Source organism: Nocardia sp. NPDC001965 (genome assembly GCF_053594175.1).
Genome location: NZ_JBSFDZ010000001.1, coordinates 1 through 113,236 on the forward strand (window position 1 = coordinate 1; position 113,236 = coordinate 113,236).

The following is a 113,236-nucleotide window of genomic DNA, read 5'->3' on the forward strand; positions in this document are numbered from 1 at the left end:
CTCAGTCGCCGGTACGTCCGTCGATCCGTTCGCGCAACAGATCGGCATGGCCGTTGTGTCGGGCGTACTCTTCGACGAGATGCAGATATACCCGTGCTCGGATGCTTCCGGCCGGGGGTGAAAACGCGGTGCGACGGCACCGCGGAGTCCCGGTCCCGGCCGTGCGGCCGGGGTAGAGTCCGGCCCGGGCCCCTCGCCCCGCCCACGTGATCACCCGGCGATCGGAGCGCTGCTACCGGTCGGTAACATAAACATCGACTTTCCACCCGGTATTTCGCGGAAGTGAGGCACGTAGATGACAGAGCGGATAAAGGTCGGCGGGCTCGAGGTTGCCACCGTTCTCCACGACTTCGTAGAGAACGAGGCGCTCCCCGGCACCGGCGTCGATTCCGCCGCGTTCTGGGCCGGCGCCGAGCGGATCATCACCGAATTCGCTCCGCGTAACCGGGCCCTGCTGGCCGAACGCGACGAGATCCAGGGCAAGCTCGACGCCTGGCACAGCGAACACCCGGGCGCTAACTACGACAAAGCGGCCTACAAGCAGTTCCTGGTCGAGATCGGCTACCTGCGTCCCGAGCCCGCCGACTTCGGTATCGGTACCACCGGCGTCGACGACGAGATCAGCAGCACCGCCGGTCCGCAGCTGGTGGTCCCCGTGAGCAACGCGCGCTTCGCGATCAACGCCGCCAACGCACGCTGGGGATCGCTCTACGACGCGCTCTACGGCACCGACGCCATCCCGGAGACCGGCGGCGCCGAGAAGGGCAGCAGCTACAACCGGGTGCGCGGGGACAAGGTCATCGAATGGGCCCGCAACTTCCTCGATGATTCGGTCACCCTGATCACCGGTTCGCATATCGGCTCGACCTCCTACGCGATCGTCGACGGCGAGCTCGAAGTCGGTTTGGAGGACGGCACCACCATCGGCCTGGCCGATGCCGGTCAGCTGGTGGGCTATCTCGGTGATCCGGCGGCTCCGACGTCGATCCTGCTGAAGAACAACGGCCTGCACATCGAGATCCAGATCGATCCGGAATCGCCGATCGGTAGCACCGACACCGCCGGAGTCAAGGATGTGGTCATCGAATCCGCGGTCACCACGATCATGGATTTCGAGGATTCCGTGGCCGCGGTGGACGCCGAGGACAAGACCCACTGCTACCGCAACTGGCTCGGCCTGATGAAGGGCGATCTCGCCGAAGAGGTCAGCAAGGGCGGCAAAACCTTCACCCGCACGATGAACCCGGACCGGGTCTACACCGCCCTGGACGGTTCGGAGTACACGGTGCACGGCCGGTCGCTGTTGTTCGTCCGCAACGTCGGCCATCTGATGACCAGTGACGCGATTCTGGACGCCGACGGCAACGAGGTGCCCGAGGGCATCCTGGACGGCATCGTCACCTCGCTGATCGCCAAGCATTCGTTGCGCGCGGATGTGGCACTGACCAACAGCCGCACCGGATCGGTGTACATCGTGAAGCCGAAGATGCACGGTCCGGACGAGGTCGCCTTCACCAACGATCTGTTCGCCGCGGTCGAGGATGTGCTGGAGCTGCCGCGCAACACGCTCAAGGTCGGCATCATGGACGAGGAACGCCGCACCACGGTGAACCTGAAGGCGTGTATCGACGCCGCCGCCGACCGCGTGGTGTTCATCAACACCGGGTTCCTGGACCGCACCGGCGACGAGATCCACACCTCCATGGAGGCGGGTCCGATGATCCGCAAGGCGGAGATGAAGACCCAGCGTTGGATCCTGGCCTACGAGGACTGGAACGTCGATACCGGTATCGCGACCGGTCTGCCGCACAAGGCGCAGATCGGTAAGGGTATGTGGGCCATGCCCGATCTGATGGCCGGGATGCTCGAGCAGAAGATCGGTCACCCCAAGGCCGGCGCGACCACCGCCTGGGTGCCGTCGCCGACCGCGGCCACCCTGCACGCCACCCACTACCATCTGGTCGACGTGTTCAAGCGGCAGGCCGAGATCGCCAAGGGCGGACCGCGGGCGAGCGTCGACGATATCCTGCAGATCCCGCTGGCCGCGGACACCAACTGGTCCGACGAAGAGAAGCAGCAGGAGCTGGACAACAACTCGCAGTCCATCCTCGGCTACGTGGTGCGCTGGATCGACCAGGGCGTCGGCTGCTCCAAGGTCCCCGACATCTCCGATATCGCGCTGATGGAGGACCGGGCCACCCTGCGGATCTCGAGCCAGCTGATGGCGAACTGGCTCCGGCACGGCGTGGTCACCACCGACGAGGTGGTGGCGAGCCTGGAGCGGATGGCGCCCGTGGTCGACCGGCAGAATGCCGGTGACCCCGCCTACCGTCCGCTGGCGCCCGATTTCGCCGGCAGTGTGGCGTTCCAGGCGGCGAAGGAACTGATCCTCGACGGTACGGCCCAGCCGAACGGCTATACCGAGCCGATCCTGCACCGCCGCCGTCGCGAGGCCAAGGCCCTGGCGGGCAAGAACGAGGCGTGATCGTCGCGTAACCGCCGGACCACGCAGTCCCCGACCGCCCCGAGCGGCCGGGGACTGCGTGTTCTCCGGACCCGTATGCCGGCACCGGATGCTCGCCGGAATGCGCGCGGCGGGCGGTGGCGTTGCCCGGAACATGAAAGTTTTGATCGTCTACGCACACCCTGAACCGGATTCGCTCACCGGGGCCCTGAAAGACGTGGCCGTCGAACAACTCCGGTCCGACGGCCACGAGGTCCGGATAACCGACCTCTACGCCATGGGCTGGAAGGCCCATGCCGACGCCGGCGATTTCGGTACGGTGGACGAGACGAACTTCATGCTGGCTTCCGGGGAGGCCTTCGAGAACGGGACGTTGAGCGCCGATATCCGCGCCGAGCAGGAGAAACTGCTGTGGGCCGATACCGTCCTGTTGCATTTTCCGCTCTGGTGGTTCTCCATGCCGGCCATTCTCAAGGGTTGGGTGGATCGAGTGTTCACCTGCGGATTCGCCTACGGGGCAGGGGGTACCGCGATCCCGCGCTACGGTGACGGCGTGCTGGCCGGGCGTCGCGCGATGCTCGTGGTCGCTGTGGGAGGCCGGGAGCCGGCGTATTCCGATCGCGGAATCAACGGTCCGATAGCGGATCTGCTGTTCCCCATCCAGCACGGCATCCTGTACTACCCGGGTATGGAGGTGCTGCCGCCGTTCGTCGTGCACGGTGCCATCCGGGTGGACGACGAACGGTTCGGTCTCCTCGCCGACGATCTGCGAAAGCGCCTGGCGGAACTCGAACAGGCCGAACCGATTCGATACCGGCGCCAGGCCGGTGGTGACTACGATCACGGGCTCCGGTTGGAATCGGGGCGCGAGGAGCCGGGAGCGACCGGATTCGGGCTGCACATCGCGTCGTGACGTGGTGACGGCGGGAGCGCCGCGGCCGGCGGCCGCTATGACGTTCGCGCCGTGGGCCTTCGGTAGGGGGCCTCGGGCTGCGAGCCGATCGACGCAGGACTAGCTTGGTCGAGTCGAGACCGTATCCGGGCAACGATCGGATACGTCCCCGTTCGATGGAGGAGAACCTTGCGAGTCCTGCTGGTCGCGAGCGCTTTCAACAGCCTCACGCAGCGTGTGCACACCGAACTGCGCTACCGCGGGCACGAGGTGGCGGTGGAATTGGCGCTCGGCGACGAGGCGCTGCGAGCGCGAGTGGCCGCTTTCCGACCGGACCTCATCGTCGCGCCGATGCTCACCACCGCTGTCCCGGAAGATATCTGGACCGAGCACACCGTGCTGATCGTGCATCCCGGCCCCAAGGGCGATCGCGGACCCTCCTCGCTGGACTGGGCGATCAGCGAAGGTGCCGCGGAATGGGGTGTCACGGTTCTGCAGGCCGTCGAGGAGATGGACGCCGGCCCGATCTGGGCCTCGGTGGCGTTCCCGGTTCCGGCCTGCGGGAAGAGCGAGCTCTACCGCAACGAGATGTCGGACGCCGCGGTCGCCGCGGTGTTGCTGGCCGTCGAACGTTTCGGCGCGGGGGATTTCGTACCCGAGCCGTTGGACTACGACTGCTCCGACGTGCGCGGCCGGCTGCGGCCCTATCACTCCCAGCAGTACCGCCGGATCGACTGGGCGACCGAGAACACCGCGGATGTGCTGCGCAAACTGCGCGCCGCCGATTCCCAGCCCGGTGTGCTCGACGAACTCTACGGTCGTGAGTATTTCGTGCACGGCGGTCACAACGAGGATCGGTTGCGTGGCACCGCCGGCACGGTGATCGCAACCCGGGACGGCGCGATCTGCCGGGCCACCGTCGACGGTGCGGTGTGGTTGCCGCAGTTGCGGCGTCGCCGGATCCCCGGCGGTCCCGCGCAGTTCAAACGAACCGCGGTCGACGCGCTGGGCACCGATCTGCCGGCCGGTACTCCCGAGGTTCCGGTTTCGGCGGCCGAAGCGGCAGTGCGCGACACCTGGTCGGAGGTGCGCTATCGCGAGACCGGGTCGGTGGGCCATCTCGAATTCGCTTATGCGGGTGGCGCGATGAGTACCGCGCAGTGCCGCCGGTTGCTCGCGGCGTACCGGGAGGCCTGCGCCCGGCCGATCCACGCGCTGGTGTTCGGGCCGGCCCGGGATTTCTTCTCCAACGGTATCCATCTGCACGTCATCGAGGCGGCCGAGGATCCGGCGCAGGAGTCCTGGAACAATATCAACGCCATGAACGACCTGGTCGAGGCGATCCTGACCACGACGGACAAACTGGTCATCTCGACACTGCCCGGAAACGCGGCCGCGGGCGGCGTGATGCTGGCGCTGGCAGCCGACGAGGTGTGGTGCCGGGAGGCGGCGGTCCTCAACCCGCACTACCGGCTGATGGGCCTGTACGGCTCGGAGTACTGGACCTATTCGCTGCCGCGGCGTATCGGTGCGGCCGAGGCCGCGCGGCTGACCCGGGAGACGCTGCCGGTGGGCGCGAAGGCGGCCGCGGATCTCGGGCTGGTGGACCGGGTGACGCCCGGGGATACCGTCGAGTTCGCTGAATGGGTGCGACGGGAAGCGGAAGCGCTGGCCGATTCACCCGAGTTGGAACTCCGGCTGACGGCGAAGAAGCAACAACGCGCGGCCGATGAGGCCGCCAAACCCCTGGCGGAGTACCGTGCCGAGGAGTTGGCGCAGATGCGCCGGAACTTCTTCGAGAAGTGCGAGCCCTACCACGAATTGCGGCGGAACTTCGTGTACGGTGTCGTGCCGTCGGCCACGCCGGCGTACCTGCGAAGCTGATCCGGACAATCCAGGCCTTAGCTCAGTTGTGACATCAGGTGGCGGATGCACAGCCACCTGAGGTGAAATTTTTACTCTGCAGACCCCCTCGGGGTGTGTCGAACTACTGTCCATGCGGGCCCGGTTCGGAAATCGACTAGTACATCGGAGTTACACGTGCAGCTCGAGCACTTCAGCAATGGGTGGGTGACGCCTGTCCTCGCCTATTTCATGTCGTTCATCGGGTCTGTGCTCGGTCTTCGGTGCGCGGTGCGCGCGCGATCGTCCGAGCAGGCCGGCGGCTGGCTGGTGGCGGCGGCCATCGCGCTCGGCGGTGCGGGAATCTGGGTGATGCACTTCACCGCGATGCTCGGCTTCTCCATCGACGGGATGACCATTCGCTACGACATGCCGATGACGCTGCTCAGTGCGGGCATCGCCGTGGTCGTCGTGCTGATCGGGCTGGCGATCGTGGTGCGGGGCCACCGCGAGGTGATCGCCCTCCCGCTGGGCGGAGCGATCACCGGTATCGGGGTGGTGGGGATGCACTACCTGGGCATGGCCGCGATGAACACCGGCGCGGATATGGAATACAGCACCGGACTGGTACTGCTGTCGATCCTGATAGCGGTGGTCGCCGCGACCGCCGCGCTGTGGTTCATGCTGCACGTGAAGGGCTGGGGCAATACGATCGGCGCCGGTTTGATCATGGGCGTCGCGGTCTGCGGTATGCACTACACCGGAATGGCCGCCATGAGCGCCGACCACGGTGATCACACCAGCGTGCCGGAGGGCGTCGCGCCGGTGGAATTGCTCACTCCGTTGCTCACCACCGTCGCCCTGGTGGTCGTAGGTCTTGTCGTGCTGGTCGGCGTGGCCGAGCTGGAAGTTCGCTCCACCGCGGCCGCGAAGAAGGATTACGAGACCGATGAGGGCGCCACCCTCACCACCGATCCGGCCACCCTCGCCATCAGCGGTCGCGAGTGGCCCCGTATGCCGGTGGACCGCTAGTCTGCGCGGATGTCGTAGTGGCGCCACCGGGCCCGGGCCCGGTTGTCGTGCTCGGCTGGGCGGCCTAATCTGGGCGGCCGTATCTGCAAGACGAAGTGAGGACTGGTTCGAATGGGTAGTACCGTGCTCGATATCGCCGCGCTGATCGTGGTGCGAGTTGGGGATTTCTTCCAGTGGGCGACCACCGGGTCGGCGGGATTCCCCCCGCTGTGAACCGGTAGCCGACTGCCGATCCGGAGCCCGGACGCCGTGCGCGTCCGGGCTCCGTCGTGTCTGTGCCGGATGTGCCGCCGCGGGATTTCGCCGGAAACGCTCCGGGTGTGCTCTCCACGATCGTCGCGTACACCACGCCCCACGGGGTGTGGTGGTCCGGGCGTGCGACACGGGCAGCCGGACCCGCCGCGAATACCGGCTGACAGCCGAGGGGCGCGATCTGTATCCGATCCTCGTCGCCCTGCTGCGGTGGGGCGAGGAGGATCGCGCCGATCCCGCGGGCCCGGCAGTCGTGGTCGCGCACCGCGACTGCGGTGAACCGGTGGAGGTCGTTGTCCGCTGCCGGGCCGGGGTCCGATCTGGCCGGGCCCCGGGAAGCCGAGACCCACGCGGGTCCGGGTGCCCGAAGGCTGTCGGCGGCGCCTCCGGATTCTTGATTCCCGGTGTCGCAGCGTTCAGTTCCGCAGTACTCGCGTCTCCTCCCGGCCGACTCCGGAGCATAGAGTGACTCCATGAGCAACGGGGGTGAAGCCGGTGTGCTGCGGCGGCCGGTGACGAAATGGTGGCTCGTCGGCACGGTGGTGCTGGCCGTGCTGGTCGAATTCTGTTGCGCGGTGATGATCTGGTTCGTGGCATCGGACGGTTGGGCCGGATATCCGCTGATCGCGAGCGGTGTGTTGCTGGTGCTGGGTGTGCTGTGGTCGATCTGGGCGCTGTTCGGGCTGATTCGCTACCGAGCCCACCCGCTGAGCGCCGTGGCTCCGCTCCTCGCGGCGGTGGCGGTGGGCCTGGTGTACTCGGGTGCTGCCGAACGGTCGGGGTGGCAACTGTCGAAAGGAGCGCTGGCGGCAGCGGCGGTCGACTGCGCCGACAGCTCCGAACCGGCCCGGATCGGCCTGTATCTCGTCGAGCGGGTGCACCGCTACGGCGCGGAGTGCCGGTTCTACACCGATGGCGGTCTGATCGATCAGGTCGGATTCGCCTACCTGCCCGAGGGTCCGCCGCCGGAGCGGCGGGCGAGCGAGACGACCTACCGGCGTTACGACGGTTCCTGGTACCGCTTCACTGTTCGCCTGTGACGCGCGCGCCCCGCCGGCGCGGGAATCAGGAACCCACGACCGACTGCTGGTCCCCGGGTGGTGAATACACCGATTCGTCGACGTGCAACACCATGAAGCCGTTGTCCGAACACGTGACATACAGTTCGTTGCCGCGCCACTCCGGCGGCGACAGGCACCAGTCGGTGGAGACGTCGCCGAAGGCGAGTCGGCCGGACCGCGAGCTCAATGCCTGGGACGGATCGAACTGGCCCTCGAGCACCGCGCGTGCCGCGCTGGGCGCGGTCATCGCCGGAATCCCGAGCAGTGAGGCCAGCGCATGCGGTGAATTGACGAGTTCGAGATTACGTCCCGTGCGCGCGGGCGGGTTGAAGTAGGCGACCTCCCGGATGGCCAGGGGGTCGCGGATATCGAACACCCGGATTCCCGAGGAGATCCAGCCGCAGGCCAGGGCCGTCGGGTTCACCGGCCGGTCCGCCGCGCAGTAGTGCGATTCGTAGGCGAAAATGGACCCACCCATGGACGAGGCGATATTGCTGTCCAGGTTCTGCGGCAGGTTGATCTCCAGTTTGATCTTCGCCACGACCTGGGGGTCGGCGTCGGCGGATATGTCGATCAGTTTCACGCCACCGGAACCGCCCTCGTCCACGGTGTACACATAGGGTTTGCCGTCATAGGTCACCGGGATGCTGTGCTGAGTCGCCCAGCCGTCCGACCAGAACATCCGGCCGAGATGATGGACCTGCGGATTCGGGTCGCGACGCTGCACCGCGCTGATATCGAGCACGGTGATACCGCTGAGCGCCGAGAGATACATCCGGTTGCCGTCCGGGCTCACCCCGAAACCGTGCGCGGTGAGGCCGGTCAGCCCCTGCCATACGACGCGCGGGTTCGCGGGGTCGGTGAGATCGACCGCGCTGAGGAACCCGGGCGTGATCCCGGAGGCCCAGTAGGTGCGGCCGTCGGGGGAGAAGCCACCCTCGTGTGTGGTGATCGGCAGCGGCATACCGAGATTCGTGCCCGGTCCGGGATTGAGCAACCGTGGATGCGCGCAATCGGAGATATCGTAGACAGACAGATATCCGGCGCCCACCAGCAGCGGAACTCCCGTGCCGACCAGCAGCTTCCGCTCCCGGTTGACCTTGAGGCTTTCCCAGGTCCCGGCGACCATGGCGGGTTCGTTCAGTGTCGCGGTCGGCCGTGGATGCGCCGGATCGGAGACATCCAGCACTTGGACGCCGCCGTTCTGGTGCAGCAGGTTCCCGGGAAAGAACGTCCCCATATAGGCGCAGTGTTCGAAACTGGTGGAGGTGATCCCGGCGCCGCGCCCGGCGAACTGGCCGACCATCGACATATTGCACCGGTAGCCCTGCGTGCTGCGGCCGCTGTCGCGGTCGGCGGCCGGAACATCGCCCTGGAAGCCGGGTTCGGGCATCGACCCCGGCCCGCATTCGGCGCGGGGCACCGAGGTTCGGCCCACATCGAGGAATTCCCGGACCTGGTTCTGGATATCGGACTGCAGATCCGCCGACGCGCTGCCGGGCAGCATGACCGCGGCGATCACGCCCACCGTTCCCAAGGCCAGAGCCCTGGTTCGACGCAGTTTTCCGAAGGGACGCCCCATTGCATCCTCACGCTTCCGAACTGTTTCACCCGACCCGGTATCCGGGAGGGTTCGGTACACATCCCGGATTGTGTTCAGATAGTAGCCATCAGGGAACGGGGGGACAGGGGTTTTCGCCGAACATCGAGGTAGGTGCGGCCACCCGGAGCTGTCCGGGCCTCGGTCGGGGCAGGCGGCTCCGCGGGAGGCGGTGGAGCTCCGGCAGCGGCGTCCCTCCCGTTCCGGTCGTCCCGGTGCGCTGGGGTTCGGCCGGTTGTCACAGGCGCGGGCTACCCTTCGTCCTGGTCGAGCCCGGCTATCGAGAGTTAGGACGCAACCATGCCGACCCCGCCCGAGGTACGACCGGCCCGTCGCGCCGAAACGGATGCGCTGGCGCATACGCTGGCCGTGGCCTTCCAGGACGATCCGGTCATGGAGTGGCTCTGGCCGAATCCGCGGCGCCGCGCGCTCGGCCTGCCACGCCTGTTCGCGACCCAGACCCGGCACCAGCATTTCGCCTCGGGCGGTGTGGATATCGCGGTGGAACCGTCCGGTGTGATCGGCGGGGCCGCGCTGTGGGACGCACCGGGAAATTGGAAACCTTCTCCGTGGCGTGAACTGCGCATGTTCCCTCAGCTGGCCCGAGCGTTCGGCGGGCGGCTGCGAGCAGGTAAAGAACTGGTGGACCTCATGTCCGCGGTACACCCGGACGAGCCGCACTGGTACCTCGCCACCATAGGCACCGACCCGGACCGGCGCGGCCACGGCTTCGGGCAGGCCCTGCTGCGCTCCCGGCTCGAGCGGTGCGACCGCGACGGGATACCGGCCTATCTCGAATCCAGCAAGCGGGTGAACATCGCCTACTACGAACGATTCGGGTTCGAGGTCACCGGGATCGTCAGTGTCCCGGGTGGTCCGGACCTGTGGCCGATGTGGCGAACACCCCGGTCGTCCGATTGATCGCTGCTCGGACTCTCGTTCACCGGCTACCGAGCCGGCAGAGCGACCTCATCTATGCCGCGAAGCGGCCTTTCGTGTACGTCGCCGGCGAGCCCGGGCCGAACGGGCGCAGTGTCGGACCGTCGCGACGAACGCGGTGATCGCCCGGGCCGCCGAGCGGTACGTGCCGGCGGTCGATCGGATCGGGCCTTCCGGTCACCGCTCGTGTCCGACGGCGGCCCCTTCGGGCAGTAGGGCCAGCAGTTGCCGGGTGTGGTTGGGGATTTCGATATCGGCCAGGCCCGCGAACAGCCCCCGCAGCGGCACGACCGCATCGGTGAGCAGTGCGCCCGCGGACAGTCCGAGGAGCGGGACGGGGCTGTCGAGTTCGGCATCGGACAGGGCGGGTCCGCCGAAGCCGCAGAGGATCTCCGCCTGGCGGCGCAGGCGCGCGCGCAGGCCGGAGCGCCCGCCGGCCCGTTCGGCCACGCGGTCGATGGTCCAGGTGTCGAGGGCGTGGCGATTGTCGTAGGTGGTGTGTTCGCCCGCCGCGACCGCCGCCACCGCGGCGATGGTGCCGGCGGTGACGAGACAGACGTGGGCCAGGATTCGATCGGCATCCCATTCACCCGGCGGGGGCGTCCGCAGGTGGGCCGAATCGGCGACGGTGCGAGCTGCTTCCAGGAGCGAGTCGTAGGCCTCGCGCAACGCGGTGGTATCCAACATCAGGCGTGCGCCGCCGAATCCATTTCCCACGGGGCCTGGGGGAGGACCTTGCCGGTTTCCAGCAGGGACTTGAGGTTGGCGACCACCGAGGGCCAACCGCGCGAAATGCCTTGCCGCATCTGCTCGTTCGGCAGTTTTTCGTGGGTGACGGTGAGTCGGACGATGTCCCGATGGGACTCGATCAGGAAGGTGACCACCGACGGCGGGCGTTCCGCCCCGGGGGAATCCTCGAAGGTGAGGACCAGCTTCGTCGGCGGTTCGGACTCGAGTACCTCGCCGACTACGTCGACCGTGCCGGAGCCGTCGGCGCGGCGGTGCTCCCAGGGCGAACCGGGCTGCCAGTCGGACACATTCTCGTGGAACCAGTACTGGGCGGTCAGGTCGGCGTCGGTCAGCGCCTTCCATACATGCTCGGCGTCGGCGTGAATGTAGGTGACGTAGACGTAGCTCGGCACAGTGGCGGTCATGGGGTACTCCTCTGCCTGGTTCTTGATGGCGCGCAGGACATCCAGCCGGGGGCGGTCGAAGACGGAGATCCAGCGTTGTTCGATGTCGTGAATCGGTGTCGGATTGATGTAGTGCACCCGCTCTCGTCCGCGCCGCAGCACTGTCACCAGCCCGGCCCGCTCGAGAATGTCGAGATGTTGGGTCAACGACTGCCGGGCCATATCGACGCGCTCGCAAAGCTCCCGCAGCGTCTGGCCGTTACGCTCCCGCAGCCGGTCCAGCAGCAGTCGGCGAGTGCCGTCTGCCAGCGCCTTGAAAACTGCGTCCATATCGGGTTCGGATCGCACGCCGAAAGTATGCAGGTATTCACCTGCATATGTCAACGCGCAGCCTCATGACCGGTGTATCGGCCTGGATGGCCCCCGCGCCTGAGGGTCGCGGAAAGGCAGTTACACAGCCATCGACAGCGAGCTCCGGTGCCATGGATCGCGAAGGTCGGTCTTCGAATCTCCATGTCGATAACGGACCTCGGACTTCGGGAGAGTTCTTCTCGATGGGCGCCGAACGAACAGCCTGCCGGCGAGCCCTGGTCGAGTGCGGGGCGCCCCGGGCGCGAGCGAGACTCCGGCCGACGCGAACTCGCCCCGCACGCTGAGGTTTTCCCAACCCCGAGGGGACCACCGCTCGGAAGAACTGCGCGTTACTCGGGCGCCTGTTCCAGCAGTGCTTCCAGGTCCGCGAGCAGCCGCGCCCGCAGTGGTTCCGCCCGGTTCGCGATCCCGGCCTGGCGCCGAACGTATTCGGCCCGGCCCGCCGGGGTCTCGATGAGGATGGGTTCGTAGCCGTGTGCGCGCAGATCGTAAGGGCTGGCCCGCATATCGAGTTCGCGGGCGTCCATCGCCAACTCGAAACAGTCCAGCAGTAGATCCGACGAGATCAGCGGGGTGAGCTTGAACCCCCACTTGTACAGATCCATATTCGCGTGTAGACAGCCCGGCTGTTCGCTGCCGACCTGATCCGCACGGGTCAGGAACCGGTTGTTCCGGGGAACCGCGGGCGGAGTGAAGAATCGGAACGCGTCGAAATGGGTGCAGCGCACCGGCATCGATTCGACCACCTCGTCCGTGCCGCGGGTGCCGAGCCGGAGCGGTACCGCATCGTGGCGGACCTCCTCGGTCCGGTACACCATCGCCCATTCGTGCAGACCGAAGCAGGACAGCTGGGCGGGGCGGGCGGCGGTCGCCCGCAGCAGATCCGCGATGTAGGTGGCGGTATCCGCGCGGGCGCGCAGGAACGCGGGATCGGCGGTCAGCACCGGTTCGGCTGCCGCCCCCGGCGCATCGATCCGGTGGTATCCGCGCAGGCCGATGTACTCGGTGGCGTCGGCGATCGCGACCCCGAAGCCCGGATGCCAGCGTCGCAGTTGCGCAGGTTTGTGTCCGTAGTAGGTGAACAGGAAGTCGAGTACGGGATGTTTCGCCCCGGCGGCCCGTGCCCGCAGGTACGGGCCCGCCAGGGTATCCAGGCGGTCTCGATGCGCCCCGGCGCGCGACCGCCACTCGGCCGCGCCGAGCACCGAGCGCAGGGCCGCAGCCGTCATTCGGCGACCCGGTGCGTGGTATCGCGGACGGTGCCGACGAACTCCTCGACGAGATCCTCGAGCGCGACGATGCCGACGGTATTGCCGCGCCCGTCCACCACCCGGCCCAGATGACTGCTGGTGCGTCGCAACCGGGCCAGCGCCTCGTAGAGCGTGGTGCCCATCAGCACCGTGGGCAGCGGCCGGATATCGGTGCGCGGTATCTCGGTGTTCGGGCCCGCGGTTTCGTCGGACACCTTGTCCAGCACATCCTTCACATGCAGGTACCCGACGAGGGATCCGTCCGAGGCGCGGACCGGATACCGGGAGAACCCGGTTTCGGCGACCGCGTTCTCGATATCGCCGAGGGTGGTGCCGCGGGCACGCAGCGGAATCGTCCGGACCTGCGCCAGCGGCACCATGACTTCGGACACGAACCGCTCTCCGGTACCGAGTGCCTGGGTGAGCCGGCGGTGCTCCTCTTCGTCGAGCAGGCCCTCCGACCGGGATTCGCCGATCATCTCGGCCAGTTCGTCACTGGAGACCGCGGCCTCGAGCTCGTCCTTGGGTTCGATTCGCAACATCCGCAGGCTCAGATTGGCGGCGAAGTTGTAGATCGCGATGAGCGGACGCGCGATCCGCAGCCAGGCCAGGTGCAGCGGCACCAGCAGTAGCGCACTGCGTTCGGGTCCGGCCAGCGCGATGTTCTTCGGGATCATCTCGCCCAGCAGGATGTGCAGGATCACCACGATCGTCAAGGCCAGCACGAACGACACCGGATGCAGCAGTGCCTCCGGCAGCCCGGCCAGTTCGAACGGCCGCTCCAGCAGGTGGGCGACCGCGGGTTCACCGATGCGGCCCAGCAGGATCGAACAGATGGTGATGCCGAGCTGCGCGGCGGCCAGCATCATCGACAGGTTCTGCCCGGCCCGGATCACCGTGTCGGCGTTGCGTTTCCCTTGCGCCGCCAGCGCCTCGAGCCGGTCGCGACGAGCGGAGATCAGCGCGAATTCGGCGCCGACGAAGAAGGCGTTACCGGCCAGCAGGATCACGGTCAGGGCCACTCCGAACAGGTCACCCATGGTGGACCTCCCGGCCGGTCGGCTGCTGTTCACGCAGGGCGATGGCCTCGACGTCGGCCGGGACCAGCCGGACTCGATCGATCCGGCGCCCGTCCATCCGTTCGACCCGGGCCAGCCAGCCGGCCTGGCCGTCGCTGTGGCGCCGGTCGCGGCCGCGGCGTGGCGGCAGGATCACGGTATCGCCGGTCACCGGGATCCGGCCGAGACGGGTGAGCACCAGGCCGCCCAGGGTTTCGTATTCGCCCTCGGGGGCGATGTACCCGGTCGCCCGCGTCACCTCGTCGATCCGCAGCAGACCCGAACAGTCCCAGCCGTCGGATACCCGGCGTACGTCCCGTTCTTCTTCGTCGTGCTCGTCGCGGACATCACCGAGGATCTCCTCGATGATGTCCTCCATGGTGACCAGCCCCGCGGTGCCGCCGTACTCGTCGACGACCAACGCGACCTGCATTCCGTCCGCGCGGACCCGCTCCAGGACCTCGTCACCGTCGAGACTGGCCGGCACCACCGGCACCGGCTGCGCGATCTGCGCGAGCCCCACTCCGGCGCGGGTCGGCGCGGGATGGGTGAAGGCCTGTTTGACGTGCACGATGCCGAGTGTGTTGTCCAGATCGCCGTCGATCACCGGGAACCGGGAGAAACCGGTGCGGGCGGCGGCGGCGAGCAGATCGCCGATGGTGTCGGTGCGCTCGAGTGCTTCGATCTTCACCCGCGGTGTCATCAGCTCCTCCGCGCTGCGTTCGCCGAACTGCAGGGAGCGGTCGAGCAGTTGCGCGGTGCGCTGATCGAGGGCGCCGTGCTGGGCCGAGGTGCGGACCAGCGACCCGAGTTCCTGCGGAGACCGGGCCGAACGGAGTTCCTCGGCCGGCTCCACCCCGAACCGGCGCACCGCCCAGTTGGCTGTGCCGTTCAGGAACTGGATCATCGGTTTGAACACCGCCGAGAACGCCACCATCGGCCCGGCGGTCGCGCGGGCGGTGGCCATCGGCGAGGCGATCGCGATGTTCTTCGGAACGAGCTCGCCGTAGATCATCGACAGCGAGGTCGCCAGGATCAGCGCGAGGACCAGCGAGATGCCGGTGACGGCGGAATCCGGGACCCCGACCAGGCCGAACAACGGTTCGAGTAACCGAGCCAGCACGGGTTCGGCGATATAACCGGTGATCAGTGTCGTGATGGTGATACCGAGTTGGGCGCCGGACAGCTGGAAGGACAGGGTGCGGTGTGCCTGGCGGACCGCGCGGGCCCGGACATCGCCGTCGCGGGCGTGCGCTTCGACGGTACTGCGTTCCAGTGCGGTGAGCGAGAATTCCGCGGCGACGAACAACGCGGTGCCCGCGGTGAGCGCCACGAACCCGATCAGGCTGAGGACGGTGAGTGCGACGGCCATATCACCACCACCCGGCGGACATCGGGATCAGCGATGTGGACAGGGCCGGATGCGGGGGGAGGGTCGTGCAGTGGAGGACGCCGGGTCTGTCACCCGGCTCGATAGATGAGCCCTCCTGAGTGGCGCCCTCGGACGCGGGTGACAACTGGATCCTTTCGTCCTGATGAACTCGGCCGACGGTCGCCGGCGACTCTCATGCTACCGCGACCATGCGCGGGGGCGCACGGTCGCGGGGGCGGCGTCGTCCGTGGGTGTGGCCGGGCTCACCATCCGCCGGGCAGCGGGCGGCCTTCGGCGAAGCCGGCCGCCGACTGCACACCGACCACCGCACCCTCGCGGAATTCCGCGAGGGTGCGGGCACCGGCATAGGTGCAGGCGCTGCGGACACCGGAGCAGATGTGGTCGATGAGATCCTCGACGCCGGGACGTTCCGGATCCAGTTGCATCCGGGAACTGGAGATACCCTCCTCGAACAGGGCCTTGCGGGCACGCTCATAACCGCGATCGGTCGCGGTGCGGGCCGCGACCGCGCGCTTGGAGGCCATGCCGAAGCTCTCCTTGTACGCATTGCCGTTGCGGTCGATTCGCAGGTCACCGGGGGATTCGTAGGTACCCGCGAACCACGAGCCGATCATGACGTTGCTCGCGCCCGCAGCGAGCGCCAGCGCGACATCGCGCGGATGGCGGACACCGCCGTCGGCCCAGACATGGGCACCCAGTTCCGCGGCCGCGGCCGCGCATTCGGCCACCGCCGAGAACTGCGGGCGGCCCACCCCGGTCATCATCCGGGTGGTACACATGGCGCCCGGTCCGACACCGACCTTGACGATATCGGCGCCCGCTTCGATCAGATCCCGGGTGCCCTCGGCCGATACGGTGTTACCGGCGGCCAGCGGGACGCCCAGGCCGAGATCCCGGATGGCGCGCAGGGTTTCCAGCATCTTCACCTGGTGACCGTGCGCGGTGTCCACCACCAGCACATCGGCGCCCGCATCCACGAGTGCTTTGGCCTTGGCGGGGACATCCCCGTTGATCCCGACCGCGGCCGCGATCCGCAGCTTGCCGCTGCCGTCGACCGCCGGGCGGTAGATCCCGTCGCGCACCGCGCCGGTCCGGGTGAGAACCCCGGCGAGGGTGCCGTCCGGGGCGAGGAGTACAGCGGGCCCGTCGGTGTGGGCTGCCTCGAGGCGGTCGAAGATATCGGCGGCCTCGGCGGTCGCCGCGACGGTGACGAAATCCGTAGTGGCGACTTCGTGCAACCGGGCGAACCGATCGACGTCCGCGCAGGCCGCCTCGGTCACGAGCCCGACCGGCCGTCCGTTGTCGACCACGACGACCGCGCCGTGCGCCCGCTTGTGGATCAGAGCCAGGGCATCGGAGACGGAATGATCACCGGTGAGCGTGACCGGGGTATCGGCGATGAGGGAGCGGCTCTTGACGAAGGAGATGGTCTCGGCGACGGCACTGTTGGGCAGATCCTGTGGCAGCACCACGATGCCGCCGCGCCGGGCCACGGTTTCGGCCATCCGGCGCCCGGCGACCGCGGTCATATTGGCGACGACGAGCGGAATGGTGGTGCCGGAACCGTCGGCCGTCGCGAGGTCGACGTCGAACCGGGAGGCGATATCGGTGCGGTTCGGGACCAGGAAGACGTCGTTGTAGGTCAGGTCGTACGGCGGGTGATGTCCGGGGAGAAACTGCACTGCGCCCATGGTAATCGGGATGGCCTGTCGGCGCGGGCGCCTTTCGGATTCACCGGGAGGGTCGCCGTCGGGGCCGCCTGCCGGGGGACGGTTTCGCGTCACCGGCACGGGTCCGGCCCCGGGCGCCCTGGCCGCGGAAGTGACCGCGCTGAGCGGCCGGTGGATTCGCGGGGGCTGCGGCCGCAGTGGGTCCGGGCGGGGTGCGGGCACCGGTGAGGTGACCGATATCGCGGTCACCCGGCCGTACTGTGTGCTCCACCACCTGGATACCGGCGGCGGCCGTCAGTGCCGCCACTTCCGCGCGCTGGTCCGGGGTGACCACGGTGATCACCGTTCCGCCGGCGCCCGCACGGGCGGTACGGCCGGCCCGGTGGACATAATCCTTGGCGTCGGACGGGGGATCGGCGTGCACGACCAGTGAAACCGCGTCCACATGGATTCCGCGGGCGGCGACATCGGTGGCCACCAGTGCGGAGATACCGCCGTCCGCGAAGGCCGCCAGGGTCCTGATACGCCGGTTCTGCGCTTTGCCGCCGTGTAGCGCCGCGACGCTTATCCCCTGGTCGCGGAGTCGGCGGGTGAGTTTCTCGGCGCCGTACTGGGTGCGGGCGAACAGTAGTGTGCGGCCGTCGCGGGCGGCTATCTCGGCGAGTACGGCCGGTTTGTCCGCGGCGTCGACGTACAGCAGGTGATGGGTCGCTGTGGTGGTCTCCGGTTCCGCGGCTACCGAGTGGGTGACCGGATCGCGTAGATACCGCCGCACGAGATCCTGTACCGATTCGTCGTCCAGGGTCGCGGAGAAGAGCAGCCGCTGCCCGTCACCGGGGACGAGATCCAGTAATCGCCGGACCTGCGGCAGGAAACCGAAATCGGCCATATGGTCGGCCTCGTCGATCGCGGTGATCCGGACCTCGTCCAGGACGGCCGCGCCCTGTTCGACCAGATCCGCGAGGCGACCGGGAGTGGCGATCAGCAGGTCCACACCGCGCTGCAATTTCTCGCTCTGCCGGGCGAGAGGCATACCGCCCACCGCGGTACCGAGTCGCAGGCCCAGTGCGAAAGGTTCGAGGGCCCGCTCGATCTGCAGGGCCAGTTCCCGCGTGGGAGCCAGGATCAGGCCCCGGGGGGCGCGTGCGATCGCCGGCGCCCCGGCCAGCCGGGCGAGGATCGGCAGCCCGAATGCCAGTGTTTTCCCGGAACCGGTGGGCGCGCGGCCGAGTACGTCGCGACCGGCCATAGCGTCGGGAACGGCGGCCGCTTGGATGGGCAGCGGTTCGGTGATGTCCTCGCGCCGTAAGGCTTGCACGGTGAGTACCGGCAATCCGAGCCGGGCGAAGGGTGGGGGAGTGCGGCGGGCGTCCGCCTGATCGGCCGAGGTCCCGGTGTCCGGCGACGCGGGGTCAGGCACGGAACAACCGGCTCAACTCGACCAGCCAGGGAATCGCGACCGCCAGCGTCGGCACCACCAGAATCGCGATCGAGGCGAGATAGGCGGCGCCGGCGATGCGGAAATCGCCCAGCGGGCCGGCCAAGCGCTGGATGCGGATCAGGGTGCTGGGGCCACCCACCGCCAGGGCGCCCTGCGGGGCGGTCGATTTCGAGCACGCCACCAGTGCCCGGGCCAGTGGTTTGGGCCCGGTGACCTTGACCGCGGAATCGTCGGCGAGCAGTTCGATCAGCAGTTTCACCGAATCCAGTGCGGATTTACTGCGGACGAACCGGGGGAAGGCCTCGTGTGCGGCGGTGAACGCCTCGAGTACGAGATCGTGTCGGGCCCGCAGATGGGACCGTTCATGGCTGAGGATGGCGGTGAGTTCCTGCTCGTTGAGGTTGTCGAGGGTGCCGGCGCTCACCACGACCCGCCGCCGCAGCCCCGGCAGGCAGTAGGCGATGGGTTCGGTGGCCGAGAGCACCCGGATATCGGCGGCGCGGCGGACCGGGCCGCTCTGATCGAGCAGATCCACCAGCATGCGGTGGCGGGCGCGGCGGCGACGGGTGTGTACGCCGACCCGTATCGAGGCATAGACCAGGCGTGCGCCGACGAGCAGGGTCAGCATGAACACCGAAACGTAGGCCAGCCACAGCGGCAGGCCCAGCGCGTCGATCTCGTCGGTGGGCTTGGTCGTGGGCCGGCCGTCGTGGCCGGGAACCAGGAGTTCGGCCGCGATGGCGAGCCCGGAACTGAATGCGCTCAGCACGGCGGCCAGCGCAATGGCCTGCCAGAGCACCAGCGCGGCACGGGGTACGCGATAGGTCCAGGTCGCTTTACTGAGCGCTTCCGGGACCGGACCGGCGAGAAGCAAGGCAAGTACGGCGAAGGCCGGTGCTGCTGCGTTCATCGACTCTGCTCACTGCGTTGTGGGGCCAGGGTCCGAGGTCGGTCGCGGCGGGGCTAGTCCTCGGTTGCTTCGAGCTTAGCGAGTGCGTCCCGCAGGGCCGCGGCCTCGTCCTTGCCGACCTGCTCCACGAAGTGCACCAGGGCCGCGGCCCGGCTACCGGCCTCGTCGGCTTGTTGTAGCGCGTCCATCATGAGACCGGCGACCAGCTCGTCGCGGGTGTGTACCGGAGCGTACCGGTGGGCGCGGTCGTCGCGACGCTGCACCACCAGATTCTTCTTCGCGAGACGCTGCAGCACGGTCATCACCGTGGTGTACGCGAGTTCGCGGCGCGCCGACAGGGCCTCGTGCACCTGCCGGACCGTTTGTGGTTCATCGGCCGACCACAGTTGGTCCATAACCGCTTTCTCGAGCTCACCAAGTCCAGCCATCTTTTGATTTTACGACTACAACGACGCTGTGCCGTACTACAGGGTGTCGTAACCGCGTGGGATAGATCATAGGCCGTGGAACACCCAAAACGCCGGATGTGTGGTGTTGCCGTCGGCAGTGGGTGCGCTCCCACGCGTCCGGCGTCCGGGTCGGTGTCCGACGGCCCGCGCCCGGTGTCGCCGGGAAGGTGGGCTGTCCGCTTCGGTGCAGGCATGCCGACGGGGTCGTTCGCGGGCATGCGGCATCGACATGAGGGGGTCCTGGGCCGTCACGGGCTCGTTACATCCTCGTTCCCGGGAAGTACTTGCTAGGTCTGGTAAGGCTAACCTATCTTTCGATCAAGTCGTTGCTGCGACGCCGATCTCGAGGAGGTTCGAATGTCCGAACTCGCCACTGTGCGTATCCCCCGTCCGTACGAGGCGGCATTCGGCTCGGCATGTTCCCGCTTACGGTCCCTGCAGCCGGAACATCCGCGCGTATATGCCGCCGCGGCGATGTCCGAACAGGGCAAGCGGCGCTGGTGGGCGCTGTCCGCCGGGTTGCGGGAGGGCCGGATCGAGCTGATGTACCGGCGGCATGCCGCGGAGATGATCAGCGCGACCGCCGCCTCGGAAGTGGTGGCCACCGCGCTCATCCACGCCGTGGTCGGCCGGGTTGCGGCGTTGTGGATCGCCGACGGCCGGGCCTGGGATCCCGGACTGGAGAATGTCTGGATCCACACCGACAACGACGGCGGGATCGATTGGGCCGGGCTGGCCGACACCACGATCCGGGTCGTGGCCGGTGATCCACTGGAGGGGTCGCCCGGGGTGGTGTCGCTACCGTGCGAACGGGCGATGTGGGTGTGGCTGGCCTACCGTTGCGAACCCTCGTTGCTGCTCGTGCAGGGCGCGCTGGCGCGGTGCGCGGGCCTGACCCCGCGCCGTTTCTGGGCGCTGGTGGCCGAATCCGTTTCGGGCGCCGCCACCTACGTTCCGGATCTGGCCTGTACCGATCCGGTCGCGGGTGCACGCCGGGGGCAGGGCCTGTTGATGGCGCTGGAAGAACGCGGGATGGCGATCCGGCGGGCGCAACGTGTTGCCTAGTTAGGTAAGGCTGACCTATACTCATAACCGGCGTACGGATCGCGCGAGAGTCCCGAGGGCTGCGGTGACCCCCGATCCAATGCCCGCGGCGGATCCCACCCTCGAGGTGGGATCCGCCGCCCCATTTCCGGTCGTGACCACCGGCCCGTGCTTTCCGGCCCGGGCCGGGCATGCGATTGTGGGAGCCATGACCGAACAGCAGACCCGCCCCCTGTCGATGGCCGATCTCAGTGCCGAACAACTCAACGAGGTCAGCAAGGGCACTTTCGCGGATCTGCTCGGTCTGCGCGTGACCGAACTGGGCCCCGATCGCGTCCGCGGTGAATGGATTGTCACCCCGCAACTGCATCAGCCCGCCGGTATCCAGAACGGCGGCGTGCTGTGCACCGTGGTGGAGACGCTGGCCAGCACCGGCGGCGCCGCCTGGTACGGCGAACGCGGCGTGGTGGTCGGGGTCAACAACAACACCGATTTCCTGCGCGCGGTCCGCGACGGCAAATTGACCGCCGAAGCCACCCCGCTGCATCGCGGCGGAATGCAGCAGCTGTGGCAGGTGGTCGTCACCGACGAGGACGGGCGTCTGATCGCCCGCGGCCAGGTCCGGTTGCAGAATCTGCCGCATCGCGCCTGAGACCACAGGCCGGACCGAGTCTCCGGGACCGGAGGTCCGGCGTGGAGGCCGGGAAGTACAGCACGGGCCGGGGCGGTGCGCACACCGCCCCGGCCCTGATAGATCGAATCAGATACCGCCGGTCGACAGCAGGCCGCCGTCGACCCGCACCGTCTCACCGGTGATCCAGGCTGCCTGGTCGGAAGCCAGGAACGCGATCAACCGCGCCACATCCTCCGGCGAGCCCAGTCGCTTCATCGGATAGACCTGCGCGGCGGCTTCCTCGTCCGCCGAGTACAGGGCGTCGGCGAAACTGGTCTTCACCACACCCGGCGCCACCGCGTTGACCCGGATCTTCGGGCCCAGCTGCCAGGCCAGTTCGTCGGTGAGCCGGATGAGAGCCGCCTTGGACGCCCCGTAGGCCGCGATCACCCCGGTGGAGCGGATACCGGCGACACTGGCCACATTCACCACGGCACCGCCGTGTTCGCCCATCCAGGCCTTGTAGGCCTCCTGGATGTAGCCGAGCGCGGCGACGACGTTGACATCGAAGATCTTGCGCACCGCGTCGAGATCGGCTTCCATCAGCGCGCCGTACACCGGGTTGATCCCGGTGTTGTTGATCAGGATGTCCAACGAGCCGAATTCGGCGACCGCGCGTTGCACGGCGGCGCTGCGCGCCTCGTCGTCACCGGAGTTACCGGCGATCGCGACGACCTCGCCCTGATGTCCCAGCGCCCGCAGTTCGGCGGCGGCCTTCTCCAGTGGTTCGGGCTTGCGTGCGGTGATCAGCACATTCGCGCCCCGGCTCAGCAGCTCGGCGGCCACCGCATAGCCGATACCACGGCTGGCTCCGGAGACCAGCGCGCTCTTGCCCAACAGATCGGTGCTCATATCCGGGCACGTTACCGTGCCCACCCGAGCCGCCGGCGGGCGCGGACCGGCCGGCGGCCGCCGTGACCGGGCAGTGTCACGGTCCGGGTAAAATCGGTGGTTCCGTGTCCGGACACATCCGCTGATCGGTGGATGGGCCCACTGTCGGGCGAGCCGGGCCCCTGCCCCCAACCCGTGTGCCAAGGAGATATCTGTGATCACCGCGACCGACCTCGAGGTCCGGGCCGGCGTCCGTACTTTGCTGTCCGCGCCCGGCCCGGCGCTGCGGGTACAGGCCGGCGACCGGATCGGCCTGGTCGGACGTAACGGCGCCGGTAAGACCACCACCCTGCGCATCCTGGCCGGCGAAGGCGAGCCCTACGCCGGGACCCTCACGCGATCCAGTGATATCGGCTATCTCCCGCAGGATCCGCGCGAGGGAAATCTCGACGTGCTGGCCCGGGACCGGGTGCTCTCCGCGCGCGGTCTGGACGCGTTGATCCGCGATATGGAAAAGCAGCAGGCGCTGATGGCCGAACTGGCCGACGAGACCGAACGCGAACGCGCCGTCCGCAAGTACGGTCGCCTCGAGGATCGGTTCTCCGCTCTCGGCGGATACGTGGCCGAGAGCGAAGCGGCCCGTATCTGCAACAGCCTCGGTCTGCCGGATCGAGTACTGGACCAGGCCCTGCGGACCCTGTCCGGCGGTCAGCGGCGGCGAATCGAACTGGCGCGCATCCTGTTCGCCGCCTCCGACGGTAGCGGTGGCCGGTCCGACACCACCCTGCTGCTGGACGAGCCGACCAACCATCTCGACGCCGATTCCATCACCTGGCTGCGCGGTTTCCTGCAGAACCACGACGGCGGCCTGATCGTGATCAGCCACGATGTCGAACTGCTCGCCGATGTCGTCAACAAGGTCTGGTTCCTCGACGCGGTGCGCGGGGAGGCCGATGTGTACAACATGGGCTGGCAGAAATACCTCGACGCCCGGGCCACCGACGAGCAGCGCCGCCGCCGTGAGCGGGCGAACGCCGAGAAGAAGGCCTCGGCATTGCGGGCCCAGGCGGCCAAGCTCGGCGCCAAGGCCACCAAAGCCGTTGCCGCGCAGAATATGGCCAAACGTGCCGACCGGCTGATGTCGGAACTGGACGAGGTGCGCGTGGCCGACAAGGTCGCGCGGATCAAGTTCCCCGAACCGGCCCCGTGCGGGAAGACGCCGCTGATGGCCGAGAACCTCACCAAGGTCTACGGCTCGTTGGAGATCTTCACCGGTGTGGACCTGGCCATCGACCGCGGCAGCCGGGTGGTGGTGCTCGGTCTCAACGGTGCCGGTAAGACCACACTGCTGCGACTGCTGGCCGGTACCGAGGAACCCACCGCGGGCGGCTTGGTACCGGGCCATGGACTCAAGGTGGGCTACTTCGCGCAGGAGCACGACACCCTCGACGATTCGGCCTCGGTCTGGGAGAACATCCGGCACGCGGCGCCGGATGCCGGTGAGCAGGAGTTGCGCGGCCTGCTCGGTGCCTTCATGTTCACCGGTCCGCAGCTGGAACAGCCCGCCGGAACGCTGTCCGGCGGTGAGAAGACCCGGCTGGCGCTGGCCGGACTGGTCTCGTCCGCGGCGAACGTACTGTTGCTCGACGAACCCACCAACAACCTCGACCCGATCTCACGGGAACAGGTCCTCGACGCACTGCGTACCTATGCGGGTGCGGTGGTGCTGGTAACCCACGATCCGGGCGCCGCCGAGGCACTGAACCCGGAACGGGTGATCTTGCTCCCGGACGGCACCGAGGACCACTGGTCCGCCGAGTACCTGGAATTGATTCAGCTCGCGTGAGTTTCATCACAAGAACTCATTGCCGGATGGTCGCGGAGTGCTTAGCCTGAGAGTGACGCTGCTCGGCGACTCGGAGGAAGCCATGGGCGACAGGCCGGTACAGAGCAAGAGCACATTGGGCAAGGGCACCCGCGTTACGGGTAAGTCACGGGATCGCCTGCAAACCCAGTTGAAGAAGCAATACGAGGCGGGGGCGAGTATCCGGTCGCTGGCACGTGCGACCGGACGCTCCTACGGGTTCATCCACAATGTGCTGACGGAGTCGCATGTGCAGCTCCGCAGCCGCGGCGGTGCCAACCGCCGTAAAGCCCGCTAGTCCACCGTATCCGCAGGCTCCGCCGCCGGGGTGTCACCCCGGCGGCGGGAAGCGGCGCGTGACGGGGGTGCGGGTGGGGAGCTCACCAGCCGGCGACCGAGCCGTCCCCGGACGCCAGGAGGTTGGCGAGACTGGTGAAGATCGGCAATCCGGTCTTGATCTCGAGATAGGCGAACTGTCCCTGCGGGTTGATCTCGAGGAAGTAGTACTCACCGTCGAGGCCGACCCGCAGATCGAGCACGCCGAAACTCAGCCCCAGCGTGCCCATCAGCGTCGCCAGCGGTTTGCTGACGCTCGCGGGTAGCAGTGCGGGTGCGAAATCGACCGAGGTGTCCAGCCGGGAGTCCACCCGGCCGGCACCGGCCCGGGAATCGATGCGCACGGCCCACTCCTGCCCGTCCACCCACACGACTCGCAGATCGCATTCCGGGTCGATATAGCGCTGGAAGATGGTGGGCGCCCAGCGGATACCGGTGAGCCGGTCCAGCTCGGTAGCGGTGATCATCCGGGTCTCGGAGAATTCGGCGCGGGAGGTGCCCGTGCGTTTGAAAACGACACGCTCGCCGGAGGTTTCGATGAACTCACGGGCTGCGGCCGGATCGTTGGTGACCAAGGTCTCCGGGACAGCGCAGCCGGCTCGCCGCGCGGTGTCGAGTTGAACGATCTTGCGGTGGGCGATGCGATCGTTACCGGGATCGTTCACCCACTGGGCACCGAGCGACCACAGCAGTCCCTGGACGAAACCGTCGCATTCGGCCTGCCGGTAGGCGTCGTCGTCGGCGCGGACGCCGGACGGCACCGAGGCCGGGTGGGGCCGCCGCCACCAGACCGACCGGACCTCGTCCAGTCCGTCCAGTCCGGCCAGTGACCGCTGCACGCCCGCCTCGTCCAGCCGGAAACTGCCCGGTTCGCGCGGGAAATCGCGCAGATCCAGTCGTAGCGGCACGATCGCGTGCTGTTCCCGCAGAGTCGCCTCCATGGCGGCGGCGTGCAGATCGTCGGATTCGGAGACGATGAGGATCGCCGCGGTCTCCCGGGTGCTCATCGCGCCCGCCGCTCAGTCGAAACTGTCGGTGTGGATACCGTCGTCGCTGGTGTTGTGCGACCTGGTTTGCGCGCAGGTGAACGTCGCCGGGAACTCGGGGGTGTCGGGCAGGTCGAGGTGCTGGGCCCAGGATTCGGTGAGCAGCTGGAGCTGGAGGTCACCGAACGCCTCCGAAGGTGGTGCGGCCAGCGTCAGCGGCCGCTCGGCGACGTCGATGCGCAGGCGACGGGTGAAATCGGCGGTGCTGCCGGGGCGTATCTCGACGCGGACCCGGTGACCGGGGCCTCGGTCACCGAGCGGCCGGAGGGCGAGTACGTCGTCGCGGCGGAAGGCCCACGTCCCGTCGGACACCCGGACGCGGATCTCGCGATCGGACTCGCCGGCCAGCACACCCGTGAGGACGGCGACCGCACCGCATTCGGGTGTGCCGAGGAGGTGGAGGGTATCGGTCATCTGAAATTCTCCGATCTTGCTCGCACTGTGCCACGCCCCGAGCGCGTCCGGATCATATCGCCGTACGGCCGCTTCAGCGGCCGATATCGCTGTATTTGCCCTGTTCGGATACCTGATCTTGTTTCCGGAAAATTTCCTGTGGTGGAATATTTCCGGGATCCGGTCGGTGGCCGGTCGCCGGAAAAATATCTGCGATACCGGCCCGCCGGCGATCAGAGTCCGAGAAGTTCCGAATTCGTCGCCAGCTCGCGGAAGCGACCGCCGGGATCGGGGAGCAACCGGCGAGCGTCCAGATCCAGCAGCCCGCCGACCACCGCGACCTCGGCCGAGAGGGTGCCGTCGGTGCGGATCATCTCCTGCCGGATCCGGTAGGTTTTCCCGCTGCCCCATTCGAATTCGCAGGTGACCCGGAAATCGTCGCCGCCGCGCAGTTCGCGCCGGTACTTGATCGTGCTCTCCAGGACCACCGGTCCCACCCGCGCGGCCACCAGTTTGTCCGCCTGCAGACCTGCCGCCAGCAGGAACTCCCAGCGGGCGTGTTCGGCGTATTGCAGGTAGACGGCTTGGTTGACATGGCCTTGGACATCGAGTTCGTAACCGCGCACGGTGACGGGGACGGAGAAGGTCATAGCGATGCGAACCCGCGGGGCCGCCCGGTTGTTCCCCGTTCAGCCGCGTTGCGCGGCACGTTCCTGCCACCAGTGGGGCGCGTCGACGAAGTGGTTGTCGTATTCGTCCTGGGCGGCCGCGAGCTCGTCCAGGGTGGCCTCGCCGCGGGCGATGCGCTCGAGCAGCCGGAAGTAGCCGAAGCGCTGGACGCCGGGCATGAGAGCGATCAGGACGCGGGCGCCGCTGTCCGGTGTCGCGCCGAAGGCGTGAGTGGTTCGCTTCGGCACGACGGCGGTGCCGCCCGCGCCGACGGTGACGAAGCGGTCGCCGGTCATGAGTTGCAGTTCGCCCTCGGCGACGTAGAAGAGCTCGTCGGAGAGCGTGTGGAAATGCGGTGCCGCGCCGTCGGCGCCGCGCTCCATGGTGACCTCCAGGGTGCTCACCGAGCCGTGGGCCTGCTCGGCGTCGATGAGCAGGCGCATGGTGACCGATTCGGTACGCAGCGTCTCGGCGTCGCCGGACTGCCGGATGGCGAGAGGGTGCGGGGTGGTGTTCACGATGACTCCCAGGTAATTCGGTGCCGAATAATTCGTTACCGAACTATATGCCGGCGAATAGACTCTTGTCCATGTCCGAACTCGAATCAGATGCGATCGATGCCATCGAACGGCAATGGCGACGGGAACGTCCCGACCTGGATCTGGCGGCGATGGTGATCTTCGGCCGCCTCGGCCGGCTCGCGGTCGTCGCCGAACGGGAGATCGAGGCAGTGTTCCTCGCGCGCGGGCTCAGGCGGGGGGAATTCGATGTGCTGGCTGCACTGCGGCGGGCGGGTGAACCCTTCGAGCTCAAACCCTCCGCGCTCGCGGACACTCTCATGCTGTCACGCGCGGGTATGACCGGGCGGCTGGACCGCCTCGAATCGGCGGGTTATGTGCGGCGGATCGCCGACGCGGGCGACCGGCGCGCGGTGCGGGTCGCATTGACCGATACGGGCCGTGAACTCGTCGATCTCGTGGTCACCGAGCACACCGCCAACGAAACGCGCATGCTGGCGGCGCTCACCGCGGCCGAACGCCGGGATCTGGACCGGATCGCCGGGAAGCTGCTCGCCGCACTGGAATCCGGGAGTTGACCCACCGGGGAGTGTGGGCGCGGTGCGGTGCGCTCAGGGGCGCCGGCGCACCGAGGCCTCGACGAGATCCAGTACGGCGGTGAGGTTTTCGTTGGTGTGCCCCGAGGCTATCCGGGCGATCAGCCCGTCGAGCACCAGGTCGAGATAGCCCAGCAGGACATCGGTGGGCACATCGTCACGCAGCGCTCCGGCCGCTTTACGGCGCTCCAGGCGGGCCAGCGTGGCCGCGGTGAGCTCGGCCGACCGCTGCGTCCAGCCGGCCCGGAACTCCGGGTCGGTGCGTAACCTCCGGGCGATCTCGAGCCGGGTGCCCAGCCAGTTGTACTCCTGTGGATCGGCGAGCATATCCCGCATCACCTGCACGAGACCCTGATTGGCGGCCACATCCGCCATCCGCTCGGCATCCTCCTGCGCGAGAGCGAAGAAGAGAGCGTCCTTGTCCCGGAAATGATGGAAGATCGCGCCGCGGGAGAGGCCGATGGCGTCTTCCAGGCGCCGCACCGTGGCGCCGTCGTACCCGAACTCGGCGAAACAGCGCCGGGCGCCGTCGAGTATCTGTGTGCGCCGGGCGGCCAGATGATCGTCGCTGACCTTGGGCATCGTTCTCCTTCAACGGATATACGAACCCCGCGCGGCGGAACACCGCGCGGGGCCATCAGATTACGAGCGAACGAACAAGTGACCTGCCGGCACTCTCGTAATCCCGCGGGAGCCAGTCCTACGAGTGACGTTCGTACCCGCCCTGTCGTCGCATACCCGGCGCGAATACGATTCCCGGGTACGCGACGACAGGATCTCGGGGGCGCGAACACGCGCCGCCGGAGGAGGCGCCGTCGAGCACAGCGTGATCAGGACCTGATCATGTTCCGCAGGACATACTGCAGGATTCCGCCGTTGCGGTAATAATCGGCCTCACCGGGGGTGTCGATGCGGACCACCGCGTCGAACTCGATCGTCGAGCCGTCGTCCTTGGTCGCGGTCACGTGGACCGTGGACGGCGTCGTACCCGAGTTGAGCTCTTCGATACCGGTGATGTCGAAGACCTCGGTACCGGTCAGGCCCAGCGACCCGGCCGATTCACCCTGCGGGAACTGCAGCGGGATCACGCCCATGCCGATCAGATTCGAACGGTGGATGCGCTCGAACGATTCGACGATCACGGCCCGCACGCCCAGCAGACGGGTGCCCTTGGCGGCCCAGTCGCGCGAGGAGCCGGAACCGTATTCCTTTCCGCCCAGCACGACCAGCGGGATACCGGCCTTCTGGTAGTTCTGCGAGGCGTCGTAGATGAACGCCTGCGGAGCACCGTCCTGGGTGAAGTCGCGGGTGTAACCGCCCGAGACATCGTCGAGGAGCTGGTTGCGCAACCGGATGTTGGCGAAGGTGCCGCGGATCATCACCTCGTGGTTACCGCGCCGCGAGCCCAGCGAGTTGTAGTCCTTGCGCGCGACACCGTGCGAGTCGAGGTAATCGGCGGCCGGGGTGCCCGGCTTGATCGCACCGGCGGGGGAGATGTGGTCGGTGGTGACCGAATCGCCCAGCAGCGCCAGCACGCGCGCGCCCGTGATATCGGTGACCGCCTCCGGCTCCATGCCCATACCGTCGAAGTAGGGCGCCTTGCGGACGTAGGTGGAGTCGTCGCTCCACTCGAAGGTGTTGCCCTCCGGGGTGGGCAGGCTGCGCCACCGCTCGTCGCCCTTGAAGACATCGGCGTAGGACTTGGTGAACATCTCCTGGTTGATCGCCGACTTGATGGTGTCGTCGATTTCCTGGGCCGAGGGCCAGATGTCCCTCAGGAAAACCGGGTTGCCCTGGGTGTCCTTGCCCAGCGCGTCGTTCTCGAAATCGAAGTCCATGGTGCCCGCGAGCGCGTAGGCGATGACCAGCGGCGGCGAGGCCAGGTAGTTCATCTTCACGTCGGGGGAGATGCGACCCTCGAAGTTGCGGTTACCCGACAGCACCGCGGTGACGGTGAGGTCGTTGTCGTTGACCGCCTTGGAGATCTCCTCGGGCAGCGGACCGGTATTGCCGATGCAGGTGGTGCAGCCGTAACCGCCCAGGTAGAAGCCGAGCTTCTCCAGGTAGGGCCACAGGCCGGCCTTCTCGTAGTAGTCGGTGACGACCTGCGAGCCCGGGGCCATGTTGGTCTTCACCCACGGCTTGCTGGACAGGCCCTTCTCCACCGCGTTACGGGCGAGCAGCGCCGCACCGATCATGACCGACGGGTTGGAGGTGTTGGTGCAGGAGGTGATGCCCGCGACCGCGACCGCGCCGTGGTCCAGGATGAACTCACCGCGTTCCTCGGAGACGACCCGTACCGGCTTGGACGGCCGGCCCTGGGAGTTGATCGCCGCGGACTGCACATCGACGGCGCCGTCGTCGGCGAAGGACAGGCTGGCCGGATCCGAGGCCGGGAACGATTCCTCGACCGCCTCGTCCAGCTGGGAATGCGGTGTCGGGTGCTGATCCTCCACATAGTTGTGGATGTCCTTGCGGAACGCGATCTTCGACTCGTCCAGCGCGATACGGTCCTGCGGGCGCTTCGGGCCGGCGATGGAGGGCACCACGGTGCTCAGATCCAGCTCGAGGTACTCGGAGTAGACGGGTTCGGCGGCCGGATCGTGCCACATACCCTGTTCCTTGGCGTAGGCCTCGACGAGCGCCAGCTGCTCGTCGGTCCGGCCGGTGAGGCGCAGGTAGTTGACGGTCTCCTCGTCGATCGGGAAGATCGCCGCGGTCGAGCCGAACTCGGGGCTCATATTGCCCAGGGTGGCGCGGTTGGCCAGCGGGACCTCGGCCACGCCCCGGCCGTAGAACTCGACGAATTTGCCGACCACACCGTGCTTGCGCAGCATATCGGTGACAGTGAGCACCACGTCGGTGGCGGTGACGCCGGGCTTGATCTCACCGGTGAGCTTGAAGCCCACCACGCGCGGGATCAGCATGGAGACCGGCTGGCCCAGCATGGCGGCCTCGGCCTCGATACCGCCGACGCCCCAACCCAGCACACCCAGACCGTTGACCATGGTGGTGTGTGAGTCGGTGCCGACGCAGGTGTCGGGGTAGGCCTGCCCGTTGCGGACCATGACGGTGCGCGCCAGGTACTCGATATTGACCTGGTGCACGATGCCGGTGCCCGGGGGGACGACCTTGAAATCGTCGAACGCGCCCTGGCCCCAGCGCAGGAACTGGTAGCGCTCACCGTTGCGCTCGTATTCGAGCTCGACATTGCGCTCGAAGGCGTCGGCGCGGCCGAAGACATCGAGGATGAGTGAGTGGTCGATCACCATCTCGGCGGGGGAGAGCGGATTGACCTTCTCCGGGTCGCCGCCGAGGGCGGAAACGGCCTCGCGCATGGTGGCCAGGTCGACCACACAGGGCACGCCGGTGAAGTCCTGCATCACCACACGGGCCGGGGTGAACTGGATCTCGATACTGGGCTGGGCGCTGGGATCCCAGTCCGCCAGGGCGCGGATATGGTCGGCGGTGATGTTCGCGCCGTCCTCGGTGCGCAGCAGATTCTCGGCGAGGACTTTCAGTGCGTACGGGAGTTTCTCGGTGCCGGGTACGGCCGAGAGCCGGAAGATCTCGTAGGAGTTGCTTCCGACCTCGAGGTTGCCCTTGGCGCCGAAAGTATCGATACTTTTCGTCACGTCAGCTCCACTTGTCGGGTGTGCGGACGCCGTCGGCGGGGCTGTGCCGGCGGCGGTACGTCTCTGGCATGAGGTGCCGGCCCGGGAAGGCGCCGGTTCCCCGCGGTTCCCAACCCTAACAGTACGCTTGTCCTGTGAAAATTTCGGGCCGCCACGGCGAATCGGTTTCCCGGCGCGCCGCCCGCCGGGCGTGGCGGGAGTAGGGCGCCTTCCATTCGTCGCGTAACCTCCTCTCGAGCTGGTCCGAGTCAGCCGGGTGGTGCCGACGGGTACTCCCGCGATTCGTGCCCAGTACGGATTCCCCGTCGCGTCCTGAGACGATGCGGCTCGACCAGACCGGATGGAAGATGACCGTCACCCACACCTCGGCCTTCTCCCTGAGGGCCACCAAGCTCCCGGACGGGTTCGATTCGAAGGCCATGGCAGAGGTCCGGGCCGATCTCGCAGACAACGGCGTGGCCACCCCCGAGGGCGATGATCAGAGCGAACTGGCCGCGATCGTGGCCGATGCCCGGGCGAAGGGTATCGATCTGAGCATCGTGGTGCTCGACGGAAATCCGGGCCACGATTCGGAATTGCGCGATCTGGCGACAGAGGTCGCCGGTTTCCAGCACGGCACCGTGGCTGTGTTCAGTGACGACTGGATCGGCACGACCAGCGATTCGATCAGCCGGGTGCGGCTGGAATGGGCCGAGGACAAGTCCAAGTTCACCGGCGGCAAGTCCGAGCAGGCGGCCCAGACGCTGGCGCACCGCCTGGAGCAGACGCCCACGGTGGGCTGGACCGAGATCACGATCGTCCTCCTGGCCGGGCTGGTGCTCGCCATCGGTGGACTGCACTGGGTCAAATCCCGCCGTGCGGCCGACGCGCATCCCGAAATCGCCGAAGACCCGGCGCTCGAACCCGCCGCGCGCTAGATTTCGCGCATTCCTTCGGCCACCCGGTCGCGTGAACGCCTGTGCCGATCGCCCGGCCGCTCCGGCGCCGCCGACCTCGTCGCGTGGCGCCGGAGCGGGCGCCGGTGATGTTCACGGCGCGGCCGTGGAGGTTTCGGCACCCGCCACAGCGGGCAACATGCCGTATCGGTACGTATGGTCGAACAGGAACGGGTGACGGCGTCGGCCGTGACACCGGATGCTCGATCGGCACCACCGGGTGATCTTCGCGAATGCGGCGAATTTCCCGACAGTGGAGCCGGTTGCGGCATATACGGCCATCACCTGGAATAGTTGTGACAGCACGCACAGGACCAAGGCGAAAGCGGGGATGTTGGTGACTTCGACGGACGGTGTCAGCGGGGCAGATTTGGCGAAGGAACCGCCGACGCCTGCTCCGAGCGCTCTCGAGCGTGACGTCCAGACCCTGGAAAAGGCGATCTACGAGGTCAAGCGGGTCATCGTCGGGCAGGACCGGCTGGTCGAACGGCTGCTGGTCGGCGTTCTGGCCAAGGGGCACGTGCTGCTGGAGGGTGTCCCCGGTATCGCCAAGACGCTCGCGGTCGAGACCTTCGCCAAAGTGGTGGGCGGTTCGTTCTCCCGTGTCCAGTTCACTCCCGACCTGGTCCCGACCGACCTCGTCGGTACGCGTATCTACCGGCAGGGCCGCGAGGAATTCGATACCGAACTCGGCCCCGTGGTCGCGAACTTCGTCCTCGCCGACGAGATCAACCGCGCCCCGGCCAAGGTGCAGTCGGCACTGCTCGAGGTGATGGCCGAACGGCATGTGTCGATCGGTGGCAAGACCTACCCGATGCCCGATCCGTTCCTGGTGATGGCCACCCAGAACCCGATCGAGAGCGAGGGCGTGTATCCGCTGCCGGAAGCGCAGCGCGACCGCTTCCTGTTCAAGGTCGTCGTCGACTACCCCTCGGTCGAGGAGGAGCGCGAGATCATCTACCGGATGGGTGTCACCCCGCCGGAACCGAGCCGGATCCTGGAACCGGCGGAACTGATCCGTCTCCAGAAACTGGCCGCGAACACTTTCGTCCACCACGCGCTGGTCGACTATGTGGTCCGGGTGATCTCCGCGACCCGCGTCCCGGCCGAGTTCGGTATGCACGATGTGGCGAACTGGGTGTCCTACGGCGCTTCGCCGCGCGCCAGCCTCGGCATCATCGCCGCTGCCCGCGCCGTCGCGCTGATCCGCGGCCGCGACTACGTGGTCCCGCAGGACGTCATCGAGGTCATCCCCGATGTGCTGCGGCACCGGCTCGTCCTGTCCTACGACGCGCTCGCCGACGAGATCAGCCCCGAGGATGTGATCCAGCGGGTGCTGCAGACCGTCGGTCTGCCGCAGGTCGCTCCGCAGGCCGTGGCGCCCGGCGGCGCCCCGCCCGTCGCGGAGAACGGCAACCGGCCGCCCGCACCGCCGCAGCAGGCTCCGGCGCCCCAGGTACCGCAGACCGCCGGCACGAACCAGCCCCAGTGACCCGGCCGGACCCCCGCGCCCGAGACACCGTGCCCGACCCGCACGCCCCGCCGTCGTTCCGTTCCGGTGAACTCACCGATCCGCATCTGACGGCTGCGCTGAAAACGCTGGAACTCACCGTGCGCCGCCGCCTCGACGGCGTCCTGCACGGGGACCATCTGGGCCTCATTCCCGGTCCCGGTTCGGAGCCGGGGGAGGCGCGCGCCTATCAGCCCGGTGACGATGTGCGTCAGATGGACTGGTCGGTCACCGCGCGGACGACCCATCCGCATGTCCGGCAGATGATCGCCGATCGCGAACTGGAGACCTGGATGGTGGTGGACCTGTCCGCCAGCCTGGACTTCGGCACCGCGGCCTGCCAGAAACGAGATCTGGCCGTGGCCGCGGCGGCCGCGATCACCCATCTGACCATGGGCGGCGGAAACCGGGTCGGCGCCGTGGTCGCCACCGGTGAGCAGATGCAGCGGATCCCCGCCCGCAGCGGCCGAGTGCACGCGCAGTCGCTGCTGCGCAGTATCGCCACCACACCGCATCCGCGTGACGGGGTGCGCGGCGATCTGCGCGGCGCCATCGAATCGCTGCGCCGGCCCCAGCGCAAACGCGGCCTCGCGGTCGTCATCAGCGATTTCCTGGGTGATATCGATTGGCAGCGGTCGCTGCGGGCCATCTCGGCGCGTCACGATCTGCTGGCCGTCGAAGTCTTGGACCCCCGCGATACGGCCTTACCGGATATCGGCGACGTGGTGCTGCACGACCCGGAGACCGGACGTACGCGCGAGTTCACCGTCACCCCGCAATTGCGCGCCGATTTCGCCGCCGCCGCGCAGCGGCATCGCGACGAGGTCGAACAGACCCTGCGCGGTTGCGGCGCTCCGGTGCTCACCCTCCAGACCGACCGGGACTGGATCGCCGATGTGGTCCGGTTCGTCTCCACTCGGCGCCACAGCCTCGGCGCCTCGACCCCGCGGGTGCCACGCCAGTGAGTATTTCGAATTTCACCGCACCGATCTGGCTCGGATTTCTTGCTGTCATCGTCCTGCTGGCACTCGGCTATCTGCTGGTGCAGCGCAGCAAGCATCGCCATATGTTGCGGTTCAGCAATATGGAGCAGCTCGAGAAGGTCGCTCCCAACCGGCCCAGTTTCTGGCGCCACGTGCCCATCGTGCTCGTGATCGTCGGGATGGTGTTCGCCACGATCGGTGCGGCCGGACCGACCGCGGAGAAGAAGGTGCCCCGCAACCGGGCGACCGTGGTGCTGGTGATGGACGTATCGCTGTCCATGGAGGCCACCGATGTATCGCCCAACCGGCTGCAGGTTGCCCAGGAAGCGGCCAAGAACTTCGCCGACGGGCTCACCCCGGGCATCAACCTCGGTCTGGTGACCTATGCCGGTACCGCGTCGGTGCTGGTCTCGCCGACCACCGACCGGGGTTCGGTGAAGGCCGCCATCGACAACATCAAACTCGCCGAGCGGACGGCCACCGGTGAGGGCATTCTGACCGCGCTCCAGTCGGTGGAAACCCTCGCTTCGGTACTGGGTGGTTCGGAGACACCGCCGCCTGCCCGGATCGTCCTGATGTCCGACGGTAAACAGACCGTGCCCGATTTCGAGGATGTGGACAATCCGCGCCACGAATTCGTGGCCGCGCGGCTGGCGAAGACCAAGAAGATCCCGGTTTCGACCATCTCCTTCGGCACGAAGTGGGGAACGGTCGACATTCCTCGCGAAGACGGCGGTACCGACCGGGTGAAGGTCGAAGTCGACGACGAAGCGATGCAGGAGATCGCGAATCTGTCGGGTGGCGACTTCTACAGTGCCGCGACGCTGCAGGAACTGTCGAAGGTCTACGACACCCTGGAAGAGCAGATCGGATACGAGACGACGCGGGGTGACGCCAGTCGGCCCTGGTGGTTGCTGGGACTGCTGTCGACATTCGTCGGGATCGTCGTGGCCCTGGTGCTCCGGCAGCGGCTGCCTTGACGTAAAACCCTTGGCACGTTCCGTTTTCGGGATGTTAGAGTCGCCCGGTGGGTGTCGTAGGGGCGACACCCCTCAGGGAGGGGTTCTGATGCGTGTACTGATGTTCGCTGCTGCGATGGCCTTGGGTCTGTTCGCTGTTCTGCCGATGCCCACGCCGCCGGCTTCGGCATCGGTCCCGTGCGACCGGGATGCGTGCCTGTGGAGCGGCGACAACTTCACAGGTGAAGCTCAGGTGGCGGTCCACACCGATTCGGCGGAGAACTATTGCCTGAATTTGAGTTTTCCGGCCAGATCGGTAGCCAACCGGGTCGGTCGGGAGGTCCTGTTGAGTTCGAATCCGTGTGGGAGTGGTCCGACCCCGCACGAATATCGGTATGTGGGCAACGGTGAGGATGTGCCGTCACTCGGGTTCGAGGCACGTTCGATCTCGTGGTGTCCTTCCTGCTGACCCGGTTCTCGTCGTGAAGCACTCCGGGCCGGCGTCGTCGAGTACGACGCCGGCCCGGAGTTTTGTATGCCCCGCTTTGTGTGGGATGTACAAACATGCACCGGAAATATCGGCCGACGTCCCATGTGAACGGGCACGGGGCCGCCGGGTAGGTTTGTCCCCATGTCGAACTTCACAGCACGCTCGGTCTTGGTGACCGGCGGTAACCGCGGAATCGGGCTCGCGGTGGCGCAGCGTCTGCACGCCGACGGTCACAAGGTGGCCGTCACCCATCGCGGTTCGGGTGCCCCCGAGGGTCTTCTCGGGGTGAAATGCGATGTCACCGACAGTGATTCGGTGGACCGCGCGTTCGCCGAGGTGGAGGCCGCACAGGGGCCGGTGGAGGTGCTGGTCGCCAATGCCGGTATCACCGACGACACACTTCTCATGCGGATGACCGAAGACCAGTTCACCAAGGTGGTCGACGCGAACCTGGCCGGTGCCTTCCGGTGCGCCAAGCGGGCCAATCGCGCCATGCTGCGCGCCCGGTGGGGCCGGATGATCTTCCTCGGTTCGGTCGTGGGGTTCTCCGGGCAGGCCGGTCAGATCAACTACGCGGCCTCGAAGGCCGGGGTTGTGGGTCTGGCGCGTTCGATCACCCGGGAGCTCGGCTCGCGCTCGATCACCGCCAACGTCGTCGCGCCCGGTTTCATCGAAACCGATATGACCAAGGATCTGCCCGAGGATATGCGGGATATGGCGAAGAAATTCATCCCGCTGCAGCGCCTCGGTCAGGCCGAGGACGTGGCTGCGGTGGTCAGTTTTCTCGCGTCGCCGGATTCGGCCTACGTCTCGGGTGCGGTGATCCCGGTCGACGGTGGTATGGGTATGGGGCACTGACCGGCCCACGATTCGTTCAGCACTGATCCGAAGCCGCGCCGGAACGGGGCGCCCGGCCGGCACATCGACCGAGCGCGGCGAGATAACGACCTCACACTCAGGGAGAACCGAGAACTCATGGGCGGATTGCTCGAAGGCAAGACGATCCTCGTCACCGGCATCATCACCGATGCCTCCATCGCGTTCCACGCGGCGGCGATCGCGCAGAAGGAAGGGGCCAAGGTGATCATCACCGGCCTCACCGAGCGGCTGCGGCTGATCGACCGGATCGCCAAGCGGCTGCCCGAGGAGGTACCGCCGGCCATCGGGCTCGACGTGACCAACGACGAGGACCTGCGCAAACTGCCGGACGAGATCCGCCGCCTCGCTCCCGAGGGCATCGACGGTGTGCTGCATTCGATCGCTTTCGCCCCCAAGACCCTCATGGGTCCCGACGCACTGCCGTTCCTGGACGGCCCCAGTGCGGACGCGGCGAAATCGTTCGAGATCTCGGCGTGGAGCTACGCGGCGCTGGCGCGCGCGGTGCTGCCCGTCATGAACGAGCGCGGCTCCATCGTCGGAATGGATTTCGATCCCCGGACGGCCATGCCGTTCTACAACTGGATGGGTGTGGCCAAGGCCGCGCTCGAATCGGTGAACCGCTACGTGGCGCGTGAGGTCGGCTACGCGAAGCAGATCCGGTCCAACCTGATCGCCGCGGGCCCGGTCAAGACACTGGCCGCCAAGGCGATCGCCGGTACCGCCACCGACGACGCGAAACAGCTCAAGCAGCTGGACACCTACTGGGACGGCGCGTCGCCGATCGGCTGGGACGGCGGCGCCGAGGTGGTCGGAAAATCGATCGTCGCGCTGCTGTCGGACTGGCTGCCCGCGACCACCGGTTCGATCATCTATGTCGACGGCGGCGCCAGCCACAACACGTGGTTCCCCGAGAACATGCCGCTGGACTGACCGAAACGACCGAGGAGGAGACACCGTGGCCCGCGCGGCCGACGCACTGCTGCTGCTGTCCTTCGGCGGTCCGGAAGGACCCGACGATGTGCTGCCGTTCCTGGAGAACGTGACCCGCGGGCGCGGTGTCCCGCCGGAACGGCTGGCCGAGGTCGCGCAGCACTATCTGCACTTCGGTGGAGTGTCGCCGATCAACGCCCTCAACCGCGACATCATCGCCGCGGTACAACGGGAGTTGTCGGCGGCGGGGACGGAACTGCCGGTATATTTCGGCAACCGCAACTGGCATCCGATGGTGGAGGACACCCTGGCTCGGATGACCGCCGACGGAGTCCGTTCGGCGCTCGTGTTCCCGACGTCGGCCTGGGGCGGGTATTCCGGCTGCCGACAATACGACGAGGACATCGCGCGCGCCCGCGCGGCCGTCGGTCCGGATGCCCCGGAACTGGTGAAACTGCGCCAGTACTTCGATCATCCGCTGCTCGTCGCCGCCTTCGCCGACGGTATACGGGCGGCGCGGGAAACCCTGCCCACCGAGCGCCGGGATACCGCCCGGCTGGTCTTCACCGCGCATTCGGTGCCGGTGAGCGCCGACGCCGCGGCCGGGCCGCCGGCCGACGGTGGCCGGCTCTACAGCCGACAGGTCGCCGAAGCCGCCCGGTTATGTGCCGCCGCAACAGGTTTCGACGATTACGATGTGGTCTGGCAGTCGCGGTCGGGTCCGCCGCAGATCCCGTGGCTGGAGCCGGATATCGTCGATCATCTGGAAGTGCTGGCGGACAAGGGATTCGAGTCGGTGATCGTCTGCCCGGTCGGATTCGTCTCCGATCATCTCGAGGTGATCTGGGATCTGGACAACGAGGCGGCGGAGAAGGCCGCCGAACTCGGTGTGTCCTTCGCGCGGGCGGCGACCCCTGGCACCGATCCTCGGTTCGCCGAATTGGTGGTCGAGCTGATCGGTGAGCACCTGGGCGCGGTGACGCCCCGGCGTCTCGGTGCCGTGCCCGGTTACGGGTGCACGATCGACGGTGCACCCTGTGCCGTCGACTGTTGCGCGCCACCGCGGCGCCCGGGCGGTCGGTGAGCCGACCGCACCGTCGGCAGATATCGGCCGGTCGCGGCGGATCTACTCGGCCCGACGGCCGACGATGGGACGGACAGCCCGGCCTGCCGCCCCACCCACGCCGACCACGCCCAGCTGACCGTCACCGGCCCCGAAGCCCTGCTCGCCGCCCTCATCCTGGAACCGGAACGTGCCGACGAAATCCTCGACCACCCCGAGGTCACCAGTACCGGTGATACCGGTGCGCTCCACGAACTCGCCCAGGTCATCGACACCTTCGACCCGAACTTCAACCTCTCCACCCCGTGAGCGGACCCGCGGGAGTATCTGCCCCCTGTCGATGCTCGGCGCGAGACCGGTCGTGGGCATGGCGGCGGACCGGCTGTCCTTCGGAGCCGAGGTCGTGCCCGTCGGCGGGTCGGTCAGTAGTCGAGACCATGCTCCGGTTGACAGACGAGCATGGGTGACGGCAGATAGCGGACTACGGCATCCAGGAGCGGAGCGATATCGTCGCCGCCGGGCGCAGCGTCGCACAGTATCGGTACGGCCTCACCGAGACGGGTGACGCGGCGGATACGGTCGTGCAACTGTTCGACCGGGATCTGTCCCGGTCCGGTGGTGGTGTCCGAGTCCACGCCGTCCGGTGCCGTAACCGCGGCCACGAGGTCGCGGTACCTCTGCTCGGCGACTGCCCAGCGGCTTCCGTAGAATTCGGTTCCCAGCGGTTCGAGTGCCCACATCGGAACCAGATCGATGACACCGTCGAAATCGGGGCCGATACCGAGGGGCAGGTGCAGGATCAGTGGCCGTGCTCCGCGAATATCGGCGACGGCGCGCACGCTACGGTCGAAGTCTGCCCCGGGCCGGTCGAGTCCGGTCACCAGGCACAACCGCGCGACCTGATGGTCGTCGGCCACCCGCAGGATCGTCTCCAGTCGGTGGGCGCTCCGCACGGCGGCGTTCAGGACCACGACCAGGCCGTCGGTCACCCGGATGCAACGTTCGAGGTCCGCGGTGGGCGCGTGCGCGGACAGTTCGCCGATGCGGATCGTGTGATCGACGCGCCCGCTCATCCGGTGGACGGTGGCGACCGGGCCGGACCCGGCCGCGGCGCTACCACGGAGCAGATGCCGGGCGACCCGTGTCGTCTCGGCGGGCTCCCCGACGATCGTGATATTCCGGATCGACTGCGGGTCGACGGCTCTGGTACCCATCGTGGTTCACGGTACCGCCGCCGATACCTCGATGGCGGCGGAATCCGCTCGAAATTGGAACGTGTTCCCATCCCGAAATAGAACGTGTTCCTATAGTGTCGGGACTGTGCAGAAGGAACAACGCCCTGCGGTGCCGGACTGGTTCACCACGGACGACGGCACGCCGCGTCTGGTGGGAAGCCGCTGCGACGTGTGCGGCACACCATATTTCCCGCGGAACACACTGGCCTGTCGCAACCCGCAGTGTGCAAGTCCGAAAGACGGTTCGGAACTGTCCGAATACCTGTTCTCCACACGGGGCCGGATCTGGTCCTACGCGGATGCCCGGTACAAACCGCCCCCGCCTTATGTCTCACCCGATCCGTTCGAGCCGTATGTCGTCGCGGCGGTCGAGCTCGAGGTCGAGCAGATGGTGATTCTCGGGCAGGTCGTGCGCGGCCTCACGGTGGACGACCTGGCCGTCGGGATGCCGGTGGAACTTGCCATCGGTGTGCTGTACACGGACGAAGAAGCCGATCACACGGTGTGGATGTGGAGGCCGGTCGATGACCGACAGGATTGATCGCGATATCGCAGTCCTCGGCGCGGGCATGCACCCGTGGGGCAAATGGGGACGCAACTTCGTCGAATACGGACTGGTCGCGGCCCGCGCGGCGTTGGCGGACGCGGGTGTGGACCATCGCGACGTGGGCTACATCGCCGGCGCGGACACGATCCGCAACGGGTATCCCGGATTCGTCTCCGGTGCGACGTTCGCCCAGGCATTGGGCTGGTCGGGGGCGCGGATCTCGAGCAGCTACGCCGCCTGCGCCTCCGGTGCGCAGGCCATCGCCAACGCCCGCGCCCAGATCCTGGCCGGGTTGACCGATGTGGCGCTGGTGATCGGCGCGGATGCCGCCCCGAAGGGCTTCTTCCAGCCGGTCGGCGGTGAACGCCGCGACGATCCGGACTGGTTGCGCTTCCACCTGCTCGGCGCCACCAACCCCATCTATTTCGCGCTCTACGCCCGCCGCCGGATGGCGCTGCACGGCGCCACGCTCGCGGACTTCGCTGCGGTGAAGGTGAAGAACGCCGAGCACGGACTCAACAATCCGTACGCCCGGTACCGCAAAGCGGTCTCGGCCGAGGAAGTCGCGGCCTCGGCCGTTGTCGCGGATCCGCTACGACTGCTCGACATCTGCGCGACCAGTGACGGCGGCGCGGCACTGGTACTGACCTCGGTGGAGTACGCCCACCGCCATGGAATCAGCGATCCGGTCCGGATCCGGGCACTCTCCACCGTCACCCCCACCTTCCCCAAAACCGTCCTCGACCTGCCCGATTTCGCGACGGACTCGGCTGTAGCGGTGGAACCCCCGCCGCAGACGTTCCGTTCCGCCATCGCACAGGCCGCGTACGAGGAAGCCGGACTCGGGCCCGCGGATCTGTCCTTCGCGGAGGTCTACGATCTCTCCACCGCGCTGGAGTTGGACTGGTACGAGGATATCGGTCTCTGCGAAACGGGCGGTGCCGAGGAACTACTGCGCAGCGGTGCGACCGCGCTCGGCGGACGGATACCTGTGAATCCCAGCGGCGGGCTGGCCTGCTTCGGTGAGGCGATCCCCGCGCAGGCGATCGCCCAGGTCTGCGAGCTCACCTGGCAGTTGCGCGGACAGGCCGACGGCCGCCAGGTGGCGAACGCCCGGGCCGGTATCGCGGTCAACCAGGGTCTCTTCGGACACGGTTCGGCGATCATCGCTGCCCGCTGAACCTCGCTTCTCCCGGTCGCGGGTCCGCGGCCGGGAGCCGGGATCCGTCGCGGAACGACAAGTGCCCAGGCCGGAGCGGTAGCGGATTTCGGTTGTCCTCTCCGCGGGACCGGCTATGCGAGCCGATCGGCTCGCCTGCCCTCCGGTTCAGCGCGATTGCGGTGCGGCGGTGTGCACCGCGACGAGGCGGGCCGCGCGGATGGCATCCCAGAGGGGGCGCAGCAGGGTCTCGTGTGTGGTGGCGGCGCTGGCCGAGGTCGGCGCGGACGCTGGCTCGTGCTGGGCAACCGTGAGGATCGCGGCCACATGATCGGCGGAATCGAGAATGCGTTTGGCGCGCAACGGGACGTAGTCGGGATAAGTGTGCCGGGAGTAGTCGGCGAGTTCGGCCTCGATGAGTTCGCGCGGGTCGGCGTCTCCGCCGCCGAGCCCGGTGGTGTGCAGGCGCATGAGCGCGTCGGCCGCGTCCCGGACGGCTTCGCGCATCGCGTATTCGGCCTCCCCGAGCGACATATCGGGCCCGGTATCGCGTGGCATCGGCACGCTGTAGACGGTCCACTGCAGAGTGCTCTCGTCCACTTCGCGGGGAATGAGCCCGGTCCCTTCGGCCCCCGGGACCCCCAGCAGAATTCCCTCGCCGGATTCCACCGCGTCGGCCGCGAACGCGGTACCGGTCGGCAGGCCGCGGACATCGCCGGGCACCGGCAGCACCAGGCGTAGTTCCGCGCCGGGAACGGCGAGTTCCTCGCGAATCAGCTTGAGCAGCGGCATGACTCCCGTGCTGCCCGGCTCGGCGTGCGCCGACCACGGCAGGTCGGTACGGCCGCCGGTGACCGGATCTCCGGCCGCGAGAGTATGGCGCGGCGCCCAGGCGTGCAGCGCCTCGAGCACATCGTCGGGCGCGCTGCTACCCGCGAGCCACGATCCGGCCCACAGTGTGAGGGTGGCACTGGGAGAGCACATAATCATCGAGCATAAAGGGTGTCGGCAGCCGGCGGGCAGCCTCTGCGCACGCTGTTTCCGGCCGTTAGAATGGTTCGCCCGGTTCGGTCACGAAGTCGATCAGACGTTCCACCGCGCCGAGGAGCGGAGCCTCCAGATCGCGGAACGAGTTCACCGCCGAGTACACCCGGCGCCAGCCCTCCTGCGGTGTGCCCCAGCCGAGCCGCCGGCACACTCCGGTCTTCCAGTCTTCACCGCGCGGTACCCGCGGCCATTCCGGGATGCCCAGGACCGCCGGTTTCACCGCCTGCCAGACGTCGATATACGGATGCCCGGTGACCAGCACATACGCACCCAGTCCGGTGGTGAGCTGGGTCTCTTTGGATCCGGTGACCAGATGATCGACCAGAACGCCGACCTTCTTCCCCGGTCCGGGTCCGAAATCGGTGAGCCGGGCGGCCAGATTGTCCAGACCCTCCAGATGTTCGACCACCACTCCCTCGACCCGTAGATCGTGGCCCCAGACCCGCTCCACCAGCGCGGCGTCGTGCACACCTTCCACCCAGATCCGGCTGGGTGCCGCGACTTTCGCGCGCAGGCCCTCGACCCGGGTGGATCCCGACGCGGATCGGGTGGGCCGGGCGGGCGCCGGTGTGTTCGGCCGCACCAGCGTGACCGGTTCGCCGTCGATGAGGAACGCCGCCTCCCGGAGTGCGAAGAGCCGGACCGCGCCGCGCGCGTCCTCGAGTTTCACGAAATCACCGTCGTAGCTGCGGTCGAATCCGACCACGGCGCCGCAGAACCCGCTCGCGGCGTCCTCGACCACGAGGTCGGGGTCGGCGTCCACCCTGGGGACGGTGCGCCGGGCGGTGTGCGGGTGGCCGGAGAAGATATCGCCGTATCGATCGCTCACCGGGCCGAACGTAGCGCACTCCCGGCCCCCGGCGCTGCTCCGGCGGCAGGGTGTTGCCGGTCCGCCCCCGGGATGTGCGGTATCGCACTAAGGTGGGCTGTGTGGCCGCAATTGTCTGGTTGGTCGCCGGCATACTGCTGGCGGCAGCCGAGATGTTCGTCGGTGAACTGACTCTGCTGATGCTCGGTTCCGCCGCACTCCTCACCGCCGGGGTGAGTTTTCTCGCCGATACGGCGCCTGTCGTGGACGCGGTGGTGTTCGCGGTATCGGCGGTGGTGCTGCTGCTGGGTGTGCGCCCTGTGTTGTTGCGCCGCTACGGTACTCCGCCGCCCACGCTGACCAATGCCGACGCGCTTCCCGGTAAGACCGCTCGGGTGCTGGAACCGGTGGGTGAACACGGCGGTCTGGTGAAACTGGGCGGTGAGGTGTGGACCGCGCGTGCCCTGGATCCGGGTGAGGAGTACCCGGAGGGCGCGACCGTGTACGTGATGAAGATCGACGGCGCGACCGCCGTCGTCTGGAAAGGGCCGTAATGGCTGCACTGATAATCGTCCTGGCACTGGTACTGCTGGTGGCGGTGGTGGTGTTCAAATCGATCGCGCTGGTACCGCAGGCCGAGGCGGCGGTGATCGAACGGCTGGGCCGGTACTCCCGGACGGTATCGGGACAGTTGACCTTCCTGGTCCCGTTCGTCGACCGGATCCGGGCCAAGGTCGATCTCCGGGAACGGGTGGTCTCCTTCCCGCCCCAGCCGGTGATCACCCAGGACAATCTGACCCTGCAGATCGACTCGGTGGTGTACTTCCAGGTCATGCAGCCGCAGTCGGCGGTCTACGAGATCTCCAACTACATCGCCGCGGTCGAGCAGCTGACCGTCACCACCCTGCGCAATGTGGTCGGTGGAATGACCCTCGAGGAGACGCTGACCTCCCGCGACCAGATCAACAACCAGCTGCGCGGCGTCCTCGACGAAGCCACCGGCCGCTGGGGGCTGCGGGTGGCGCGGGTGGAGCTCAAATCCATCGATCCGCCGCCGTCGATCCAGGAATCGATGGAGAAGCAGATGAAGGCCGATCGCGAGAAGCGGGCCATGATCCTCACCGCCGAGGGCACCCGCGAATCGCAGATCAAAACGGCCGAGGGCGCCAAACAGGCGCAGATCCTCTCGGCGGAGGGTGCGAAACAGTCCGCGATCCTGTCGGCGGAGGGCGAGCGGCAGAGCCGGATCCTGCGTGCCCAGGGCGAACGGGCCGCCTCCTATCTGCAGGCCCAGGGGCAGGCCAAGGCTATCGAGAAGGTGTTCGCCGCGATCAAATCCGGTAAGCCGACCCCCGAACTGCTGGCTTACCAGTACATGCAGACCCTGCCCATGGTGGCGCGCGGGGACGCGAACAAGGTGTGGCTGGTACCCAGCGATTTCGGCAAGGCGCTGGAGGGTTTCGCGAAGAACTTCGCGACCCAGGGCGAAGACGGGGTGTTCCGATACGAGCCGCCTGCCGATGCCGAGGTTCCCGGAAAACCGGACGACGATTCCGAAGAGGTGGCCGACTGGTTCGATACCAGTACCGATCCCGCGGTCGAACGGGCGGTCCGGGCCGCGGAATCGGTCGCGCGGACTCCTGTGGACACCGCCGCGCCGGTGACGACCGCGAAACCCGACCGGCCCGCGCCGCCGCCGGCCCTGCCGCAACACTCCGCGCCCCAGCCGGGAATCGCGCCGCAGCAGCCCGGTGTCCCGCCGCAGCAGCCCGGTGTCCCGCCGCAGCACCCCCAGCAGTCTCCGGGGCAGCAGTATCCGCCCGAGCAGCCGTCGGGGCGGTAACTCCACGCCCGTCATCCCGGCTCGACGGCGGCTTCGCCGAACCGCGCGCGCCCGGCCGGTACGTGGGTAATAATCGGAACCCAGTGCCGGACAAGCGCATCGGGGGATCGTGAGGACACGTCGTGCCGTTCTGCGGGGGGCTGTGCTCGCCCCGCTGCTCACGGCCTGCTCACCCGATGTACTGCTCGGCGATCGTGATGTGGTGCGCATCGCGGTCGCCTGGAGTGGCCTGGAGCTGACCGCCTTCCGTGCGGTGCTGGAGGCCGCCGCGCTGCCGGAACCGGTCGAAGTGGTGCCCCTCGGCGACGAGATCGGCACGGCACTGACGGCGCTGGGCCGATCGGCCCCGGATATCGTCATGCTCCCGCAGGCAGGCCGGGTCCGGGATCTCGTGGCGGCCGGGCGGCTGCGGGAGGTGCCCGGCGACCTGTGGGCGGGCCCGGGCGGGCCGCGGTACGCCGACCAGTGGCGGCAGCTCTGCCACGATCGCGGCCACCTGTACGGCGTGCCGTTCAAGGCCAGCGGCAAATCGCTGATCTGGTACGACCGGGAGGCGTTCGCCGGTTCCGGGCTGGGCGACCCGGCAATATGGACAGTGGACGATTGGCTGGCCGGTGTCCGCGAAGCGGCGGGCTCGGACCGGCGGCTGCTCGCGCTCGGTGCCGCCGACGGCTGGGTGCTGACCGACCTGTTCGAGAATCTGCTGCTGGCCGAGTCGCCGGAGGTGTACCGCGCGCTGGGCACCGGCCCCCGCGATTGGGATGTCGCGGCGGTCCACGAGACCTTTCGCCGGTTGGGTGGTTTGTGGGGTATTCGCGACGGCCTGTCCGGTGGGGTCGGTACGGCTTTGACAAGGCAGTTCGCTGATTCGGTCCGGGATGTCTTCGATCATCGGCGTGCGTTCGCGGTCGCGGCGCCGGATTTCGCCGAACCGGTGGTGCGGGATGCGCTGCGGCGATCGGGCCGCGCCGGGGACGCCGCCGCCGTCGTGCCGTTCCCCGGTACCGGACCCGGCGCGGCGGGCCCGCGGATCGTGGGCGGCGATGTCATGGTGCTGACCCGTGCGGCGGGCCCACGGGCCGAGTCGGTGGTGGCCGGCCTGGCGGCCGAACAGGTACCGGTGCCGTGGATCGAGGAGACGGGCGGGTTCCTCGGACCCAATCTCGGTACCCGGGCGAAATATTCGCAGTGGGCGGCACCGACTGCCGCGGCCTTGGCGGACTGGCCGGATTTCGATCTCTCCGACCGGATCGGCGCGGTCGGTGGCCGCGACGGACTGTGGCGGGTCCTCACCGAATTCCTGATCACCGTGGGCGACAGGGGCGGTGACGTCGCCACCGCGACCCGGACCGCCGTCACGACCCTCAGCCGCTTCGAAAGAGGTTGGAGATGACCACGGCGCCACCGGAATTCGAAGCACACGGGCTGCGGGTGGAGCTGCCCGTCGGGCCGATGCGCGGACCACTGGTGTCCGGGCGCCCGCCCCAGCGGGGGATCACCCTGGTCGCGTGCCTGCCCGCGGTGCTGCTGCTGACCCTGCTGCTGGTGCCCGCCGGCGCGACCGTGGTCCTGGCCGTCCGGACACGGTTGTGGCCGGTCGTGGGATGCGTGGCGGCGGCCGTGGCGTTCGTGGCGGCGCTGGAGGTCGCCCGCCGCGGTGCCGACCGGCGGCTGTGGGCGGTTCCGGCGGTGGTCGCGGTGGTCGCCCTCGCAGCCCTGTACTGGTCGGACGAATCGTATGCGCGCAGTCTGTACTGGATGGCATTCGCGGCGGCGCTGCTGGTCGCGGCGATGCTGCTGGCCTGGTGGACCCGGCACAGCCGCGGCCTGTGGCTGCCGCTGATCGTGCCGTTCGGGATCTCGGCGATCGTCTCGGGTGTCGCGTTCCGCCTGATCTTCCAGTACTCCGGTGCCCGGCTCGGCTTCGACGGTTTCCCGGGGTACCGGGCCTGGTTCGTGGTGATGCTCGGCTCGGCCTTCCTCTGGACCTGGCTCGGGTTCCTGATCGGGGTGTTCCGGGCCGGTATCCGGGCGCTGGAACGCGATCCGGTGCGATGGACGCTGCTCCGGGAAAAACCCGGGATCACCCTGGTGTGGCGGCTTTTCACGCTGCAACGGCCGATAGTCCTGGTGGCCGGGCTCGTGGTGGGAGTGGCCGCGGCCCGGGTCTTCGATGTGGTCCTCATCGGTGTTCCGGGGTCGGTCCAGTACCAGGTGGACAGTGCCACCGTGTCGTGGTGGCGACTGGCGACCGATCCGGCGACCGCGGGTGATGCGGCCGCGTACGCTCTTCCGCTGGCCGCCCTGCTCGGGGTGGTGGCGTGGGCACTGCAAACCGATATCCGGGATCGTCGCACCGGGTTCCCGCCGGCCGAACATCCCGGCGACGGGCCGGTGGCGCCCGCGGGGGGCCCGCTCGCCGGTTGGGCACGGGGCGCGGTGATCGGGGCGATATCGTTGGCCGCGGTGATACCGCTGGTGGTGCTCGCGGTGGTGGCGCTGCGCGGCCCGGACGGCTGGTCGGCGGACGCGTTCACCGACGTCTGGCGCGACCGGTGGCTGTTGCATTCGGTGGAGGCCACGTTCTGGGTGGCGGTACTGGCCACGATCATCGTGGTGGCGGCCGCGGCGCCGCTGGCCTATCGGCTCGCGGTGGCCCCGGCCGGGTGGCCGACGCGGACACTCGTCAGCACCCTCGTAGTGCTCGCGGTACTACCGGTCCAGGCGTATCTGGGTCCGCTGGACATGTTCATCGACGATCACGGCCTGTCCGGGACCCGGGTGCCGCTCGTGCTCGTGCACGCGGCCGCCGGGTTGCCGATCGCGGTGTTGATCCTGCGCGGGGCGGTGGCCGCACCGCCCGGCAGCCCGGCCGCCGACGCACTGCGCGGACTGGCCGCGCCGGGCACGATCAGCCGCCGCTTGCTCGATTCGGCGGGTCCGGCGCTGGTCGCGGTGGCGGTGCTCGAATTCGTGCAGGTATGGAACGATTTCATCGTCGGGCTGCTGATCAGCGGCGCGGGTGCCTCGCCGTGGTCACTGCTGCTGTGGGGGGAGGCTCGGCAGTTCGGTGAGAATGCCGCTCAGCTCGCCGCCGGGGCGCTCATCGCGGCACTGCTACCGGTGGCGCTGGTCCTGGCGACCTGGCGGCGCTGGATCGTGCCCGGGCTGACCGGCGGGGTGCTGCGATGAGGGAACCACTGCCACGGGCCCCGGTCGTCTCGGGGGTGCTCAGCGGACTATCGGTGCTGGCGTCGGCGCTACTGCTGGAGCTGGGCCGGAATCTGGTGATGAACTCGTTCGGCGACAGCGCGGAGGTGCAATTACTGGCTTCCGGTCTGCGCTGGCTGGCGGTGCTGCTCGTGCTGCTCGCGCTGCTCTACACCGGGTACCGGATGACTGCCGAACAGCGGGACCGGCGTCGGTTGGAGCGGCGCCGGAACCTGCTGGCCGACCTGGACGGACCACCGCTCACCGGGCCGTCGACCCCGCGTCCGCATCCGGCGCCGCCGGTCCCCGATCGTGCGCTCGACGGTGATCCGGTCGCGGCCGCGCTCCGCGACCTGCCGGTCACCGAGTACGACGCGGCCACCGTGCACGCGGTCCTGACCGCGGTCGGAATGGAATTGGCGCTACCGCCGGAGGCGGGCGAACCACCGGCGGGCGACCAGCCGATCGTGCTGGGGGAGATCTGGACAGCGACCGGTCTGCTGGCCCGGCTGGTCGCCGACGGCGTGCTGGTCTGCCACGAACCGCAACGCTATCGGCTCGCGCGGTTCCCGGTGTCGCCCGGCCGTGTCGGGGTAACCGCCGGACCCGTGTGGCAGGCTGCCCTTTTCGCCCTGCTGAGTCACAGCGCCGACCGTGCGACCAGCTGGGCCATCGGATGCACCACCGTGCCCTTCGGGCCGCGGGCCCGGCGCTGGTTCGCGGTGGCCGAACCGCGGTTGCGGGCGCTGATCCATCAGTGCTGCCGCGGCGATATCGCCACCGCGGTGCCCCCGGCCACGGCCGCCCAGCTGGTGCGTATCGGTGACGCACTCGATATCTGGTACGCCGTCGGTCCGGCCGACGGCGCCGAAACTCGTTCGGTGGCGCGAGATCTCGCGGAACTCGGTCCGGCCACGCTCGGCGGTCACCACCGGGCGATCATGCTGCGCGCGGGGGCGACCCTGGGGCCGCAGGGACGGCGGTGGCGGCCGTGGTGGCGGCGTGCCACCGGGATCGGCGCGCGCGCCGAACACGCCGCCGGTCTCGCGCTGCTCCGCGCGGCGACGACCCCCGAGGCACTGGCCACCGCGGTGGATCGGTTGCGAACGGCCTGGTGGCGACTGCCGCGCGAGGATCTCGCCAATCAGGTCCGGGTGCTCACCGATCTCGCCGTGGCCCATATCCACCAGGGCAGGCTGGATGCCGCCCAGGACCGGCTGGAACTGGCGGCGCTGCGCGCGCTCGACGACGAGGACGCCGACGGATGGGCCCGGGTGCACGAGATCGCCGGCGCGGTGGCCTGGGCGCGCGGCGAACCCCGGGGTGCCCTGCGCTGCTGGCAGCGGGCACTGACCGTCTACCGGGATCTCGCCGACGACAACGGTATCGGGCGTTGCCTGCAACATCTCGGCGCCGCCGTGCTCGTCGCACCGGAGCACGGCGATCTGGTGCTCGACGAGGACGCCGCATCCGGTGTCGGCGAGGTGCTGCGCCGGGCGCACAGCTGGCTGGCCGAGGCAGGCCGGCGTAATCCCGATGCTGCCCAGGTCGGTCGCTACGCCGATCGGGCGGCGACGATCCGCGGTGTCGCCGAACCACCCGAATTCGCCCACTGGCCGCTCGAAGTGCGCGACACCGCCGATCGGTGACCGGCGATCAGCGCTGATCGGTGCCCGGTGTGGATAGTACCCGGTAGAGCCGCCAGGTCGGCTGATCGTCTCCGCCGTTGGGGATCTCCAGTTCCGGTGTGGAGATCTCCGCGCCTGTCTCGTAGAGCGTCGGATAGCGCACATTGATCGCATCCGAGGTGCCCCGGCCACTGTTCGGTACGGCCAGGATGTACTGGACGCCGTGCGCGGCGGGGTCGTTGAGGACGGTGATGAAATCCTGGTCGGACGGGATGATGAAAGTACGCGGCCGATCGGTGGCGGTGTAGACCGCGAAGCCGTACACCGTGTCCATCAGTACCGAGGAATCCGGCAGGTTCAGATCGTCGAGGTATTCGGCCAGCTCGCGTTCGGTGTGGAACGAAGCGATGATGCGCCGTTGTTCGGAGCGGGTCGCGGAGGTGTCGTCCGGGTCGGGGAACACTATCTCGCGCAGAGCGTACTGCTGCACCGACAGTGTCGGCGACAGCATCAGCGCACCCGTAACCACCGGCGTCGCCAGGACCAGCACGGTCGCGACCACCGCGGGTGCCCGCCGCGGACCGGCCACCGTGACCCGCGGCCGCTGATGCCGCCCGGGCCGCCGGGCCGGCACCGTCCCACGGGCCGGGGCGAGTTGACAGGCCAGGACGACCATCAGCGGAATCGCGCTGATGTAGAAACGCAGGAACGGAAAAGTCGTGCCGGTCATGTAGTTGCGGGTCGCGAACACCAGTACCGTGCCGAACACGACACCCGCTGCCAGTACCTCCGGGTCGCGCCGCCGCCACGACAGCACCAGGCAGACCGGGACGAGCAGCGGGAGCACGGGCCCGAGCACCATGATCTCGCTGATCGAGAACGCCAGCCCGTACCACGGTCCGACAGCGGCGCCGCCCCCGCCGCTGCTCTGCTCGATGATGCTGCTGTTGCCGTAATCGGAGGTGAACTGCTGGAAGGGTTCTCCGGTGATCAGCCAACTGGCCACCGTCCACACCACGAACGCGATCCCGGTGGGCGCCGCCACCAGCAGGGCGTCCATCGCGGTATCGGTGATCCGTATCCGGCGTGGCCCCCGGGCCCGCAGCCAGGTCACCACCGCGACGAAGACCGTGACGCCCGCGGCAGCGGGGAGGGCGTCGTAGCGGGTGAGGTATGCCAGCCCCAACGCGACGCCGGCGACGCACAGATCGTGCACGTCATCGGTGTTCAGCCAGCGGATGAGGCGGCGGGCCGACCAGCACAGCAGGAACAGGAACGGTGCCTCGCTCATTCCGTTGCCGCCGTAGAACACCACCATCGGGTTGAGCGCGAAGACGGCGGTCAGCACCCACACCAGCCAGGTCGGCACGCCACGGTCGGTACAGATGCCGTGGATCTGCACCACCGCCCCGGCCATGAAGGGGGCCGACATCAGTACACCGGTGATGTTCCAGGAGGTCAGCACCGGCCACCAGTGGCTCAGCAGGACGACCGGTAACTGGACGACGGTCGACAGCGGAGTGAAGATGAACCCGATGGCCGCCAGATGCGGGTCGCGGCTGAACAGTACGCTGCGCGCGGCCGAGATCCGGCTCAGCGAGTCACCGAGGATATAGTGGGGCTCGATTGCCAGGTACAGTCCGGCGGCGAGGTAGCCGAGGGTGGCCAGTGCGAACAACCACCGGGTGGTCCTCATTTCGCCGGACCCGTGGTCTGCGGCGATTCCGTGCCGGGCAGGCCGTGGAAGGTCTTCTCCCAGTAGGACGGTTTGCTGATCAGCTGATAGGTGCCCTTGATCGCGGCGACACTCATCAGCAGCCAGTACAGCGGGGTGGTGAGCGCCGCGAGCAGCAACACGGTCAGCCGGCTCTCCCGGCAGGCGACCAGATTCATGTACATCACCGCCGAATTGCCGAATACCAGGCAGAACAGGGCGGGAAAATAGACGTACGCGGGGAACTGCTCCTGGACCGCGTGGGGCTGCCCGAGCAGCCACGAGAGGGTGATCAGCCAGAACACCATATTGAGGGAGGCGATCAGCGGAGTTCCGGCGAGCAGGGTCGTGAATCGGGCGAAGCCGATCGGACCGAGCATGCGCCACAGCCGGAACGGGCGGCGCATATGCACCAGCCAGGTTTGCAGGTAACCCTTGTACCAGCGGGAACGCTGGCGTATCCAGTTCACCGGATCGCTGTTGGCCTCCTCCCAGGTGACCGAATCCAGCACCGCCGTGTGGTAACCGCTCTCGGCGATACGCACACCCAGATCCGCGTCCTCGGTGACATTGAAAGGATCCCAGGCGCCGATCTCGTCGAGGATGTCGCGGCGCAGATGATTGGAGGTGCCGCCGAGCGGAATAGGCGCATCCCCACGCATCAGTCCGGGCAGGATGAAACCGAACCACAGCGCGTAATCCGCAGTGAACCAGGCGGTCAGTAGATTCTGGCCGCCGTTGTGGAACGCCAGCTTCGCCTGTACACAGGCGGTATCGGCGGGTAGGCGGCCGAAAGCCACCGCCGCGCGCCGTAATTGCAGCGGGTCGGGCCGGTCCTCGGCGTCGTAGATGGTGACGATATCGCCGGTGGCGAAGTGCAGGCCGAAATTGCAGGCCTTGGGTTTGGTGCGGGGTTCGGCCGGCGGTACTTCGATGATCTGCAGTGATTCGGGGGCGGTGGCGGCCCGGGCGGCGGCGATGGTGGGTTCGTCGTCGGCTTCGAGCAGCAGCAGAATCTGCATCTTGTGCGCGGGATACCGGAAGGCGGCCAGATTCTCGATGACCGTGCCGATCACTTCGGGTTCCCGGAAAGCGGGTACGAGGATCGTATAGGCCGGCAGGGTGTCGTCGTCGGCCGCTTCCGCGTCGGCGGCGCTGACGGTGATGATGCTGCGGCCGTCGAGGCCGCGGAAGAACAGGATGAGGCGATCGATGAGCGTCCACACGTAGGCGGCCGTGCAGAGCACGGTGATGGTGATCAATGTCTGGGTGGGGGCGAATATCCCGCCGGCCACGATGGCGGCCAGTAAGCCGATCAGGAACCAGCGCTGCCAGGCGACCACCACCGTCGACGCGGAGACCTCGGGGCGGCGTTCCCGCAGCCCGTGTACGGCATCGTGCAGCGCCGCCGCCACCACCGGGTCGGTCCGGTCGTCCGGATCGTCGGTCACCACGGTTGCACCTCCACGAGTTGCCGGCCCAGCGTCTCCAGCAGGTCGGCGTCCTTGAACTCCGGATCGGCATCGGTCACCGCCGAGACACCGCGGGCGAGCAGGGCGACCATCGCCGAGGCGGTTCCCGCCACCGACGGCTGCGGGGGCAGGAAATAGGCGTCGGGTTCGTGGTTGTCGACGGTCATCACCGTGACCCGCTGGATATGGGCGGAATCGCGGCGCCACGTGAAAGTGATGTAGTTCCAGGTGAGATGGATGCGCTCGTCGACGATCGAGTACATGGTCCCGGTGATACCGCGCCCGAGCTCGACCGAACGCGGCGGATTGCTGACCCGGGCGTAGCGCAGATCGTAGGTGATCAGCGTGGGGCTGACGTCGAGCGCGGCGCCGTAACGCACAGTGAGCAGGTCGATCTGCGCCGTGCGGTTGCGGCCGAGGGTGTCCCAGCGCGGGTCGGGTTCGATGGTGCGGATGGTCTGGCGCAGAAAAATCGATTCGGTGTGGAAATAGTGCTCCGGCCAGTCCATGGCCTGCAAGGCGGTCTGGCGCCAGCCGGGTGGCACCGTCAGGCCGGTCGAACCCTGATACGGCGGTCCGGCGGCCACATTGTCACTGGTCGTCGCCGGCATCGGCGCGACCGCGACGAGCAGTGCCGCGACCGCGAGCGCGGCCAGCACCCACGCCGGGTTGTCCGGTCCGCCGCCGACCCGCGCCACGGTGCCGGGCGGCAGCTTCGGTTCACCCAGCAGCACCGCGCATCCGCACACCACCAGTGCCGATAGCGCGACCACCCCGGCGGAGACCAGTGATATCCGTAGATTCGGGTACCAGTGCGTGATCAGTGTCAGCACCGCTGTATCGACGACTATCGCCGCAGCGGCGACCACGGCGACCCGCCGGAGTCCCCGATGGAACCCGTAGGCGAAGGCCACCGCCGATGCCACGATCATCACGAACGCGTAGGCGATCTGTCCGCCACCCAGCGCGACCGCGACGAGCCGGTAGGTGATCGGGTTGACCACGAGGAACAGCACCCAGACCTCCCAGTAGCGCATGGTGGCCCGGATCCCGAAGAGCAGGATCGACCCCGACAGCGCGAACAGGGTGAGCGCGAGGACGTCGAAGTGGAACAACTCGTAGAAGGGTGCGTACCGGGGGAGCAGCAACCGCTGGACGAACAGTGCCACCACCAGGCCGATCAGGCCGACGATGACATCGGTCTCCCGGTCGTGGATGGGCAGTACCGGTTTGTTCCGGCGCCGGATACCCAGCATCAGCGCCAGCGCGAGAATCGGCAGCAGCAGCACGTACCCGATCGAGGTGCCCTCACCGGCGCCGACCCAGATATCGACGAGGGTGCGCCGGAACGCCGCCACGACGAGAATTACGAGCAGTGCCCAGCGCACCGCGATACGCGTGGCCGGAGTCCCCGTGCCGCAGAGCATCACGGGTCAGCGTCGGTTCGTCGGGCGCAGGCCGCGGGCGGCGAACCACAGTGCAACGAGGAGACCGGCGACAACCAGTACACCGGCCGCGATGAGCAGGCCACGCATGGCCGGCGAAAGGGTCGCTTCCGTGCCGTCCGGCGATTCGTCCGCCGGGAGTGCGTAATCCACAGGTTCGCGGCCGACCGCGGTGAACAGCACATCCCCCGACAGTGCGGACCAGCCGTCGGGGTCGGCGGACAGCAGGTCCAGAGTCCGGTTCAGTTCCTCGGGACCGGCATTGCTGGTGGCGACGAGCAGTTGCCGGCTGTCGTCGTAATAGCTCTGTAGCGAGGCGAACCGCAGCTCCGGAGAGAGCTGCAGATGGAAGACTGTCCCGGTACGGTCGGTCAGCGCGATGCGGGTGTCGTCGGTCTTGCTCAGCGGCGGGGAGATTCCCGCCGGGAGTTCACCGCCGGCCGCGATGAGAACGGTGGACCGGCCACTGTCGACCGACTCCGATACCGGCGTCCACTGTGGATCGAGCCGGGTCGAGGTCAGCGATTGCAGCCCGGCCACGATGGCCACCGCCCGATCGAGATCGGCGAGATCGGCGATGGTGGCGGCGACATCGAAGGTCGGCAGCAGCCCCTGGGGCAGGGCCTGGAATCCCCGGGGCGGCCCGCCCGGCATCGGTGCGCTGGTGACCTCGCTATCGGGCAGAATCGTCAGGGTGAGCGGCTGATCGGTTCCGCAGCGACCGGTGTCACCGGTGGTGCGGAGGGTGAGGTCCACCGTGGTGTTGCGTTGCAGGACAGCATTGGGGATATCGATCCAGCGGTCGATCTGCCCGGTCGGGTCCGCGGCCCAGCTGGTGAGTTGACGATCGCCCGCGGTGACGGTCAGCAGGCCGGCCTGGCTCGGCGGCAGCGGTGTGTAGTTGCCCTGAAGTTTCACTCTGATATCGCCCGAGGGCCGGCCGAGCTTCGCCTGGTCGAGGGTGAACGGAACACTGACCTGGGCATGGGAACTCGCGGTGAGCGGGCCGGCGCCGAGCTGCCCCAGCGTGGTGGTGTCGGGTGCGAGAACCGGCGGCTGATCGAGGGATCCGGCCACGGCCCGGCTGGCCACCGCGAGATCCGAGACCTTGCTGGTGATCAGCCGGACCTGGTCGAGCAGGGCGTTGTCCTCGCCGGTGATCAGCAGGGTAGGGGGCCCGGCGGCGGGGGTCAGGGTGGTGGCGGCGCCACCACCCGACCGGATGGCGACCGACCGGGTGAAATCGGTATCCGGATCGGTGGTGGTTCCATCCGGGGGAAGCCGCCGCAGGCTCACGCGCACCGGTTGGCTGCCGTAATACGCCACGATCGCAGTGGACAGCGACAGTGCGGCCTGCGCTTCGAGTTCCGACGGTGCCTCCGGGACGTAGATCCGCAACTCCTCGAGGATCGGCGGCAGGAAATCGGCGATCGCCGAAGGGAGCTGTGGGGCGCCCGCGTAACCGATACGCACATCGCGCAGCACCGCCCCGTGATCGAACCAGTCGTCGGGACAGCGGCCCACATCCGGGTACAGGTTCACGTGCAGCGTGACGGCGGCGGCCTGCTGCTCGACCGCCGCTTCGTCCAGCGGCACGGTGACCGGAACCCGCGTCGCGGCGCCGGCGGGCAGGTCGGCATGACCGATGAACCGGTTTCCGGATTCGACGTCGATCGTGCCGCGCGCCATATCGGCCGGGAGGTCGACGGCCGCGGTGAGCCGGGCGGGTGTCGTCCCCGGGGGCACCGGAATCGTGAGATCGACCTGATCGTCGTCGCCGCGCAGCACGATCTGTTCACCGAGTCCCAGGTCCCGGGCGGGGAACTCGATGGATCCCGCCGGTGTGCTCGCCGGTTCGGCTGTACCCGGTGGCTGGCCGGCTCCCGATCCCGCGGGGAGTGCTACCACGGCCAATGTTGCCCAGCAGATGCACAAGGTCCGAACGACAATCCGCATGGGCGCGACCCCTCAGTTATCCAGTGGCGCTCCCGGACGGATCCGGTAACGCGACGTGTCTGCGCGGTACACCAGGTCACAAGAATGATAACCAAGATCGGCCTCAGCTAATGATCGGCAACGATCGGCGGCGTGGCGGCGCATCCCGGCTGCGGTCAGTCGAGGGTGGTGACCGGCTCCGGGGCGACCGGTTCCGGCACGGCCGGTTTCCAGCGCTGGTCGACCAGGAGACCCAGCAGTCCGGCGGCGATACAGGCGATCGACACCGCAACCATGACCGGATGCGTGCCCCCGGTCAGTGCGTCGGCGAGGATGACGGTGGCGGCGGTACCGGGCAGGATTCCGATCAGGGTGGCGCCCAGGTACGGCCAGAATCGGATCGAGGACAGGGCGCAGCAGTAGTTCACCACCGAGAACGGAGCGAAGGCGATGAGCCGTAGCGCGCCGACGGCCAGCCAGCCGCGCCGGTGCAGGCGCTCGTCGACGACGCGGACCGTGGGATGGTCCAGATAGATACCGACCCGGTCCCGCCCGTAGGCGCGTACCAGCAGGAAAGCGGCGGCCGCGCTGAGCACGGTCGCGCCGACCGCCACCGCGAGCCCGACGACCGGGCCGAACAGCAGCCCCGAGGCCACGGTGAACACGGTGCGCGGCACGGGTGCGACGGTGATCACGGCATGTGCGAGGAAGAACAGCAGCGGGAAGTAGGGCCCGGCCTCGCCGGCCCACTGCTGGATCTGCGCCGGGCTCGGTAGCGGGGTCAGCAATGCGGCCGCGCAGACGAGCGCGGCACCGCACAGGAGGAGGACCAGCCGCCGGTCACGGAGCATACGGGGCACCGGCCGAGATTACCGGTCGGCCGCGGGGTGGCCGGGAGGCGGTGTCGCGGGGCACCCTGTTTCAGGGTCCGCGGGGGATGGGATGTGGTGAACGCCTGGATCCGGACATCGGGCGAATCCGGGTCGGTGATCGACTTCGACCTGGCGCCGGCCGCGCCCGGCGATCCCGGCGCGCCGCCGCCGAGGATGCCGCGCGCTCACGCCGGAATTCGACTGCGGCGGCCGTCTGCATCCGGGACCGTGCGGCTACGCCACGATGACAGCGGCGATCGCGCCGGACGAGCGCTGACCGGGGCCCGGCTCTCGGTGGCGGGGTTGCGCGATCCGGTGTGGTGCGCTCCGGTGAGCAGGGCCGGTGCCGTCCGGGGTCGACAGGTTACTCGCTGGTAGTGGTGGCCACGGACGATGCCGTACGAGCGTCCCGCTAGCATCGGAGGGGCGGGCTGAATGCTCGTTAACCAAAGTATTCGCTGAGCTGGGCGGATGCCAAGGTACCCGCGTACACCAGTGGTGCGCTTGTACTGAAACGAAAAATGAGGGAACAGGGTATGCCGATTGCTGCAGAGCCCGCGGCCGGAGCTGATCCGTCCTCGTCCGCGGTGCCCGAATATCCCGCCTGGCGCAAGGGTGTGGCGGGCGTGCTGGCCAAGACCCGCAAGGTCGACGCGGCCGAACTCGGTGCGGAACCCGAAAAGCTACTGAATCAGTCCACCTACGACGGGCTGAGTATCGCACCGCTGTACACACGCCGGGACGAACTGCCCGAGCAGCCGCTGCCCGGTGCCTACCCGTTCGTGCGGGGCGGCGACGCCGGCCGTGATGTCCACCGCGGCTGGTTCGTGAGCGCCCGGATCGGCGCCGCCGATGCGGCCACCGCCAACCGGGAGATCACCGTCGGGCTGGAGAACGGCCTCAGCGCTGTCGAACTCGGTGTCGGCGCGTACGGCGTGCCGGTGGATCGGGTGCGCGCCGCTCTCGACGGCCTGCTGTTCGAACTGGCGCCGCTGGCCCTGCGGGCCGGGACCGAGGCCGCGGCGGCGGCCGCCGCCGTGTACGAGGTGATCGACCGGTATTCGGCGCCCGATCGGGCCGCCATCCGGATCTCCCTCGGCGCGGGTCCACTGACGAGCGCGTTCGCCGGGGCCGATGATCTAGGGCTCGCCGAGACCACCGCACTGGCCGTCGCGGCCGGGCAGCGTCCGGAGACCGTGCGAGCGATCACCGTGGACGGCACCGTCTTCCACGACGCCGGCGCCTCCGACGCCCAGGAGCTGGGCGCGGCGGTCGCCGCCGGGCTCGAATACCTGCGGGTGCTGTCCGGCGAGATGCCGGTCCCCGAAGCGTTGCGGCAACTGGAGTTCCGGTTCGCCGCCACCGACGACCAGTTCGCCACCCTCGTCAAGTTCCGGGTCGCCCGGCGATTGTGGGCGCGGGTCGCCCACGCGCTGGGCGCACCGGCGGAAGGCGCGGCGCCACAACACGCGGTGACCTCCGCGGCGATGATGAGCCGCCGCGACCCCTGGGTGAATCTGTTGCGCACCACCCTGGCCGCTTTCGGCGCCGGTGTGGGTGGCGCCGACACCGTCACCGTGCTGCCCTTCGATTCCGCGCTGCCCGCCGGTGAACTCGGTGTCTCCGCCTCGTTCTCGGAACGGATGGCACGCAACACTCAGCTGCTGCTGCTCGAGGAATCCCATCTCGGGCATGTCCAGGACCCCGGCGCGGGTTCCTGGTATGTCGAGCGGTTCACCGACGACCTCGCCACGGCGGCATGGGAATTCATGCAGGAGATCGAAGCGGCCGGCGGTTACCGGGCGGCACTGGACTCCGGGCTCGTGTCCGCTCGGATCGGTGAGACGAAAACCCGGCGGGACAGCGATATCGCGCATCGCCGGACTGCGGTCACCGGGGTGAACGAATTCCCGAACCTCGCCGAGGCGCCGCTGTCGGAGGCCGCGCGCACCGCCGGGCCCGGGCAGCGGTACGGCGCCCCGTTCGAAGCGCTGCGTGACCGCTCGGATGCCTACCTGGCCGCGCACGGTGCCCGTCCGCAGGCGCTGCTGGTGCCGCTGGGTACGGTCGCCGAGCACAATGTCCGGGTCACTTTCATCGCCAACCTGCTGGCGTCCGGCGGGATCGAATCGATCAACCCGGGACCGCTCGCCGAAAGCGATATCGCCACGGCGGCAAAGGAATCCGGCGCGTCGATCGCGGTGCTCTGCGGTACCGACGCACGTTACGGCACGGATGCGGCAGGCGCGGTGGAGCAGCTGCGGAGCGCCGGTGTCGCCACCGTACTGCTGGCCGGGCCGGAGAAGGTCCTGGCCGGTATCGATGAGGCCCGGCGTCCGGACGGGTTCCTGGCGGCCCGGATCGACGCGGTCGCCGCCCTGACCGCCCTGCTGGAGAAGGTGGGAGCCTGATGACGACACAGCGAATCGAGCAGGAGATCGGCAGTTTCGCCGAGGTTCCGCTCACCGAGCCGGGTTTCACCCCCGAACAGGCCGACGCGAGCGCCCGGGACGCGTACGTACGGGCAGCGGCCGCCGCCAACGACTACGCGCCCGAACAGCTGGTGTGGTCGACGCCGGAAGGTATCGATGTTCCACCGGTGTTCACCCGGGCCGACCGTGACGGTGTCGCCGACGCGGGCTTCCCGCTCGACAGCGTCCCCGGCGTCGCGCCCTTCGTGCGCGGGCCGTACCCGACGATGTATGTGAACCAGCCGTGGACCATCCGCCAGTACGCGGGATTCTCGACGGCCGCGGATTCCAATGCCTTCTACCGGCGCAATCTGCAGGCCGGGCAGAAGGGCCTGTCGGTGGCGTTCGACCTCGCCACCCACCGCGGTTACGACTCCGATCATCCCCGAGTGCAGGGTGATGTCGGTATGGCCGGTGTCGCCATCGATTCCATCCTGGACATGCGCCAGCTCTTCGACCAGATCCCGCTGGATCAGGTCAGCGTCTCGATGACCATGAACGGCGCGGTACTGCCGATCCTGGCGCTGTACGTGGTCGCCGCCGAGGAACAGGGTGTGGCGCCCGAGCAGCTGGCCGGAACCATTCAGAACGATATTCTGAAAGAGTTCATGGTCCGCAACACCTACATCTATCCGCCGAAACCGTCGATGCGGATCATCTCCGATATCTTCGCCTACACCAGCGCGAAGATGCCGAAGTTCAACTCCATCTCCATTTCCGGCTATCACATCCAGGAAGCCGGCGCGACGGCCGATCTCGAACTCGCCTACACCCTCGCCGACGGCGTGGAGTATCTGCGCGCCGGGATCGACGCCGGAATGGAGATCGACAAGTTCGCGCCGCGGCTGTCGTTCTTCTGGGCCATCGGAATGAACTTCTTCATGGAGGTCGCCAAACTCCGTGCGGGACGGTTGCTCTGGAGCGAGCTGGTCGCGAAATTCGATCCGAAGAACTCGAAATCGCTGTCGCTGCGCACCCATTCGCAGACCTCGGGCTGGTCGCTGACCGCACAGGACGCCTACAACAATGTGGCCCGCACCTGTATCGAGGCGATGGCGGCGACCCAGGGGCACACCCAGTCGCTGCACACCAACGCCCTCGACGAAGCGCTCGCGTTGCCGACCGATTTCTCGGCCCGGATCGCGCGCAACACCCAGCTGCTGATCCAGCAGGAGTCCAACACCACGCGGCCGATCGACCCGTGGGGAGGTTCGTATTACGTCGAATGGCTGACCCATCAGCTCGCCGAACGGGCCCGGGCGCATATCGCCGAGGTCGAGGCGCACGGCGGGATGGCGCAGGCGATCGGCGAGGGTATTCCCAAACTGCGTATCGAGGAGGCCGCGGCCCGCACCCAGGCGCGGATCGATACCGGCCAGCAGCCGGTGATCGGTGTCAACAAGTACCAGGTCGCCGAGGATCACGAGGTCGAGGTCCTCAAGGTCGAGAATTCCCGGGTGCGTGCCGAGCAGTTGGAGAAGCTGCGGCAGCTGCGCGCCGACCGTGATCAGGACGCCGTGGACCGGGCGCTGGGTGAACTCGGCCGCGCCGCCGCCTCGTCCGAGGGTGGGATGGCGAACAACCTGCTGGCCCTGGCGATCGATGCGGCGCGGGCGAAGGCGACCGTCGGTGAGATCTCCGACGCGCTGGAGAAGGTCTACGGCCGCCATCAGGCCGAGATCCGTACCCTGTCCGGTGTGTATCGCGACGAGGCCGGCAAGGTCACCAACATCACCACCGCCGGGGATCTGGTGGAGGAGTTCGCCGAGGCCGAAGGCCGGCGGCCCCGCATCCTGGTCGCGAAAATGGGCCAGGACGGTCACGACCGCGGCCAGAAGGTGATCGCCACCGCCTTCGCCGATCTCGGCTTCGACGTGGATGTGGGCCCGCTGTTCCAGACCCCGGAAGAGGTGGCCCGCCAGGCGGCGGACAACGATGTGCACGTTGTCGGTGTGTCCTCGCTGGCGGCCGGTCACCTCACGCTGGTGCCCGCCCTGCGGCAGGCGCTGGCCGAGGTCGGCCGACCCGACATCATGGTCATCGTCGGCGGGGTCATCCCGCCCGGTGATTTCGACGAGCTGTACGAGGCGGGCGCCGCGGCGATCTTCCCGCCGGGCACCGTGATCGCGGACGCGGCGATCGATCTGCTGCGCAAGCTCGGTGCCGCGCTCGGGCACGAACTCGGTTCCGGCGAGCCCGATTCCGGGGTCGAAGCCCAGGGATGAGCACCCGTGTAGTCGATGTGGAAGCACTCGCGCAGGCGGTCCGCTCCGGTGAGCGGGCCGCCTTGGCGCGGGCGATCACCCTGGTGGAGTCCACCCGGGCCGACCATCGCGATCAGGCCCAGCAGCTGCTGCTGCGGTTGACCCCGGAAACCGGCGCGGCGCTGTCGAACCGGGTCGGGATCACCGGGGTGCCCGGGGTGGGGAAGTCGACCTTCATCGACGCCCTGGGTATGCAGCTGATCGGTGCGGGGCATCGGGTCGCTGTCCTGGCGGTCGACCCGTCGTCCACCCGCACCGGTGGTTCGATTCTCGGCGACAAGACCCGGATGGCCCGGCTGTCGGTGGAGGCGAACGCCTTCATCCGCCCGTCGCCGACCGCGGGCACGCTCGGCGGGGTCGCGAAGGCGACGCGCGAAACCATCGTATTGCTCGAGGCGGCCGGCTACGACGTGATCCTGGTGGAGACCGTCGGAGTGGGGCAGTCCGAGGTGACCGTGGCGAATATGGTCGATGTCTTCTGCTTCCTGACCCTGGCCCGGACCGGCGACCAGTTGCAGGGCATCAAGAAGGGTGTCCTGGAGCTGGCCGATCTGGTCGCGGTGAACAAGGCCGATGGCAAGCACGAGATCGAGGCGAAATCGGCGGCACGGGAACTCACCGGTGCGCTGCGCCTGATCCATCCGCACGATACGCTGTGGCGTCCGCCGGTGCTCACCATGAGCGGCCTGGAGGGTACCGGCCTGGCGAAGTTCTGGCAGACCGTGCTGGATCACCGCAGAGTGCTCACCGACGCGGGGGAGTTCGCCGAGAAACGCCGTCGGCAGCAGGTGGATTGGACCTGGACCATGGTGCACGATCAGCTGTTGCGCCGCCTGGCCGACAATCCGAAGGTGAAGGCGCTGCGTGGCGAGGTGGAGCGCGAGGTCCGGGACGGCACGCTGACCGCGGCCCTGGCCGCGGCGAAACTGCTGGACGCCTTCGACAGCTGAAATGGTTTCCTGAATGGAAATCTTTCCATCATGGAAACTATCTGTACTGTGGTTCGCATGAACGATGCCGAACCCGGGCTACGGGAACGCAAGAAACGCGAGACCCGTCTCGCACTGAGCCTCGCCACCATCCGGCTCTCGATCGAGAAGGGCTGGGACGCGGTCACGATCGAGGACATCGCGGCGGCAGTCGGTGTCTCCGACCGCACCTTCCGCAACTATTTCGGCAGCAAAGCCGAGGCTGTGGCCTCCCGGCATCTGGACCGGATGCACGAGATCGGCCGGTTGCTGGGCACCCGCCCGGCGGACGAGCCGCTCTGGCCGGCCGTCACCGCGGCCGTGCTGCACGGCTTCGGGCTGGGTGTGGACGCTGCGCAGGCGAATCAGCCGGGGGATATCCGCTGGGCCGAGGGCGTCGGGGAAATCCTGTCCCAGCCCGCGGTGCGCGGTGCGGTCCTGGAAGCCGACGCGCTCGCGCAGCGCGCACTGGCCGCGGCCGTAGCGGCCCGGATCGGCGCCGACCCCGAGCGTGACCTGTTTCCGAAACTGATGGCCGCGGTGGTGGGTTCGGCTTGCGCGGTGGCCACCGAGCACTCCCGTACCGCTCGCCCGCCCGAATCGATCGCGGTCGTGCTGCGCGCCGCCCTGGCCCAGGTGGCCGCCGGGCTGCCCGTACCGGAAGCGGGGAGCTGACGATGCGCTACGACGTGATCATCGCCGGGGCGGGCCCGGTGGGTCTGCTGCTCGCCTGTGAACTGGGCCGGGCCGGAATCCGCCCGCTGGTGGTGGAACGCGGTGCCGTGGCCGAGACCGAGCCCAGGGCCAACGGCCTGGTGGGCCAGGTGGTGCCGCTGATGGACCGGCGCGGGCTGTACGAGCGGCTCAGCGGAACGCCGGGGCCACCCCGCCCCAACGACCGGTACTTCATGTTCGGCGGCCTCGCCCTGGACCTGAGCCTGCTCGACGACGGGCCGGTGTACACCCTGCCGATCCCGCAACGGGATCTGGTCGCCGCGCTCACCGAATACGCGGCCGAACTCGGTATCGAGATCCGGCGCGGCGGTTCGGTCGTGGCCGTGGCGAACGACGGCGACGGAATCGCGGTCGACCTTTCGGGCCCGGACGGATCGGCCCGGCTGCGGACCCGCTATCTGGTCGGCGCCGACGGGGCCCACAGTGTCGTCCGCAAACAGCGCGGTATCGGGTTTCCGGGTATCGGCTACGACCGGACGACCGCCCGCACGGTCCACGCCTCGATTCCCACCGACTGGGTGGACCCGGTCTCCGGGGAACTGCGGGTGCCCGGTTTCGGTCCGATCCGTCCCTTCCTGTCGCTGCGTACCGAACACGGCGGTTTCACCTACGCGCCGTTCGCCGGCCGGCCGCCGATGCTGTCCACCGTCGAATGGGACGAACCGGTGACCGAGGAACCGATGACCCTGGCCGAGATGGGGGCCAGTATCGGCCGGGTGCTCGGCGCCGAGATCCCGCTCGGCCCGCCCGAAGGGCCCGGTCCGTATCTGCTGCGCCGGTTGCGCGGCGGGCACACCCGGGTCGCCGAACGATTCCGCGACGGACCGGTTTTCCTGGCCGGCGATGCCGCGCACGTGTACACCGGCGGCGGTGGGCCGGGGTTGAACATCGGACTGACCGATGCGGTGGAGCTCGGCTGGCGACTGGTGGCGGCGATCCGTGGCTGGGCTCCGCCCGGGCTGTTGGACAGCTACGACCGGGAGCGGCGGCAGGCGGCCGCCCGGACCGAACTCGCGGCCCGTGCCCAATCGGCCCTGCTCGCGCCCGGTGGCGACGTCAGCGCGCTGCGCGCGGTGTTCGGCGAATTGCTCACCGACCAGCCCACGGTCGCCCGGGTGGCCGCGTTGCTCGCCGGAGCCGATGTGCGCTACGACATGGGAGTCGCCGAGCCGCATCCGCTGGTCGGCCACTGTGCCCCGGACCTCGCATTGACCACCGGCGACGGCGCAGTGCGGCTCGCCGAACTGATCCGCGACGCCCGCCCGCTGCTACTGGACCTCGGCGCGGACCGGGCGTGGTCGGTCGCGCTGACCGGCCTGCCGGACCGGATCGGCGTGATGTGCGCGCAGACCACCGATACCACGGCGACCGCGCTGTTCCTACGGCCGGACGGCCGGGTCGCCTGGGCCACCGGATCCCCGCCGGATGCCGGTTCGATCGCCGAATGTCGTGCGGCGCTGATGCGTTGGGCGGGGGCGAGTGAACCGGGCGGATCGGCGGCCGTGGCGACGGGTGTGGCCGACCGTACCGCTTGACGCGGACTGCTCCCCGGCGGCCCGTTCGCTCCGCTGGGCGGGCCGCCACCGTGCCGACCGCTGGCGGCACCGCCCGGCGGTATCAGGTGAGCGCGAAGAGCCGGGCGGCATTGGCGTAACAGACCCGCCGCAACCAGTCGTCCCCGAGCTCGAGCTGTTCCAGTGCCTGTACCGCGTGCCGGTACGGGTACGGGATGTTCGGGAAATCGCTACCGAACATGATCCGGTCGCCGTGGTCGATCAACCGCTGCCGGTCGGCGACCGGGAACGGGACATCGGCCTCGGCGAAATCGGTGAACGCCATCGTGGTGTCGAGGTGTACTCCGGAGTACCGGTCCGCCAGATCCAGGAAGTCGCGATACTCGGGCATACCCATATGGGCCACGATCAGCGGCAGCCGCGGAAACCGGCGCAGCACCTCGGCGACCGGCCCGGGTCCGGTGAAAGCACCGGGCGCCGGACCGGAACCGCAGTGGATCACGGTGGGCACGCCCGCGTCTTCGAGAATGCCCCAGACCTGGTCCAGCAGCGGGTCGCGAGGGTCGTAGGCACCGACCTGGACATGCGATTTGAACACCCGCGCGCCCGCGTCCACCGCGGCCGCCACGTATCCGGCGGCGCTCGCTTCCGGAAAGAAAGTGGCAGTGTGCAGGCATTCCGGGACCTCGGCGGCGAACCTCGCCGTCCATTCGTTCAGCCAGGCCGCCATCTCCGGCCGGTGCGGGTACACCAGTGCGGTGAAGGCACGGATACCGAAGCGGCGCAGCGTGTCCAGGCGTACCGATTCGTCGGCGCGATAGGTGATCGGCCAGGGGCGGCCGGTGAGCGGCCCGACATCGTCGAAGTAGGCCCACACTTTGCGCAACACCTGGTGCGGCATGAAATGGGTGTGCACATCGATCATTCCGGGCAACCCGAGTCGCTGCCGGAACTCGGCCAGATACGCCTCGTCGGCCGGAACCTCGGTCACTCCGGACGGGCTCACCTGCGCACCTTTCGATCGGGTCGGACGGGACATCGGGTCACCGGGCGGCGGGTTCGCCGACCGGCTCCCCGGGATACACGGTGCGGGCATGATCGCCGATGCGGGTGATCATGCGATCGAAGAACCGCATCGGGTCGGTGCCCACGACGATATCGGCGTTCGGTGGGCGCCCCCACATCCCGGCCCAGTCGGCGACGGTGGCGCCCCGGGTGAGGGTGCCGGTGAGCTCCACGTCCACGGTGGCGGGCCGGGTGCGCGCCAGCGCCGGATCGAGTGCCACCGCCGCCGCGAACGGGTCGTGCATATGGGCCAGGTAGCCGAGGTCGTAGCTTTCGTGGAAATCGAAGTAGAAGCGGACCGCGTCGGTCAGGTATCTGATGATCGGATTGCTCGCTGTCGAGCGTGCCTCGGGCGGGTCGGCCGGAGAGACCGTCTCGCTCGGCCGGCTGCCCGCGCGTTCGGCCAGCCGGATCAGATGCGCGGGTCGCATCTCGATGGTTTCGGTGATGTCGAGAGCGCAGACGATGGGCCGGCGTTGGGGCGGTGCGGCGGAGAACGCGTCGAACACGATTTTCGCGGCTTCGGGGTCGACGTGAATGTTCCACTCGTTGGTCGGGGTGGTGTTCCCGGGGTGGTCGAACGCACCGCCCATGATCACCAGTCGGCGTAGGAGCCGGGGAAGTTCGGGTTCCGCGCGCAGCGCGAGCGCCAGATTGGTGAGCGGGCCCGTGCACAACCCGATCAGCTCGCCGGGGTTGCGCCGGGCCAGGTCCACCCACATCTGCGCGGCGCTGCGCGGAGAGATGTGCCGGGTGGGCGCCGGGAGCTCGGCATAACCGACCCCGTGCGGTCCGTGGGTGTCCTCGGTGGTGCGCAGCGGGATCGCGAGTGGTTCGGCCGCGCCGAGTGTCACTTCGATCTCCGGCGCCCGGGCCAGCTCGAGCCAGGCCAGGTTGTTGATCGCGACCTGATTCGCGGGCACATTTCCCGCGGTCGAGGCGATACCGGCTATTTCGGCGTCCGGGCTGGCGAGCAGATAGAGCAGCGCGAGGGAGTCGTCCACGCCCGTGTCCACGTCCAGGATGATCCGCTGCCGCACCCCCTGACCCTATCGGGGGATGCGGCGGCGGATCCGGCGCGGGTCATGTCACGTGACGCATTTCGGCCGGTTGTCCGGAAATGCCCGGTGCCGGATCAGTCGCGGGTGGGCCAGTAGGTATCGGTCGCGGGGCGGCGGGTCATCGACGCGGTACCGCCCACCTCGGTCAGGCCGAGGTGGAACAGCATGCCGACGGTCAACAGGCTGACTCCGACGATCAGCGGAGTCAGCAACTGCGCGGCTCCGGCGCCCGACGGTGCCATATCGTGTTGCGTCCCCAGGTGCATGGCGTACATCCCGGTGTAGTGCATACCGGCTACGGCCACGCCCATCACCAGCGCGGCGCCGACAGTGGCCAGGGTGCCGCGGACATTGAGGGTGAACCAGAGCGCCGCGGTCGCGGCGATCACCGCGATCACCAGCGACAACGCCACTGTCGACCATTCGTAACCGATCTCGACATCGGTCTTCATGGCGTACATGCCGGCATAGTGCATAGCGCCCACGCCGATGCCGGTGACCACGCCACCGATCAGTAGTCCCTGGGCGCCCATCCGGCGCTGCTGGGCCAGGCACAGACCGAGCCAGACCACCACCATCGCGATGACCGCGCTGACGAGGGTCACGGGTACGTCGTATTTGATGGCCGCGCCGTTGATCCGGAAGCCGAGCATGGCGATGAAATGCATGACCCAGATCCCGGTGCCGCCGATGGCGACCGAGGCGGCGATGAGCCAGCCGTCGAAGGGTGATCCACTGCGTACGCGGCTCATGCACCGTAGTCCCAGCAACGATCCGGTGAACGACATGACGTATGCGACCACGGGGGTGAGCCAGCCATGGCTGAAGTGGTCGATCTCCACCGGAGTACCTCCTCGCTCGGATGGAATACCGTTCCTGCCACAGCGGAACGCGAGCATTCCAAATTTGTGAACGTGCAGGAGGTGAATTTAGAGGACCTATGTCATAAAAAACAAGGGCCGCAAAAATGACATCGGCGCACCTGTGACACGAAAATCGTGGCGCGCCGACTCGATCGCCTGATTATGACACGGGACACAGTACCCGAAGTTCTGCTATCGACCCCGGCAATCGATCGGCATGTCGCTCTCCGTGATCCGCCGGCTTCGCCGCGGCCGAGTTCCGGAGCGGGCCGGGTGGATTCGGCGACCACGCCGATCGCCGGATACGTGGCCGGTGGAACCGGGCGCCGGCGCCCGGTCGCGGTGCCGGATCCGAGTTTCCGGTTGCGCTGTGCGTGACCGGTCGTCGGCGTAGGCTTCGGACAACTCGAAGGAGACCCATGCCAGGCACATCCAGCCGCAGCACCACCCCCGTCGATCACGATATTCCCGAGGCCGATCTGGCCGAATTCGCTGAGATCCGCAGTGCCGAACGTGCGGAGGTGGCCCGCCGCAGCGCGGTCGCCGCCCGAATCGTCGCCGGCCATTCCACCGACGCCGCGGACTGCCGCAACCTGCTCGCCATGCTCGGTCTCGACGCGGAAGCGGGCAAGCTCGCCGGTATCCAGACCTGAGCGGGTAGTCCCCGGTCCCGGGTGGTGGCCGCGTACCGCCGACCACCCGGGACGTACGCTCGGGGTATGCCCGCCCCCGCCACGGCGTTGCGCCACGATCATCACCCCCCGGATTCCTGGGCCGACACCCTCGACGGTCTGGCCGAGCTGATCGGCGACCGGCCGACGGTGGTGCTCACCGGCGCCGGAATCTCGACCGACAGCGGGATTCCCGACTATCGCGGCCCCGATTCGCCGCCGCGCAATCCGATGACCTATCAGCAGTTCGTCGGTGATCCCGTATTCCGGCAACGCTACTGGGCGCGTAACCACGTCGGCTGGCGGCATATGGACGCCGCCCGCCCGAACGCCGGTCACCGTGCCCTGGCGGAACTGGAACGGTGCGGTCCGGTCACCGGTGTGATCACCCAGAACGTCGATCTGCTGCACACCAAGGCGGGCAGCCGCCGGGTGATAGATCTGCACGGCAGCTACGCCCAGGTCCGCTGTCTGGGGTGTGGGTCGCGGATCTCCCGGATGAACCTGGCCGAACAATTGGAGCGAGCCAACCCGGGTTTCGCCGCCGCCTCGGTGACCGGGCTCGAGGTGGCGCCCGACGCCGACGCCGTGGTCGAGGACACCAGCGGTTTCCGGATGGTCGACTGTCCGGGCTGCGGCGGAATGTGGAAGCCCGATATCGTCTACTTCGGGGAGAGCGTGCCGCCCGAAAGAGTCGCGGAAGCCTACGAACTGGTGGATTCGGCCGAGGTGATCCTGGTGGCCGGATCCAGTCTCACCGTGCTGTCGGGCCGCCGCTTCGTACACCGGATCGCCCGCAACGGTGGCACGGTGGTGATCGTGAACCGCGGTGCCACCCGCAGCGACGGCCTCGCCGCTCGCCGCCTGGACGCCGGATGCTCTCCGGTGCTCGCCGGGCTGGCGCAACACTACCGGGTTCGCGGCGCGCGCCCGGGCGCCACCGGTACCGGATCCGCGTAGGCTGCCCGGATATGCGCAGCACAGTCATCGCGGTGCACACCGGCCGCAGCGAAGTGGTCCGTGATATCACCCCGGAATGTCGGGCATTCGTGAACGAGGCGGGCGGCGACGGTCTCCTGCACATCTTCGTACCGCACGCCACCGCGGGAGTCGCGGTTCTGGAACTCGGGGCCCACAGCGACGAGGACCTGCTCGCCGCCCTGCGCGACCTGCTGCCGGCCGATGATCGGTGGCGGCACGCGCACGGATCGCGCGGGCACGGCCGCTCCCACGTGATGCCCGCGCTCATCGCTGCCTACGCGACCGTTCCGGTGCTCGACGGCGAACCGGCACTGGGGACCTGGCAGTCCATCGCACTGGTCGATCTCAATATCGACAATCCCGATCGCGAGGTGCGGTTGTCGTTCCTGACTTCCGCGGGCTGAGCGCAGTCGCCGGGTAACGTCGGCGGGTATGAGCAGCCTCGGAGTCGCCGTCATCGGATACGGGCTGGCCGGATCGGTGTTCCACGCACCGCTCGTCGCGGCCGAGCCCCGGATGCGGGTGGCCGCGGTGGTGACCGGATCGGCCGAACGGGCGGAGCAGGCGCAGCGTGAACACCCCGGGGTCCGGGTACTGCCCGATTCCGACAGCCTCTTCGCCGATATGTCCGGAATCGATCTGGTCGTGGTGGCGGCGCCCAATCGGGTACACGCCGAACTGGCCCGCCGGGCGCTGGCCGCCGGAGTCGCGGTGGTGGTCGACAAACCCTTCGCGGTGACAGCCGTGGAAGCCGAGGACCTGCTGCGTTGCGCCCGCGATGCAGGGCGGATGCTCACCGTCTTCCAGAATCGGCGATGGGACGGTGATTTCCGGACTGTTCGCAAGCTGATGACCGATGGTGTGCTGGGATCGGTGCAGCGCTTCGAATCGCGATTCGAGCGCTGGCGGCCGGTCCCCAAAGGTGGCTGGCGCGAGGTCGGCGGTCCGGCCGACGCCGCCGGGATCCTCTACGACCTGGGCAGCCATCTCGTCGACCAGGCTCGGACGCTGTTCGGCCCGGTCGAGAGCGTCTACTGTGAACTGGCCGGTCGTCGCCCCGGCGTCACGACCGACGACGATATGTTCCTCGCGCTCACCCACACCGGCGGTGTCCTCTCCCATCTGTGGGCGAGCGCAGTAGCCCCCCTGCTGGGCCCGCGGTTCCGCGTGCTCGGCGATCGGGCCGGCTACGAAGTGCACGGTCTGGATCCCCAGGAGGCGGCGTTGCGCGCCGGCCGCCGGCCGGGGGACGGCGAACCGTGGGGTGTCGTCGAGGCGGCAGCGCACGGTGTGCTCGGCGCCGGGTCCGAGGTGGCGCCGTACCCCACCCTGCCCGGTGACTATCCGGCCTTCTACGCGGCGGTCGCCGCCGCGGTCCTGGACGACGGGCCGGTTCCGGTCGACCCCGCGGACGCACTGGCCGGGCTCCGGATACTCGAGGCGGCTCGCGCGTCGGCCGCATACCGGACCGTGGTGAACTGCGATGGTGCCTCGGCGGCAGACCGGTAGATCGTTCCGGCGTACCTCCGTGGCCGGGCGTCCTCCGAGCGGACGGGCCCGAAGGCAGCTCCGGCGGCGGGCACTCGTCGCTGTGGTCGATCACCTGGTTCCGGTGCCTATCCCATAAGCCACCACGTCGGGCCGCAACGGCGTTGGTCCGGGCATGATTCCACCTGCGCGATCGATCGGGAATTGTCGGACGGAGGACCGGCACCGAGCGGTACCGAAGCTATCAGCGGACTCCGGCACATCCCGCCTACGGCCCGCTCGGGCCGATGTGGATCGTCCGATCGACCGGTGGGCCCGCTATTTCATCGCTGATCTCTCGATACACCTTTCGGGCGGTGTATCAAAGAGTGATGATGGTGCCATGGTCGCACCGAACCCTGCCGTACCCGATACCGCCGTCCGGAACCTGCTGCGTACCTGCCCGCTGTGCGAGGCGGCCTGTGGCCTGGAGCTGGCCGTCGACTCGCACGACCGGGTGACCGGCGCGCGTGGCGACAAGCTGGATCCGTTCAGCAAAGGTTTCCTGTGTCCGAAGGGCGCCAGTTTCGGGCAGCTCGACGGTGACCCGGACCGGATCACCGAACCCATGGTGCGGGATCGGGCCACCGGCTCGTGGCGGACGGTGGGATGGGCGGAGGCCTTCGACCTGATCGCCTCGCGGATCCCGGCGATCAAGGCCGAACACGGCGCGCAATCGGTGGCGTTGTACCTGGGCAACCCCAATGCGCACACCGTCGCCGGGACCCTGTACGCGCCGGCCCTGATCCGGGCACTCGGTTCGAAGAACGTTTTCTCGGCCAGTACCGCCGACCAGATGCCCAAACAGTTGGCGTGTGGGTTGATGTTCGGCGATCCGCTCGCGGTGCCGGTCCCCGATCTGGACCGCACCGATTACCTGCTGATGCTCGGCGCCAATCCGCTCGAATCGAATGGTTCGCTGTGCACGGCGCCGGATTTCCCGGGCAGATTGCAGGCGCTGAAGGCACGCGGCGGCCGCCTCGTCGTGGTCGATCCGCGGCGCACCCGCACGGCTGCCCGGGCCGATGAGCATCTCTTCGTCCGGCCGGGAACCGACGCATATCTGCTGTTCGGTATCGTGCATACACTGTTCGCCGAGGATCTCGCGGAGATCGGCGTGGCGGTGACCGGCCTGGACGAGCTGCGTTCGGCCGCTGCGGAATTCGACCCGGATACCGTATCGGCGCGCACCGGTGTGCCCGCCGACACCGTGCGCCGACTCGCACGTGAGCTCGCGGCGGCCCCGACCGCGGTGGTGTACGCCCGGATCGGGACCTGCACCGCCGAATTCGGCACCGTCACCCAGTGGCTGGTGGACGTGATCAACGTGCTCACCGGCAACCTCGACGCTCCCGGTGGCGCGATGTTCGCGGCAGCGGCCGTCCGGGGAATAGTACGTACCAGACCTTTCCGGCCCGGGCGCTGGCGCAGCCGGGTCCGCGAGCTGCCAGAAGCGATGGGCGAACTTCCGGTGGCCACGTTGATCGACGAGATCATCACTCCGGGCGAAGGCCGGGTGCGGGCATTGATCACCGCGGCCGGGAATCCGGTGCTGTCGGCGCCCAGCGGCGCGCGGCTGGACGCCGCGTTCGCCGGGCTGGATTTCATGGTGAGTCTGGACTGCTATCTCAACGAGACCACTCGCCACGCCGATGTGATCCTGCCGCCGCCGCGTCCGGTCCAGTCCCCGCACTACGATTTCGCGCTGCTGCAGTTCGCGGTCCGAAACTATGCGCGCTACTCGCCACCACTGGTTCCGCTCGGGGACCGGCCGTCGGAGGCCGCGGTATATGTGCGGCTGGCGGCGGCGGTCGGCGGGCAACCGCACAACCCGACCGACGAATTCGATCCGCTCGCGGTTTTCGACGAGTTCGTCATCGACACCACATTGCGGGCGGCCGGCCTCGCGGATCGGCGGCACGAATTGTCCGGCGCCACCAGCACCGAACAGCGCCTCGATCTGATGTTGCGGCTGGGCCCGTACGGGGCGTGGAACGGTGGAGACCTGAGTTTGCTCACCCTGCTGGACAATCCGCACGGTATCGATCTGGGCGCGTTGCGACCCCGGCTGTCCGAGGTGCTGCGTACCGCGTCGGGGCAGGTGGATCTGGCGCCGGCGGCGCTTCTGGCCGATCTCGACCGGCTGCGGGCCGGGCCGGTGGCGGCACCGGCGCAGATGGTCCTGATCGGTCGCCGCCATCTGCGCTCCAACAACAGCTGGATGCACAACGCACCCCGACTGGTGGGGGGGACGAATCGCTGCACATTGCAGATCCACCCCGACGATATCGCTCGCCTCGGACTGGGCGAGCGGGCGCTGGTCGAATCCGCCGCCGGTTCGCTCACGGTGCCGGTGGAGCCCACCGATTCGATCATGCCCGGGGTGGTGAGCCTGCCGCACGGCTGGGGACATACGACCGGGTCGCAGCGGGTGGCCCGGGCGAACGCAGGCGTCAATGCCAATGTGCTGACAGATGATTCGGTCCTGGATGTGCCGTCGGGCAATGCGGTGTTCAACGGCGTCCCGGTCTCGGTGACGCCCGCCTGACCCGCCTCGTGCCGGTCTCGTATCGGTAGTCCGCGCGTGGTGGATCCGCCGGATTCGATCCATCGATCGAATCCCGGCGATCCACGCCGGTTTGCGTGTGCAATTGATAGCCTGAAGCTGGATCCACTATCGCTGTGGGTTTCGGTTCGCCGATGCGGTCCGCTCCGACGACGTAGCGGGCCGCCCCGGCCGGGAGTCGCCGTGCCCCGGGTTCGCGTCGCCAGGAGGAAGTATGCCAACCGCATCGTCGGATACCCCGCGTGCCGGGGCCGGTCCGGCCGCCGGTGATCCGATCGAGCTGGTTCCGCTCGATTCGCTGACCGCCGAAATGGTCGGACACTGGACGTATCTCATGATGGAGGGTGCGGCGTTCGCGATGCAGGGGTTGCATCCGGTGATCCGTGAGGTCACCGACAAGTACTCGGTCGCCCGGACCGATCCCGGCGGGCGCGCGATCCGTTCGGTCGATTCGGTTCTGCGCTGGACCTACGGCGGTATCGAGGCGGTCCAGGACGGCCGCCGGCTGCGGTCACTGCACGCACCGTTGCAAATGAAAGGTAGCGAGGGTAAACAGATCAGTGCCCTGCATCCCGGCGCCTACCAGTGGGTGATCGCGACCGCCTACGTGACCACCGCGAAGGCCGGTCCGCTACTGCTGGGCCGGGAGTTCACCGACGCCGAACTCGACGAACTGCTCCGCGACAACATCCGGATCGCGCGCCTCCTGCAGGTGCCGATGAAGGGTTATCCGCAGACCCGGGCCGAATTCGACGAGTACTACGAATACATCGTCACCGAAGTGCTCTCGGCCGACGACGAGGTGCGCGAACAGTATCGGCAGCTGCGCACCGGTGATCTGGACCGGTTCCGCGCTCTGGGTTTTCCGGCGGGTCCGATCGCCGGATTCCTCGGCGCTCCGATGATCCGGTTCAACTATCTGTCCATCGTCGGACTGCTCGATCCGCGGCTGCGCACGATGATCGGCGCGCCCTGGGCCTCCACCGACCAGCGAGCGCTGGAACGCGCCTACTCGGTGATCCGCCTCGCCTACCGGATACTCCCGGACCGGCTGACCTACTTCCCGATCGCCTATCACGCCCGCAAACACCATCAGCAGATCCAGAAGATGAAACGGCGGGAGCTGAAATCGGCCGCGTACAAGGTCCGGCCGCGGCAGGAGACCCCGCGTGAGCCGATCACGATCATGCCCGGTGGCTGACCATCGCCCCACCGGGCGAGGTCAGCTTCCCCCGGGGTGCGGATACATCAGCGGTGCGAGATAGCGGCGGGCGAATGCGCGCGCCGCGTCGGTATCGCCGAGCGGCAGCACCCCGCGCGGGTTGGCGATGAAGGAGACGGTGAGCCGGACGAACAGCTCGGCCACCACTTCCGGGTCGAAACCGCCGAGTTCGCCGCGGTCCTGCCAGTAGGTGAGGAACTGGGTGACCAGCCCGCGTCCCTGCTCGATCACATCGTCGTCGCCGAGGAAGTCGGTGAGCTGACCGGCCGCGCCGGATGTCCGCAGGCTCCGGGTCAGCAGTTTGGGGGCGGTGGCCTCGCCCACGAAGGCGGCGAACATATCCGCCAGTGCGCCGACGGGTCCGGCGGAGCGGTGCATCGCATCGGCCACGATCATTGCCAAGCGCTGTGATTCGGCCATGAGGGCATATCGGACGATCGCCGATTTGGTGCCGAACCGGCGATAGACGGTGGCGACACCGACACCGGCGACCTCGGCGATCTGCACCATGGTCGTTTCCTCGAACCCGTGGGCGGCGAAACACTCGCGTGCGGCATCGACGATGGTGCGCGATCTGGCGTCCAGCTGCTGCAGTTCGCTCCACTGCGCAGCTGTCGTTTCCATTCGGATCACCCTACCGGCTCGCCACGGGACCGGGTGGAGCGTGGTCCGCCCGGTATCTCGCCGAACCGTGATCTTCGCGGGTACCGAATGATAGAATCACGGTGTTCTGACTATCATTGCTGAGTTTCTCCCACTGAGGTGACGAGATGGCGACCCACGCAACGAAGCGCACCGCCGAAGAGCCGCCCGAACCCCGGGTCCGGCCGACGGTTCTCCGCGAGTTCCGCAAACATTCCGGAAGCATCCTGGCCGGTGTCTTCGCCGGTGCTGCCTTCGATCAGGTAGCGCTGGTCCCGGTCGCCGCCGCGGTGGACCGGACCGGGCGCTTCGAGCAGAACTTCGCCGATCGCGGGGTGCGCAGCGGTGCTTCCACGATGATCGCGCTGTGGGGCGATTCCGATGATCGGCGGGCCGAGGCCGAATGGCTGAAACTCCGGCATCGCGACGTACGTGGGTCCGGTAGTGCCGCATTCGGTGAGGTCAGATACAGCGCGCTGAATCCGTTCGCCTGGAAATGGATCGCGGTGAGCGGCATCTTCGTCGTCCTGGATACGTTCACCCACTGCACCGGTACCGATTTGCGCCCGGACGAAGAGGAGGCGGCCTACCAGCAGTTGCGCGCGGCGTTCGCCGATCTCGAACTGCCCGGCGCCGCGGGAAAACTACCCGTCGATCTGGCCGAGGCACGTGCCTATTACGACCGGATGGCGACCCAGGAGCTGGCCGAGAACCCCTTCCTCGTGGAGAAATTCGCCGGCCTGACCGCACTGCCGCTTCCCACACTCGGGCTCCCGCCGCTGTTGCGCCGCGCGCTGACGCCGATGTGGCTGGTGGTGCGGCCGGCCGCCGGGCACGTGATCCAGGTGTGTTCCTCGAAGGTGATGCACCCGGCTGTGCAGCGGCTCACCGGATTCGAGCTCGAGCCGCGACACGATGCGGAATTCGCCCTCTACGTGCGGTTGCTCCAGTTGGCCTGGCGGGTCCTGCCGGACCGGCTGCTGATGCAACCGCTGGCCTACAACCGCTTGCGGTACGAGAAGCTCGTGGCTGCCTGCCATAGCTACGGCCTGGAATCGTTCGCGGTACCCGCCGAGCGGCGCCGGGCCTCGGCGCCCGAGGGGTAACCGTGACGACGATAGATGATTCCGGCGCGTCCGGCCCCCCGCAGCTGCGTCCGTGGGGTCCGGATTCGCTGAGCCGGCGCCAGGGTATCGACTGGAAAACCGCTCTCACCGCCCGGGCCGTCCTGCTACTGCAGGTCGCTCACCCGTCGTAGGCGCGGGGGTGGCCGACCATTCGGAATCCATGTCCGACCGCTGGGCCCGGATCGCCGCCACCGCGGCCTCGGCCCGCCGCTTCTCCGCATCGCCGAACGGGTTGTCCCGGCCTGCCTCGCGGCATTCCGGAGCTACCTCGACAACACGGTCGCCGAGATACTCGAACGCAACAGCACCACCGAGTTGCTGCTGGCGCTGGACCGCCACCCGATGCCTCCGCATCCGCGCTTCCCGATGTCCCGGTGGATATGGAACATTCCCGCGGTGCCGGTCGCGGCCCTGCTGCGCCTCACCACTGCCGGGTACTTGCCGGCCGTCCTACGCGGTCGGCTCGGAATCGGGTGGGACGCCGGTCGTGCGCGCCGGTTCGTGGTGCTGGTAACGGCGGCGAATGCCGAGGACCGGGGGCTGCCACCGGCTGCCGGGTATCCGCTGCGCGGCCGAACGAACCCGGCCACCGGTGCGTCGGCGGCGGGCTGCCCGCACGCCGGTGACCGGTGACCGGTGAAGGGCTGCGCCGGAGCTCAGCGCTGTCCGGCCCGTAGAAAACGCCCGGCCCGGGTAGCGCCCAGGCCCGGATCGGCGGTGCCGGCACCGAAGACGTAGCGCCCGCCGATGTACACCGCCGTCACGGCGGCGTCGTTGCGGTTCACCATGCGTTCGAGGCCGCCGTAAGCCGCCACCGGGCTCTCCGCGTAGGCGTCGAGCGAATCGTCGAGTCCGGCCGGGTCGATGACGACCAGGTCGGCGCGATCACCCTCGCGGAGGTGTCCCGCGTCGATGTCGTACCAATCGGCGAGTTCACCGGTGAGCCGGTGCACCGCGCGTTCGAGTGGGATCACCGGTTTTCCGGCCTGTTCGGCCCGGTACATTCGACGCAGGAAGCGTAGCCCGAAGTTGTAGAAGGCCATGTTCCGCAGATGCGCGCCCGCGTCGGAGAAGCCGAGCTGGATACCGGGGTGGGCGGCGAAGCGGTCCAGGATCTCGGGCCGATGATTGGAAATGGTCGTGCGCCAGCGCAGTTTCGTGCCGTGTTCGAGAACCAGGTCGAGGAAGGCGTCCACCGGATGTAGGCCGCCCCGGTCCACGCCGACCTGCCCGAAGGTCTTACCCACCACGGAATCGTCCGGGCAGCCGACGATTTCGGCATCGAAGAAATCGCGATGCCAGACGCGCCTCCCGAACTTCGCGTCATAGTCCTTGCGGAAGCGGCGGCGATAGTCCTCGTCGGCGAGCAGCGTGTCGCGCTCCACCCGGTCGGCCAGGTGCAGTGCCGCGGCACCGGAACCGAACTCCTCGAAGATCACCAGGTCGATCCCGTCGGCATAGACCTCGAACGGTACCGGCAGATGTTGCCAGCGGAAATCGCCACCGAGTGCGTTCACCAGCCGGGCCAGCGCGCCGATCAGGACGACGGCGAACCGGTCGGCCTTGATATCGGCCGCGGACAGCAGGCTGGTCTTGAGTTTGCGGCGTCCGACCCCCGGACTGCTGAAGATCATCGCACCGAGACTGCGTGGTGAGGTGATATCCGGTCCGCCCTGCAGGATCCGCCCGCGGCGGCGCAGGATCGCGTTGAGGCGGCGCCGCTCTTTCGCCCGCGCATATGTTGAGGGCAGGGTACGGGACCGGCAGGTCTCGCCGTCGACTTTGTCGAAGAGCAACTGCTGAGCCGACATACCGACGAAACCGGCATCCAGCGCCTCGTCCAGCGCCGCCTCCATGGCCGCCAGCTCCGCCCGATCCGGCCGGACCTCGCGGCGGGTGGCGCGGTCCAGCCCGAGCCGGGCGGTGCGGATATCCGAATGGCCGAGCATGGCCGCGATATTCGGCCCCAGCGGCAGTTGTTCGAGGGCGGTGACGTATTCGCTCGCCGAAGTCCACGTCTTGGCGTCGTCGAGGGTCTCGATCACGTGGTGGCGCGGGATCGCCTCGACGCGGCCGAAGATATCGCCCGCGCCGGTCGGGTCGATATGCACCGTCGACAGCGAGCACGAGCCCAGCAGGACGGTGGTTATCCCGTGCCGCACCGACTCCGGCAGCGCCGGGGACTTCAGCACTTCGATGTCGTAGTGCGTGTGGATATCGATCATCCCGGGCAGCACCCATTTACCCGCCGCGTCCACCACATCGGGGCAGCCCGTTTCGTCCAGCGGTGTTTCGGAGACGGTCACGACCCGGTCGCCGCGCAGTCCGAGATGGCGAATCGCGGAGGCCGCGCCGGTGCCGTCGAACCAGCGGCCACCCTTGACGATCGTGTCGTAACTCACATCCTCATTGCAACTGGTCGGATGACCCGGAGTCAAGAGGGCCGACGGCGCCGGGCGGGGATCTCCGCCCGGCGCCGGGTGTCAGTCGGCCCGGACCTCGGTGCGGTCCTCGCTCCACAGGGTATGGAATTTGCCCTCGGCATCCACCCGCTCGTAGGTGTGCGCGCCGAAGAAATCACGCTGTGCCTGGGTGAGCGCGGCCGGGAGGCGCTCGGCCCGCAGTGCGTCGTAGTAGGACAGCGAGGATGCGAAGGCCGGTACCGGGATGCCCAGCAGTGTGGCGGTCGCGACCACCCGCCGCCAGCTGTCGATCGCGGTTTCGATCGCCTCCCGGAAGTAGGGGGCCAGGATCAGGCTCGGCAGCGCCGGATCCTTTTCGTAGGCTTCTTTGATCCGGTTCAGGAAGCGGGCTCGGATGATGCAGCCGCCGCGCCAGATCGTGGCCAGATCGCCGGGATGCAGATCCCAATCGTATTCGGCGCTACCGGCGGCGATCTGATCGAAACCCTGGGCGTATGCGACGACCTTGGACGCGTAGAGGGCCTGTCGGATGTCCTCGGTGAACTGCGCGATATCGGTGGGTTTGGCGGCGAGGTCGCCGGCGGCGAGACCCACGGCCGCAGCGCGCTGCCCACGCGAACCCGACAATGCCCGGGCGAATACGGCCTCGGCGATACCGGTGACCGGAACACCCAGGTCGAGTGCGGATTTCACGGTCCAGCGACCGGTGCCCTTCTGCTCGGCCGCGTCCACGATCACATCGACGAGCGGCTTACCGGTCACCGCGTCGACCTGGTTCAGCACCTCGGCGGTGATCTCCACCAGGTAGCTCTCCAGATCACCGGAATTCCACTGGGTGAAGATATCGGCGATCTGCTTCGGATCGAGATCCAGTGCCGCCCGGAAGAGGTGGTAGGCCTCGCCGATCAACTGCATATCGGCGTACTCGATACCGTTGTGCACCATCTTCACGAAGTGGCCGGATCCGTCCGGCCCGATATGGGTGCAGCACGGGGTGCCGTCCACCTGGGCGGCGATGGATTCCAGCAGCGGTCCCAGCGATTCGTAGGATTCCGCCGGGCCGCCCGGCATGATCGAGGGGCCGTTGAGCGCGCCCTCCTCGCCGCCGGAGATACCGGCACCGACGAAATTCAGGCCGCGGGCGCGCAGCGCGGCCTCACGGCGGATGGTGTCGGTGTAGAGGGCGTTACCGCCGTCGATGATGATATCGCCGGTCTCCATCGCGTCCGCGAGTTCGGAGATCACCGCGTCGGTGGCGTCGCCGGCCTTCACCATGATGAGTACCCGGCGCGGTTTCTCCAGCGCGGCGACGAACTCGGCGACGGTTTCGGTGCGGACGAAATCACCGTCGTCGCCGTGCGCAGCGAGCAGCGCGTCGGTTTTGGCGACGCTGCGATTGTGCAGTGCGACGGTGTAGCCGTGCTTGGCGAAGTTGCGGGCGATATTGCTGCCCATCACCGCCAGGCCGGTGACCCCGATCTGTGCACGCGCTGTGGAGGACGCCATGAACCGCTCTTTCGTTCGACTGTTCCTGCATTTCGGCGGGTTCCACCGGGGTCGCGACGGTCGTGGAGACCGCCCGCGAGTCCGGTGACTGCCCTGTCTTCTTTCTACCGGGTGGCCCGACAGGGGTCTGCGCAGACCCGCCGACAACCGCGTCCACGTGTCCGTACCGACACGTGCGGCGGCGGGACCGCCGCGGCCGGGATCTGCGGGGGCGCGTCCCCGGATACCTGTTCCCGACGGATCCGATCGCCTGCCGTCCCAGCTGCGCATTTCCGTCGCCGGCAGCGAGTCATGCTGGCGCACAACGGGAATTGGGTACGGGCCGGGGCGGCGAATAGGCGCTCGAATGGGTACACCGGAGGGGTGCGGTACAAATACTTGCTCACGATGTCGACCGTGGTGCTGGCTGTCGCGGCATCTCTGTTCAACGTTCAACCCGCCGCGGCCGGCCCGGGGCCGCGGGTCGACGCGGAGAAACCGATCGACGGCCGGGCGATGGTCCTGGACGTGTATTCACCCGCCATGGACACCGTGGTGGCCAACCGGGTCATTCCGGCGGCGGGCGGGGGCCCGGCGCCCACGGTGTATCTGCTGACCGGTATCGGCGGCGGTGCCGACGGAATCTCCTGGTGGGACGATACCGATGTCCGGCAGTTCTTCGGCGACAAGAATGTGAACGTGGTGATGCCGATCGGGGGTGCCTACTCGATGTACACCGATTGGCTGGCCGACGATCCGGTGGTGGGACGAGCGCGCTGGCAGACCTACCTCACCCAGGAATTGCCGGCGGTAGTGGACGCCCGTTTCGCCACCACGGGCCGTAACGCGGTCGCCGGTGTCTCCATGAGCGGTGGATCGGCCGTCGATCTCGCGATCCAGGCACCGGATCGGTATCAGGCGGTCGCGTCCTACAGCGGATGCCCGTGGTCCGCCGACGCCGCAGGGGTCGCGATGGTCGGCGCGCAGGTGATCCGCGGGGGCGCCGACCCCGGCAAGATGTGGGGCCCGCCCGGCGCCGCGGCCTGGCAGGCGCACGACGCGTTCCGGAATGCGTCCAGGCTGGCCGGTAAGACCGTGTATCTCTCCGCGGCCTCCGGAATGCCCGGCGCTATCGATCGCGGCTGGGGTTTCCCGCCCGTCGAGGCCGTCGCCAGCGCCTGCACCACGGCCTTCGCCGGGCGCCTCGGACAACTCGGGATCGGTGTGGTGCATATCGACCGGCCGGCCGGCGCGCATACCTGGGGTCAGTTCGAATACGACCTGCACGATTCGTGGCCGCACCTCGCCCGGGCCATCGGCGCCTGAACGCGGTGCCCGATGTTCGGCGTCCCACCCGATGTTCCGCCTCGGCGGCCGGGTGGGCCGTGGCCCCGGGGCCAGTCGTGTCGTGGTGCACGATGGCGAGGGCCGCCGTTGCGGCACGAGCACGGATTCATGAGATTCACCGAAGTGCCCGGTGGCACCAGGGTGCGGTGGCATTCGGAGTTCGCGGTCGCCTCTCCGGTACTCTCCGGTGCGCTCACTGTGCTGATGAAACCGTTCCTACAGGCGGGTTTTCAGCGCTTGCTGAGTACCGCCGCCCGGATACTGTCGGCGCAGGAATTCCCCGGCGGCGCGACGACGCGGGATCGGCGATGATGCAGGTATGAAGGAAGCACGGTGCACCTACTGTGCCGGCACCGCTCTCGAACCCGGTTTCCTCGAGGATCGCGGCGAAGGATCGGCCGGATTCCTGCTCTGGGTCGAAGGAGCCCTGGAACGCGGAATGTTCGGCGGTGCCAAAAGATTCGGCCGTCCACGCCGCGTGATCGACGCATTCCGCTGTACCCGGTGCGGGCACCTCGAACTCTTCACCCGCCCGGAACGGGAATGATCGAACCGAGTGCCCGCGGGTCGCCCCGGCTCAGCGGGCCAGGGACCGGGCGATGACCATTCGCTGGATCTGATTCGTGCCCTCGAAGATCTGGGTGATCTTCGCTTCGCGCATGAACCGCTCGACCCGGAAATCGCGGGTGTAGCCGTAACCGCCGAGCACCTGGACGGCGTCGGTGGTGACCTTCATGGCGGCATCGGTAGCAGTGAGCTTGGCGATACTCGCCTCGGTGGAATACGGACGCCCGGCATCGCGGCGGCGGGCGGCGTCGAGGTAGGTCGCCCGGGCCGAGCCCACGGCAGCGGCCATATCGGCCAGCAGGAACCCCAGGCCCTGGTGTTCGATGATCGTCTTGCCGAACGCCGTGCGCTCGCGGGCGTAGGCGATCGCTTCGTCCAGCGCCGCCTGGGCCAGGCCCACGGCGACGGCGGCGATACCGAGCCGGCCGGAGTCCAATGCGCTGAGTGCGATCTGCAGTCCCTGACCGTCCGCGCCGATCCGGCGTTCCGCCGGAACGAACGCGTTGTCGTAGTGAGCCGCGGTGGTGGGCACGGCGTGCAGACCCATTTTCTCCTCGGGCCGGCCGAAGGTGAGGCCTTCGGTATCCCCGGCCACCAGGAAGCAACTGATCCCGCGTGATCCCGTACCGGTGCGGGCGAACAGGTTGTAGAAATCGGCGCGACCGCCGTGCGTGATCCACGCTTTACTGCCGGTGACCCGGTATCCGCCGTCCACCGCGGTCGCCCGGCACGACAGTGCCGCGGCGTCGGAGCCGGCTTGGGCCTCGGAGAGGCTGTAGGCGCCGACGGTGTGGCCGCCGAGCATCTCGGGCAGCCAGCGCTGCTGCTGTTCGGCGGTGCCGAAAGCCAACAGCGGATGACATGCCAGACTGTGCACACTCACCGCGACCGCGACCGCCGCCCACCTGGCTGCGAGTTCCTCGAGTACCTGCAGGTACACCTCGTAGGGCTGGCCGCCGCCGCCCCATTCCTCCGGGTACGGCAGACTCAGCAGACCGGCCTCGCCGAGGGTGGCGAACAGCCCCTCGGGGTAGGTCTCGTCGCGTTCGTGCCGGTCCACGATCGGCGCCATCGCCTTGTCCGCGATATCCCGGGTGAGCTGGATCAGCTCGTATGCCTCGGCGGTGGGCAGCACTCTTTCGACAGCCACGATGCTCCTCGGAACGGTGGACGGTATTCGATTCGACAGTACTGTCCGGCCGTGTGGCGGCACCGGGCACGCTCCGTATGGTGCGTGCGGGCGACTCCGGCGTGGCCCGGGGACCGGGGACCGGGGACCGGGGACCGGGGACCGGCGTGTGTGCTCGCCCGGGCAGACCCGCATCGACCGCCGCGGCCACGACAGGGTCGAGGACGTGGAAAGTATGACCCGGCACAGGGATTCACCGGACACGTAGCGCGTTCGTATCCGATGGACCAGGATGAACCCGAATCGCAAAACACCGGGCCGCTGCGGCCGGAACGTGACGAGGACGGAAATTGCGGCGAGACGAGGCGGCCCGCCGGGGCGTCCGCTGATGGCGGCGATCTGGGACCGGTTCCGGTTGTTCAATATCGGTGACCTGCTGGTGCACCGTGGCCGCAGCCTGCTGTCGCTGACGGTGATGGCGGTATCGGCGGCGCTGCTGGTGGCGGTGTTCAGTATCTCCGGTTCGGTGACCGGTTCGGTGGACGAACTCGTCGCCGGGCTGGGCGGGAACGCTGTGCTCGAGGTCAGCGGTATCACCGACGCCGGATTCGGCCAGGAGCTGCTGAGCCCGATCTCGGCGACTCCCGGCGTCCGCACCGCGGTGCCGATGTTGCGCGCGCAGACCGGGGCGGACGCGGACCGGGCACTGCTGATCGGCGCCGACGCGCGGATCGCCGAGCTGGGCAGTTCGCTCACCGGATCGCTCGGCGACGGAGCCGCGAAACTGTTCACCGTGCCCAACGGCGTCCTGGCGGGCGCCGCCATGGGCTACCGGGAAGGCGAAACCTTTCCGCTCGGTCGCGGCACCGCCACGGTGGCCGGGATCCTGGACGGCGACGGGGCCGGACAACTCAACGGCGGCTATCTGGTGGCCACCACCCTGGCGACCGCGCAGAATCTCACCGGCCGGGCCGGGCAACTGGACTCGGTGCAGATCATCGCCGAACCGGGGACCGATATCGACCGCTTGCGGGCCACGCTGACCGATACCGTGGCGGGCCGGGCGGTGGTCGCCGATCCCGGCCTCCGCGCCGCGCAGGCCGGGGGCGCGGTGCTGATCATCCGGTACTCCACCCTGATGGCCGCAGCGGCCGCGCTCATCGTCTCGGCATTCCTCATCTACAACGCCATGGCCATGGCGATCGCCCAGCGTCGCCCTACCCTGTCGCTGCTACGGGCGATCGGTGGCCGGCGTGCCCCGATGGTGCGCGATCTGCTCGCCGAAGCAGTCCTGGTGGGGGTGGTGGGCGGCGCCGTCGGCTCGGCCTTCGGCATCCTGATGGGCCGGGTGGCGATCGGGCAGTTACCCGCCGCGATCGTGCAATCGGTGGAGGCCCGGACCGAATACCAGGTCCCCGGGTACGCCGTCCCGGTGGCGATCGGATTGTGTGTACTGGCGAGCGTGCTCGCCTCGGCGTTCGCCGCGCGCGCGGTGTACCGGGTGCGACCGATCGAGGCCCTCGTCCCCGTCGGCGCGGCCGGAGCCGATGCCGTGCGGCCGGGCCGGCGCCGGGCGGCGGTGGTACTGGGTGCCGTGCTGGTGGCCGCCGCGATCTATCTGGCCGAGACCGATCTCGGGTTGTGGTCGCTGGCGTCGATCTCGCTGTCGTTCGGGGCCGCGATCGTGCTGTGTTTCGCCGCGACCGGTCCGATCGTGCGTGGTGCCGGGGCGATCGCCCGCTGGTTCGGTGGTCCCGGTGCGCTCGGTGCGACCACCCTCGAGCGGGCACCGCGCCGCGTGTGGGCCACCGCCATGACCGTGCTGATCGGCGTCGCGGCGGTCGTGTCGACGGGCAGCGCCACCCGCAATGTGGTCGATTCCGCGGGAGCGAGTTTCGAGAACCTGGCCGCCACCGACTTCTGGGTCACCCCGGGGTCCATGGCCCAGTTCCCGACCGGCCCGCTGCTCCCGGACGGCCTGGCGGAACAGCTCGCGGCGGTGCCCGGGGTGGCGGCGGTGAACCCGGCGCAGCTGGCGTTCGCCAGTGTGAGCGCCGGACGTATACTGCTGCAAGGGTTTCCGGCCGCTGCCGACAGCACCCGGCTCAGTGCCGAGGTCACAGCGGAGGTGGGCCGGCAGCTGGTCACCGGCCAGGGCGTGGTGCTCTCCCGTGATGTCGCACGGTCACTGGGCGTATCGGTGGGCGATACGGTCACCCTGCCGACGCCCACGGGCCGCCACGAGGTCCGCGTCCTGCAGGTGATCCCGTATTTCTCCGCGATCGCCGGCGTCATCATGATGGACCTCGAACGGATGCGCACCTGGTACGAACGTCCGGGGGAGACGACTCTCGCGGTGGATATCACCCCAGGGGCGGACCCGGAGTCCGTCCGCGCGGCCCTGCGCCGGGTGGTGCCCCCGGACCTCTACATCGATTCGGGTGCCGAGGCGGTGGCCGCCACCTCGGGAAGTCTGCGTCAAGGGACCGCGCTGGCCACGAACATCCTGTGGATCGTGGTGCTGGTCGCCACCATCGCCCTGCTCAATACGCTCATGCTGTCGGTGCTGGACCGGCGCCGCGAGATCGGCGTACTGCGCGCAATGGGCACCAGCCGCCGTTTCCTGCTCCGGTCGGTGCTGGCCGAGGCCGCCGGGATCGGCGTGATCGGCGCCGTGCTGGGCCTGCTGGTCGGCGCGGCCGTGCAATATCTGTCCGCGATCGCCATCGGCCACGCGATGACCATCGACGTGATCTATGAGCCGAGCCCGCTGCTGATCGTCTACGGCACGGTGGCCTTGCTGCTGGCGCTGCTGGGATCGATTCCACCGGCCCTGCGGGCCGCGCGGATGCCGATCGTCGAAGCGCTCGCCGTGGACTGACCTGCCCGGCTCAGCGCTGCGGAACGGTGTCCCGGAGGATACGGCCGAGGGTGGCCAGATAGCGGTCCACCGATTCGTGCGCGATCGAGTTGTCCGGATGGATCACGCTGATCGTGGTTCCGGTGGGCAGCCGGTTGATCCAGATGAGAGCTTCCTCGCTGGCGGCCCGGTTACCGTAGAGCCCGCCGCGGGCGATATCGAAGTACTCGCTGCCCGCGAAATCGCGGGCGTCCTGATGTCCGCCCGCCAGTCGGTGAAATAGCTACCCGCGCCACCGAGCGGATTGACCACGGTGACCTGGTCGTTGCGGAAGAACTCGGTGATATCGGTGCGATCGAACCAGTTCCCGCCGTCCGCGCCGCCGGTGATCCCGTTGAGCAGATAGAGCACCGGAGCCGGTCCGGCCGGATCGGCCGCGGGCATCACCCGTACCGGGATCACCCGGTTCATCGCGGCCGAGTACACCGCGAGTTCGAAATCGCGGTCACCGCGCTGCGTGATATCGAGAATTCCGGAGGCCGGAGCCGCGGGTTCGGGCGGATCGGTCCACGGTGGCGCGGCCGTACCCGGGCTCGGCACCACGGGTACCAGCGCGAGGACGGCGGCGGTGACGAGCAGTGCCCGGCTCGTTCGGCGTGGCCGGCGAGGGTATGGCATCGCCGGAAGCTGATCCTCGTGGTCTGCGGGGCGCCGCCGAACCGGCGGATCCTGTGAAGCGCGCCAGCGCGGTGTCGTTTTTCCTACGTCGGATCCCAACCCCGGCGCCGCTCCGAGCAGCTATGGACAGATGACTGGACAGGTGTAACTATCGGGATGGCCGTGCGGGCGCGGCCGCACCGACCGACGAGAGGACCTGCGCATGAACGACCGGAAACAGGTGGGCGGATACGGCGGTGGCCGGCGATGAGCACCCTGCATCCGTGTGAACGCGTCGGTCTCGAATTCATCGACAACGCTCCGCTGAAGTTCAGTAACAGTGTCGATCTCGCGATCACCCCCGCGCAGCTCTTCGAGGTATTGGCCGATGCCGAATCCTGGCCGCATTGGGCGAGCGTGATCACGAAGGTCACCTGGACCAGTCCCGAGCCTCGCGGGGTCGGTACCACCCGCGTCGTGGATATGCGCGGCGGTATCGTCGGCGACGAAGAGTTCCTCGCCTGGGAGCCGAACACCCGGATGGCGTTCCGGTTCAACAGCAGCTCCACCAGTGCGTTGGCGGCGTTCGCCGAGGACTACCGGGTGGTGGAGACATCCGAGGGCTGCCGTCTGACCTGGACCCTTGCGCAGAAACTCGCCGGGCCGGCCCGGTTCACCTCGTTTGCGGCGGCTCCGCTGATGAACCTGGCCTTCCGCCGCTTCCTGGCGAACCTGCGCCGCTACACCGACCGCCGCTTCGCGACCACGGGGGCCTGAACACTCGTGCCGCGGCCGTGCCGCGGCCCGTAACGGGCCGCGGCACGAGGTTGTTCGTCCTCCGGGGGGGGGTCAGCCCATCAGGAACGAGCCCGCGAGCCAGGCGGCCAGTACCAGCACCAGCCCGACCAACGCGCCGGGGTAGAGCGCGCGGCCACTGCGCGCGGCATTGACGGTGGTGGCGGCTCCCACCAGGAATCCGAAGCAGCCGCCGAGGACGATGATCCAATTTCCCGTACTCGGATCGGTGGTGCAATCCGCGCGGCTTTCGCACACCCCGGTGGCCAGCAGGAACCACGGCGAGATCGCGACCGAAACGATCGCCAGCGCCGCGAGCAGGAACCACAACAACCCGGTGATCACCAGGTCGGATTCGCGGGGCGCGGGGACCGGTGCCCCGCGGCCGTAGGCGTCGTCGGGAATGGGGGAGACCGGGTAGTGGGTGGAGGTCTGGTCAGGGAACATATGCCTCGCGATCGCTCGAGCCGAGTGGGGGCCGCCGGATGATACTCAGAACTTTCCCCTGTGCCGCAACTGATCCGGCACCGCGCGCGACACTACACTGCGCACAGTCCCGTGGCATTCGCTGCGGGGAGTAGTGACAATCGCGTGATACGAGCGAAGGAGACGGCGATGCGTGTGCTGTACACGGCCGAGGCACTGGCCACCGGAGATGGCCGGAACGGCCATACCCGTACCACCGACGGCCGGATCGACCTCGAGCTGGCGGTCCCGAAGGAAATGGGCGGCAGTGGTGGCGGCGCCAACCCCGAACAGCTTTTCGCCGCCGGTTACGCGGCCTGCTTCCATTCCGCGCTACGACTCGTCGGCTCCCGGGCGGGGGCGAACGTGAACGATTCGGCGGTGGGTGCCAAAGTGGGTATCGGCAGCACCGAGGGCGGTGGTTTCGGGCTGACCGTGGTCCTGGAGGTCACTCTCCCGCATCTGCCGGCCGACGAGGCACAGGATCTGGCGGACAAAGCACATCAGGTGTGCCCGTACAGCAACGCCACCCGCGGCAATATCGACGTCGAGGTCCGGGTCGCCCGGGACTGACCGGGGACCGGCTACTTCTTCTTTTTCTTTTTCTTCTTCGCGGGGGCGGATTCGCCGGCAGCGGGATCGACCCCGGTGCCCACGGGTGGGAGAGGACTGGGCGGCGGGGCCGGATCGGACGCGGCCGGAGTCGCCGTGGCGGGAATGTCCTCGGGAGGTTCGGCTCGCGACGCCGTGAGGTCGGCCGAAGTCTCCCGGGATACGGTGACCCGCCAGGGCATCCGGGACCCCGTGACGGAGCGCGGCATCGTAGCCACCGCGATGACTGCCGAGCCCACCGCGATGATCACCGCCGCGATCGCGGCGGTGGTGATCGTGCCGCTGGCGACGTATTCCACTTCGTTCAGACCCGCTACGGGCTTCGACCCGTCGTTGACCGCCCAGTTGATCCAGGAACCCACCTGACCGCCGAGATCCCAGCGCCGGATCGTCATGTTCTTGAGCTGTTTCTGCCGGGCGGTCAGATACAGCATGTTCGCGATCACGAGCAGGGCGGTGATCACCGCACCGCCGGTGGCGATACGCGCGAAACGTTCCGAGTTGGTGGCGATATGGATCGCGATCGCCGCGATGGTGAGCGCGATCATGCTGCTCGCGGTGACCGCCCACGAACCGGTGAGATCGGCGGCGGGTGGGGTCCCCTGCGAGGACCAGACCGTCAGATACCGGGTGGTCGAATCGACCTGGCCGAACGGAGTGGCCGCGGCCATACCGTCCGGACCGTGCGCGACCATCCAGTGTTTGAACATCAGGATGAAGACCACGACACCGCCCAGCGCGGTGCACACATACCCCCACTTCCCGCTCATCCGGGGCGAGTTGCGGATCTCTTCGGCGTGTTCGGTGACGCGCCGCAGGCCGTCCCGAGCCACCGTCCGCCGTCGCTCCCACGCCTCGGATCGTTCGACGATGGGTCGGGGAGAAGACAGAGAAGGAACCGAGGCCGGTTCGGGCGTCGCGGTACGAACGGTGCTCGACGGGGCGGCGCTCCCACCTTCGCTCGCTCCCCACGGGCTCGGTTTGACCATCAACCCAGTCTAATTCTGCGCCCACCAGTGGGAAGATCGGTGGATCCGCTGCGGTCCGCGGCGCGCGCCGTCCTCAGGCGGCGTCCGAATGCCCCGCGTGTTCGTTGGCCACGAGATCGACCACGACATCGCGGACCACTGCCTGGATCCGCCGTGCGTGATCGTGCAGCGCCTCCGGAACCGGGCCCCCGTCCGCGACTCTGGCTTCGGCGATCTCGACGAGATCGTTGACGATATGACAGAGCGCGACCAGACGCCGCACCATGTCCCGCCGTTCGGCCGGCGGTAGTACTTCGGTGTTCACGTCCCTGTCATCGTCGACGAACTCGTTGTCGTTTCGCCGGAGTTCGCGTGCGGGGTCGGTACGTTCGATCGAAAGCCGAAGGGCCCGGGTGGGTCCCGGACGAGTACGGAACCGGCGGCACCGCGGCGTGGTGCCCGACCGCGCGGCTATCGGATACGGTGGGCCCGATCCAGTCGGGACCACAGCCGGGAGACGAGGGTGACCATGCGCCGCGCGCTGCTGTCGATGGTGAGTGTGCTGTTGTGCCTGCTCACCGCCGGATGCGGCAGCGGGCAGAACACCGAGACGGATCGGCCCGATCGTGGCACCGTCGTATCGGCGGAACCGGTATTCGAGATGTCCGCTGCAGAGACCGCCGGCTATCTCGCCGAATGGAACTATCCCGTCGCCGATGCGAACGGTGTTCGAGCCCAGCAGGTCGTATACAACACCGTCGCGGCCGACGGTACGCCCATCACCGCCAGCGGCCTGATCGTGGTCCCGGACACCGGCACTGCGCGGTTGCGTCTCGTCTCCTACGCGCACGGCACCACGGTGCGCCGGGACGAGGCCCCGTCGGCGGACGGTGAGACCGAACGCGCCCGCACCGTCCAGTTCGCCGCCGCGGGGTACGCGGCGGTCGCCCCGGACTATCTGGGTCTCGGCGAGGGGCCGGGTTTCCATCCGTACGCGCATGCCCCGACGGAAGGGTCGGCCTCGGCGGATCTGCTCCTGGCGGCCCGTTCCCTGCTCGCCGACCAAGGCCGCGAACTCGATCCGGGTGTTCTGGTGACCGGTTTCTCGCAGGGTGGGCAGGCGGCCCTCGCGCTCGGGCGCGAGCTGCACTCCGGTGCGGTCGAGGGGTTCGGCTTGGCCGCCACCGCCGCGGTGAGCGGGGCCTACGCCGTGCAGGAGGTACAAGCCCCGGCCGCGCTGGACGGCCGGGTCGAGGCCCGGCGGGCGGTGCTGTACCTGGGTTACTGGATGACCGCCATGAATCGGATCTATCACCTCTACGACGATCCGGCCGAGGCATTCAGGCAGCCGTACGCACAACGGATCGAAGCGCTGTTCGACGGGCACCACGATCTGCTGTCGGTGTCGTCCGGATTACCCCGCACCCCGGCGGAACTGCTCACGCCGCAGTATCTGGAGCTGGCCCGCAATCCCACCGGCGCCGCGCTGCGGGCTATGGCCGACAGCGATAGCGTCTGCGATTGGGCACCGGACGTTCCGGTCCGGCTCTTCGCCGCGCGCGGCGATCGGAGTGTGCCGTTCGAGAATTCGCAGAGTTGTATGAAGGCCGAACTCGGCGGGTCCGCCGAATTGATCGATCTCGGCGATATCGACCACGGAGACACCGTCCGTACCGCGCTGCCGCAGATCCTCGACTGGTTCCGGAAAACGCAACCGCCCGCCTGAACCGGTCGGTTCGAGCGGGCGGTGCGGTCCGGGTCGCCGGGAGATCAGTGCATGAGCACCGGAGCCGGCGTTTCGGAATCGGATTTCGCGACCTCACTGGCCTTACGCGGGAGCAGCACGGAGAAGCCGAGGGTGACCAGGCAGAGTGCGAACGCCACCCAGAAGGTCCCGGCGTAGGCGTCCGACATTTCGCCGAGCACGACGGATTCGAACTTCTCGCCCAGGCTCGCGACATATTGCAGTACCGACGGATCGGGCTGCTGGCCGGTGCGCTGGGCTTCCATCATCGCCTGCCCGGCCGATACCGCCTCGGAATTCTGCATCCGGTTGGTCAGCACCACCGAGATCACCGCGACGCCCACCGAACTGGCGATCTGCTGAATGATGTTCAGCAGGGTGGAGCCGCGGGCGACCTGTGCCTCGTTCAGGGTCCGCAGCGCGGCCGTCATCAGCGGCATCATGGTGAGACCCATACCGAGGCCCATCACGAACAGCACGCTCAGCACGTAGACATACGAGCTGTCGGCCTCGATCTGGGTGAGCCCGAACATGGTCGCGGTCAGGATCGCCAGGCCCACGGGGACCACCCGGCCGATCGGCAACTTGTCCACCAGCATGCCGGCGATCGGCATGGTGAGCAGCGAACCGATGCCCTGCGGCGCCACCAGCAGCCCCGCGAGCAACGCGCTCTCCCCGCGCACCTGCTGGAAGTAGGTGGGAATCAGCAGCAGGCCGCCGAAGAAGGAGGCCGAGAACAGGAACATCGTGACGGTGGCGACCGTCAGGTCGCGGTTCTGGAACAGCCGCAGATCCAGCAGGGGATTCTTGGGCTTGAAGGAATAGAACACGAAGGCGACCACCAGCGCGCCACCCACCAGCATGGTCGCCCATACCTTCGGTGTGGCGACGGTGCCCTCCTCCGGAATGGAGGAGATGCCGTAGAGGAACAGCGCCAGACCGGGCGACAGCATGAGCATGCCGACGAAATCGAATGCTTCACCGGCGTGCGGTGTGTCCTTGGGCAGTACGAACCAGGCGTAGACGAGCGCGATGATGCCCAAAGGCAGGTTGATCAGGAAGATCCAGTGCCACGACGCGTCCTCGATGAGCCAGCCGCCGAGGATCGGGCCCAGGATCGGGCCCAGCAGCATGGGAACACCGAGGATGGCCATCAATCGGCCCATCCGCTCCGGTCCTGCGGCCTTGGTCATGATCGTCATACCCAGCGGCATCAGCATGCCGCCGCCCAGACCCTGGATCACCCGGAACCCGATGAGCGCGCCGATGTTCCAGGACAGCGCACACAGCACCGAACCGACGGTGAACAGCACGAGTGCCGTCATATAGAGCCGTTTGGTACCGAAACGGTCCGCAGCCCAGCCGGTCAGCGGGATGACGGTGGCGAGGGCCAGCGTGTAGGCGGTGACCGTCCAGGCCACCGTGGAGTAGTTGGCGACGTCGAATTCGGTCTGGAACGTCGGCATGGCGACGTTCACCACGGTGATGTCCAGAATGGACATGATGGCGCCGAGAACCACCACACCGGCCAGTTTCAGTACCGATGCGTCGATTCTGTCCGAAGCCCCCGCGTCGGTCGCGGGGGCTGGGCTTGCGTTCACTGTTTGTCTCCTGACGATGCTGGGGGGCACGCCACGACGTTGTGTATGGCCCCGGACTCGAGCACAGCGGCGAGGACCCGTCCGAGGTCCTCGCGTAGTGGGTCGGGCAAGCGGTCGACGACCTTTTCTATGGTCGCGCGGTGGATCGCGATCTGATCCCAGGCCAGGCGGCGCCCGTGTTCGGTGGGGCCGACGAGTTTGACCCGCCGGTCGGTGGGGCTCTCCTGCCGGGTGAGCAGATCGAGGCGCACGAGCCGGTCGACATTGCGGCCGGCCGCCGTCATCGACAGGCCGAGTTCGCCCGCGATGGTGTGGATCGGTTGTGGCTCGGAGTGCCGGACGACACTGAACAACACCCGGGCCTGTGCCAGGGTCAGATCCAGTTCGGCCAGCCGGTCGACGCCCTGCCACTTTCCGGGATCGCAGACAGCGAGCACGAAGTGCTCGATCAGGGTGCTCGTCTCCGACTCACTTGCCACCGCGCGATCATAGGTGCGTCCGCAATAATCGCGGAAGCGGGATTATTGCGGATGTGACCGGAAACATAGCGGATGGTCAGCCGTATCACGTGGAGATATGGCGCGAGGGCCGGGCCGGGGCGAAGAAACCCCGGTTCCGAGACTGTGCGAGGACCCCGCGTCAGTCCTCGTGCGGCGCGTCGCCGACGAAGAAGTCCACCAGGAGTTCCGCCACCCGATCGGGTTGTTCGAGATGCAGGAAATGTCCGGCTCCGGGCAGGCTCCGGCTTGTTCCCCCCGCGGGCGCCACCACCTCGCCCACCCCGGCGGTGAACGCCGGATGCAGGGTGGTGTCGGCATCGCCGTGCAAGTAGAGCAGCGGGACTCGGGGAACGCCGTCCCAGTGCCGGTGGAGTTCGGTGTAGGGCGCGGACGGCTTCCCGGTGACCCCGGCGGCAGCCCGGTAGTAGGACAGTGCCGCGGTCCGGTTGCCGGTGGTGGGCAGCGCGGCCAGGGTATGCGCGATATCGGCCGCGGCCTCGTATCCGGGGGACCAGTCGTGCCACAGCCGGGGAATCAACCGGTCGAGCGATCGTTCGGAGATCCTCGGCAGCTGATTGAAAAGGATGTACCAGCTGAATCGCAACTGCCGCAGGTACGGCCCGGCCCCCACACCGCGCCGGGGGCGTAGGGCCGGGACCGGCGGCACCGCGAGCGAAGCGACTCGGGGAAACGGGCAATCCGGCTGGGCGGCCACAGTATTGGCGGTCAACGCTCCCCAGTCGTGACCGATCAGCACAGGGTCGGGTGGGGCGCCGAGTTCGCGGTACAGCGCGAGCACATCGTAGGTGAGGGCACCCAGGTGATAGTCGCCGTCGTCCGGCACGGCGGTGGGCGCATACCCTCGCGTGAACGGGGCGATCACGCGGAACCCGCGATCGGCCAGCGTGGGCCCGAGATGACGCCAGGTCCAGGCGCTGTCGGGAAATCCGTGCAAGCACAGCGCGAGCCGCCCGTCCGGATCCCCCCAGGCGAGTGCCGTCATCGGCAGATGCGGTAGCCGGTATTCGATCGTCTCGGGCCGACCGGACTCGTACTCGCCCATGGATGTTCCTCTCGTTCGGCTCCGTCACGGTAACCCGGTCCGATCGATCGCGCCCCGGCGACATCTCCGCCGCCGGGAGCGGTATGCTCACATCCCCCGGACGAGGTCGCTGTGCCGGCGCTGCGGACAGGCCCGGATCTTTCGCACAGCCGCGGGGTAGTTGATGTCATATTCGGCAAGGTAATTGGGGATCGGAGGAGCAAGCCCATGGCGCGCAAGGTCGTCATCAGTTTGATCGATGACCTCGACGGCGAATCATCCGCGGCCGAAACTGTGGTGTTCGCATTCGAGGGCGTGACGTACGAGATCGACCTGACCGAAGCCAACGCGGGGGAATTGCGCGCAATCTTCGGTAAGTGGACCCCCTTCGCTCGCAAGGCCGGCCGGGCCGCGCGGACGAAGCGGGAGCGGCCGGCCCGTTCGGCCTCGGCGAAAGTCATCCGGGAATGGGCGCTACGCAACGGGCACGAGGTGTCCACGCGCGGCCGGATTCCGGCCGGTATCCTCGCCGCGTTCCGCCGCGTCAACGGATAGCGGCGTAACCGGCCGGCGGAACCCGGGTCAGGGTCGCCGGCCGGTGCTGTCGTCGGCCGGTTTGTAGGCGACACCACCGACCATGACCTGCTCCTCGGGGTACCGGGGTCGCAGTGGCGGTCCGGAGGGCCACCACTCGTCCAGTTGGACGAGCCCCGGTTCGATGAGTTCGAGGCCGCAGAAGTATTCGAGGATCTGCTCCGAGGTGCGATACCAGCCCGAGCCCAGACCCTTTTCGGTGAAACGGCGTTCGAGTTCCCTGGCGAGCGCGTGATGCTGCGGATCGGCCGGCCCCGGATCGTGGAAATGACTGATCGCCAGGTAGGACCCGGGTGGCAGCAGTTCCACATACTTCTGCATGATCCCGACCGGGTCGAGTTCGTCGTCTACGTGATGCAGCAGGCCGCACAGGATCAATCCGATCGGCCGGTCCATGTCCAGATACCTGGTCACATCGGAATTGCGCAGCAGAGTCTTCTCTTCGAGGAGATCGGCGGGCACGAAATGGGTGTTCTCGTTCTGCTCGAGCAGTACCCGTCCGTGCGCGTTGCAGACCGGATCGTTGTCGACATAGACGACCTGGGCGCCCGGGTTCTGTTGCTGGGCGACCTCGTGGGTATTGGCGACCGTGGGCAGACCGGCCCCGATATCGAGGAACTGATCGATACCCGCCGATCCGGCCAGATGCCGGGTGACCCGGTGCAACCAGCGCCGGTTCATGATCGATACATCGCCCTGCCGTGGCGCGACCTCCAGGATCGCTGAGTAGGCGGCGCGGTCGACATCGTAGTTGTCCTTGCCGCCCAGGCTGTAGTCGTAGACACGAGCGATACTGGCCCGGGTGGTGTCCACGCCGACCGGTTTACGAACGCCGGTCCGGTGTGCCGGTTCGGCCATATCGACCCTCTCTTTGCGCGAAAGAAATCAGCTGGAAATGTGAGTCAGGTCACCAAAGCGTAGAACGCGGCGCCGAGGTGAGCAATCTGCGCCGATCGAACTGCGCGAGTAGATGGTTCGCGTCGTCGGAGTGGGCCGAGCCTATACCGGATGCGCGTGGTCGGCATCGTGATCGGCCCGTCTGTCGCTTTTGTGAAATCAATTGTGCGGAAATGAAGTTCGGAGTCCGGTGGTGGCGGCCGCCGAGCGGAGGCCCGGCGCCGAACTCCACCGGACAGCTATTTTCTTCGCTGATCATTTCCGTTCACGCTGTGCAGCCTGACTTTTTCGGCGGGACGTTTGTAACCGACTCCGCCGATGATGACCTTCTCCTCGGGCAGTCGCGGCCGGGTTGCCGGACCGGCCGGCCACCAGTCCTCGAGCTCCACCAACCCGGGTGCGGTGAGTTCCAGGCCGTCGAAATACTCGAGCTGCTGTGCGCGGGTGCGGTACCAGCCCGAACCCAGGCCCATCTCGGTGAACGCCCGCTCCAGCCGTTTCGCCAGATCGTGCAGCTCGGGGTTCTCCTCGGCCGGATCCCAGAAATTGGTGATCGCGACATAGGAACCCTCGGGGAGCCGCTCGATGTATTCGCGCATGACCCGAGGCGGATCCAGCTCATCGTCGAGGTGGTGTAGCAGCCCGCACAGGATCACCCCGATCGGCCGGTCCGGGTCCAAGTACTGCAATACGTTCTTGTTCTCCAGCAAGGTGTTCTCCTCGAGGAGATCACCGGAGACGAAATGGGTGTTCTCGTTCTGCTCGAGCAGTACCCGTCCGTGCGCGTTGCAGACCGGATCGTTGTCGACATAGACGACCTTGGCCTCGGGATTCTCCTGCTGCGCGATCTGGTGGGTGTTGCCCACCGTGGGTAGACCCGCCCCGATATCGAGGAATTGATCGATGCCGGCCGGTCCGGCCAGGTAGCGGACCACCCGATGCAGCCACCGCCGGTTCATTCGGGAGACATCGCCCTGACGCGGTGCGATCCGCTGTATCTCCTCGAAGGCAGCGCGGTCGACATCGTAGTTGTCCTTGCCGCCGAGGCTGTAGTCGTAGACACGGGCGATGCTCGGCCGGGTGGTGTCCACTCCGACCGGTACGCGAACCCCTGTCTGAGGAGCCGGTTCGGCCATGAATACCTCTCTCTACGTTGCGAATCGAACAGGGCGATGTTATGCCGTCTGCTCGGCGGCGTCCCCTCGGACTTCCGGTCAGGCGCCCGCGCTGCGCTCGAGGACCTTGCCCGGCAGCCAGCCGCCGCCCAGATGGGTGACCCGCCACCAGTCGATATCGATGACGATCGCGGTGACCGGGGTGGCGAAGAACGGCTCGATCTGGGGTTCCTTGCGCAGCAACGCCTGGAAGGTCTCGTCGCGGTCGGCCTGGTCGCGCACGGTTATCGTGCCCAGCCCCTGGGCGAAGGGTTCGGCGATGCCGCCGGGTACGACCTTCACTCCAACGTTGGGGTTGGCCCGGAGCTGGTCCAGGGTCCGGCCACTGTTCTCCAGGATGAGGGTGAGGCGGAAGAGGTCTTCGTCGAGATTGGCGAAATAGGCACTGGTGGCCCAGTTGACGCCGTTCTTGGACGTGGCCAGGTCGATGCTGGTGTGGCCGAGTATCTCGGTGAGTTTCTTGCGGATCTCGGTGGCAGTGACTTCGTCTGACATTTCGGGCCTCCATCGGTTGTCGGTGTATGCGGAGCGGGTGGTCCGGGTGCCGTCGGCGGGGTGCCGGGCCGGTTCGAATTACGTGACGGGTGGCCGGAGGGTGGGAGCGCGCTGCGCCGACTCGTGCGGCGGACGGTGGAACATACTCGCGGCCGGATCCTGTTCGTCGAGAAACACTGCGGAATCGGGCTGCCTCGGTGGTAACGGCCGGTTCCGGATGACTGCCGACCAGCCTATCCGGACGCGACCGATCCAGCCGGTCGGGGAGCGGTATTCGGGAGCACCGGAAGTGTTGGCGGCCAATGCTTTACAGTGGAACACGGCAACGGTGTCGACTCGGGTAGGGTTCGCGTGGATGTTGCCGTAATTGTGCGGACCGCCCGGTTCGTCGCCATCGAGCGAGGAGGCACGCGTTACACCGGAAATGACTCCAGTGGTACTCGCTCCTTCTGCCGATGCCGTCATCGGTTGTCGTCTCCCCAGGTCTTCCCGTAACAGGTGAAGCCGGACGTCGTGTCGTCGGGGAAGTTTACGCAAAGGAACCTGATACCGCGTGCAAACAGGAAGATGCTACGGGTATGCGGCACTGTAGGATTCGATCCGGATACCGGCGGGCAGCCGGTTGCCGCACGACTATCGATCTGTTCGGGGGTGGGCGCGTTACCGGAATACGTGCCTACCAGAGAGTAGGATCGCCTGCCGACCGGTGCGGTTCGGCGGTGGCGGGCGCCGTACGATGCAGCACAGCACGAACTGGCCAGAGGCGACCATGACACATGAGCACGACGATTCCGATCCCCAGGATCAGGCGGAAGCCGATCGTGGGCCGACGGTGCTGCGTATCTCGCTCGGCAGTAGATTACGCCGGCTGCGGGAGGCGTGCGGGATCAGTCGTGAGGACGCCGGCGACCATATCCGCGGCTCGCATGCCAAGATCAGCCGCCTCGAGCTGGGCCGGACCCGGTTCCGTGAGCGGGACCTGCTCGATCTGCTGAAACTCTACGGGGTCGACGACCCGGAGAAGCTGGCCGTCTACCTGGACCTGATGAAGAAGGCCAATGATCCGGGCTGGTGGCAACCGTTCAACGATGTGCTGCCGAACTGGTTCGAGACCTATATCGGCCTGGAGCAGGCCGCTACGACGATCCGCACCTACGAGGCGCAGTTCGTGCCGGGCCTGCTGCAGACCGAGTCCTACGCCCGTTCGGTGATAACGCTCGGCAACGACGACGAGACCGAACGCCGGGTCGGTATGCGGATGCGCCGCCAGGACATCCTGAGCCGTGCCGCTGCGCCGACCCTGTGGGCGGTGGTGGACGAGAACGCGTTGCGCCGCCCGATCGACGGATATCCGGAGCTGCGCGATCAGATCGAGCACCTCATCGCCGTTTCCGACCGGCCCAATGTGAAGATCCAGGTGCTGCCCTATTCGGTGGGCGGCCATCCCGCGGCCGGCGGTTCCTTCAGCATTCTCCGTTTCCCGGAGCCCGAACTGCCCGACATGGTCTATATGGAGCAGCTCACGACCTCGCACTACCTGGAGAAGAAACAGGATGTCGAGGTCTACATGACGGTGATGAACAAGCTGAGCGTTATCGCGCTCACCCCGGGGGAGAGCCGGGATTATCTCCGCAAAGTGCTCTCCGAGTTGCCCGCCGAATAGTTCGACGCTCCGCGGGAGTGGGGGAGGAGTCGTTCCCCGGTACGGTGGCCGGAATCGCGGGGAAGCGGCACGGTTCTGTACACCGGCGTGGTGGTTCGCCACGCGGAGTGGGGTTTCCCCGTCGTCATCCCACAGAAACAAGGGCCAGCCCACAACAGCCCGGCTGATAAAAATGATCATACGTAGATATGCGCATTTAGACATGTGTTCGAGCCTTCGACAACGAACCAAAAGGAAACAAAGACACCCGAGATGGTAGGAAGGGGGCGTGGCCGCTACAGGTGATAATTCGGGTTCCGCTCGTTCTCGTGCCGTGGCGGAGGTGGTGGAACTGGTCAGCACACTGATCCGGTTCGACACTTCCAATACCGGCGAGCTCGCGACCACCAAGGGTGAGCAGGAGTGTGCCGAGTGGGTGGCGCGACAACTCGAGGAAGTCGGCTACACCACGGAATACGTGGAATCCGGCGCGCCCGGTCGCGGAAACGTTTTCGCGCGATTGCCGGGTGCCGATTCGAGTCGCGGAGCGCTGCTGATCCACGGGCATCTCGATGTGGTGCCGGCCGAGGCCGCGGACTGGAGTGTGCACCCGTTCTCCGGTGCCGTACGGGACGGCTACGTGTGGGGCCGGGGCGCGATCGATATGAAGGACATGGTGGGGATGATGCTGGCGGTGGCGCGCCAGTTCAAGATCGAGGGGACGGTGCCGCCGCGGGATCTGGTGTTCGCGTTCCTGGCGGATGAGGAGAACGGCGGGAAGTGGGGTTCGCAGTGGCTGGTCGAGAATCGGCCGGACCTGTTCGAAGGGATCACCGAAGCGGTCGGTGAGGTCGGCGGATTCTCGTTGACCGTTCCGCGCCCGGACGGTGGTGAACGGCGTCTGTATCTGGTGGAGACCGCGGAGAAGGGGCTGGGCTGGATGCGGTTGCGGGCGAAGGCGCGCGCCGGTCACGGATCGTTCCTGCACGAGGACAACGCGGTCACCATTCTGGCTGCCGCGGTCGCCCGCCTGGGCACCCACACCTTTCCACTCGTGCTCTCGGATTCGGTGGCGGAATTCCTGGCCGCGGTATCGGAAGAGTCCGGGCTGGAGTTCGATCCGGGCAGTCCCGATATCGAAGGCACACTGGCGAAACTGGGATCGATCTCCCGCATCATCGGCGCCACCCTGCGCGATACCGCCAACCCGACCATGTTGAACGCCGGATACAAGGCGAATGTCATTCCGCAGACCGCGGAAGCCGTGGTGGACTGCCGGGTGATCCCGGGGCGTCAGGCGGAGTTCGAGCGCGAGGTCGACGAATTGATCGGGCCGGATGTGGAGCGGGAGTGGATCACCAAACTCGACTCCTACGAAACGACCTTCGACGGTCATCTGGTGGACGCGATGAACGATGCGATCTTGGCGCACGACCCGCAGGGCCGAACAGTCCCGTACATGCTCTCCGGCGGAACGGACGCGAAAGCGTTCGCGGATCTGGGTATTCGGTGCTTCGGGTTCGCGCCGTTGCGGTTGCCGCCGGAGCTGGATTTCGCGGCCCTGTTCCACGGTGTCGACGAACGCGTTCCGGTCGATGCGCTCGAATTCGGCACCCAGGTACTGGAACACTTCCTGTTGCACAGCTGATCCGATCGAAAGAGGAGAACATGGCCGACAACCCTTACGACGCCCTGCCTTCGGTGCCGTCGTTCACCCTGACCTCCGCCGATGTATCCGATGGTGCTTCCCTCGGCAGCAACCAGGTGAGCGGTGTGTTCGGTGCCGGTGGCAAGGATGTGTCGCCGCAGCTGAGCTGGTCGGGTTTCCCGGCGGAGACGAAGAGTTTCGTGGTCACCGTCTACGATCCCGACGCTCCGACCGCGTCCGGTTTCTGGCACTGGGCGGTGGCGGATATTCCGGTCGCGGTGACGGACCTGGCCGCGGGTGCCGGCAGTGAGGGTGGGGAGTTGCCCGCGGGCGCGGTGACTCTCCGCAACGACGGCGGTTTCGCGGGCTACGTCGGCGCGGCCCCGCCTGCCGGTCACGGTCCGCACCGCTATTTCATCGTGGTGCACGCGGTGGATGTGGACTCCCTGGGGGTTCCGCCGGAGGCTTCCCCGGCGTTCCTCGGGTTCAATCTCTTCTCGCACACCCTGGCCCGTGCTGTTCTGGTGGGTACCTACGAACAGAAGTGACCCATGCGTGCGGTGGCCCTGGCGGTAAACCGCCGGGCCACCGGCGTTATCGAGCGAGTACCTCGATCACACTTTCGGGTAGCGGGTCCGTGTAGAGGTCGGTGATCCGGTCCGCGTATTTGGTGGCGATCGGTACCCGTTTGAGCGACATCTTCGGAGTGAGCTCGTCACCGCCGGGTTCCCAGACGGTGTCGACGATGACGAACCTCTTGATCTGTTCGACCCGGGACAGTTTCGCGTTTCCGGCCGCCACGGCCGCCCGCACATCTTCGATGATTTCGGGACGGCCGGCGAGGCTCGCGATATCGGCGGCGGTGTCGATGTCCTTGGCACGCAGTGCGGCCATATCGGCGTCGAGCACGATGAGCGCGGTGATGTAGGGCCGGGCTTCGCCGAGGGCGACGACCTGTCCGACGAGCGAGGACGCCGCTTTCACGGCGTTCTCGACATTGCTGGGGGCGATGTTCTTCCCGCTCGCGTTGATGATCATCTCTTTTTTGCGATCGATGATGCGGAGGTATCCGTCGTCCGCCAGCACTCCGATATCGCCGGTGTGCAGCCAGCCGTCGGGGTCCAGAGCCTCCGCAGTCTTGTCCGCCATACCGCGGTAGCCCCGGGTGACGATCTCGCCGCGCACCAGTACTTCGCCGTCTTCGGCGAGCCGCAGTTCGATACCGTCGACCGGACGTCCCACCGAGCCGGGGCGTGGTCGGTCGAGTTCGGTGAAGGTGGCGACACCGCTGGTTTCCGACATGCCCCAGACCTCGGAGACACAGAATCCGAGGCCCAGGAAGAATTCGAGGGTTTCCGGCGGTATGGGGGCAGCGCCGGAGGATGCGACTCGCAGGTCGCCGAGCCCGAGCGCGGCGCGTACTTTGCCGAGGAGTAGTTTTTCGGCGATCCGGTGTTGCAGGTGCAGCAGGGGTCCGTGTCCGGTGCCGGTGAGATCGGCGCGGGCGGCGGCGATTCCGGTGGCCACTGCCCATTCGGCGATGGTTTTCCGGACCCCGGTTTCGGCGGCCAGTTTCGCTTCTACGCCGCTCTTGATCTTCTGCCAGACGCGGGGGACGCCGAAGAACACGGTCGGCCGGGCGTCGGGTAGTGCGGCGGCGATTTCCCGGGGATCGGGGACGGTGGTGATCTGGATGCCGGTGACGAGATTGATGGCGTGTCCGGAGATCCGGTCGGCGACGTGCGCGGCGGGGAGGTAGGAGATCGCGCGATCGTCGAGTCCGACGTCCATGGGTCCGCTGTTGAGCGCGGTGATCTGGGCGAGCACGTTGCGGTGGTCGAGTTCTACGCCTTTGGACGGCCCGGTGGTGCCGGAGGTGTAGATGATGGTGACCAGATCGCCGGGTTCTACGGCCTGCCAGGCCGCGTCGAAGTCGAATTCCGGATCGGGCCGGGCCTGCAGATCCGCCAGTGAGGTCGTGCCTTCCGCGGGGCCGTCGACGATCACGATGTGGTCGAGGGGTACGTCGGCGGCGCGGATGGTGTCGAGGAATTGTTGTTCGGTGACGACGATCTTGTTTCCGGCGTTGGTGAAGGCGTGTGCGATCTGTTCGGGGGAGCAGGTGTTGTAGACGGAGAACGGGGTGGCGCCGAGATGTAGGGCTGCGGTGTCGAGAAGGTTGAATTCCGGTCGGTTGGTGAGCATTACGCCGAGTGTGTCGCCGCGGCGGAGTCCGAGTGCGGACAATCCGGCGGCGAGTTCGCGGACCCGTTCCCCGTATTCGCGCCAGGTGATCTGCTGGGTGCCGCCGACGGTGCGCAGGGCGACGGCGTCGGGGCGCAGGGTGAGGGTCTGTTGGAACGCTGCGGGCACGGTGTCGACGAGGGCGCCGGTGCGGTGCCGGTAGGTGGTGTCTGTGGTCATGGTCCGATCCCGGTGCTGGGGTGTGCCGCGGACGCGTTCACCTCCGGTGCCGTCGGAAACGGTCCGCTGCAGGAGTGAGGTGGATCACTATGTTACCGGGGGTTCGGTGGCCTGTACGGCGATCCGCCTGGTCGAGCGACTGCGGTTCGACCCCGCTGGTCCGTTTGTGGGGCAGTGCTCGATGTCGCACGGCTGATCTCGGTTCGCACTTCTCGTTGCGGGATCAGTGTTTCTCGGATGTGAGACGAATGATTCGATCGACTTCGTCGACCGTCGGCATGGTGCCTGGGATATCGCCGGCAAACGACTGTGTTGCGACCATGGCGGCAGTAGCCCAGGCGAAGTCGTGCTCGTTTGCGAAATAGCTTGTCGTATCTGCCGCTTCACGCTCGCGGGACCCCGCCAGCAGCCGGTAGATCAGAGCGCCGACGAAGGCAGACCGTGAGCCCGGGATATCGGTGAGTGCGGCTGCCTGCATGCGCGGAATATCGAGTGCCAGGCGATCGGAGCGTACGGTACAGCCGAAGTCCTCGACGACGCAGACGGCTCGGGCTCCGAGCATTCGCAGTTGCTCCGCAATGTGTGGGCCGGAGCGTGCGGGTACCTCTGGCACCAGGTAGTCCAGCTCGCGAACGGATCCGATCAAATAGTCGACGGAGGACATGTATCGGTAGAGAACCTGTGGTGTGTCAACCTTCGCCGAAGTGACGAGCACCGGTGGACGCTTTGCCGAGGCTTGGACTGTTGCCAGCGCCTGCTCGATGACCGGCAGCGGGGGTTCAAGGGTGATGAGGACCGCGTCGGAGTCGGCGAGGGCCGATCGAACAAGTGGAGCGGTGAGTTCAGTGTCGGTCAGCCGAATACGATCGTCGGTGCATGCGATGGTGCCGGTGATCCCTGTACGGCTGACGATGAGGGCAGTGGTCGGGGTGGCCGCGTTCGGCGCTACCTTCACCGAGGACGTGTCGATGTTCTCGGATCGCAGGTAGTCGAGGATGCGCCTGCCCCCTTCGTCATCACCTACGGTGGTGATGAATCGGACATCTATTCCCAGGCGTGCTGCGGCGACGACACAATTCAAACCTTTGCCCCCCGGGTTCGCGGTGAAGCGTCCCCGGGCGAAACCGCGCGCGTCGGGAATGGTGTCCACTTGGTAGATGTGGTCGATCACGGCGTCGCCGATAACGGTGAGTGTTCCGGTGGTGGCCCGTTCGCGGACGAGACCGTAACGGTCGTCTGTGTGAACCGTGCCGGTGACGAGAAGAGCGGCCAACGCCGTGAATGCGCGGCGTTCGGGGGTTGCGCGAAGTGAACGGACTGTGGGGGCGGGCGGAATGGTGTCCGCGGCCGCGAGTCGGTGCAGCCCGCTCCAATGGGTGGAGAGGTATTCGCGGCGCGCACCGAGGTCTTGGGAGTAGAGCGCGGCCGGATCGATCTCGCCCTGATCGAATTCGCGGAGTAGCCCCAATGACAATTCGGCGTCCGTGATCACGCGATGGGTGGGTGGCAGTCGCCGAGCATGTTCCCGTACGAGGGGGAGGACAGCTTCGAGGCGGGAGAGCCGGTGGTCCTGGGCGTAGCGCCTGACAACGGGGAGGTCGAGGAGGGGGCTTATATCGATCTCGGTCGTCCGTAGCCGTTCCGCGCTGAGGCCGGAACGCTTGCACAACCGGGTGAGGATGTTGCGGATCGCGACGATGGCCGTGTCGTCGTGGGGGACCATGTGGCGCGCCTTCCTGGTGTTCGTCGCCGTCCGGGGTTTCAGCCCGTTCGATACTGGCAATAACCATAGTGCAAAGGGCGTTTGACATCATCGTTGACCGGAGATGTGTCAAATGACAGACTTGAGGAGAGTTTTTCCCTCGATCAGAGGAACGGGAGGGCCTGGTGATCGCAGTTCGGAAATCCCTGGCCGGAGGACGTCGAGGCGAGCCACGACGCGGTATCGATCGTGTAAGCGCGGATCCGGAGCCATCTTCCGGAACGGCGCGCTGAGCGCCTTCGTCGACTCGTCCTTCATCCCCCTGACGGCAGCGATGCCGTGCCGGCCGTTTCTCCGGCCCGGTCTCGGTGCCGAGCCCCTGAGGAGGCAGCTGTGACCATCCATATCACCGACTGGCTGATGACCAGTGGTATCTCGCCCGAATTCGCCGAACGTGTGCAGACCCGGCACGGGTCGCGGTGGCGGTTGAGCTGGTTGCCCGGCCGTGATCTGTCGTTCGACCAGGCGTATGCGGGTATGGCCGTGGACGAGACCCTGTCCGATCCCAGGCTGGTGGGCGACGAGGTGGCGCTGGCTCGTGCCGTCGAATCGGTGGGTCTGCTGGGCATGGTGTGGGAGCAGGTGGTCGTGCTGCTGGCGAACCGGGTGGAGGCCCGGCTGCTGGAGTCGCAGTTCATGAACGACCGGATCGCGCCGGGTGGGCCCTATCGGGAAGATCCCGGCGCGATCCGCAGTGGTTCCGCCGCGTGAGCGGGTCTGTTCAGCGGTGTGCGGCGTGGCCTGCGCCGACGGCGTCGGCCAGGCTGCGGTAGCCGGCGGCTCGCAGCCGCTCGGCGATTCCCCGGTGGATGTGTTTGGTCCACAGCGGGCCGCCGTAGATGAATCCGGTGTAGCCCTGCAGCAGGGAGGCGCCGGCGAGGATCCGTTCCCAGGCCTGCTCGGGGGTTTCGATACCGCCGACGGAGACCAGGACCAGCCGGTCGCCGACGCGGGCATACAGCCGGCGCAGGACTTCGAGGGAGCGGTCGGCCACCGGCGGGCCGGACAGTCCGCCCGCCCCGATCGCGGCGACGTGCTCGGGGTCGCTGGCGAGTCCGTCGCGGCCGATTGTCGTATTGGTGGCCACGATGCCCGCGACACCGAGTTCCACGGCCAGATCGGCGGCCGCGTCGATGTCCTCGTCGGACAGGTCGGGCGCGATCTTGACCAGGACCGGTACCCGGACGCTGTCGAGTACGGCGGTGAGGACCGGGCGCAGTGATTCCACGGCCTGCAGATCTCGCAGTCCCGGGGTGTTGGGGGAGCTGACGTTGACGACTACGAAATCGGCGAGCGGCCCGAGCAGGCGGGCGCTGACGGCGTAGTCGTCGGCGGCGTGTGCGGCGTCGACGACCTTCGTCTTGCCGATATTGGCTCCGATCGGCGCGGTCGTCTTCCGGCTGTGCAGCCGGGCGGCCGCGGCGGCGGCGCCGTGGTTGTTGAAGCCCATCCGGTTGATCAGGGCCCGGTCGGCGGGGAGCCGGAACAGGCGGGGCTGCGGATTGCCGGGCTGGGCGGCGGCGGTGACGGTGCCGATCTCGGCGAATCCGAACCCCAGCGCGCCCCAGGCGTCGACTCCGGTGGCGTCTTTGTCGAACCCGGCGGCCAGGCCGAGTGGGGTCGCGAATTCGATTCCGAACGCGGTGGTCCGCAGGATGGGGTCGTTCACGCCGAACAGGCGGTGCAGCAGGGCCCGGGCAGGGGCGAAGGCGGTGGCCGCGCGGATCACACCGAACACGATCCGGTGGATGGTTTCCGGCGGGAGCAGGAACATGACACGGAGCAGTAATCGATACAGCACGCTCATAGCTCCGGTGCGTGCCCGGCCGGGCTGGTGAGTGCGGTTTTGCGCCGACGCAGCAGCACGCGGCGGCTGCCGTCGGTGTAGGCGCGGACGCGGGAGAGTTCCCAGCCGCCGTATTCGGCCTGGATCGACAGCCGCATGGAGGCGGTGACCCGGGTGACGTCGGGCGGCAGACGCAGCGGTATGTACTCGTAGTCCTCGCTGCTGGTGTCCCAGGTTGGCGGGAGTATGGTGCGCGAGGTCGCTGCACGTCGAGTGGATGCCATCACTGCCCTCTCTTGCGCTGGTCCGCGGTGATGCGCTGCAGACCCGGTTCGGTCGCGGAGCCGATGTAGAGATCGCCGGTCGCGTCGTCGACGGTGACCGCGTTCGGCTGCCGGACGGTGGGGTACCGGCCCACCTCGCGCGGTGTTCCCGTCGACAGGTCGTAGCCGACGATCTCGTTGCTCTGCGTGCACGTCGCCCATACGGTGTCAGAACGCCGGTCGTAGGTGAGTGCGTAAGGCGACGATCCTACCGGGTAGCGCTGACGCAGGACGAGCGGATCGGTGGTGAACACGAGGAGCTGGCCGCTGTCGGGGTCGGTGACGACGACCCGGTCGTAGGGTGCTTCCACCACGTTGGCGGCGCCGAATCCGGCGCGGAGCGCGAGCCCGAGCCGCTCGGATCCTGGTGTTATCTCGGTGAGCAGCGTCTGGCGGCGGTCGAGGACCGCGAGGGTGTCGCCGGTGAGGGCGATGGCGTCGGCGGAGACCAGCCCGGAGACCGTCTGCCGGATCTCGCCCGTCCGGTCGAGGATCAGGACGCGGCCGTCGGCGGTGCCGGCGATCAGGGTGCCGTCGGGCCGGGAGCGCACGCTGTACAGCGCGCCGTCGACCGGGATGCGGGTGACGGCCCGGGTGGCGGCGTCGATGCGCAGGATCGCGCCGTCGGTGGCGGCGAGGATCTCGCCCGGGGTTCCGGTGGCGATCGTGGCGGCGGGCGCGGGGAGTCGCACCTCGTGGGTGGTGGGCGGGTCGGTGGCCGGGGTGAAGACGGTGAGGGTGGTGCCGTCGGGGTGCAGTCCCGCGAGGTTCCCGCTGCCGGGGTCGCCGACGAGAGCTGTGAGCGGGGCCGGGGCGGGATACACCTGCCCGGCGGGGGTGACGGTGACCGGTGGGGACACCGCCGGTTGCGCGGGTTCGCGGGTGGGTACGTCGCCGGGCCCCGGCTGGGAGTCGCCGGTGCAGCCGGTCAGCAGGACGGCGGCGGCGAACAGTGTCGCGGCGACGGTAGCGCGGGGGCTGCGGCGCCGGACCCGTTGCGCTGTGTCCGGAAACGACCGATGCTGCATTCGATCATCTGATCACGACGGGGTTGACCGCGATGGCAGCGGGGTATGTGGGGTGTCGGCAGCCGGGCTCCACCGTAGCCCGGGTTACCGTACGGATCAGACGGTGCTGAGGTCAGGAGTCGACGATGCACGAGGTACCGGGTTTTTCCGCCGATGAGGTGACCACGGGCCCGTTCGCGCACGGATTCGGTTGTACCGGCGACGGGCGGACCTTCGCGTTCCGCACGGTGCGGACGATATTGCGGCTGGAGGTGTACCGGCCGGATCTGGATCCGGAGGAGGTGCCGGGAGCCGAGGATGTGGTCGCGATCGCGGAAACCCATGTGACCGATACCGATCTCGACGATGTGCGCAGTGTGGTGGCGCTGGTGCGTGATCTGCTCCCCGCGGCCGAACCGCCGCCGGGAGGCCGTAATGTTCCGACCGTGCGGGCGCTGCTGGCCCGGATCGGGTCGGTGATCGAGGGTATGCAGTGAATGATGGTATGCAGGACGTGATGCGGTACACACCTGTTTCCCGGCTGGTGCGCGGAGTGCGCGCCGGATTTATGTCACTCGTGATTCTGTTCGCGGTGGCGGTGTCGGTCGCCGCCTGCGGCTCCGGGATCGACGAGGACTCGGTGGCCGCGGCGCGGTCGTCGGCGAAGGCCGCGCTGTCCTCGTCCGCGGCGGCGACGTCGCGGACGCTCGCGGCGCGGGCACTGCCGACGGCCGCGGAACTGGACGGTCGGATCAAACAGGCGCTGGACCCGGCGCTGCCGGATACGGAGCGTATCGCGCTGATCGAGGACGGGGAGGCGTTCGCGCAGGCGATCCCGGATATGTACAAGGCGCTGCAGGACAATCCGCGGGCCGTGTACGGGGTCACCGACCCGGTGTTCGACAACCACGACGGAACGGTGACGGCGACGCTGCGGTTGGACAAGGACGGTTCCGGAACCGCGGTCCGCACCACGGTGGTGCATTTCATCTTCCTCGACGGCTCCTGGAAACTGTCGCGGACCGATCTGTGCGGGATCCTGCGTTCGGCCGATTACCGAACCGCGGCGTGCGGCTAGGCGGGGCCCGCGCAGATGCTCACGGCGGGGACCCACGGGTGGGGTCGTTTCGTATACCGGCATCGGTTGGCGGTACTCGTGGTCTTCCTGGCCCTGGTCGCGGTATCGGGCCTGTACGGCCGTGATCTCGCGGATCGGCTGACGCAGGAGGGCTGGTTCGACGAGTCGAGTGAATCGGTGGCGGCGTCGAAGCTGGCCGATTCGACATTCGGCCGGGACACCGACAGTGATGTGATCGCCCTGTACACCGCGCCGCCGGGGCGTACGGTGGACGATCCGCAGGTGCGGGCGGCGGTGACCGATCAGCTGGCCGGTCTGCTGCGCGAACATCCCGGCGAAGTGCTGCGTATCGACAGTTATTGGGATACCGGCTTGTCGGGCCAGTTCGCCGACGCGTCCCGCACCCACGCGTTCGCCAGTATCGGTCTGCGCGGCGAGGGTTCGGTGACCGTCGACAACTATCAGGCGATTCTCGGCGATCTGGCTTCGGACGGCCCGGGTACCGGCCCGGCGGGCACGACAGTGCAGCTGGCGGGGTTGCAACCGGTGGTGGAGGGCATCAACACCGGGATGCAGGACGATATCCGGCGGGCGGAGATGATCGCGCTACCGCTGGTGGCGATCCTGTTGTACTTCGTTTTCGGTGGGATGGTGGCCGCGTTGCTGCCGGTACTGGTCGGCGGGATGACGATCCTGGGCACCCAGGGCATCATGCGGGGGCTCACCGGCTTTATCGACGTGAACGTGTTCGCCAGCGCTGTCGTCACATTGGTGAGCCTGGGATTGGCGATCGATTACGGCCTGTTCACGGTCACGCGATTCCGGGAGGAGCTCGGGGCGGGACGCAGCGTGGAGGACGCGGTGGCGCGTACGGTTGCCACCGCCGGGCGCACGGTGTTGTTCTCGGCGGCGATCATCGCGGTCAGTCTCGGCGCGCTGTTCATCTTCCCGAACGGTGTTCTCCGGTCGGTACCGTACGGCGGGATCAGTTCGGTACTGCTGGCGGCGGTGCTGTCGGTGACAGCGCTTCCGGCGATGCTGGCGATCGCAGGGACGAAGATCGATCTGTGGCAGTGGCGCCGATTCGCGCGGGCCAGTACGGAGGCCGAGATCGATCGGGGGATCTTCTCCCGGCTCGCCGTCCGGTCGATGGCGCGGCCGTGGGCGGTGATCGTGCCGGTGGTGCTGGGCCTGCTGTTGTTGATGGTGCCGTTCCGGCATATCGAGTTCGGGGGTCTGAGCGAGAAATATCTGGCCCGGGACAATCCGGCGCGGGTGGCGCAGGAGCAGTTCGATGTGCTGTTCCCCGGTTTCCGGACCGAGCCGTTGCGGCTGGTGGTGACCGGCGCCGATGCGACCCAGCTGAGCGATATCCGCATCGAGGCGAACGCGACCCCGGGTTTGACCGGTCCGTTCGAACCGGCGGCGCCGACCCTGGACGGTATCAATGTGCTGGAGGCCGGTCTGGTGGACGATCGCGCCGCCGATACCGCGATCGCGGTGTTGCGCGGGATCTCCGAACCCGACGGTGTGCAGGTGCTGGTGGCCGGGGTTCCGGCGCTGGAGCGCGACAGTATCCACGGGCTGCTCGACGGGTTGCCGTTGCTGGCGGCGATCCTGGTGGCGGCCGCGCTGGCGTTGATGTACGCGGCGTTCCGGTCGCTGATCCTGGCGGTGAAGGCGGTGGCGATGTCGGCGCTGGGTCTGGGGGCGACGCTGGGCGTTCTGACGTGGATTTTCGTGGAGGGGCACGGATCGGATCTGTTCGATTTCACGCCGGGTCCGCTGATGTTCGCGGTGCTGGTATTGATCGTGACCGTGGTGTTCGGGTTGTCGACCGACTACGAGGTGTTCCTGTTGTCCCGGGTGGTGGAGGCGCACGCCGGCGGAGCCGAACCGCCCGAGGCGATCCGGTACGGGATCGCGCACACCGGCGGGGTGATCACCTCGGCGGCGGCGATCCTGATCGTGGTGACGGGCGCGTTCGGTTTTTCGGAGCTGGTGATGATGAAGTACATCGCCTACGGGATGATCGCGGCCCTGGTGTTGGACGCGACGGTGATCCGCATGCTGCTCACCCCGGCCGTGCTGAAACTGATCTGGCGGCCGCGCCGGCTAGGGCGTCAGGACGAGACGACCGCGTAGTCCGCCTTTTTCGAGCAGGCCGTGTGCTTCGGCGGCGCGGTCCAAGGGCAGGGTGCCGGCGACTCGCAGGGTGAGGTCCCGGGTGGTGAGATCGGCGAGGGCGGCGCCGTCGGCGCTGATCCATTGCTGATGGATTCCGATGCCGCGCAACGGTATCAGTGGTTGTCCGCCCGTCACGCCGGCGAACGCCCCGCGAGTGCGTACCGCGGCGAGGGCAGAGATCCCCAGTCCGGCCGTATCCAGCGCGCCGTCGACGCCGCCGGGTACCAGCCGCCGCAGGTGCGCGGCGAGGTCGGTGGTATCGCGATCGACGAACCATTCGGCTCCGATACCGCGTAGGAACGGTGCATCGGTGTTGCCG

The 113,236-nt window shown here is 67.9% G+C and carries 104 protein-coding genes and 1 pseudogene (1 of these 105 cut by a window edge); 56 read left to right on the top strand and 49 right to left on the bottom strand.

Annotated features, from left to right (window positions below; translation table 11 throughout):
* Position 1: 1 nt before the first annotated feature.
* Positions 2-91, bottom strand: a pseudogene (locus ACWCPQ_RS00005) (mycothiol transferase); the annotation flags it as partial.
* A 204-nt stretch (positions 92-295) separates the two neighbouring features.
* Here ACWCPQ_RS00005 and ACWCPQ_RS00010 point away from each other — a divergent pair.
* From ACWCPQ_RS00010 to ACWCPQ_RS00035, 6 genes are all read left to right on the top strand, one after another.
* Positions 296-2,485, top strand: coding sequence for a malate synthase G (locus tag ACWCPQ_RS00010; protein WP_449892966.1), 2,190 nt, complete (start codon positions 296-298; stop codon positions 2,483-2,485).
* Between the two features lie 133 nt (positions 2,486-2,618).
* On the top strand, positions 2,619-3,377 hold the full coding sequence (locus ACWCPQ_RS00015; protein WP_449892968.1) for an NAD(P)H-dependent oxidoreductase: 759 nt from the start codon (positions 2,619-2,621) through the stop codon (positions 3,375-3,377).
* A gap of 168 nt (positions 3,378-3,545) precedes the next feature.
* Complete coding sequence (locus ACWCPQ_RS00020) at positions 3,546-5,240, top strand: hydrogenase maturation protein (protein ID WP_449892970.1); 1,695 nt, start codon at positions 3,546-3,548, stop codon at positions 5,238-5,240.
* A gap of 156 nt (positions 5,241-5,396) precedes the next feature.
* Positions 5,397-6,230 carry an MHYT domain-containing protein gene (locus ACWCPQ_RS00025; RefSeq protein ID WP_449892972.1) on the top strand — a complete coding sequence of 278 codons (834 nt, stop codon included), beginning with the start codon at positions 5,397-5,399 and terminating at the stop codon, positions 6,228-6,230.
* A gap of 364 nt (positions 6,231-6,594) precedes the next feature.
* The gene (locus ACWCPQ_RS00030) at positions 6,595-6,951 is read left to right on the top strand and encodes a winged helix-turn-helix transcriptional regulator (RefSeq protein WP_449892974.1); all 357 of its coding nucleotides are present in this window, start codon (positions 6,595-6,597) and stop codon (positions 6,949-6,951) included.
* A 4-nt stretch (positions 6,952-6,955) separates the two neighbouring features.
* Positions 6,956-7,522 carry a hypothetical protein gene (locus ACWCPQ_RS00035; protein WP_449892975.1) on the top strand — a complete coding sequence of 189 codons (567 nt, stop codon included), beginning with the start codon at positions 6,956-6,958 and terminating at the stop codon, positions 7,520-7,522.
* Positions 7,523-7,547: 25 nt separating this feature from the next.
* On the opposite strand, the gene ACWCPQ_RS00040 is transcribed toward ACWCPQ_RS00035, so the two are convergent.
* Entirely contained in the window at positions 7,548-9,125 is a 1,578-nt protein-coding gene (locus ACWCPQ_RS00040; protein WP_449892978.1) for an LVIVD repeat-containing protein, read from the bottom strand.
* 318 nt (positions 9,126-9,443) lie between these two features.
* Here ACWCPQ_RS00040 and ACWCPQ_RS00045 point away from each other — a divergent pair, with 318 nt between their 5' ends.
* Positions 9,444-10,064, top strand: coding sequence for a GNAT family N-acetyltransferase (locus ACWCPQ_RS00045; RefSeq protein WP_449892980.1), 621 nt, complete (start codon positions 9,444-9,446; stop codon positions 10,062-10,064).
* Between the two features lie 195 nt (positions 10,065-10,259).
* Here the strand turns inward: ACWCPQ_RS00045 and ACWCPQ_RS00050 are convergent, their stop codons facing one another.
* The 9 genes from ACWCPQ_RS00050 to ACWCPQ_RS00090 form a co-directional block, all read right to left on the bottom strand.
* Entirely contained in the window at positions 10,260-10,769 is a 510-nt protein-coding gene (locus ACWCPQ_RS00050; protein ID WP_449892982.1) for a hypothetical protein, read from the bottom strand.
* On the bottom strand, positions 10,769-11,545 hold the full coding sequence (locus ACWCPQ_RS00055) for an ArsR/SmtB family transcription factor (RefSeq protein WP_449894333.1): 777 nt from the start codon (positions 11,543-11,545) through the stop codon (positions 10,769-10,771). Before ACWCPQ_RS00055 ends, ACWCPQ_RS00050 begins: the two co-directional genes overlap by 1 nt.
* Positions 11,546-11,916: 371 nt before the next feature.
* Positions 11,917-12,816, bottom strand: a complete 900-nt coding sequence (locus ACWCPQ_RS00060; protein WP_449892984.1) for a 3-methyladenine DNA glycosylase — start codon at positions 12,814-12,816, stop codon at positions 11,917-11,919.
* Positions 12,813-13,877, bottom strand: a complete 1,065-nt coding sequence (locus tag ACWCPQ_RS00065) for a hemolysin family protein (RefSeq protein WP_449892986.1) — start codon at positions 13,875-13,877, stop codon at positions 12,813-12,815. The genes ACWCPQ_RS00060 and ACWCPQ_RS00065 overlap by 4 nt, the downstream gene beginning before the upstream one ends.
* The gene (locus ACWCPQ_RS00070; protein WP_449892988.1) at positions 13,870-15,267 is read right to left on the bottom strand and encodes a hemolysin family protein; all 1,398 of its coding nucleotides are present in this window, start codon (positions 15,265-15,267) and stop codon (positions 13,870-13,872) included. The genes ACWCPQ_RS00065 and ACWCPQ_RS00070 overlap by 8 nt, the downstream gene beginning before the upstream one ends.
* Positions 15,268-15,530: 263 nt before the next feature.
* Positions 15,531-16,970, bottom strand: coding sequence for a GuaB1 family IMP dehydrogenase-related protein (locus ACWCPQ_RS00075; RefSeq protein WP_449892990.1), 1,440 nt, complete (start codon positions 16,968-16,970; stop codon positions 15,531-15,533).
* A gap of 49 nt (positions 16,971-17,019) precedes the next feature.
* A complete protein-coding gene (locus ACWCPQ_RS00080) occupies positions 17,020-18,378 on the bottom strand; it encodes a DEAD/DEAH box helicase (RefSeq protein ID WP_449892991.1) in 1,359 nt (452 codons plus the stop codon).
* A complete protein-coding gene (locus tag ACWCPQ_RS00085; RefSeq protein WP_449892993.1) occupies positions 18,371-19,309 on the bottom strand; it encodes a M56 family metallopeptidase in 939 nt (312 codons plus the stop codon). Before ACWCPQ_RS00085 ends, ACWCPQ_RS00080 begins: the two co-directional genes overlap by 8 nt.
* 53 nt (positions 19,310-19,362) lie before the next feature.
* Positions 19,363-19,737: a BlaI/MecI/CopY family transcriptional regulator gene (locus ACWCPQ_RS00090; protein ID WP_083872702.1), complete on the bottom strand. Its 375-nt coding sequence runs from the start codon at positions 19,735-19,737 to the stop codon at positions 19,363-19,365.
* A 378-nt stretch (positions 19,738-20,115) separates the two neighbouring features.
* On the opposite strand from ACWCPQ_RS00090, the gene ACWCPQ_RS00095 reads away from it, so the two are divergent.
* On the top strand, positions 20,116-20,823 hold the full coding sequence (locus ACWCPQ_RS00095; protein WP_449892995.1) for a hypothetical protein: 708 nt from the start codon (positions 20,116-20,118) through the stop codon (positions 20,821-20,823).
* 217 nt (positions 20,824-21,040) lie between these two features.
* Positions 21,041-21,454: a PaaI family thioesterase gene (locus tag ACWCPQ_RS00100; RefSeq protein ID WP_449894335.1), complete on the top strand. Its 414-nt coding sequence runs from the start codon at positions 21,041-21,043 to the stop codon at positions 21,452-21,454.
* 108 nt (positions 21,455-21,562) lie between these two features.
* On the opposite strand, the gene ACWCPQ_RS00105 is transcribed toward ACWCPQ_RS00100, so the two are convergent.
* Entirely contained in the window at positions 21,563-22,327 is a 765-nt protein-coding gene (locus ACWCPQ_RS00105; protein ID WP_449892998.1) for an SDR family oxidoreductase, read from the bottom strand.
* A 193-nt stretch (positions 22,328-22,520) separates the two neighbouring features.
* Between ACWCPQ_RS00105 and ACWCPQ_RS00110 the strand changes: the two genes are divergently transcribed.
* Together ACWCPQ_RS00110 and ACWCPQ_RS00115 are read left to right on the top strand one after the other, a co-directional pair.
* Positions 22,521-24,152: an ABC-F family ATP-binding cassette domain-containing protein gene (locus ACWCPQ_RS00110; RefSeq protein WP_449893000.1), complete on the top strand. Its 1,632-nt coding sequence runs from the start codon at positions 22,521-22,523 to the stop codon at positions 24,150-24,152.
* 82 nt (positions 24,153-24,234) lie between these two features.
* Positions 24,235-24,468 (top strand): helix-turn-helix domain-containing protein, encoded by a 234-nt coding sequence (locus tag ACWCPQ_RS00115; RefSeq protein ID WP_280422023.1) that lies wholly within the window; start codon positions 24,235-24,237, stop codon positions 24,466-24,468.
* 82 nt (positions 24,469-24,550) lie between these two features.
* On the opposite strand, the gene ACWCPQ_RS00120 is transcribed toward ACWCPQ_RS00115, so the two are convergent.
* The 4 genes from ACWCPQ_RS00120 to ACWCPQ_RS00135 form a co-directional block, all read right to left on the bottom strand.
* Positions 24,551-25,513 (bottom strand): hypothetical protein, encoded by a 963-nt coding sequence (locus ACWCPQ_RS00120; RefSeq protein ID WP_449893002.1) that lies wholly within the window; start codon positions 25,511-25,513, stop codon positions 24,551-24,553.
* A 12-nt stretch (positions 25,514-25,525) separates the two neighbouring features.
* Positions 25,526-25,966 (bottom strand): hypothetical protein, encoded by a 441-nt coding sequence (locus ACWCPQ_RS00125; RefSeq protein ID WP_449893004.1) that lies wholly within the window; start codon positions 25,964-25,966, stop codon positions 25,526-25,528.
* Positions 25,967-26,178: 212 nt separating this feature from the next.
* Positions 26,179-26,595 carry an acyl-CoA thioesterase gene (locus ACWCPQ_RS00130; RefSeq protein WP_449893005.1) on the bottom strand — a complete coding sequence of 139 codons (417 nt, stop codon included), beginning with the start codon at positions 26,593-26,595 and terminating at the stop codon, positions 26,179-26,181.
* 39 nt (positions 26,596-26,634) lie between these two features.
* Positions 26,635-27,057 carry a cupin domain-containing protein gene (locus tag ACWCPQ_RS00135; protein ID WP_449894338.1) on the bottom strand — a complete coding sequence of 141 codons (423 nt, stop codon included), beginning with the start codon at positions 27,055-27,057 and terminating at the stop codon, positions 26,635-26,637.
* A gap of 146 nt (positions 27,058-27,203) precedes the next feature.
* Between ACWCPQ_RS00135 and ACWCPQ_RS00140 the strand changes: the two genes are divergently transcribed.
* A complete protein-coding gene (locus ACWCPQ_RS00140) occupies positions 27,204-27,710 on the top strand; it encodes a MarR family winged helix-turn-helix transcriptional regulator (RefSeq protein ID WP_449893008.1) in 507 nt (168 codons plus the stop codon).
* 33 nt (positions 27,711-27,743) lie between these two features.
* Here the strand turns inward: ACWCPQ_RS00140 and ACWCPQ_RS00145 are convergent, their stop codons facing one another.
* Positions 27,744-28,310: a TetR/AcrR family transcriptional regulator gene (locus ACWCPQ_RS00145; RefSeq protein WP_449893010.1), complete on the bottom strand. Its 567-nt coding sequence runs from the start codon at positions 28,308-28,310 to the stop codon at positions 27,744-27,746.
* A 248-nt stretch (positions 28,311-28,558) separates the two neighbouring features.
* Entirely contained in the window at positions 28,559-31,363 is a 2,805-nt protein-coding gene (gene acnA / locus ACWCPQ_RS00150) for an aconitate hydratase AcnA (protein WP_449893012.1), read from the bottom strand.
* Between the two features lie 347 nt (positions 31,364-31,710).
* Here acnA and ACWCPQ_RS00155 point away from each other — a divergent pair, with 347 nt between their 5' ends.
* From ACWCPQ_RS00155 to ACWCPQ_RS00190, 8 genes are all read left to right on the top strand, one after another.
* The gene (locus ACWCPQ_RS00155) at positions 31,711-32,280 is read left to right on the top strand and encodes an Rv1476 family membrane protein (protein WP_449893014.1); all 570 of its coding nucleotides are present in this window, start codon (positions 31,711-31,713) and stop codon (positions 32,278-32,280) included.
* Between the two features lie 349 nt (positions 32,281-32,629).
* On the top strand, positions 32,630-33,790 hold the full coding sequence (moxR1, locus tag ACWCPQ_RS00160; RefSeq protein WP_449893017.1) for a chaperone MoxR1: 1,161 nt from the start codon (positions 32,630-32,632) through the stop codon (positions 33,788-33,790).
* A 29-nt stretch (positions 33,791-33,819) separates the two neighbouring features.
* A complete protein-coding gene (locus ACWCPQ_RS00165) occupies positions 33,820-34,773 on the top strand; it encodes a DUF58 domain-containing protein (protein ID WP_449893019.1) in 954 nt (317 codons plus the stop codon).
* Entirely contained in the window at positions 34,770-35,771 is a 1,002-nt protein-coding gene (locus ACWCPQ_RS00170) for a VWA domain-containing protein (RefSeq protein ID WP_449893021.1), read from the top strand. The genes ACWCPQ_RS00165 and ACWCPQ_RS00170 overlap by 4 nt, the downstream gene beginning before the upstream one ends.
* Before the next feature lie 610 nt (positions 35,772-36,381).
* Positions 36,382-37,098 (top strand): 3-oxoacyl-ACP reductase FabG1, encoded by a 717-nt coding sequence (gene fabG1, locus ACWCPQ_RS00175; protein ID WP_449893023.1) that lies wholly within the window; start codon positions 36,382-36,384, stop codon positions 37,096-37,098.
* Between the two features lie 117 nt (positions 37,099-37,215).
* Positions 37,216-38,049 carry an NADH-dependent enoyl-ACP reductase InhA gene (gene inhA, locus ACWCPQ_RS00180; protein ID WP_449893026.1) on the top strand — a complete coding sequence of 278 codons (834 nt, stop codon included), beginning with the start codon at positions 37,216-37,218 and terminating at the stop codon, positions 38,047-38,049.
* 25 nt (positions 38,050-38,074) lie between these two features.
* The gene (locus ACWCPQ_RS00185; RefSeq protein ID WP_449893029.1) at positions 38,075-39,133 is read left to right on the top strand and encodes a ferrochelatase; all 1,059 of its coding nucleotides are present in this window, start codon (positions 38,075-38,077) and stop codon (positions 39,131-39,133) included.
* A gap of 156 nt (positions 39,134-39,289) precedes the next feature.
* A complete protein-coding gene (locus ACWCPQ_RS00190) occupies positions 39,290-39,421 on the top strand; it encodes an alkyl sulfatase C-terminal domain-containing protein (protein ID WP_449894339.1) in 132 nt (43 codons plus the stop codon).
* Positions 39,422-39,534: 113 nt separating this feature from the next.
* Here ACWCPQ_RS00190 and ACWCPQ_RS00195 read toward each other — a convergent pair whose 3' ends face one another.
* Entirely contained in the window at positions 39,535-40,326 is a 792-nt protein-coding gene (locus ACWCPQ_RS00195; protein WP_449893031.1) for a GTP-binding protein, read from the bottom strand.
* Between the two features lie 130 nt (positions 40,327-40,456).
* On the opposite strand from ACWCPQ_RS00195, the gene ACWCPQ_RS00200 reads away from it, so the two are divergent.
* Both ACWCPQ_RS00200 and ACWCPQ_RS00205 read left to right on the top strand, forming a co-directional pair.
* Positions 40,457-40,888 (top strand): Zn-ribbon domain-containing OB-fold protein, encoded by a 432-nt coding sequence (locus ACWCPQ_RS00200; protein ID WP_449893033.1) that lies wholly within the window; start codon positions 40,457-40,459, stop codon positions 40,886-40,888.
* A complete protein-coding gene (locus ACWCPQ_RS00205) occupies positions 40,872-42,074 on the top strand; it encodes a lipid-transfer protein (protein WP_449893035.1) in 1,203 nt (400 codons plus the stop codon). The genes ACWCPQ_RS00200 and ACWCPQ_RS00205 overlap by 17 nt, the downstream gene beginning before the upstream one ends.
* 147 nt (positions 42,075-42,221) lie before the next feature.
* Here the strand turns inward: ACWCPQ_RS00205 and ACWCPQ_RS00210 are convergent, their stop codons facing one another.
* On the bottom strand, positions 42,222-43,037 hold the full coding sequence (locus ACWCPQ_RS00210) for a hypothetical protein (protein WP_449893037.1): 816 nt from the start codon (positions 43,035-43,037) through the stop codon (positions 42,222-42,224).
* A gap of 64 nt (positions 43,038-43,101) precedes the next feature.
* Positions 43,102-43,929: a DUF3097 domain-containing protein gene (locus ACWCPQ_RS00215; RefSeq protein ID WP_449893039.1), complete on the bottom strand. Its 828-nt coding sequence runs from the start codon at positions 43,927-43,929 to the stop codon at positions 43,102-43,104.
* A 101-nt stretch (positions 43,930-44,030) separates the two neighbouring features.
* Here ACWCPQ_RS00215 and ACWCPQ_RS00220 point away from each other — a divergent pair, with 101 nt between their 5' ends.
* From ACWCPQ_RS00220 to ACWCPQ_RS00240, 5 genes are all read left to right on the top strand, one after another.
* Complete coding sequence (locus ACWCPQ_RS00220; protein WP_449893042.1) at positions 44,031-44,462, top strand: NfeD family protein; 432 nt, start codon at positions 44,031-44,033, stop codon at positions 44,460-44,462.
* Positions 44,462-45,751, top strand: a complete 1,290-nt coding sequence (locus tag ACWCPQ_RS00225) for an SPFH domain-containing protein (RefSeq protein ID WP_449893044.1) — start codon at positions 44,462-44,464, stop codon at positions 45,749-45,751. The genes ACWCPQ_RS00220 and ACWCPQ_RS00225 overlap by 1 nt, the downstream gene beginning before the upstream one ends.
* Before the next feature lie 109 nt (positions 45,752-45,860).
* The gene (locus ACWCPQ_RS00230) at positions 45,861-47,144 is read left to right on the top strand and encodes an ABC transporter substrate-binding protein (RefSeq protein ID WP_449893046.1); all 1,284 of its coding nucleotides are present in this window, start codon (positions 45,861-45,863) and stop codon (positions 47,142-47,144) included.
* Positions 47,141-48,943 carry a hypothetical protein gene (locus ACWCPQ_RS00235; RefSeq protein ID WP_449893048.1) on the top strand — a complete coding sequence of 601 codons (1,803 nt, stop codon included), beginning with the start codon at positions 47,141-47,143 and terminating at the stop codon, positions 48,941-48,943. Before ACWCPQ_RS00230 ends, ACWCPQ_RS00235 begins: the two co-directional genes overlap by 4 nt.
* Positions 48,940-50,610 (top strand): hypothetical protein, encoded by a 1,671-nt coding sequence (locus tag ACWCPQ_RS00240; RefSeq protein WP_449893050.1) that lies wholly within the window; start codon positions 48,940-48,942, stop codon positions 50,608-50,610. The genes ACWCPQ_RS00235 and ACWCPQ_RS00240 overlap by 4 nt, the downstream gene beginning before the upstream one ends.
* Before the next feature lie 7 nt (positions 50,611-50,617).
* On the opposite strand, the gene ACWCPQ_RS00245 is transcribed toward ACWCPQ_RS00240, so the two are convergent.
* The 5 genes from ACWCPQ_RS00245 to ACWCPQ_RS00265 form a co-directional block, all read right to left on the bottom strand.
* On the bottom strand, positions 50,618-52,285 hold the full coding sequence (locus ACWCPQ_RS00245; RefSeq protein ID WP_449893052.1) for an ArnT family glycosyltransferase: 1,668 nt from the start codon (positions 52,283-52,285) through the stop codon (positions 50,618-50,620).
* Positions 52,282-53,754, bottom strand: a complete 1,473-nt coding sequence (locus ACWCPQ_RS00250; RefSeq protein ID WP_449893054.1) for a glycosyltransferase — start codon at positions 53,752-53,754, stop codon at positions 52,282-52,284. The genes ACWCPQ_RS00245 and ACWCPQ_RS00250 overlap by 4 nt, the downstream gene beginning before the upstream one ends.
* Positions 53,751-55,202 (bottom strand): hypothetical protein, encoded by a 1,452-nt coding sequence (locus ACWCPQ_RS00255; protein ID WP_449893056.1) that lies wholly within the window; start codon positions 55,200-55,202, stop codon positions 53,751-53,753. Before ACWCPQ_RS00255 ends, ACWCPQ_RS00250 begins: the two co-directional genes overlap by 4 nt.
* Before the next feature lie 6 nt (positions 55,203-55,208).
* The gene (locus ACWCPQ_RS00260) at positions 55,209-57,176 is read right to left on the bottom strand and encodes a hypothetical protein (RefSeq protein WP_449893059.1); all 1,968 of its coding nucleotides are present in this window, start codon (positions 57,174-57,176) and stop codon (positions 55,209-55,211) included.
* A 155-nt stretch (positions 57,177-57,331) separates the two neighbouring features.
* Entirely contained in the window at positions 57,332-58,015 is a 684-nt protein-coding gene (locus ACWCPQ_RS00265) for a TVP38/TMEM64 family protein (protein WP_449893061.1), read from the bottom strand.
* Between the two features lie 548 nt (positions 58,016-58,563).
* Between ACWCPQ_RS00265 and ACWCPQ_RS00270 the strand changes: the two genes are divergently transcribed.
* Genes ACWCPQ_RS00270 through ACWCPQ_RS00290 form a run of 5 tightly spaced genes read left to right on the top strand, consistent with a single transcriptional unit; the run spans position 58,564 to position 66,000 of the window.
* Positions 58,564-60,438: a methylmalonyl-CoA mutase family protein gene (locus ACWCPQ_RS00270; protein ID WP_449893063.1), complete on the top strand. Its 1,875-nt coding sequence runs from the start codon at positions 58,564-58,566 to the stop codon at positions 60,436-60,438.
* On the top strand, positions 60,438-62,723 hold the full coding sequence (scpA, locus tag ACWCPQ_RS00275) for a methylmalonyl-CoA mutase (protein WP_449893065.1): 2,286 nt from the start codon (positions 60,438-60,440) through the stop codon (positions 62,721-62,723). The genes ACWCPQ_RS00270 and scpA overlap by 1 nt, the downstream gene beginning before the upstream one ends.
* Positions 62,720-63,712: a methylmalonyl Co-A mutase-associated GTPase MeaB gene (gene meaB, locus ACWCPQ_RS00280; protein WP_449893067.1), complete on the top strand. Its 993-nt coding sequence runs from the start codon at positions 62,720-62,722 to the stop codon at positions 63,710-63,712. The genes scpA and meaB overlap by 4 nt, the downstream gene beginning before the upstream one ends.
* 57 nt (positions 63,713-63,769) lie before the next feature.
* The gene (locus ACWCPQ_RS00285; RefSeq protein ID WP_449893069.1) at positions 63,770-64,405 is read left to right on the top strand and encodes an acyl-CoA-like ligand-binding transcription factor; all 636 of its coding nucleotides are present in this window, start codon (positions 63,770-63,772) and stop codon (positions 64,403-64,405) included.
* 2 nt (positions 64,406-64,407) lie between these two features.
* Entirely contained in the window at positions 64,408-66,000 is a 1,593-nt protein-coding gene (locus tag ACWCPQ_RS00290; RefSeq protein WP_449893070.1) for an FAD-dependent monooxygenase, read from the top strand.
* 82 nt (positions 66,001-66,082) lie between these two features.
* Here ACWCPQ_RS00290 and ACWCPQ_RS00295 read toward each other — a convergent pair whose 3' ends face one another.
* The 3 genes from ACWCPQ_RS00295 to ACWCPQ_RS00305 form a co-directional block, all read right to left on the bottom strand.
* Positions 66,083-66,904, bottom strand: coding sequence for an amidohydrolase family protein (locus ACWCPQ_RS00295; RefSeq protein ID WP_449894342.1), 822 nt, complete (start codon positions 66,902-66,904; stop codon positions 66,083-66,085).
* Positions 66,905-67,022: 118 nt separating this feature from the next.
* On the bottom strand, positions 67,023-68,084 hold the full coding sequence (locus ACWCPQ_RS00300) for a nucleoside hydrolase (protein ID WP_449893072.1): 1,062 nt from the start codon (positions 68,082-68,084) through the stop codon (positions 67,023-67,025).
* Positions 68,085-68,179: 95 nt separating this feature from the next.
* Positions 68,180-68,947: an MHYT domain-containing protein gene (locus ACWCPQ_RS00305; RefSeq protein ID WP_449893074.1), complete on the bottom strand. Its 768-nt coding sequence runs from the start codon at positions 68,945-68,947 to the stop codon at positions 68,180-68,182.
* 440 nt (positions 68,948-69,387) lie between these two features.
* Here ACWCPQ_RS00305 and ACWCPQ_RS00310 point away from each other — a divergent pair, with 440 nt between their 5' ends.
* The 6 genes from ACWCPQ_RS00310 (at position 69,388) to ACWCPQ_RS00335 (ending at position 75,914) form a co-directional block, all read left to right on the top strand.
* A complete protein-coding gene (locus ACWCPQ_RS00310) occupies positions 69,388-69,621 on the top strand; it encodes a hypothetical protein (RefSeq protein ID WP_449893076.1) in 234 nt (77 codons plus the stop codon).
* Positions 69,622-69,687: 66 nt separating this feature from the next.
* Positions 69,688-70,599 (top strand): Sir2 family NAD-dependent protein deacetylase, encoded by a 912-nt coding sequence (locus tag ACWCPQ_RS00315; RefSeq protein WP_449893078.1) that lies wholly within the window; start codon positions 69,688-69,690, stop codon positions 70,597-70,599.
* Positions 70,600-70,610: 11 nt separating this feature from the next.
* Entirely contained in the window at positions 70,611-71,024 is a 414-nt protein-coding gene (locus ACWCPQ_RS00320; RefSeq protein WP_449893080.1) for a secondary thiamine-phosphate synthase enzyme YjbQ, read from the top strand.
* A 28-nt stretch (positions 71,025-71,052) separates the two neighbouring features.
* Entirely contained in the window at positions 71,053-72,129 is a 1,077-nt protein-coding gene (locus tag ACWCPQ_RS00325; RefSeq protein ID WP_449893082.1) for a Gfo/Idh/MocA family protein, read from the top strand.
* Between the two features lie 361 nt (positions 72,130-72,490).
* Positions 72,491-74,695: a molybdopterin oxidoreductase family protein gene (locus tag ACWCPQ_RS00330; RefSeq protein ID WP_449893084.1), complete on the top strand. Its 2,205-nt coding sequence runs from the start codon at positions 72,491-72,493 to the stop codon at positions 74,693-74,695.
* A gap of 232 nt (positions 74,696-74,927) precedes the next feature.
* Positions 74,928-75,914 (top strand): oxygenase MpaB family protein, encoded by a 987-nt coding sequence (locus tag ACWCPQ_RS00335; protein WP_449893086.1) that lies wholly within the window; start codon positions 74,928-74,930, stop codon positions 75,912-75,914.
* A gap of 21 nt (positions 75,915-75,935) precedes the next feature.
* Here the strand turns inward: ACWCPQ_RS00335 and ACWCPQ_RS00340 are convergent, their stop codons facing one another.
* Positions 75,936-76,559 carry a TetR/AcrR family transcriptional regulator gene (locus tag ACWCPQ_RS00340; protein ID WP_449893088.1) on the bottom strand — a complete coding sequence of 208 codons (624 nt, stop codon included), beginning with the start codon at positions 76,557-76,559 and terminating at the stop codon, positions 75,936-75,938.
* A gap of 146 nt (positions 76,560-76,705) precedes the next feature.
* On the opposite strand from ACWCPQ_RS00340, the gene ACWCPQ_RS00345 reads away from it, so the two are divergent.
* The 3 genes from ACWCPQ_RS00345 (at position 76,706) to ACWCPQ_RS00355 (ending at position 78,337) form a co-directional block, all read left to right on the top strand.
* Positions 76,706-77,683, top strand: coding sequence for an oxygenase MpaB family protein (locus ACWCPQ_RS00345; protein WP_449893089.1), 978 nt, complete (start codon positions 76,706-76,708; stop codon positions 77,681-77,683).
* 2 nt (positions 77,684-77,685) lie between these two features.
* Positions 77,686-77,835: a hypothetical protein gene (locus ACWCPQ_RS00350; RefSeq protein ID WP_449893091.1), complete on the top strand. Its 150-nt coding sequence runs from the start codon at positions 77,686-77,688 to the stop codon at positions 77,833-77,835.
* An 88-nt stretch (positions 77,836-77,923) separates the two neighbouring features.
* Positions 77,924-78,337, top strand: coding sequence for an oxygenase MpaB family protein (locus ACWCPQ_RS00355; protein ID WP_449894344.1), 414 nt, complete (start codon positions 77,924-77,926; stop codon positions 78,335-78,337).
* Between the two features lie 23 nt (positions 78,338-78,360).
* On the opposite strand, the gene ACWCPQ_RS00360 is transcribed toward ACWCPQ_RS00355, so the two are convergent.
* Entirely contained in the window at positions 78,361-80,106 is a 1,746-nt protein-coding gene (locus tag ACWCPQ_RS00360; protein WP_449893094.1) for an N-acyl-D-amino-acid deacylase family protein, read from the bottom strand.
* An 81-nt stretch (positions 80,107-80,187) separates the two neighbouring features.
* Positions 80,188-81,633 (bottom strand): NADP-dependent phosphogluconate dehydrogenase, encoded by a 1,446-nt coding sequence (gene gndA, locus ACWCPQ_RS00365; RefSeq protein ID WP_449893096.1) that lies wholly within the window; start codon positions 81,631-81,633, stop codon positions 80,188-80,190.
* Positions 81,634-82,020: 387 nt separating this feature from the next.
* Between gndA and ACWCPQ_RS00370 the strand changes: the two genes are divergently transcribed.
* Genes ACWCPQ_RS00370 through ACWCPQ_RS00380 form a run of 3 tightly spaced genes read left to right on the top strand, consistent with a single transcriptional unit; the run spans position 82,021 to position 83,506 of the window.
* On the top strand, positions 82,021-82,938 hold the full coding sequence (locus ACWCPQ_RS00370; protein ID WP_449894347.1) for an alpha/beta hydrolase: 918 nt from the start codon (positions 82,021-82,023) through the stop codon (positions 82,936-82,938).
* Positions 82,939-82,950: 12 nt separating this feature from the next.
* On the top strand, positions 82,951-83,271 hold the full coding sequence (locus ACWCPQ_RS00375; protein ID WP_449893098.1) for an SRPBCC family protein: 321 nt from the start codon (positions 82,951-82,953) through the stop codon (positions 83,269-83,271).
* Positions 83,272-83,278: 7 nt separating this feature from the next.
* Complete coding sequence (locus ACWCPQ_RS00380; protein WP_449893100.1) at positions 83,279-83,506, top strand: hypothetical protein; 228 nt, start codon at positions 83,279-83,281, stop codon at positions 83,504-83,506.
* Positions 83,507-83,536: 30 nt separating this feature from the next.
* On the opposite strand, the gene ACWCPQ_RS00385 is transcribed toward ACWCPQ_RS00380, so the two are convergent.
* Positions 83,537-84,676, bottom strand: a complete 1,140-nt coding sequence (locus ACWCPQ_RS00385) for an acyl-CoA dehydrogenase family protein (protein WP_449893102.1) — start codon at positions 84,674-84,676, stop codon at positions 83,537-83,539.
* A 367-nt stretch (positions 84,677-85,043) separates the two neighbouring features.
* Here ACWCPQ_RS00385 and ACWCPQ_RS00390 point away from each other — a divergent pair, with 367 nt between their 5' ends.
* Positions 85,044-87,536: an ABC transporter permease gene (locus ACWCPQ_RS00390; protein ID WP_449893104.1), complete on the top strand. Its 2,493-nt coding sequence runs from the start codon at positions 85,044-85,046 to the stop codon at positions 87,534-87,536.
* A 102-nt stretch (positions 87,537-87,638) separates the two neighbouring features.
* Here ACWCPQ_RS00390 and ACWCPQ_RS00395 read toward each other — a convergent pair whose 3' ends face one another.
* Positions 87,639-88,193, bottom strand: coding sequence for an alpha/beta hydrolase-fold protein (locus ACWCPQ_RS00395; protein WP_449893106.1), 555 nt, complete (start codon positions 88,191-88,193; stop codon positions 87,639-87,641).
* A 255-nt stretch (positions 88,194-88,448) separates the two neighbouring features.
* On the opposite strand from ACWCPQ_RS00395, the gene ACWCPQ_RS00400 reads away from it, so the two are divergent.
* Positions 88,449-88,949, top strand: a complete 501-nt coding sequence (locus tag ACWCPQ_RS00400) for an SRPBCC family protein (protein ID WP_449894350.1) — start codon at positions 88,449-88,451, stop codon at positions 88,947-88,949.
* Positions 88,950-89,021: 72 nt separating this feature from the next.
* Here ACWCPQ_RS00400 and ACWCPQ_RS00405 read toward each other — a convergent pair whose 3' ends face one another.
* Positions 89,022-89,414 (bottom strand): hypothetical protein, encoded by a 393-nt coding sequence (locus ACWCPQ_RS00405; protein ID WP_449893108.1) that lies wholly within the window; start codon positions 89,412-89,414, stop codon positions 89,022-89,024.
* A gap of 168 nt (positions 89,415-89,582) precedes the next feature.
* Here ACWCPQ_RS00405 and ACWCPQ_RS00410 point away from each other — a divergent pair, with 168 nt between their 5' ends.
* Positions 89,583-90,005 carry an organic hydroperoxide resistance protein gene (locus ACWCPQ_RS00410; RefSeq protein ID WP_449893110.1) on the top strand — a complete coding sequence of 141 codons (423 nt, stop codon included), beginning with the start codon at positions 89,583-89,585 and terminating at the stop codon, positions 90,003-90,005.
* Between the two features lie 11 nt (positions 90,006-90,016).
* Here the strand turns inward: ACWCPQ_RS00410 and ACWCPQ_RS00415 are convergent, their stop codons facing one another.
* Both ACWCPQ_RS00415 and ACWCPQ_RS00420 read right to left on the bottom strand, forming a co-directional pair.
* Entirely contained in the window at positions 90,017-91,033 is a 1,017-nt protein-coding gene (locus ACWCPQ_RS00415; RefSeq protein WP_449893113.1) for a hypothetical protein, read from the bottom strand.
* A 73-nt stretch (positions 91,034-91,106) separates the two neighbouring features.
* Positions 91,107-91,337 carry a hypothetical protein gene (locus tag ACWCPQ_RS00420; RefSeq protein WP_449893115.1) on the bottom strand — a complete coding sequence of 77 codons (231 nt, stop codon included), beginning with the start codon at positions 91,335-91,337 and terminating at the stop codon, positions 91,107-91,109.
* A gap of 198 nt (positions 91,338-91,535) precedes the next feature.
* Here ACWCPQ_RS00420 and ACWCPQ_RS00425 point away from each other — a divergent pair, with 198 nt between their 5' ends.
* Positions 91,536-92,738 carry a hypothetical protein gene (locus ACWCPQ_RS00425; protein ID WP_449893117.1) on the top strand — a complete coding sequence of 401 codons (1,203 nt, stop codon included), beginning with the start codon at positions 91,536-91,538 and terminating at the stop codon, positions 92,736-92,738.
* Between the two features lie 44 nt (positions 92,739-92,782).
* Here the strand turns inward: ACWCPQ_RS00425 and ACWCPQ_RS00430 are convergent, their stop codons facing one another.
* From ACWCPQ_RS00430 to ACWCPQ_RS00440, 3 genes are all read right to left on the bottom strand, one after another.
* The gene (locus ACWCPQ_RS00430; RefSeq protein ID WP_449893119.1) at positions 92,783-94,357 is read right to left on the bottom strand and encodes a DHA2 family efflux MFS transporter permease subunit; all 1,575 of its coding nucleotides are present in this window, start codon (positions 94,355-94,357) and stop codon (positions 92,783-92,785) included.
* Entirely contained in the window at positions 94,354-94,836 is a 483-nt protein-coding gene (locus ACWCPQ_RS00435; protein WP_449893121.1) for a MarR family winged helix-turn-helix transcriptional regulator, read from the bottom strand. The genes ACWCPQ_RS00430 and ACWCPQ_RS00435 overlap by 4 nt, the downstream gene beginning before the upstream one ends.
* Positions 94,837-94,996: 160 nt before the next feature.
* Positions 94,997-95,920, bottom strand: coding sequence for an alpha/beta fold hydrolase (locus ACWCPQ_RS00440; RefSeq protein ID WP_449893123.1), 924 nt, complete (start codon positions 95,918-95,920; stop codon positions 94,997-94,999).
* Positions 95,921-96,127: 207 nt separating this feature from the next.
* Here ACWCPQ_RS00440 and ACWCPQ_RS00445 point away from each other — a divergent pair, with 207 nt between their 5' ends.
* The gene (locus ACWCPQ_RS00445) at positions 96,128-96,454 is read left to right on the top strand and encodes a histone-like nucleoid-structuring protein Lsr2 (protein ID WP_449893126.1); all 327 of its coding nucleotides are present in this window, start codon (positions 96,128-96,130) and stop codon (positions 96,452-96,454) included.
* A 27-nt stretch (positions 96,455-96,481) separates the two neighbouring features.
* On the opposite strand, the gene ACWCPQ_RS00450 is transcribed toward ACWCPQ_RS00445, so the two are convergent.
* The 3 genes from ACWCPQ_RS00450 to ACWCPQ_RS00460 form a co-directional block, all read right to left on the bottom strand.
* Positions 96,482-97,351 (bottom strand): SAM-dependent methyltransferase, encoded by an 870-nt coding sequence (locus tag ACWCPQ_RS00450; protein WP_449893127.1) that lies wholly within the window; start codon positions 97,349-97,351, stop codon positions 96,482-96,484.
* A 278-nt stretch (positions 97,352-97,629) separates the two neighbouring features.
* Positions 97,630-98,526 carry an SAM-dependent methyltransferase gene (locus tag ACWCPQ_RS00455; RefSeq protein WP_449893129.1) on the bottom strand — a complete coding sequence of 299 codons (897 nt, stop codon included), beginning with the start codon at positions 98,524-98,526 and terminating at the stop codon, positions 97,630-97,632.
* Positions 98,527-98,604: 78 nt separating this feature from the next.
* Positions 98,605-99,060 carry a hypothetical protein gene (locus ACWCPQ_RS00460; protein ID WP_449893130.1) on the bottom strand — a complete coding sequence of 152 codons (456 nt, stop codon included), beginning with the start codon at positions 99,058-99,060 and terminating at the stop codon, positions 98,605-98,607.
* A 769-nt stretch (positions 99,061-99,829) separates the two neighbouring features.
* Here ACWCPQ_RS00460 and ACWCPQ_RS00465 point away from each other — a divergent pair.
* The 3 genes from ACWCPQ_RS00465 to ACWCPQ_RS00475 all read left to right on the top strand — a co-directional run bounded on the left by ACWCPQ_RS00465 (position 99,830) and on the right by ACWCPQ_RS00475 (position 102,898).
* Positions 99,830-100,723, top strand: coding sequence for a helix-turn-helix domain-containing protein (locus ACWCPQ_RS00465; RefSeq protein ID WP_449893131.1), 894 nt, complete (start codon positions 99,830-99,832; stop codon positions 100,721-100,723).
* A gap of 268 nt (positions 100,724-100,991) precedes the next feature.
* Positions 100,992-102,350: a M20/M25/M40 family metallo-hydrolase gene (locus tag ACWCPQ_RS00470; RefSeq protein ID WP_449893133.1), complete on the top strand. Its 1,359-nt coding sequence runs from the start codon at positions 100,992-100,994 to the stop codon at positions 102,348-102,350.
* 20 nt (positions 102,351-102,370) lie between these two features.
* A complete protein-coding gene (locus ACWCPQ_RS00475; RefSeq protein WP_449893135.1) occupies positions 102,371-102,898 on the top strand; it encodes a YbhB/YbcL family Raf kinase inhibitor-like protein in 528 nt (175 codons plus the stop codon).
* 46 nt (positions 102,899-102,944) lie between these two features.
* On the opposite strand, the gene ACWCPQ_RS00480 is transcribed toward ACWCPQ_RS00475, so the two are convergent.
* Positions 102,945-104,774 (bottom strand): AMP-dependent synthetase/ligase, encoded by a 1,830-nt coding sequence (locus tag ACWCPQ_RS00480; RefSeq protein ID WP_449893136.1) that lies wholly within the window; start codon positions 104,772-104,774, stop codon positions 102,945-102,947.
* Positions 104,775-104,997: 223 nt separating this feature from the next.
* Complete coding sequence (locus tag ACWCPQ_RS00485) at positions 104,998-106,266, bottom strand: carbohydrate kinase family protein (RefSeq protein ID WP_449893137.1); 1,269 nt, start codon at positions 106,264-106,266, stop codon at positions 104,998-105,000.
* 603 nt (positions 106,267-106,869) lie between these two features.
* Between ACWCPQ_RS00485 and ACWCPQ_RS00490 the strand changes: the two genes are divergently transcribed.
* Positions 106,870-107,247 (top strand): hypothetical protein, encoded by a 378-nt coding sequence (locus tag ACWCPQ_RS00490; protein WP_449893138.1) that lies wholly within the window; start codon positions 106,870-106,872, stop codon positions 107,245-107,247.
* A gap of 10 nt (positions 107,248-107,257) precedes the next feature.
* Here ACWCPQ_RS00490 and ACWCPQ_RS00495 read toward each other — a convergent pair whose 3' ends face one another.
* The 3 genes from ACWCPQ_RS00495 to ACWCPQ_RS00505 are packed head-to-tail and all read right to left on the bottom strand — an operon-like array spanning position 107,258 to position 109,673.
* Positions 107,258-108,334 (bottom strand): quinone-dependent dihydroorotate dehydrogenase, encoded by a 1,077-nt coding sequence (locus tag ACWCPQ_RS00495; RefSeq protein ID WP_449894352.1) that lies wholly within the window; start codon positions 108,332-108,334, stop codon positions 107,258-107,260.
* A gap of 5 nt (positions 108,335-108,339) precedes the next feature.
* Positions 108,340-108,606: a DUF5703 family protein gene (locus ACWCPQ_RS00500; protein ID WP_449893139.1), complete on the bottom strand. Its 267-nt coding sequence runs from the start codon at positions 108,604-108,606 to the stop codon at positions 108,340-108,342.
* A complete protein-coding gene (locus tag ACWCPQ_RS00505) occupies positions 108,606-109,673 on the bottom strand; it encodes a hypothetical protein (RefSeq protein ID WP_449893141.1) in 1,068 nt (355 codons plus the stop codon). The genes ACWCPQ_RS00500 and ACWCPQ_RS00505 overlap by 1 nt, the downstream gene beginning before the upstream one ends.
* 125 nt (positions 109,674-109,798) lie before the next feature.
* On the opposite strand from ACWCPQ_RS00505, the gene ACWCPQ_RS00510 reads away from it, so the two are divergent.
* Genes ACWCPQ_RS00510 through ACWCPQ_RS00520 form a run of 3 tightly spaced genes read left to right on the top strand, consistent with a single transcriptional unit; the run spans position 109,799 to position 112,875 of the window.
* Positions 109,799-110,149 (top strand): hypothetical protein, encoded by a 351-nt coding sequence (locus ACWCPQ_RS00510; protein ID WP_449893142.1) that lies wholly within the window; start codon positions 109,799-109,801, stop codon positions 110,147-110,149.
* A gap of 20 nt (positions 110,150-110,169) precedes the next feature.
* Complete coding sequence (locus ACWCPQ_RS00515; protein WP_449893144.1) at positions 110,170-110,730, top strand: hypothetical protein; 561 nt, start codon at positions 110,170-110,172, stop codon at positions 110,728-110,730.
* Positions 110,731-110,745: 15 nt separating this feature from the next.
* Positions 110,746-112,875, top strand: a complete 2,130-nt coding sequence (locus ACWCPQ_RS00520; RefSeq protein WP_449893146.1) for an MMPL family transporter — start codon at positions 110,746-110,748, stop codon at positions 112,873-112,875.
* On the opposite strand, the gene ACWCPQ_RS00525 is transcribed toward ACWCPQ_RS00520, so the two are convergent.
* Positions 112,846-113,236, bottom strand: partial view of an NADP-dependent oxidoreductase gene (locus tag ACWCPQ_RS00525; protein ID WP_449893148.1) — the 3' end only. Its footprint extends 554 nt past the window's final position; 391 of the gene's 945 nt are visible here — the last part of the coding sequence; its start codon lies off the right edge, out of view; the stop codon is at positions 112,846-112,848. The genes ACWCPQ_RS00520 and ACWCPQ_RS00525 overlap by 30 nt on opposite strands.

What these genes read in the sequence shown, in the direction of transcription:
- ACWCPQ_RS00010 (WP_449892966.1), top strand. Translation starts at nt 296, where the DNA reads ATGACAGAGCGGATAAAGGTCGGCGGGCTCGAGGTTGCCACCGTTCTC.
- ACWCPQ_RS00015 (WP_449892968.1), top strand. Translation starts at nt 2,619, where the DNA reads ATGAAAGTTTTGATCGTCTACGCACACCCTGAACCGGATTCGCTCACC.
- ACWCPQ_RS00035 (WP_449892975.1), top strand. Translation starts at nt 6,956, where the DNA reads ATGAGCAACGGGGGTGAAGCCGGTGTGCTGCGGCGGCCGGTGACGAAA.
- ACWCPQ_RS00040 (WP_449892978.1), bottom strand. Translation starts at nt 9,125, where the DNA reads ATGGGGCGTCCCTTCGGAAAACTGCGTCGAACCAGGGCTCTGGCCTTG.
- ACWCPQ_RS00045 (WP_449892980.1), top strand. Translation starts at nt 9,444, where the DNA reads ATGCCGACCCCGCCCGAGGTACGACCGGCCCGTCGCGCCGAAACGGAT.
- ACWCPQ_RS00050 (WP_449892982.1), bottom strand. Translation starts at nt 10,769, where the DNA reads ATGTTGGATACCACCGCGTTGCGCGAGGCCTACGACTCGCTCCTGGAA.
- ACWCPQ_RS00055 (WP_449894333.1), bottom strand. Translation starts at nt 11,545, where the DNA reads ATGGACGCAGTTTTCAAGGCGCTGGCAGACGGCACTCGCCGACTGCTG.
- ACWCPQ_RS00060 (WP_449892984.1), bottom strand. Translation starts at nt 12,816, where the DNA reads ATGACGGCTGCGGCCCTGCGCTCGGTGCTCGGCGCGGCCGAGTGGCGG.
- ACWCPQ_RS00065 (WP_449892986.1), bottom strand. Translation starts at nt 13,877, where the DNA reads ATGGGTGACCTGTTCGGAGTGGCCCTGACCGTGATCCTGCTGGCCGGT.
- ACWCPQ_RS00070 (WP_449892988.1), bottom strand. Translation starts at nt 15,267, where the DNA reads ATGGCCGTCGCACTCACCGTCCTCAGCCTGATCGGGTTCGTGGCGCTC.
- ACWCPQ_RS00085 (WP_449892993.1), bottom strand. Translation starts at nt 19,309, where the DNA reads ATGAACGCAGCAGCACCGGCCTTCGCCGTACTTGCCTTGCTTCTCGCC.
- ACWCPQ_RS00090 (WP_083872702.1), bottom strand. Translation starts at nt 19,737, where the DNA reads ATGGCTGGACTTGGTGAGCTCGAGAAAGCGGTTATGGACCAACTGTGG.
- ACWCPQ_RS00095 (WP_449892995.1), top strand. Translation starts at nt 20,116, where the DNA reads ATGTCCGAACTCGCCACTGTGCGTATCCCCCGTCCGTACGAGGCGGCA.
- ACWCPQ_RS00100 (WP_449894335.1), top strand. Translation starts at nt 21,041, where the DNA reads ATGGCCGATCTCAGTGCCGAACAACTCAACGAGGTCAGCAAGGGCACT.
- ACWCPQ_RS00105 (WP_449892998.1), bottom strand. Translation starts at nt 22,327, where the DNA reads ATGAGCACCGATCTGTTGGGCAAGAGCGCGCTGGTCTCCGGAGCCAGC.
- ACWCPQ_RS00115 (WP_280422023.1), top strand. Translation starts at nt 24,235, where the DNA reads ATGGGCGACAGGCCGGTACAGAGCAAGAGCACATTGGGCAAGGGCACC.
- ACWCPQ_RS00120 (WP_449893002.1), bottom strand. Translation starts at nt 25,513, where the DNA reads ATGAGCACCCGGGAGACCGCGGCGATCCTCATCGTCTCCGAATCCGAC.
- ACWCPQ_RS00125 (WP_449893004.1), bottom strand. Translation starts at nt 25,966, where the DNA reads ATGACCGATACCCTCCACCTCCTCGGCACACCCGAATGCGGTGCGGTC.
- ACWCPQ_RS00130 (WP_449893005.1), bottom strand. Translation starts at nt 26,595, where the DNA reads ATGACCTTCTCCGTCCCCGTCACCGTGCGCGGTTACGAACTCGATGTC.
- ACWCPQ_RS00135 (WP_449894338.1), bottom strand. Translation starts at nt 27,057, where the DNA reads ATGCGCCTGCTCATCGACGCCGAGCAGGCCCACGGCTCGGTGAGCACC.
- ACWCPQ_RS00140 (WP_449893008.1), top strand. Translation starts at nt 27,204, where the DNA reads ATGTCCGAACTCGAATCAGATGCGATCGATGCCATCGAACGGCAATGG.
- ACWCPQ_RS00145 (WP_449893010.1), bottom strand. Translation starts at nt 28,310, where the DNA reads ATGCCCAAGGTCAGCGACGATCATCTGGCCGCCCGGCGCACACAGATA.
- ACWCPQ_RS00155 (WP_449893014.1), top strand. Translation starts at nt 31,711, where the DNA reads ATGACCGTCACCCACACCTCGGCCTTCTCCCTGAGGGCCACCAAGCTC.
- moxR1 (WP_449893017.1), top strand. Translation starts at nt 32,630, where the DNA reads ATGTTGGTGACTTCGACGGACGGTGTCAGCGGGGCAGATTTGGCGAAG.
- fabG1 (WP_449893023.1), top strand. Translation starts at nt 36,382, where the DNA reads ATGTCGAACTTCACAGCACGCTCGGTCTTGGTGACCGGCGGTAACCGC.
- inhA (WP_449893026.1), top strand. Translation starts at nt 37,216, where the DNA reads ATGGGCGGATTGCTCGAAGGCAAGACGATCCTCGTCACCGGCATCATC.
- ACWCPQ_RS00195 (WP_449893031.1), bottom strand. Translation starts at nt 40,326, where the DNA reads ATGGGTACCAGAGCCGTCGACCCGCAGTCGATCCGGAATATCACGATC.
- ACWCPQ_RS00205 (WP_449893035.1), top strand. Translation starts at nt 40,872, where the DNA reads ATGACCGACAGGATTGATCGCGATATCGCAGTCCTCGGCGCGGGCATG.
- ACWCPQ_RS00210 (WP_449893037.1), bottom strand. Translation starts at nt 43,037, where the DNA reads ATGTGCTCTCCCAGTGCCACCCTCACACTGTGGGCCGGATCGTGGCTC.
- ACWCPQ_RS00225 (WP_449893044.1), top strand. Translation starts at nt 44,462, where the DNA reads ATGGCTGCACTGATAATCGTCCTGGCACTGGTACTGCTGGTGGCGGTG.
- ACWCPQ_RS00235 (WP_449893048.1), top strand. Translation starts at nt 47,141, where the DNA reads ATGACCACGGCGCCACCGGAATTCGAAGCACACGGGCTGCGGGTGGAG.
- ACWCPQ_RS00240 (WP_449893050.1), top strand. Translation starts at nt 48,940, where the DNA reads ATGAGGGAACCACTGCCACGGGCCCCGGTCGTCTCGGGGGTGCTCAGC.
- ACWCPQ_RS00245 (WP_449893052.1), bottom strand. Translation starts at nt 52,285, where the DNA reads ATGAGGACCACCCGGTGGTTGTTCGCACTGGCCACCCTCGGCTACCTC.
- ACWCPQ_RS00255 (WP_449893056.1), bottom strand. Translation starts at nt 55,202, where the DNA reads ATGCTCTGCGGCACGGGGACTCCGGCCACGCGTATCGCGGTGCGCTGG.
- ACWCPQ_RS00260 (WP_449893059.1), bottom strand. Translation starts at nt 57,176, where the DNA reads ATGCGGATTGTCGTTCGGACCTTGTGCATCTGCTGGGCAACATTGGCC.
- ACWCPQ_RS00270 (WP_449893063.1), top strand. Translation starts at nt 58,564, where the DNA reads ATGCCGATTGCTGCAGAGCCCGCGGCCGGAGCTGATCCGTCCTCGTCC.
- scpA (WP_449893065.1), top strand. Translation starts at nt 60,438, where the DNA reads ATGACGACACAGCGAATCGAGCAGGAGATCGGCAGTTTCGCCGAGGTT.
- meaB (WP_449893067.1), top strand. Translation starts at nt 62,720, where the DNA reads ATGAGCACCCGTGTAGTCGATGTGGAAGCACTCGCGCAGGCGGTCCGC.
- ACWCPQ_RS00285 (WP_449893069.1), top strand. Translation starts at nt 63,770, where the DNA reads ATGAACGATGCCGAACCCGGGCTACGGGAACGCAAGAAACGCGAGACC.
- ACWCPQ_RS00290 (WP_449893070.1), top strand. Translation starts at nt 64,408, where the DNA reads ATGCGCTACGACGTGATCATCGCCGGGGCGGGCCCGGTGGGTCTGCTG.
- ACWCPQ_RS00295 (WP_449894342.1), bottom strand. Translation starts at nt 66,904, where the DNA reads ATGATCGATGTGCACACCCATTTCATGCCGCACCAGGTGTTGCGCAAA.
- ACWCPQ_RS00310 (WP_449893076.1), top strand. Translation starts at nt 69,388, where the DNA reads ATGCCAGGCACATCCAGCCGCAGCACCACCCCCGTCGATCACGATATT.
- ACWCPQ_RS00315 (WP_449893078.1), top strand. Translation starts at nt 69,688, where the DNA reads ATGCCCGCCCCCGCCACGGCGTTGCGCCACGATCATCACCCCCCGGAT.
- ACWCPQ_RS00320 (WP_449893080.1), top strand. Translation starts at nt 70,611, where the DNA reads ATGCGCAGCACAGTCATCGCGGTGCACACCGGCCGCAGCGAAGTGGTC.
- ACWCPQ_RS00325 (WP_449893082.1), top strand. Translation starts at nt 71,053, where the DNA reads ATGAGCAGCCTCGGAGTCGCCGTCATCGGATACGGGCTGGCCGGATCG.
- ACWCPQ_RS00330 (WP_449893084.1), top strand. Translation starts at nt 72,491, where the DNA reads ATGGTCGCACCGAACCCTGCCGTACCCGATACCGCCGTCCGGAACCTG.
- ACWCPQ_RS00335 (WP_449893086.1), top strand. Translation starts at nt 74,928, where the DNA reads ATGCCAACCGCATCGTCGGATACCCCGCGTGCCGGGGCCGGTCCGGCC.
- ACWCPQ_RS00340 (WP_449893088.1), bottom strand. Translation starts at nt 76,559, where the DNA reads ATGGAAACGACAGCTGCGCAGTGGAGCGAACTGCAGCAGCTGGACGCC.
- ACWCPQ_RS00345 (WP_449893089.1), top strand. Translation starts at nt 76,706, where the DNA reads ATGGCGACCCACGCAACGAAGCGCACCGCCGAAGAGCCGCCCGAACCC.
- gndA (WP_449893096.1), bottom strand. Translation starts at nt 81,633, where the DNA reads ATGGCGTCCTCCACAGCGCGTGCACAGATCGGGGTCACCGGCCTGGCG.
- ACWCPQ_RS00370 (WP_449894347.1), top strand. Translation starts at nt 82,021, where the DNA reads ATGTCGACCGTGGTGCTGGCTGTCGCGGCATCTCTGTTCAACGTTCAA.
- ACWCPQ_RS00375 (WP_449893098.1), top strand. Translation starts at nt 82,951, where the DNA reads ATGTTCGGCGTCCCACCCGATGTTCCGCCTCGGCGGCCGGGTGGGCCG.
- ACWCPQ_RS00380 (WP_449893100.1), top strand. Translation starts at nt 83,279, where the DNA reads ATGAAGGAAGCACGGTGCACCTACTGTGCCGGCACCGCTCTCGAACCC.
- ACWCPQ_RS00390 (WP_449893104.1), top strand. Translation starts at nt 85,044, where the DNA reads ATGGCGGCGATCTGGGACCGGTTCCGGTTGTTCAATATCGGTGACCTG.
- ACWCPQ_RS00395 (WP_449893106.1), bottom strand. Translation starts at nt 88,193, where the DNA reads ATGCCATACCCTCGCCGGCCACGCCGAACGAGCCGGGCACTGCTCGTC.
- ACWCPQ_RS00405 (WP_449893108.1), bottom strand. Translation starts at nt 89,414, where the DNA reads ATGTTCCCTGACCAGACCTCCACCCACTACCCGGTCTCCCCCATTCCC.
- ACWCPQ_RS00410 (WP_449893110.1), top strand. Translation starts at nt 89,583, where the DNA reads ATGCGTGTGCTGTACACGGCCGAGGCACTGGCCACCGGAGATGGCCGG.
- ACWCPQ_RS00415 (WP_449893113.1), bottom strand. Translation starts at nt 91,033, where the DNA reads ATGGTCAAACCGAGCCCGTGGGGAGCGAGCGAAGGTGGGAGCGCCGCC.
- ACWCPQ_RS00440 (WP_449893123.1), bottom strand. Translation starts at nt 95,920, where the DNA reads ATGGGCGAGTACGAGTCCGGTCGGCCCGAGACGATCGAATACCGGCTA.
- ACWCPQ_RS00445 (WP_449893126.1), top strand. Translation starts at nt 96,128, where the DNA reads ATGGCGCGCAAGGTCGTCATCAGTTTGATCGATGACCTCGACGGCGAA.
- ACWCPQ_RS00450 (WP_449893127.1), bottom strand. Translation starts at nt 97,351, where the DNA reads ATGGCCGAACCGGCACACCGGACCGGCGTTCGTAAACCGGTCGGCGTG.
- ACWCPQ_RS00455 (WP_449893129.1), bottom strand. Translation starts at nt 98,526, where the DNA reads ATGGCCGAACCGGCTCCTCAGACAGGGGTTCGCGTACCGGTCGGAGTG.
- ACWCPQ_RS00460 (WP_449893130.1), bottom strand. Translation starts at nt 99,060, where the DNA reads ATGTCAGACGAAGTCACTGCCACCGAGATCCGCAAGAAACTCACCGAG.
- ACWCPQ_RS00465 (WP_449893131.1), top strand. Translation starts at nt 99,830, where the DNA reads ATGACACATGAGCACGACGATTCCGATCCCCAGGATCAGGCGGAAGCC.
- ACWCPQ_RS00475 (WP_449893135.1), top strand. Translation starts at nt 102,371, where the DNA reads ATGGCCGACAACCCTTACGACGCCCTGCCTTCGGTGCCGTCGTTCACC.
- ACWCPQ_RS00480 (WP_449893136.1), bottom strand. Translation starts at nt 104,774, where the DNA reads ATGACCACAGACACCACCTACCGGCACCGCACCGGCGCCCTCGTCGAC.
- ACWCPQ_RS00500 (WP_449893139.1), bottom strand. Translation starts at nt 108,606, where the DNA reads ATGGCATCCACTCGACGTGCAGCGACCTCGCGCACCATACTCCCGCCA.
- ACWCPQ_RS00505 (WP_449893141.1), bottom strand. Translation starts at nt 109,673, where the DNA reads ATGCAGCATCGGTCGTTTCCGGACACAGCGCAACGGGTCCGGCGCCGC.
- ACWCPQ_RS00510 (WP_449893142.1), top strand. Translation starts at nt 109,799, where the DNA reads ATGCACGAGGTACCGGGTTTTTCCGCCGATGAGGTGACCACGGGCCCG.
- ACWCPQ_RS00515 (WP_449893144.1), top strand. Translation starts at nt 110,170, where the DNA reads ATGCGGTACACACCTGTTTCCCGGCTGGTGCGCGGAGTGCGCGCCGGA.
- ACWCPQ_RS00520 (WP_449893146.1), top strand. Translation starts at nt 110,746, where the DNA reads ATGCTCACGGCGGGGACCCACGGGTGGGGTCGTTTCGTATACCGGCAT.